A 114387-nucleotide genomic window follows, 5' to 3' on the forward strand; every position below is an offset into this window, starting at 1 on the left:
GGCCTTCGGGACGCCTGTCTGCCGCAGGATCGGCGAAATGCGCTTCTTGTTGTTCTGGATCGTTTCCTCGGTCGCAGCAGCGGCTCTCCACGCCTTGGTCAATTGGGGTGAGCCATCACTGATGGTCGGCGCATCGGGCGTGATATCGGCGCTGATGGGGGGCGCGTGCCGGTTCGCCTTCGGTGATCGCCAGCGGGTCCACGCGCGTCTTTCGGGGCGGGAGCCGCCGCTCCTGAGCGTAGGACAGGCGTTATCGGATCGCACCGTGCGCGTTTTCATCATCGTCTGGCTGCTTGGCAATGTCGCAATCGCCTTCGGTCTGCCGATGATGGGGGCCGGTTCGGCGGCAATTGCCTGGGATGCCCATATCGGTGGCTTCCTGCTTGGCTTCTTCTGCCTTGCCTTCTTCGATCCCTATAGCCGCAAGCCGGCATGAGAGCCGCTTATTGCATTCCTCTTGAATAAAGGGCACCCTTTTCATCGGCAGTCCGCGAAGATTGGACTGCCGCCCCAGTGTTCTATGCGAGGAGGAACGCATGAGTGCATCTGCAAGAAGCATACTCGAGCAAAAGGGCCGCAACGTCATCACCATCAATCCGACGGTGACCCTGGGCGAGGCAGCCCACGTGCTTGAAGAACACAAGATCGGTGCGGTTGTCGTCGTCGGCATGGAAAACCGGATCGTTGGTATTTTCACCGAACGTGACGTGGTGCGCGCGATCGGATCGGAAGGCAAGGATGCCTTGGACCAGCCGGTATCGGCCTTCATGACCGCCAATGTCTATCGTTGCAGCGAGGAGACCGGTGTCAACGAACTCATGGAAATGATGTCGGCCCGTCGCTTCCGCCACGTGCCCGTCGAGGACAATGGCAAGCTCTGCGGCATCATCTCGATCGGTGACGTAGTGAAGTCGCGCATCCGCGAAATCGAGCAGGAGGCCGAGGACATCAAGGCCTATATCGCAGGCTAAGGGCCTGGAAATCAGCCAGGGCGAGGACCGCGCCGGGGCGCGGTCAGCGGAGCACGGCTTCCTGCATCCGCCGAATTTCGGTAACGCGGGACTTGGTTTCTTCGTAGCCTCGCTCGATCGCTTCCCCTGCGCGGTGAAACTCCGACAATCCGATGTCGTTAAGCCGCGGATGAAGCGCGAGGTCCGGCGGGTCGCCTGCGAGCCTCGCCCGTGAAATCCGGTCCTGGATGATGTTGAAGGCCTGGACCATGACGCCGGTCAGGCCGACCTTGTTTGGTGCCCGCGCCGTTTCGACATTTGCCTGGTCCGGGCTCGTGGCCTTGTGCTTGACCACCGCAGATCGACCAAACACGTCGTAGTGAAGATTGACCGCCATGACGAGCGGCTGCTCATAGGAGCGGCACACCGAGACTGGTACCGGATTGACCAGCGCGCCATCGATCAGGGTTCGATTGTTGCACCGAACCGGTTCGAAAATGCCGGGAAGGGCATAGGACGCCCGCAGGGCGGTGATCAGGCTGCCGCCGTCGATCCAGACTTCATGGCCGCTATTGAGTTCCGAAGCCACCGCCACGAAGGGTTTCGGCAACTGTTCGATCGTCAATCCCTCAAGATGCTCCTGCATGCGCTTGGTGAGCCGCATGCCGCCCAGCAGTCCGCCGCCACCAATCGTCAGGTCGAGCAGCGAGGCGATGCGACGCATGGTCAGGGACCGGGCGAAGGCTTCCAACTCATCGAGCTTTCCAGCGAGATAGCAACCGCCAACCAGGGCGCCGATCGAAGTGCCGGCAATCATGCCGACTTCGATGCCCTCCTCGTCGAGGGCGCGCAAGACGCCGATATGGGCCCAACCACGCGCGGCGCCGCCACCGAGCGCCAGGGCGACCTTGGCGCGCGTCTTCGTCTCAGGCCCGCTTGGATTGCCCGGCATGGACATGCCATCCTTCGCCGTTTGGGCAACGCTCGTTGCCGAATGTGACATCATACTCCAGTTCAGCATCTCCGAACCCCATTCGCTGAACACTCCGGACCACATTAGGACATTGTCTGCTTACGAATTCGTTATGCGTAAACCGTTTCCTCAACCGCCATAGATGTCGGACGGGTCGAAATGGCGGTGATCGTCGGCGATCGTGAGCGCCGGGCGTCCACCATCGAGTGCGGCAGAGCGAAAGAAGCAGGAGCGGCGCCCGGTGTGACAGGTGGCATCGTGGCCGGCGACCTCGACCTTCAGCCAGATTGCATCCTGATCGCAATCCACCCGGATTTCCTTGACCGATTGCAGGTTCCCCGAACTTTCGCCCTTCTTCCAGATCTTGGCTCGCGATCGGCTGTAATAGTGACCGATCCCGGTTTCCAGCGTCAGCGCAATGGCTTCGGCATTCATATGCGCCACCATCAGCAGCTCGCCATCGCGTGCATCCGTCACCACGGCCGTGACGAGGCCGTGCTCATCGAATTTCGGCGTGAAGGCGAGCCCCTCTTCCAGCTGTGCTTTGTCGGGGGAGGGCGGGTCGAAGGAAATGGATGACATCTGTATGAACTCAGCGGTTGCGGACCATGGACATGAAGCGCGCCTGTTCGGCCGCATTGTCCTTGAAGGCGCCGGTGAAGGTTGTGGTGAGGGTCGTAGAACCCGTCTTCTGGATGCCGCGCATGGCCATGCACATATGCTCGGCCTCGATGAACACCGCGACACCGCGCGGCTGCAGGCCGCCGTCGATCGCCTGAGCGATTTGTGCGGTCATGTTCTCCTGGGTCTGCAGACGTCGGGCGAAGACATCGACGACCCGGGCAATCTTGGAGAGCCCGAGGACGCGACCCTTCGGCAGATAGGCGACATGCGCCTTGCCCATCACGGGCAACATGTGGTGTTCGCAATGCGAGAAGAAGGAAATATCGCGCACCAGAACCATGTCGTCATAGCCGCCGACCTCCTCGAAGGTCCGTCCGAGAACCTCGTCAATATCGGTTTCATAGCCGGCAAAGAGTTCGGAATATGCTTTGGCGACGCGGGCCGGTGTGTCGAGCAGCCCCTCCCGCTCCGGATCGTCTCCGGCCCATAGCAGAAGCGTGCGAACAGCCTGCTCGGCTTCTTCGCGCGTCGGGCGCGGCGAATCCGCAGTCAGTTTCGTGACGATTGCGTCCATGGCCTTGGTCTCCCGGTCCCGTTCGATGCGGGTCGCTGGTTTGGCTTTGCCGGATTGTAAATGCGTAATGCGGCTCATAATGCAAGTCCGTTGTCGTGGTTTGCGGTGAGAAGATCAAAGCCTGACGGGCGGCTTGCGTTTGTCCTGAGCCCGTCCCTCCGATATAAGGAGCATTGAAATCGATATAAAGGCGGTGGCTGCGACATGATGCCGGCGGCATTGCTGTAGCCAGTCCCTATATACGGGAAAGACGCCGGAGCGGATTGACCATGGACGACATCTACAACACCAAGATTCTCGAATTTGCCGGAAACATCAGCCGCATTGGAACGCTCAGCGATGCGCAGGCGGTCTCAGAGAAGCATTCGAAGCTCTGTGGCTCTCGGGTGAAGGTCTATCTGAGGGTCGACGGCGGCATTGTCACCGATTTCGCCCACGAAGTGAAGGCGTGCGCGCTGGGTCAGGCATCGTCCGGCATCATGGCGCGCCACGTTGTCGGCGCGACTGCAGAGGAACTCCGCAAGGCAAGGCTCGACATGCTCGCCATGCTGAAAGAAGACGGCGAGGGGCCGGTCGGCCGTTTCGAAGACATGCGCTTCCTGAAGCCGGTTCGGGACTACAAGGCCCGTCACGCCTCCACCATGCTGACCTTCGATGCCGTGGTCGACTGTCTCGATCAGATCGAGCAACCGGCCATGCCCGCCGAGGCGAGCTGACCATGTGCGAAGGCCCCGATTGCGGCCATGATTCGGCCGGTCGGTCGCTTGAAAGCCGGAACTGGCAAGGGCCGTTCCGCAAGACCCCGGGCCGACTGTTTGGCATGGGGCTGATCCGTTTCTATCAGCTGACACTGTCCAGCATAGTCGGCAGTTCGTGTCGCCACATGCCGACCTGTTCGGAATACGGTTACGAGGCGATTGCCCGTCATGGCCTATGGTCGGGTGGGTGGCTGACACTGTTTCGCGTCGGCCGCTGCGGACCGGGCGGCACATGGGGCCCGGATCCGGTCCCCCCGGTGCTCGATAGCCGCTTCACCTGGTATGCGCCGTGGCGTCTCTGGAAGTTCGGCCGCAAACCAGGGGCCTGAGCCCTCTTGGCAAGGAGCAAGATCCTTTACTCAGCAGCGCTTTCGTCCTAAGGAGCGCCGGTAAATCGCGGGTTCGAACCCGCCCCTTTCACCACCCGCATTCGTTGGCGGGACTGGATCAGGAGACTTAGCATGTCCGCTTCCGTATCTCTCACTTTCCCCGATGGCTCCATTCGCGAATACGCTGCCGGCACGACCGGTGCGCAGGTTGCCGAATCAATTTCCAAGTCGCTCGCCAAGAAGGCTGTCGCGATTGCGCTCGACGGCACCGTGCGCGACCTGTCTGACCCTGTCATCGAGGGCAAGATCGAGATCGTCACCCGCACCGATCCGCGCGCATTGGAGCTCATCCGTCATGATGCGGCGCATGTCATGGCCGAGGCCGTGCAGGAGCTCTGGCCCGGTACCCAGGTGACCATCGGTCCGGTGATCGAGAACGGTTTTTACTACGACTTCGCCAAGGACGAGCCCTTCACGCCCGACGATCTGCCGAAGATCGAAAAGCGGATGAAGGAGATCATCCAGCGCAACAAGCCCTTCACCAAGGAAGTCTGGTCGCGCGACAAGGCGAGGGAGGTTTTTGCCTCCAAGGGCGAAAAGTACAAGGTCGAGCTGGTCGACGCGATCCCGGAAGACCAGGACCTCAAGATCTACTATCAGGGCGATTGGTTCGACCTCTGCCGTGGGCCGCATATGGCGTCCACCGGGCAGATCGGCATGGCCTTCAAGCTGATGAAGGTCGCCGGTGCCTATTGGCGCGGTGACAGCAACAATCCGATGCTGACCCGCATCTACGGCACGGCTTTTGCGGACCAGGAAGACCTGGATCGTTACCTGCACATTCTGGCCGAAGCCGAAAAGCGCGACCACCGCAAGCTTGGTCGCGAGATGGATCTCTTCCATTTCCAGGAAGAAGGCCCCGGCGTCGTCTTCTGGCACGGCAAGGGCTGGCGCATGTTCCAGACGCTGACCTCCTACATGCGCCGTCGGCTCGAGGGCGTCTATGAGGAAGTCAACGCACCGCAGGTGCTCGACAAGTCGCTCTGGGAAACGTCCGGTCACTGGGGCTGGTATCAGGAGAACATGTTTGCCGTGAAATCGGCGCATGCCTTCACCCATCCCGACGACCAGGAAGCCGATCAGAAGGTCTTCGCGCTGAAGCCGATGAACTGCCCGGGTCACGTGCAGATCTTCAAGCATGGCCTGAAGTCCTATCGCGAGCTGCCCGTCCGTCTCGCCGAATTCGGCAATGTCCACCGCTACGAGGCGTCCGGTGCGCTGCACGGCCTGATGCGCGTGCGCGGCTTCACCCAGGACGATGCGCATGTCTTCTGCACGGATGAGCAGATGGCGGCCGAATGCTTGCGAATCAACGACCTGATCCTCTCGGTCTACGAGGACTTCGGCTTCGGCGAGATCGTCGTGAAGCTCTCGACCCGTCCGGATAAGCGAGTCGGCACCGACGACCTCTGGGATCGCGCCGAAAGCGTCATGATGGACGTGTTGAAGCAGATCGAGGAACAGTCCGGCGGCCGCATCAAGACCGGCATTCTGCCGGGCGAGGGTGCCTTCTACGGGCCGAAGTTCGAATACACTTTGCGCGACGCGATCGGCCGAGAATGGCAGTGCGGCACGACACAGGTGGACTTCAACCTGCCGGAACGCTTTGGTGCCTTCTACATCGACGACAAGTCGGAAAAGAAGCAGCCCGTCATGATTCACCGCGCCATTTGCGGCTCGATGGAGCGCTTCCTTGGCATCCTGATCGAGAACTTCGCCGGCCATATGCCGCTCTGGTTTGCACCGCTTCAGGTCGTGGTTGCAACGATCACCTCGGATGCCGACGACTATGGTCGGGAAGTCGCAGAGCAGCTCCGTGATGCGGGCCTGCTGGTCGAGACCGACTTCCGCAACGAGAAGATCAACTACAAGGTTCGCGAGCACTCCGTGACCAAGGTGCCGGTCATCATTGTCTGCGGCAAGCGCGAGGCGGAGGAAAACACCGTCAACATCCGTCGTCTCGGTTCCCAGGAGCAGGTCTCGATGCCGCTCGTCGAAGCCGTCGCGGTACTGGCTGGTGAAGCAACGCCGCCAGACGTCAAGCGCAAGCTGGCAAAGCGCAAGGTCTGAATGGGTAGCTGTCTGGCAGTGTGTCGCAGCACTGTCAGACAGCTGTCATCGAAACGGCATATGACGGAATGATGATTCTCCGCGCGACTGGAGCCTTCTCGTGAAGTTCAAAGAACTGTCCTATGCCAATGAGCGCGACCCCAAGCTCAAGCGCTGGTTCATCCGGTCGATCGAAGGCCTCTCCGGCCGTGACCGATTTACTCGGCTTTATGAGATCTGGCGGAACGACATTGTCGGCAAGACAGACCGCGTCTTCGGCAAGATGCTGGATCTGATCGATGTTGAATTGAAGGTGACGGGCAGCTGGCCACCCGAGAACATTCCCCACGGGCCGATCGTGATCGTTGCCAATCACCCCTTTGGCATCGGCGACGGCATCGCGGTTCTCGCACTCGCCGAGCAGCTCGGACGACCCTTCCGGGTGCTGATCAACAATGAACTCCTGAAAGTGCCGGAAATGGCGCCTTATTCGCTTCCGGTGTCCTTCGAGGAGACCAAGGAAGCGCTTGCGCTCAACATGCAGACCCGCCATGAGGCACTTCGCCTTCTGAAGGAAGGTGTGACCGTGGTCATATTCCCCGCCGGGGGCGTGGCCACCGCGAAGAAGGGGTTCGGTCGCGCCGAGGACCTGCCCTGGAAGATGTTTCCGGCCAAGCTCATCCAGGCCGCCAATGCCAATGTCGTGCCTGTCTATTTCGAGGGCCAGAATGGTCGCCTCTTCCATCTCGCCAGCAGAGTCTCGCTGACGCTGCGCGTCTCGCTGCTGATCCGAGAATTCCGGCGCCTGTCCGGCTCGACGATCCAGGCGCGTGTTGGTGAAATGATTCCCTGGGAAGAGCTGAGCAGCCATGCCAACCGGAAAGACTTGCTTGCGCGGCTCTTCGGTGCGGTCTTCGACATGGCCCCTGCAGAGCGCCGGATCTTCCGCCGCGCAGCGTAAGGTCTCAGGATTTGTTGAGCATAAGCTCGACATCCATATTGGTGCCGGCCTTCACCTCGAAGTCCTTCTGGAAAATCTTGTCCTTGTTGCGGGCGACCGCAGTATACAGACCTTCCGCCAGCACCATGACAGGGAAGGCGCTGACGCTTTCCGCAACGATGTCACCGCCGGAGGTCAGGATGGACCAGGCGGTGTCGGCAATGGCTTCACCACCCTCTTCTGAGACGAGCTTGAGGCCCACCTGCGAAGCGCGGTGCTGCATCGTTGCTTCCGTCAGTTCCCCGGCATCCACGGTGATGTCCGCGCGCACCACGGCATTGATAGCTCCGTATTCTGACACGACGTGATAGGTCCCGGCATTCAGCCGGACAATCGTGTTCGGCTTGACGTCGGCCAGCACGAGGCCGCGCTCGCCGTCTTCGCGGACGTCGGTGGAATAGATGTCGAAGCTCAGCTGCTTGTCGGGAATATGCGTATCGGCACCCGAAATTGCATTGAGGGACATGCCGCCGGCGTCGAGCACGAGTACCTGGTCGGCTATGTCGCCTTCGGATGGAATGTTGAGCTTCTTGGTTGCCCCTGCGCGTCCGAACGACACATTTACGAAATAATCGCCCGGAGCCAGCTGAAAGGCAGCACTTCCGCCTTCCGCGCTTGCCAGAAGCGGGAGCTTGCCATCGACGTCAGGAATAGGACTGAAGACGCGCCAGGACAGGCCATGTTGCATCGGCTGGCCTTCATTGGTCAGCTTGGCATCCAGCTTCACGTTGCGCCCTTGGGCGGGTGTCGCGATGGTGTCCAGGCCCGGCGCCGAGAAGGCCTTCAACTTCGGCATCTTGGTCGAGCCGTTGAGTTGCTTGAACGTTTCGAAGGCTTCCTGTGCATGAAGTGTCGATGCGGCAGCCAGGGTCATGAAGAGCCCGAGCAGCAGCCGGATGAGGCCGGATTGAGGAAACATGCGATGCACTGTGTGTTGACTTCCTTCCCAATGCCGGCAACTTCAAACCGAACCGCATGGCAATTTCAAGACCTGCCGACCCTGCCAAGGCCTATGAAGGTATCAAGAAAATGAAAAAAGACTTCAAGCTGCTCGATTATCTCGCAGTCCGCCGTTCCGTGCCCGCTTTTCAGATGTGCGAGCCGGGTCCGGACAAGGCAGAAATCGAGTCGATCCTGTCGCTGGCGGTTCGTGTTCCCGATCACGGAAAACTCGCTCCCTGGCGTTTTGTCGTTTACCGCGGCGAGGAACGCGCACGCATCAGCGAGGAGCTGCTGAAACTGGCATTGGAGAAGAATCCGCAGCTTTCCGAGGAGATGATCCAGGTCGAGCGCACGCGATTTACCCGTGCGCCGGTTGTCATTGGTGTTGTCTCAACCGCCGCCCCGCATGCGAAGATCCCCGAATGGGAGCAGGTTATGTCTGCCGGGGCCGTGTGCCTCAATCTTCTGATGGCCGCCAATGCCCATGGCTATGTCTCGAACTGGCTGAGCGAGTGGTTTGCCTTCGATGAACGCGCCCATCCGCTGCTGGGCGTGCAGCATGGCGAGAAGGTCGCTGGTTTCATTCATATAGGCTCGACCGAATTCCCGATCGTCGAGCGACCGCGTCCAGCGCTTGCGGATGTCGTGTCATGGCGGGGTGGTGAGGATTGATGTTCTACGATACCGAATCGAATGCCCATGGTATGGCGCATGACCCCTTCAAGGCGATCGTCGCGCCTCGACCCATTGGCTGGATCGGCAGCAAGGGGAGCGACGGGAGCCGCAACCTGTCGCCCTACTCCTTCTTCAATGCCGTGGGCGACCGGCCGAAAATGGTGATGTTTTCGTCGAGCGGTCGCAAGGATAGTCTGCGCAATGTCGAGGAAACCGGCGTGTTTACGGCAAGCTTCGTCAGCCGCTCGCTTCTTGGCCAGATGAGCGCCTCCTCTGCCGCCGTTCCCTACGAGACGGATGAATTCGTCCTGGCGGGCCTGACCGCAACACAGGGCCAGCTGGTCGATGCGCCCTATGTCGGAGAAGCGGTCGCAGCCCTTGAATGCCGGGTGACCAAGATCTTGACCCTGCCGGACATGGAGGGCAACGAGACCGACAGTCATGCCGTCTTCGGGCAGGTGGTCGGGATCCACATTGCCGACGCCATGATCCGCGATGGACGTTTCGATCTGGCATTCGCCGAGCCGGTCATGCGGCTTGGTTACATGGACTATGCCGGGATGGGCCCCGTCTTCGAACTGAGGCGTCCGGGCCAGCCTGCCTAGGGTTAACGGCAGGGATCGGTCGTGCCGGGATCGACTTCGTGCCACCTCTCCGGACTGGTTAATGAACGTGGTGAACGTTTCTTAAACACTTTGAACCTAGTGTTTCATGGAGTGAATGCTTCGGGTGTACACAGGTGGCGAGTGGGTTCGACTTTGATCGTTGCAGCTTTTTTCAGATGGGTCGAGACAGCGAAGACGCAGGACCGGGCCCGTGCGGCAAACGCTCTGGCGCGGGCCTATCTCAAGTCTGAGATGGTGCCGGAAGAGCGGCAGTCCGCGCAGATGGCGATGACCTATCTGCTCGATGATCCATCGCCGCAGGTCCGCCTTGCACTGGCAGAGGTTCTAGCTCGCGAGGCGCGGGCGCCCCGCGCCCTGATGGTTTCGCTGGCCGAAGATCAGCCCGAGATCGCTTCGACGGTGATTCTTCACTCACCGGTTCTCTCCGATGCCGATCTCGTCGACATTGCCGGCCGTGGAACGGTCGAGACGCGCGCGCTGATTGCGGCACGCGCCGAGGTGAGCGTTGGCGTGGCGGCGGCGCTTGCTGAAATCGGCGAAGCAGCAGAGCTGGAGGTTCTCCTTGAAAATCCCGATGCGCGCTTCACGGCTTTCACGCTCCGGCGCATTGCCGAGCGTCATGGCCATTGTGAGCGCATCCGGTCGCTCCTCCTCGATCGGGACGACCTTAGCAGTGGCGTGCGTCAGCTGCTCGTGCAGTTCGTGACGGACGCCCTGGCGGGCTCGGGCCTCGTCATCGGCGCCATCGGCAGCCGGCGTATCGAGCGCATCGTACGTGAAGCTGGTCACTGCGCGACGATTGCGCTGCTGGCCGACGTCCATGGTGAGGAATTGTCGCGCCTGACCGATCAGTTGCGGATCGCGGGTCGCCTGAGCCCGGCCTTCCTGATGCATGCTCTGTGTGCAGGCCGGACGGATTTCTTTTCCGCGGCCATCGTCGCCATATCCGGCCTGGAGGAACGTCGCGTGCGTTCTATCCTCGCCACGGGCCGCTTCCACGCGGTCCGCGCACTTCTGGAATCGGCCGGTCTCGGGCGTGATGTCAGCCCGGTTTTCGTGGAAGCAGTGATGCTCTGGCGCAGCCTGATCCAATCGGCCGATTCGTTCGACCTGGAACATATCGCCCAACGGCTGGTCTTGCGGTATCGCGGCAATCACGAACTGAATGACGCTGCGCGTGCCCTGATCGACATGGTCGAACGGCTTGCCATTGCAGAAGAGCGGCGCCTGGCGCGCGACTATGCCAGTGGATTTGCGCTGGCGGCTGCCTGATCAGTTCAGGGGACGATCTTTTTGGCCACCCAGGAATAGCTGTCGGAAACCACGTGGATGGGTTTGTCGAAGATCATCTTGATCTCGGCTGTGCCCGGCAGCACCTGCCGGACCGCATCGATTGCCCTGTCTTTCAACGTTCTGTGCTGTTCTTCCGTCGGAATTTTGGTCTGCGCCTCAACGCCTGCATCCGGAAGCGTCTGATTGGATTCGGCGATCGCTTCGGCAATTTCGGGAGGTGGCGTCTGGCAGACGGCAACGGCCGTCGGATAACTGATATTCGTATAGCGCCCCAGAATTTCCTCAGATGCCGCGTCACACAGCTCAATCGAAACGAAGCGCTCTGTCGGCGTTTCGACGAATTCGCATTGGCTGACGCTGTCGTCGCATCCGAGGATCGTCATCATGATCAGGGCTGTTTTCATTCGCGGGGCTCCGGTGACAGCTGTCGGCAGTTGAGACGAAACAAAAGGATTCGAGCCAAAGCAAGGCATGCAGGCGCATAGCGTGTCTTTGCAGTAAGCCTCGCCGAAGGCGAGCGCCGGGTCGTCGACGCGCCCGGCAGCCGCGGGACTGCTACCCTGTCGACGACACCCGGCGAACGTCATCGGCGGGGTCGGTTGCAAGGTCCAGCTCACCCTGTGCCTCGATCGGATGCAGATCGTCGGACAATTCGACCTCGCGGATCCATTCGCGCCAGATCGACACCAGCAGCGCCATCAGGACGGGGCCGATGAACAGGCCGAGAAAGCCCAGGGTCTTCACGCCGCCGATAAGACCGAAGAAGGTCGGCAGGAAGGGCAGCTTGATCGGGCCGCCGACAAGCCGTGGGCGGACCGTCTTGTCGACGATGAACAGCTCGACCGCACCCCAGATGAAAAGGGCCACCCCAGGGATCGTGGCGCCACTCGCAACGAGGTAGATCGAGACGAGCGTGAAGGAGAGTGGCGCACCGCCTGGGATGAGTGCCATGACGCCGGTGATGACACCGAGCGTCACCGGGGAGGGCACACCCGCCAGCCAGTAGGCAATGCCGAGCACGATGCCTTCCCCGATCGCGATCAGTGTCATGCCGGTGACCGTGGAGCTGATCGTGGCGGGTACGACGCGCGAGATCCGCTCCCACCGGTTTGGCAGGATGCGTTCGCCGAGCAGGTCGAGTTGCCGGGAAAAACTGGCTCCGTCGCGATAGACGAAGAACAGGGCGATCAGCATGAAGAGCAGGGTCAGCAACAGATGGAAGAGCCCGTCGCCGGCGGCGATCACGGCGCGGTAGATATTGCCGATATTGGCGCCGCTGACGATCTGGATGAGCTGTCCGATCGCGCCAGGCTGGCCGATATGTTCGTTCCATTTCCCCGCCAGCCATTCACCGATGCGGGGCAGGGCCGAGATCCAGGCCGGGGGCGGCGCGCCTGTCGTATTCGCCTCGACGGCCCAGGTGATCCATTGACGGATTTCCTCGACCGCATAGGAGATCGCAATGCCGATGGGCACGATCAGGAAGGTCAGGATGAAGAGAAGCGCCAGTGTGGCGCCGAGCGTCGTGTTGCCGCCGATCCGGTCCAGCAGTCGACGGTAGAGAGGCCAGCTGGCAAAGGCGATGACCAGCGAAGCCAATACCGGCACCAGGAAACCATGAAAGAAGTAGATTGCTGCAAGGCCGATCAGCACCAGCAACCAGCGCGCCACCGAGATCGGAGTAATGAGCGCGATGCGATTGGCCGTTGCCTGACCGAGCCAGCGCGGCCCTTTCGACGGGGTCTGAGTATCAGCCTGATTCACAATCTGAAGTGTCCCGTTAGAACTGCCCTGCATATGGAGCATTCGCGGTCCGGAAACAAGCGGTGCGGCGCCGGATCATCGGCGCCCACCGTCAGATGTCGAGGTTCTCGGCGAAGGCCGCACGGTCCTGGATGAAGCGGAAACGGGCCTCCGGCTTGGTGCCCATCAGCGCGTCCACCGCATCGCGCGTACCCTCGAAGTCGACATCGTCGATGCCGACCCGAAGCAAGGTGCGCTTGGCGGGATCCATCGTCGTTTCCTTGAGCTGCGCCGGCATCATTTCGCCGAGGCCTTTGAAGCGCCCGATCTCGACCTTCTTGCCCTTGAACACCGTCTCCATGAGTTCCGCGCGGTGAAGATCGTCACGGGCATAGACGGTCTTTGCACCCTGACGGATGACATAAAGCGGCGGCACGGCGAGGTAGAGATGGTTGCCGCGGATGAGCTCCGGCATTTCCTGGTAGAAGAAGGTGATCAGCAGCGAGGCGATGTGCGCGCCATCGACATCGGCATCTGTCATCACGATAATCCGCTCGTAGCGCAGATCTTCATCGCGATACTTCGTCCGTGTGCCGCAGCCGAGTGCCTGGATGAGATCGGCAATCTGCTGGTTGGCCATCAGTTTTTCCCGGCTGGCCGAGCCGACATTGAGGATCTTGCCGCGCAGCGGAAGGATTGCCTGGTTCGCGCGGTTGCGGGCCTGCTTGGCCGAGCCACCGGCCGAGTCACCCTCGACGATGAACAGTTCGGCGCCTTCGGCCGTGTTCTGCGAGCAGTCGGCAAGCTTGCCCGGCAGGCGCAGCTTGCGCACGGCGGTCTTGCGGTTGACTTCCTTCTCCTTGCGGCGACGCAGCCGTTCCTCGCAGCGCTCGATGACCCAGTCGAGCAGCTTGGCGGCTTCGTTCGGATTGTCGGCGAGATAATGGTCGAAGGGGTCGCGCAGAGCGTTCTCGACGATGCGTTGCGCCTCGACGGTTGCCAGCTTGTCCTTGGTCTGACCGACAAATTCCGGCTCTCGGATGAAAACCGACAGCATGCCGACCGCAGAGATCATCACGTCGTCGGTCGTGATCTCGCGGGCCCGCTTGTTCTGCGTCAGTTCGGCGTAGTTCTTGAGACCCTTGGTCAGCGCGATGCGCAGGCCCGCCTCATGCGTACCGCCTTCGGGCGTCGGGATCGTGTTGCAATAGGAATGCAGCGCCGGATCGCCACCATACCAGGTCACGGCCCATTCCATCGCGCCATGTCCGCCGGTCTTTTCCGTCTTGCCGGCGAAGATTTCTCGGGTGACGGTGAATTCCTTGCCGAGCGTGGCCGCCAGATAGTCCTTCAAGCCGCCGGGGAAGTGGAAGACAGCCTTTTCCGGAATGTCGCCGCCCTCGGGAACCATGCCCGGATCGCAGGACCAGCGGATCTCGACACCGCCGAAGAGGTAAGCCTTCGAACGTGCCATCCGGAAGATCCGGCCCGGATCGAACTTCGCATGGTCGCCGAAGATCTGCGGATCGGGATGGAAGCGGACACGCGTCCCCCGGCGATTATGGACTTCACCCAGCTCTTCGAGGCCGCCCTGCGGCACGCCGCGCGAAAAAGTCTGGCGATAGAGCTTGCGATTGCGCGCCACCTCGACTTCGAGCAAGTCCGAGAGTGCATTGACGACGGAGACGCCGACGCCGTGCAGACCGCCCGATGTCTCATAGGCCTTGCCGTCGAACTTGCCGCCGGCATGCAGCTTGGTCATGATCACTTCGAGGGTCGACTTGCCCGGCACCTGCGGATGCAGTTCAACCGGGATGCCGCGCCCGTTGTCCGAGACCGTCAGGAAGCCTTGCATGTCGAGATGCACGTCGATGAAGTTGGCATGGCCCGCCACCGCTTCGTCCATCGAGTTGTCGATGACTTCGGCGAACAGGTGATGCAGTGCCTTCTCGTCCGTGCCGCCGATATACATGCCCGGCCGCATCCGCACCGGCTCAAGGCCTTCGAGAACGCGGATCGACGAGGCGCCGTATTCGTCGCCGGAAGAGGTCGTCGGGGAGGCAGGCGGCGGCGGCGCAGCTGCTGCGGGTCGAGCGGTCGGGGCCCGGGTTGTGGTGGACACGGGTTCTGCCTCGACCTTCTGGGCGAGCGGCATTCCGGAAAAGAGATCGTTGTCGTCCATGGCGTCGTTCGATACTCTGTTGCTGTTCGATGCCGGACCTGAGGCACCTTCCAAAAGCTTCTGCACCTGGCCAGTCGCATCTGCGAATCAGTCGGATTGTGCCAGAAAGGCAGGGCAGGCGCGAAGGGCCAGACAGCCGGCGCATGTTGAATTCGGGCCAGCTTTGCGTGGCGCATTTCGCGAAGGCAAGCGTGAGCCGAGAGGAAACCCATCTTCCATGCAGATGTCCACAGCTCATTTCCGCACCGCGGCGATTTCCTGCGTTCTCTTTCCGTTTCTGTTTCTGGCAAGTGCCCGTGCCGAGGCCGTCGGTCCATTCAAGGATGAGCTCTTCTCGGCCCAGACCGTGATCGAAGCCGGCGATGGCGGTGACTTTACCATCATCGATTATGATGAGATGCGCGACATCAATGGCCGCGACAGCATTCCCGAACGCCGGGTGAAGGATCGCTACGTCTCGCTCAAGGTTCGTCGCTTTCAGGAGAACCAGACCCTCGATCTGGCAACCGGACCCATGCAAGTCGGGAGAATCGGCCTCGATCAGGGCCAGGCTTTCACCGTGATCTTCATCCATGGCCGGGGCGGGGACCGGCGCCTGGGGCTCAATGACATCAGCTTCGGCGGCAACTTCAATCGGCTGAAGAACCTCGCCGCCGAAAACGGCGGGACCTATTACGCTCCTTCGGTCAAGAGCTTCGACGAGAAGGGTGTCGCGGACGTGGCCGCCCTTGTGGCCTATGCTTCGGCCCGATCCGGCGGCAAGCCCGTGGTCCTCGCCTGCGCCTCGATGGGCAGCTTCATCTGCTGGGGTCTTTCGCGCGATCCGGCAACTGTGGCGAAACTCTCCGGAATGGCGATCCTCGGGGGGGCACCGGATCCGGCCTTGCCCCAGAGTGCCGCGGCAAAGGCCCAGTTGCCGATCTGGTTCACCCATGGCAGCCGCGACAGCGTCTATGCCGCAGACGACCAGTTGGCGATCTATCGCAAGCTGCGCGGCGCAGGTCAGCCGGTTCGTTTCACGCTCTTTGAAAGCGGCTCGCACGGCACGCCGGTGCGCATGACGGACTGGCGCGCCTTGCTCAACTGGCTGGTCCGCTAACCTCGATCGTCAGGGCCAGGGCTTGATCACCCGCTGGCCGTTGTCGGTGATTTTGCCGCTTGTCTAGGCAATCTCGGTCCGGATTTTACCATGCTGCCTGATTAAGCAGCCAATCTCTCACCGCAATCTTTCCTTTAGCGCTCAGATTTGCTACTTCGCAGGAGCGAAATAGGGGTTTTGACGATATGACACCGGATGTTCGTCCGCTGGTTGCGGGCAATTGGAAGATGAACGGCACGCGGGCTTCGCTCGACCAGATCAAGGCGATCGCGGAAGGCGTCCAGGGCCCCCTGTCTGAGAAGGTCGATTGCCTGATCTGCCCACCGGCGACCTTGCTCTATGTTGCGACGGCACTGTGCACCGACAGCCCGCTGCAGATCGGCGCGCAGGACTGCCACCAGAACGTATCCGGCGCGCATACCGGTGACATCGCAGCTGAAATGATCGCGGATTGTTTCGGTACCCATGTGATTGTCGGCCATTCCGAACGCCGCACCGACCATGCCGAAACCGACCATCTGGTGCGCGCCAAGGCGGAGGCTGCCTATGCCGCTGACCTGACAGCCATCATCTGCATCGGCGAGACGGCGGAGGAGCGAAAGTCCGGCCAGACCCTGGATATCCTCAAGCGCCAGCTCGCCGGCTCGGTTCCCGATGGCGCAAAGGCCGAGCGCACCGTGATCGCCTACGAACCGGTCTGGGCGATCGGGACGGGGCTGACCCCGACGACGGCCGATGTCGCCGAAGCCCATGCATTTCTGCGGACCGAACTGGCCGAGCGTTTCGGCGCCGAGGGCAAATTGATGCCAATCCTCTATGGCGGATCGGTGAAGCCATCGAATGCGAGAGAACTCATGGCCGTCGAGAACGTCGATGGTGCGCTGATCGGCGGTGCAAGCTTGAAGGCCGAAGATTTCCTCGCCATATACCGGGTCTACGAGGACCTCACCGCCTGAAGGGCAAAGCCTGGAAATGCGGAGTAGGGGGTTTCATTGCCCGTTCCTCTCATGTAAAGAGCCGCCAACCTCATTGATTTTGCCCCTGTCGGGCAGGATGGACATTCCATGCAGACCGTATTGCTCGTAATTTATCTCATGGTCGTCGTCGCTCTGATCGGCGTCGTCCTCATCCAGCGGTCGGAAGGCGGCGGTCTCGGTGTCGGTGGCGGATCGGGCTTCATGTCTGCGCGTGGCACGGCGAATGCCCTGACCCGCACGACGGCTATCCTCGCGACCCTGTTCTTCATCATCTCGCTGGCGCTTGGCATTCTCGCCCGCTACGAAACCCGTCCGACCGATATCCTCGACCGGATACCGGCCGGCAGCGGCACCACTCAGGGCGGCGGCAGCGTTCTCGACCAGCTCCCGGGCGCAGCCCCGGCACAGCCCTCGACGACGGCTCCGGCAGAATCCGCACCGGCGACGCCGGCTCCGGCTGCCGACCCCAACGCCGTTCCGAACAACTGATCGGAACGGGATCCATCACTCCGGCGGGCTCCAGGGTCCGCCGGTTTTCTTTTGTCTGAATTCCGCCACTCCACACGAAAAATGTGGGACAAACCCGATTGGGGCTGGCGGAATCGAATCTGAAACGGTATCCGGTGAAGCCCATGGCGCGATATGTATTCATCACTGGCGGCGTGGTTTCCTCTCTCGGTAAAGGAATTGCGGCCGCAGCTCTCGGGGCATTGTTGCAGGCACGGGGTTACCGCGTGCGTCTGCGCAAGCTGGACCCCTATCTCAACGTTGACCCGGGCACCATGAGCCCGACTCAGCACGGCGAAGTTTTCGTCACCGACGATGGTGCCGAGACCGACCTCGACCTTGGCCACTACGAGCGGTTTACCGGGCGCTCGGCGACCAAGACCGACAACATCACCACCGGCCGCATCTACAAGAACATCATCGACAAGGAACGACGCGGCGACTATCTCGGCGCGACCGTCCAGGTCATTCCGCATGTGACCAACGAGATCAAGGATTTCGTCATCGAGGGCAATGACGACTACGACTTCGTCATCTGCGAGATCGGCGGCACCGTCGGCGACATCGAAGCCATGCCCTTCATGGAAGCGATCCGCCAACTCGGAAACGACCTGCCGCGCGGCACTGCCGTCTATGTCCATCTGACCTTGATGCCCTTTATACCGGCAGCCGGCGAGCTGAAGACCAAGCCGACGCAGCATTCGGTCAAGGAACTGCAGGCGCTGGGTATCCACCCTGACATCCTGCTGGTTCGTGCCGATCGCGAGATCCCCCAGGCCGAGCGCCGCAAGCTTTCGCTGTTCTGCAACGTTCGCGAAAGCGCCGTGATCCAGGCTCTCGACGTCGCCAACATCTACGACGTGCCAATGGCCTATCACAAGGAAGGCCTCGACAACGAGGTTCTGGCCGCCTTCGGGATCGAACCGGCACCGAAGCCGCGTCTGGACGCATGGGAAGAGGTCTGTAACCGCATCCGGACGCCGGAAGGTGAAGTCACGATTGCGATCGTCGGCAAATACACCGGCCTCAAGGATGCGTACAAGTCGCTGATCGAGGCACTTTATCACGGTGGCATCGCCAACCGGGTCAAGGTCAACCTCGAATGGATCGAATCCGAGATCTTCGAAAAAGAGGATCCGTCGCCATGGCTCGAGAAGGTCAACGGCATTCTTGTGCCAGGCGGATTCGGCGAACGCGGCTCCGAGGGCAAGATCCTGGCCGCGCAGTTTGCCCGCGAGCGGAAGGTCCCCTATTTCGGCATATGCTTTGGTATGCAGATGGCGGTCGTTGAAGCCGCCCGTAATCTCGCTGGCATTGAAAATGCGTCCTCCACCGAATTCGGCAAAACGGCAGAGCCTGTTGTGGGTCTGATGACCGAGTGGATGAAGGGCAACGAGCTCGAAAAGCGCTCGGCTGTCGGAGACCTCGGCGGCACCATGCGTCTCGGCGCCTACAAGGCATCGCTCAAGAAGGGCACGAAGATCTCCGAAATCTATGGATCGGCCGATATTTCTGAGCGCCACCGCCATCGCTACGAGGTCAATGTCGACTACAAGGACCGGCTGGAATCCTGCGGTCTGGTCTTCTCGGGCATGTCGCCGGACGGCCTCTTGCCGGAAACGGTCGAATATCCGGACCATCCATGGTTCATCGGCGTCCAGTACCATCCGGAGCTGAAGTCCCGTCCTCTGGACCCGCACCCGCTCTTTGCAAGCTTCGTCGGCGCAGCCCTTGAGCAGAGCCGCCTCGTCTGAGACCGATAGCACCATAGCGACCACAGACCCGGCCATGTGCCGGGTCTTTCGATTCTCGGACAAGGGTGGAAGGCGCAGACCGCCTGGCCGTTCAGGGACGCAGCAACAGGACCGGGACAGTGTCTCCGGCAACGATGGCTGGTGCATAGGGTGGACGCACGATAAGGCAATCGGATTGCGCGAAGATCCGCATCATCGATGAATCCTGTTTGCCGAAGCTCTCGACGGCGGGCATGTCCCCCCAGCCATCCATCAGCCGCGCCCGGACATAGTCCTGCCGCTTGTCGTTGGCAGACAGCGCGGTGTGTGACCGGGCAATTGCCATGCGCTGTCGTGGCTGTCGATGCCCTAGATGGCAGAGCAGGGGCTCCAGGAAGAGAAGCCCGCAAACGAGGCTGGAAATCGGATTGCCAGGAAGCCCAAGGACGTGCATCTCGTCCAGCCGTCCGACCATCAGCGGCTTGCCCGGCCGCATGGCGATCCGCCAGAAATCGAGCTGCATGCCGGCTGAAACCAGCGTGGGCTGAACCAGGTCGTGATCGCCGACCGAGGCGCCACCGAGCGTGACGAGCACGTCGGCACGGCAATCACGCGCCCGATTGACCGCATTCAGCAGCAGATCCCGATCGTCAGGCACGATGCCGAGGTCGAGGATCTCAGCACCATTGTCTCGCGCGAGTGCTGTTATACCAAATGTGTTGGATCCGATGATCTGGCTCGGACCGGGGGTGCTGCCGGGCGAGACAAGCTCGTCGCCGGTAGCAAGGATCGCGATCTTCGGACGTCGGAAGACGGGAAGCCGCGCATGGTTCATGGCCGCTGCCAGCGTCAGGTGACTGAAATCGAGCTGAATACCCGCAGCGAGAGCTACGTCGCCCTCGGCAAAATCCTGACCTCTCGGACGGATGTGGCGGCTCTTTGTAACGGCAAAGGCTGTGCGGATCCGCCCGTCATCGAGCTTTTCGGCATCTTCCTGAAGAAGAATGGTGTCGGCTCCATCCGGGACGGGTGCACCGGTGAAGATCCGCACGGTCTCGCCGGGACCGACCTTGCCCGAAAATCCATGACCAGCTGCTGACTCGCCGATGACGGTGAGCACGGATCCCACCGCGGCTGCGTCTCCCGCGCGAAGCGCGTAACCATCCATGGCGGATGCATCAAAGGGTGGTTGGGTGAGCCGGGCGCTGAGGTCGGCCGCGAGCACGCGACCATTGGCGTCAGAAAGGGCAATCTCTTCAGTCGCGACAATCGGACGGGCTGCGGCCAGAAGCCGCGCCAGCGCGTCCTCGACCGGTAGCAGCGACATCAGTTGCGCTCCGGATGGCGGAAATCGCCCGACTTGCCGCCACTTTTCTCCAATACGCGGATGCCGCCGATTTCCATCGTCTTGTCGACGGCTTTCGCCATGTCGTAGATCGTCAGGCAGGTGACCGAGACAGCCGTCAGCGCTTCCATCTCGACGCCGGTCTTGCCGGTCAGCTTGACGGTTGCCTCGACCCTCAGTCCGGGAAGGGCCGGATCTTCGGCGATGTCGACGGTGACTTTCGACAGCATCAGCGGATGGCAGAGCGGGATGAGATTGCTGGTCTGCTTGGCCGCCATGATGCCGGCGATCCGAGCGGAGCCAATCACGTCGCCCTTCTTGGCATTCCCGGCCATGATCGTTGCAAGAGTGCCGGGATTCATCCGCACAAATCCTTCGGCGACCGCGACACGAACCGTGTCATTCTTGGCAGAAACATCCACCATATGCGCCTCACCGGAGGCGCCGATATGCGTCAGTCCGCCGGGCGCGGCCGTCATTCGGCCGCCAGGGTGCCGGTCCTGCCGGTCAGCAGCAGGCGCGTTGCAGAAGCGACGTCGTCCTTGCGCATCAGGCTTTCGCCGACGAGGAAGGTCGAAATACCGGATTTCTCCAGCCGCTGGCAATCCTCATAGGTGAAGATACCGCTTTCGCCGACCAGCAGCCGATCGTCTGGGACCATGGGCGCCAGCTCTTCGCTGACAGTGAGGCTGACCTCGAAGGTGCGCAGATTGCGGTTGTTGATGCCGACCAGCGGCGACTTGAGCTTTAGTGCCCGTTCCATCTCTTCGGCATCATGCACTTCGACCAGCACGTCCATGCCGAGTTCGAAGGCGAGGCCCTCGAGCTCAGCCGCTTCGCCGTCCGACAGCGAGGCCATGATGAGCAAGATGCAGTCGCCGCCCCAGGCGCGCGCTTCATAGACCTGATAGGCGTCGAACATGAAGTCCTTGCGCAGGGCCGGCAGGCTGCAGGCCTTGCGCGCCGCCGTCAGAAACTCCGGGGCGCCCTGAAAGCTCGGCGTATCCGTGAGCACCGAGAGGCAGGTTGCGCCGCCGGCCTCATAGGCCGCAGCGAGCAATGGCGGATCAAAATCCGGTCGGATCAAGCCCTTGGATGGACTTGCCTTCTTTATCTCGGCGATCAGGCCGAAGCGGCCTTCGTTCCGGGCGTGCAGAAGCGCATCATGAAAACCGCGCGGCGCGTCCTGGGCCGCGACCCGGTCCTTGAGTTCGGCGAGCGAAACGGCAGCCTTTGCCGCCGCGATTTCTTCCCGCTTGTATGTCTCTATGCGCTTCAGGATGTCGGTCATGGTCTGGAGCTTAGCCCTGAGTGGCGGAATTGGAAATGGTGACCAGCGTTTCGAGTGCGCGTGCAGCACTGCCGGTATCGAGTGACTGGCTGGCGAGATGCATGCCCTCGGTCACGTCCTGTGCCTTGCCGGCGACGATGAGTGACGCGGCCGCGTTGCACAGTGCCACGTCGCGATAGGCTGTCTTGGCCCCGCCGAGCACGTCCCGGAGGGCCGCCGCATTCACCGCGCCATCGCCACCGCGGATGGCATCGAGTGACACGGTTTCGACACCGAAATCGTCGGGGGAGAGCTCGAAGCTTCGGATGTCGCCATCCTTGAGTTCCGCCACATGGCTCGGACCGGTCGTGGTGATTTCGTCGAGGCCGCTGCCATGAACGACCCAGGCACTGGTCAGCCCGAGGTCCCGCAAGGCTTCAGCCCCGGGGATGAGCCATTCCGGCGAATAGACGCCGAAAAGCTGTTTCTTGACCCGTGCCGGGCTCGAAAGCGGGCCGACAATATTGAAGATGGTGCGGGCGCCCAGTTCGACACGGGCGGGTCCGACATGGCGCATGGCCGGATGATGCAGCTGTGCGAACATAAAGCCGATCCCGGCCTCCCGAATGCAGCGCGAGATCAGGTCAGGCTCGATGTCGAGTTTCACTCCGAGCTGCGAGAGCGCATCGGCGGTGCCGGATTTCGAGCTGAGCGCTCGGTTGCCGTGCTTGGCGACCGGAACCCCCGCACCGGCGACGATCAGCGCTGCCAGCGTGGAGATATTGTAGGTGTTGGTGCCGTCGCCGCCGGTTCCGACGATGTCGATTGCGTCTTCAGGCGCATCCACCGGAACCATCTTCTGCCGCATGATGGACACAGCGCCGGCGATTTCGTCGACGGTCTCGCCGCGCACACGCAAGCCCATCAGGAAGCCGCCGACTTGCGCCATGCTGGCTTCGCCCGACATCAGGATTTCGAATGCGTCGCTTGCTTCCTGTCGCGTCAGTGGCTGGCGCGCAGCGATCTTGGCGATGAAGGGTTTCAACCCGGACATGACACAGCTCCCCCTTGATGGTCTGCGTTTATCGAACGATGGCCTGCTGGGCCAACGCCTGATTGAAGACCACGCCGTATTCCGCTTGCAGCTGGCTCACCATCTGGTCGAGAATGTCGTCTCCGGCCGCATTGGCCAGCTGGCCGATCTGCTGGTCCTCGCTCAGCGGGACGCCGCCGGTCGGCTGATCGCGGACAGCCGTGACCGAAAGCAGGATCTGCGTCGAGGGATCGGCGCCCGACGCGGTCGCGACCGTGCCCTGCGGGCCCGAGAAGGCGGCTGTGACGGCTGCCGGCCCAAGAACGGCATCTTCACTGCGGCGGGTAATGCCGGCCTTGCTTTCGACGGCGATGCCGAGTTCGGACGCGATATCCTCCAGCTTGCCGCCGTCGGCGATCCGCTTGCGCAGGCTCTCGGCGAGGGCGCCGAGCGCAATGCGCTGCTGTTCGGCCGTCCAGTCAGCCACGGCCTTTTCGCGCACTTCGGCAAGTTCCCGGTCACGTTCCGGCTTGATATCGGTGACATCGAACCAGATGAAGCCATTGTTGCCGAGATTGACCGGAAGAGCTTCGATACCGATGTCGGTGCGGAAGACTTCCGTCAGCAGCTTGTCACGCTCCGGAATGCCCGCAATTTCCGTTTCGCGATTGTCGAGGCCGCGGCGGTCGATGTCGGTGATGGTCGCAGTCTTGAGCCTGAGCTGGTCTGCGGCTTCCTTCAGCGTCGAACCGCCGGCGCGCAGGTCTTCGAACTGGTCGTGCACGGTGGTGATATCGGCGATCGCAGCGGCTTCGGCAAGCGCAGTGCGGATCTCTTCCTTCACCTCGTCAAGGCTCTGGGTGCGTCCATCCTTGATGTTGCTGATGCGGAGGATCACCGGTCCGAGCGCCCCGTCGACTACGGGGGTGGTGCCACCTTCCGTCGTGACGGCGAAGGCCGCTTCCGCAAGGGCCGGATCGGGCAGGCGGTCGCGGGTGAATTCGCCCAGCAGCACGTCGCCCGCAGTCTTGCCCTGATCGCTAACCAGCTGGTCGAAGCTAGTGCCGTTCTGAAGTTCCGAAAGGGCGGCATCCGCAACTTCACGATTTTCGAAGGACAGCTGCTCGATGGTGCGCGTGCCCGCGATTTCGTAGGTCGCCTTCCGGCGTTCGTAATCTTCGCGGATCTGTTCGTCGGTGATCGCAGACGTGTCCGCGATGTCGGCAGGCTCGAGCTTCACATAGTTGAAGCTGCGATATTCCGGAGCCCGATAGCCCGACTTTGTCGTGTCGAACCAGGCAGCGAGCGTCGCGTCGTCGGGTGCCTTGACCGGCTCTATATTGGCATTGGTCAGCAGCAGATAATTGATGTCACGGTTCTCGTAACGATAGGACTTGATCGCATCGATGAGCACCTTGGGAGCGACGAAGCCGTCCGCAGTGGCATCGACGATCTGGCTGCGGATCGCGACCTTGGAGCGTTCCTGGATGTAGTCGTCTTCACGCAGGCCCGCACTGCGCAGGCGAGAGGAGAACAGGCCACGGTCGAAGCTGCCGGCTGCATTCTTGAAGGCCGGATCATCGGCGATCAGCTGCGCCAGTCGATCCTGCGAAAGCCCGAGGTTCATGTCTGTGGCGAGCTGATCGAGGGCTGCGCCGGCTGCGAGCTGCGAAAACACCTGTGCCTCGATGCCGAAGGCTCGCGCCTGCTCGGTGGTGAGCTGCATGCCGAACCGGCTGCTCATGTCCGACACCTGCCGCTGATAGGCGAAGGCAAAGTCGCTCGACGAAACCGTCTGGTCTCCGACGGCGACAACGGTATCGGACGTGTTGCTGAACAGCGATGCCGATACGCCCCAGACGCCGAAGGAGGCGACGAGCAGGACAAGCAGGATCTTGGCGAACAGGGTTTGGGAAGCTTTTCTCAAGACGACGAGCATCGGGACGCATGAACCTCATTGTAATTCTTCGTGTGGGACGAAGCAGGTTGACTTCCTTAGAACAAAGCTCTCGGGAAATGAAGGCATCAGGGTGCGAAATGCGCAGCCATCACGCGGAGTTTGACCGCTTTGGGCCCGCCGGACAGACAATCAGCCAACCGAAACGAAAAAAGGCCGGACAGAGCCGGCCTTCTTGATCGCGATGATAACGGGCGCCTCAGCGTTCCGAAAGTGCCTTGTAGTCCCGCTGCGGCTCACCGGTATAGAGCTGGCGCGGGCGACCGATGCGCTGCTGCGGATCTTCGATCATCTCGTTCCACTGCGCGATCCAGCCGACGGTGCGGGCGAGCGCAAACAGAACGGTGAACATGGTCGTCGGGAATCCGAGCGCACGCAGCGTGATGCCCGAGTAGAAGTCGACGTTCGGGTAGAGCTTCTTCTCGATGAAATAGGGATCGTTGAGCGCGATCTTCTCGAGTTCGAGCGCGACCTTCATCAGCGGATCGTCGGCATGGCCGGTGGCTTCGAGGACCTCGTACATGGTCTTCTGCATGATCTTGGCGCGCGGATCGTAGTTCTTGTAGACCCGGTGGCCGAAGCCCATGAGCCGGAACGGATCATTCTTGTCTTTGGCCTTGGCGATGTATTCGGGAATGCGGTCGACCGAGCCGATTTCCATCAGCATGTTGAGGGCCGCCTCGTTGGCGCCGCCATGGGCTGGGCCCCAGAGGCAGGCGATGCCGGCCGCGATGCAGGCGAACGGATTGGCGCCCGAGGAACCGGCCAGACGCACGGTCGAGGTCGAGGCATTCTGCTCATGATCGGCATGCAGGATGAAGATGCGGTCCATGGCACGGGCCAGAACCGGATTCGCCTGGTATTCTTCGCAGGGTACGGCAAAGCACATGCGCAGGAAGTTCGACGCATAATCGAGGTCGTTCTTCGGATACACGAAAGGCTGGCCGATGTGATATTTGTAGGCCATGGCCGCAATTGTCGGCATCTTGGCGATCATGCGCAGCGAGGCGACCATCCGCTGGTGCGGATCGGTGATGTCGGTCGAGTCGTGATAGAAGGCGGAGAGCGCACCGACCGTGCCGACCATGACGGCCATCGGATGGGCGTCGCGGCGATAGCCGGAGAAGAACTTGCTCATCTGCTCGTGCACCATCGTGTGATGCGTGACGCGATAATCGAAGTCCTTCTTCTGCGCTGCCGTCGGCAGTTCGCCGTAGAGAAGAAGGTAGCAGACTTCCAGGAAGTCGCCCTTTTCGGCAAGCTGCTCGATGGGATAACCGCGATGCAGAAGCGTGCCTTCGTCGCCGTCGATATAGGTGATCTTGGATTCGCAGGATGCCGTGGACGTGAAGCCCGGATCGTAGGTGAACGTGCCCGTGTGCTTGTAAAGGGCGGCGATGTCGATGACGTCAGGGCCGATCGTGCCGGCCTTGACGCTCAGGTCGACCGTCTTGTCCCCAAGTTGCAAAGAAGCGCTTTTGTCCGTCATGCTGATCCTCCGGTATTGGCGGGAAGGCGTCTCGAAAAAGCCGCCATCGGTTAAGCGTGTTGATGTTAGCTATATGATACCGAAGTTAATGCCAAGCTATCCAAAGGGCAAATTGTGCATCGCGAAATCGGCAACAATCGAACCGATCGGTTCTTGTCGTTTGCGGCTCGGATAGGCGGCAGAATCACCAGGCTCTGCAAGCTTTGATTGTTTTTCGTTTTGCCTTATCTTGGCCTTGGATGGTGTGGATCCGGCCGAGCGAGCGCAATGGTCGAAGTGGCGGAAAAACAGGGGGAACCAGACATTCGATCCGGTCTGCTGCCGGCTCGTCGCCCTGTGCTTCATCCGCCTTCCTGGTCCACCGCAACTCGTCGGACAGCCTCCGGTTTCCACCTTTCGATTTCAACCGTTTTGCGTCGCGTCCGCGACTATGTTCGCGAGCGCCTCATGGAGGAGATCAGTTACGGGCATTTCTTCCACTTTGTCCCGGTGTGCCTCGGTGCCGGCGCTGCAATCTGGTTTTCTTTGTCGAGTCCACCCTTGGCGCCGGTCCTTGCTCCGCTTGTGCTTGCTCTCCTGTTTGCGCTGTCGCGATCGGCGCGGGACACGGCGTCAAATCTGATTCTCTGGAGCGCCTGCCTTGCTGTCGTCGGCATGCTGCTTGCGGAGTGGGAGGCGAGGCGCGTTTCGACCGTCATCATCGACCAGCCGCTCGTCACCACCGTGACTGGTATCGTCGAGCGCAGGGAGCAAGGCGCGGCCGGCGAGTGGCGCTATACGCTGAGGCTGACGGGGACGGTGGAGCCTACCGTGCGGCGGCCGCCTGAAAGGGTCACTCTGCTGGCACGCAGCAAACATGCACCGGCTGCGATCGGCGACTGGCTCAGCGGGCGGGCGCGGCTCTCGCCACCGTCGGGTCCCGCCTTGCCCGGTCTGAACGACTTTGCCTTTCAAAGCTATTTCTCCGGCATCGGCGCTGTCGGTTTCTTTCTCGGTCCGCCTCAGGCGAAACTGGCCGGAGAGGATAATGGAGCCGGGTTGGTCGCGCGCTTCGATGCGGCATTGTTCTCCCTGCGGGACCGGATCTCGAATCGCATCCGCTCCGTCATTCCAGGCGATCCTGGCGCCTTTGCCGCCTCGATCATCACGGGAGAGCGTCGCTCCATGTCGACCGCGGCGACCGAGGCGCTTCGGGCTTCGGGCCTTGCCCATATCACCGCAATCTCGGGTCTCAACATGGCCCTCGCCGCCGGCATATTTTTCGTCGGCCTGCGCGGTCTGCTCAGCCTCGTGCCGGCGCTGGCCGAGCGATATCCGATCAAGAAGATCGCGGCTGCGGGCGCGTTGATTGCCACGACCGGCTATGTGCTCATTTCCGGCTATCAGGTCTCTGCGCTGCGTGCCTATCTGATGACCGCCATCATGCTGGCTGCAGTTCTCTTCGACCGTCCGGCCGTCAGCCTGCGCAACCTGGCCCTGGCTGCAACAGCCATTCTTGTCGTACAGCCTTCAGCTGTGATGGGGCCGAGTTTCCAGATGTCCTTTGCGGCCACTGCAGGCCTGATCGCCGGCTATGCCGGCTGGCGCTCCAGGCCACGGGCCATGCTGCCGCCGATGCGGTCACTCGGCCTGCGCGTTGCTGCGGGCGGCGGAAAACTCATCGGCGGTACTCTGGCGACATCCCTGATCGGCGGACTGGCCACCGCAATCTTTGCCATCACCCATTTTCACCGCCTGTCGACCCATGGACTTGAAGCCAACCTCGCCGCCATGCCGCTGATTTCGCTGGTGGTCATGCCGGCAGGCTTCATTGCCATGCTGCTCATGCCCTTCGGCCTTGATGCACCCTTCTTCTGGATCATGGGGCAGGGGCTCGAACTGGTTCTGCATGTCGCCTACATGGTTGCCGGCTGGGGTGGAGGTTACGTCTTTCCGCGCCTACCCGGCTGGTTCATGCTCGGAACGATCACCGGCATGCTCCTGCTGACGCTGTTTCGCAGCAGTCTCAGACATGCAGGAACCGTCCTGATCGCGGTGACGCTCGTTGCGACATGGCTTGGGCCGAGACAGGAACCCGGTGAACTGATGATCAGCGAGGATGCGAGACTAGTGGCGCTCTGGAGCGGTGACGGCGCCGCACGGACCCTCGCTATCAACCGAACTCGGCCGCCGGCCTTCATCTTCGATCAATGGCGACCGGTGCTGGATGTCGAGACGACGATGCCGCCCCAAATGCTTACGATTGGCGAATTGCCAGCGCCACCTGACTGGCGAACCGGAGAGACCTGGAGCGCAGCGCAGCGATCGGCTGCTGCAACGCTTCTCGATCAATTGACCAAATCTGCCAGGATGGACCGGTTCACCTGCATCAAGCAGGCCTGTGTCGCCCGGATGGACACGGGGAAATTGCTGATGACCCTCGACCGTCCCGACCTGGTCGGGGTTGGCTGCGACCTTGCCGATGTCGTCGTTCTGGCGGCTCGCACGCGATTGACCGCCTGCCGCTCGGGTGCGGCGCTTCTGTCGCAAAGCAGCCTCAGGGCCACCGGCGCTGTCGAAATTTCCGGCCTTGCAGACGCGCCGCAGCACCTGGTGATCAGAACATCTTTCGAGGGGAAGCCGAGACCGTGGACGCAACACCGCCTCTACGACTGGCGCACGGCATCGGCGGCAGACGAACACACCATCCCCCAAGCATCAGAAAGCCGGACAACGGCGCAACAACTGTCGCCGACAGCTGACGCTCAGTGATACCGGCGGATGAGGCCGACCAGCTTGCCCTGGATCTTGACCCGATCCGGCGGGAAGATTCGCGTTTCATAGGCCGGATTGGCGGCCTCCAGCGCGATCGACGCGCCACGCCGGCGGAACCGCTTCAATGTTGCTTCCTCGTCGTCGACGAGCGCCACGATGATGTCCCCCGGATTGGCGTTGGACGCATTGCGGATGATGACGGTATCACCGTCGAGGATCCCGGCTTCGATCATCGAATCGCCCTTCACCTCGAGGGCGTAGTGATCACCGGAGCCGATCATCTCGGCCGGCACGGTAATGTCATGCGTATTGTTCTGGATTGCAGAGATCGGTACGCCAGCCGCGATACGGCCCATGACGGGAACCGAGATGGAAGAACTCCTGTCTTCAACCGGCTGCTTGGTGAGTGTTGGCGCTGGCGGTGCCTTGCCAAGACTGCCTTCGATCACGCTCGGGGCAAAACCGCGACGGGGCTGCATGCTCGGAGAATAGGCTTCCGGCAGTTTGATAACCTCAAGGGCGCGAGCTCGATTCGGCAACCGGCGGATGAAGCCGCGTTCCTCGAGCGCCGTGATCAGCCGATGGATGCCGGATTTCGATGCGAGATCCAGCGCGTCCTTCATCTCGTCGAAGGAAGGCGGGACGCCCGATTCTTTCATCCGCTCGTGGATGAAGAGAAGCAGTTCCTGTTGCTTGCGCGTCAGCATATGCGGTGCCCCTAAGGTGAAACAAATACAGAACAGACACTATCTGTTCCATTTGTGTTCCGCAAGGGGATAAATTTTCGTGAAGAGCCGGTGAGAAAATGCGATGGCCTGATGTGCAGGTCTTGAAACAGTCCGATTTTGTACCGCTGCAATGCAAAGAGCGGATACTTTCAAAGCCCAGCGGACCTTTCTCGGGGAATAAGACGAATGCTCAAGGACATTGAAAATCTCGTTTTGGGGAAGACGCAAGCCGATCTGTCTTCTGCGGAAAAGAAGGTGCTGAAGCGGGCTCGGGAGCGCCGCACGGTTTCGACCAACGCCGGCGAGGAATTCCTGGCCCATGCGACCGTCGGTCAACGATTGGCAGACGGCATTGCGAGGGTGGGTGGCTCCTGGGGCTTCATCATCGCCTTCATGGTGCTCTTCGTAGCCTGGGTGGTTCTCAACACCGTGGTTCTGGCGACCCGCTCCCTCGACCCTTATCCGTTCATCTTCCTCAACCTTCTCCTGTCCATGCTGGCCGCGATCCAGGCCCCGATCATCATGATGAGCCAGAACCGCCAGGCCGAGCGCGATCGGTTCATGGCGGCAAAGGATTATGAGATCAACCTCAAGGCAGAGATCGAGGTTTTGGCCCTTCATCACAAGATCGACGAACAGGTACTCAAGGAATTGCGCGAAGCGCGGCAGCAAATCGACGCATTGCGCCAGACGCTCGAAACCCTTTCAATCCAGCCGCGCAATTCCCAAATCTGACGCAGAACTCGAGAGAAATATGTCCAATCCCATCACGTCCCCCCGCGCCATCGATCATCTCGTCCTCCCGGTCGTGGATCTCGAAACCTCCCGCGATCGGATGAGCCGCCTCGGCTTCACGGTTGCGGCCGATGCCCGCCATCCATTTGGGACCGAGAACGCCTGCGTCTTTTTTGCAGATGATACCTATCTGGAGCCCCTGGCCGTCGGCAGCCGAGAAGGCTGCCTTGAGGCTGCACGCATCGGCAATGTGTTTGTCGCACGCGATCTCGCCTTCCGCTTTCGCCGTGGCGAAGGCCTCTCGGCCATCGTCGTGAAGACGGACGATGCAACTGCAGATGATAGACGGTATCGCGATGAGGGACAGAGCGGCGGGCCCGTTCTCGAATTTTCGCGGCAGTTCCGATTCCCTGATGGGCGATCGGCGGAGGGGGCTTTCCGGCTCGCCTTTGCAGCCGACCTGCGTTCGCCTGATTTCTTCGGCTTCGCCTGTGAACGCGTAAATCCGATACCGGCGGATCGCGGTGACTTGGTCGTGCACGCCAATGGTGCCGCCGGTCTTCGGCGAATCGTCCTGGTCGAGGAAAATCCGAGTGATTTCCAGTATCTGCTGGAAATGGTGCTCGATCAGCGCGACGTCACGGCGCATTCCTTCGGCATGGCGATCGAGGCATCCAATGCCTCGGTTGACGTCCTGACCTCCGAAGGGTGTTCGGCCCATTACGGTCTGGATTCCAGGCATCTGGAACGCGGTCTCCTGGGCGCGGCCGTGGTGGTCGCCGTCGCCGATCTCGGCGTGACAGAAGCCTGCCTCGCTGCTAATGGCGTCGGCTATCACAAAACGGGCGCGCGGCTGGTTGTCGCGCCGGAAAAGGGCCAGGGCGTCACCTTTGCCTTCGAGGAGTTGAAATGAGCATTTCTCCCAATTCGGAAGTCGTGGTTGGCGAAGGCGCCGGCAAGGCTGTCTTCTCACAAAAAATCCGCTTCGCCTTGATCGCCGGCCCCTGCCAGATGGAAAGCCGTGACCATGCCTTCATGATCGCGGGGCAACTCGTCGAGTTGTGCCGCGAACTCGGGCTCGGGCTCGTCTACAAATCCTCTTACGACAAGGCGAACCGCACCTCGTTGTCTGCCGAGCGCGGCATCGGCCTGGAAACGGCGATGGAAGTCTTTGCCGACATCAAGAAGGAATTCGGTGTGCCCGTCCTCACCGACATCCACACGGAAGAGCAGTGCGCGGCCGTCGCGCCGACTGTGGATGTCCTGCAGATCCCCGCCTTCCTCTGCCGGCAGACGGATCTGCTTGTTGCCGCCGCCAAGACCGGCCGCGCGATCAATGTGAAGAAGGGACAGTTCCTGGCCCCTTGGGACATGAAGAACGTGCTGAACAAGATCACCGGTTCCGGCAATCCGAACGTGCTGCTTTGCGAACGCGGCGCGTCCTTCGGCTACAATACGCTCGTCTCCGACATGCGCTCGCTGCCGATCATGGCGGCCATGGGCGCGCCTGTCGTTTTCGATGCCACCCATTCGGTGCAGCAGCCGGGCGGGCAGGGTGGTTCCTCCGGTGGCCAGCGTGAATTCGTCGAGACGTTGGCTCGCGCAGCCGTCGCTGTCGGCGTCGGTGGGCTCTTTATCGAGACTCACCAGGACCCGGACAACGCCCCGTCGGATGGTCCGAATATGGTGAAGATCACCGACATGCGCCGGCTTCTGGAAAAACTCATCGCCTTCGACGATCTGGCCAAGGCATCCTGACGGACTCTCGCGGCGCTTTCAGCAGTTGAACGGGAAGCGCCGCGGGTCCTTGCGGTTTAAATCGATTAGATTTCGTCCGTTCCGGCTCCTATCCGTCATTGTATTTTCCCGATCATCGGATAAGAGAGGATGACTCAAAGGCAGGTCCGGGGGCTCCGCGCCCGGTGATCGGCCGCCGAGCCTTGTCCAATTTCCGTCACCAGGGAGCGAACATGACCGCCATTACCGACATCATCGGCCGCGAAATCCTCGACAGCCGCGGCAATCCGACCGTCGAAGTCGACGTCTATCTCGAAGACGGCAGCATGGGCCGTGCGGCTGTCCCCTCGGGAGCCTCGACCGGCGCGCATGAAGCCGTCGAATTGCGTGACGGTGGCTCGCGTTACCTCGGCAAGGGCGTCGAGAAGGCGGTCGAAGCCGTCAATGGCGAGATCTATGATGCAATCGGCGGTCACGAGGCCGAAAACCAGATCCAGATCGACAATCTGATGATCGAACTCGATGGCACGCCGAACAAGGCACGCCTCGGCGCCAACGCCATTCTTGGCGTATCGCTGGCCGTCGCCAAGGCCGCGGCCCAATCCTCCGGTCTGCCCCTCTATCGTTATATCGGCGGCCCGAACGCCCATGTCCTGCCGGTTCCGATGATGAACATCATCAACGGCGGTGCCCATGCCGACAACCCGATCGACTTCCAGGAATTCATGATCGTGCCGGTTGGCGCCGACACCATCCGTGACGCCGTGCGCATGGGTTCGGAAGTCTTCCACACGCTGAAGAAGCAGCTCGCAGCCGATGGCCACAACACCAATGTCGGCGACGAAGGTGGCTTTGCGCCGGGCCTGGCATCCGCTCCCGCTGCCCTCGACTTCATCATGAAGTCGATCGAAAAGGCTGGTTACCGTCCGGGCGAGGACATGCATATCGCGCTCGATTGCGCCTCGACCGAGTTCTTCAAGGACGGCAAGTATGTGCTTGAAGGCGAAGGTCGCACGCTCGAACCGGAAGCCATGGCGGACTATCTTGCCGAACTCGCTGCCAAGTACCCGATCTTCTCGATCGAGGACGGCATGGCCGAAGACGACTGGGATGGCTGGAAGTCGCTGACCGACAAGATCGGCAAGAAGGTCCAGCTCGTCGGCGACGATCTTTTCGTCACCAACTCCGCGCGTCTGCGTGACGGCATCAAGATGGGTGTCGCCAATTCCATCCTGGTCAAGGTCAACCAGATCGGCTCGCTCTCGGAAACCCTCGACGCCGTCTCGACCGCACACCGCGCCGCCTACACAGCCGTGATGTCGCACCGTTCGGGCGAAACCGAGGATTCGACGATTGCCGATCTCGCAGTTGCCACCAACTGCGGTCAGATCAAGACCGGCTCGCTCGCACGTTCCGACCGCACCGCGAAGTACAACCAGCTGATCCGCATCGAGGAAGAGCTTGGCCCGCAGGCCGTCTACGCAGGCGCCTCGATCCTGCGCGGCTGATCCTGCCCGATCTCCCTTCGAAGCCCGTGCCGGTCATCCCGGCGCGGGCTTTTTCTTTTGCGCTGCGACAGGGTCAACCATCGGTTAAGACATGCCCGCTAATCTGAGTGCCAGTTTCGCGTTTCAGGGCAATTGTCGGCATGTGGACCAGGCATCACAAGAAAAAGAAATACGGCCGCCTTATTCTGCCCGCTGTCACAATCGCTTTCCTGTCCTATTTCGGTTACCATTCGATCCATGGCGACTATGGCTTGAGGGCAGGACAGCAGTTCGAGCGCATCCGGCTGGAGCGCGCCTCCGAGCTGGAAAGGCTCGTTGCGCAGCGCATGGTCTTGGAGAAGGAAGTGAGCCTCTTGAGTGACGGCTCGCTGGACGAGGACATCATTGACGAAAAGGCGCGCTATCAGCTCAATATGTCGCGCCCGGATGAAATCGTGATCTTCAACACCTATTTCTGATTAACTCAAATCGGGTTAATTCGAATTCTTTCATTTTTTACAGTTGCTTGCGGCGAATGAGAGCCATGCATTTATGGCATTGCCGCCGTCGGCTTTCTTCCCTATTCTGTCGTCAACTTTGCACCATAATAACCCATGGGAGGGATGCATGGCGCCTCGCAAGCCTGCGACTGCGACCGGTCGGAAGCCTTCGACCAAGCCTGCCAAGAAAGAGTTCACGCAAGGAGCGATCGTCGAGTTCGACAAGGCTCAGGAGATCCTGGCCTATCGCGAAATGCTGCTCATTCGTCGTTTTGAAGAAAAGGCCGGGCAGCTTTACGGCATGGGCTTCATCGGTGGTTTCTGTCACCTGTATATCGGCCAGGAAGCTGTCGTTGTCGGCATGCAGATGGCGCTGAAGGACGGCGATCAGGTCATCACCGGTTATCGTGACCACGGCCACATGCTGGCTTGCGGTATGAGCGCGCGTGGCGTCATGGCCGAGTTGACCGGCCGTCGCGGCGGCCTGTCGAAAGGCAAGGGCGGCTCGATGCACATGTTCTCCAAGGAGAAGAATTTTTATGGCGGCCACGGTATCGTCGGCGCCCAGGTCTCGCTTGGCACGGGTCTCGCCTTCGCCAACAAGTATCGTGGCAACGACAATGTCTCGCTCGCCTATTTCGGCGACGGCGCCGCCAACCAGGGCCAGGTCTACGAGAGCTTCAACATGGCTCGTCTGTGGAACCTGCCGGTAATCTACATCATCGAGAACAACCGATACGCCATGGGTACCTCTGTCTCGCGCGCTTCTGCCCAGACGGATTTCTCCCAGCGCGGTGTGTCCTTCAACATTCCAGGCATCCAGGTGGACGGCATGGATGTGCGTGCGGTCAAGGCTGCCGCGGATCTGGCGGTCGAGCATTGCCGTTCCGGCAAGGGCCCGATCATCCTCGAAATGCAGACATATCGCTATCGTGGCCACTCGATGTCTGACCCGGCGAAGTATCGGACCAAGGAAGAAGTGCAGAAGATGCGTTCCGAGCAGGATCCGATCGAGCAGGTCCGCGCACGTCTGCTCGAAAAGGGCTGGGCGAGCGAGGACGAATTGAAAGCGATCGACAAGGACGTCCGCGACATCGTGGCCGACTCGGCCGATTTCGCCCAGGCCAATCCGGAGCCGGATGCATCCGAGCTCTACACCGACATCCTGCTGTAATCGGGGAGGGAACCCATGCCGATCGAAATCCTCATGCCCGCCCTGTCTCCGACCATGGAGGAGGGCACACTCTCTAAGTGGGTCAAGCAGGAAGGTGATACCGTGAAGTCCGGCGACGTGATCGCTGAAATCGAAACCGACAAGGCGACGATGGAAGTCGAGGCCGTCGACGAAGGTGTGCTCGGCAAGATCCTGATCGCTGCCGGCACTGAAAACGTCAAGGTCAATACCGCGATTGCCGTTCTGCTGCAGGACGGCGAAAGCGCCGATGCTGCCGTCGCACCGAAGAAGGAAGCCGATGCACCGGCGGCCGCTTCTGATGCGGCAGGCGGAAAGGCGCGCGAAGCGGCTGCGGAGCCGGATTCCACTGCAGATAACAAGGTCCCCGCGGCCCCGAAGATCGATGTCGCCTCTGATCCGGATATCCCGGCCGGAACCGAAATGGTCACCATGACGGTCCGCGAAGCCCTGCGCGAAGCCATGGCGGAAGAAATGCGCGCCAACCCCGATGTCTTCGTCATGGGTGAGGAAGTCGCCGAATATCAGGGCGCCTACAAGATCACGCAGGGCCTGCTGGCCGAGTTTGGTGCGAAGCGCGTCGTCGACACGCCGATCACCGAGCACGGTTTCGCCGGCGTCGGCGTTGGTGCTGCCATGGCGGGCCTCAAGCCGATCATCGAATTCATGACCTTCAACTTCGCCATGCAGGCGATCGACCAGATCATCAACTCGGCCGCCAAGACGCTCTACATGTCCGGCGGCCAGATGGGTGCGCCGATCGTCTTCCGTGGCCCGAACGGGGCTGCCGCCCGCGTCGGCGCACAGCACAGCCAGGATTATGCCGCCTGGTATAGCCAGATTCCGGGCCTCAAGGTCGTCATGCCCTATTCGGCCGCCGACGCAAAGGGCCTGCTGAAGGCCGCGATCCGCGATCCGAACCCGGTTGTCTTCCTGGAAAACGAGATCCTCTACGGTCAGTCCTTCGAAGTGCCGAAGCTCGATGACTTTGTCCTGCCGATCGGCAAGGCGCGCATCCACAAGACCGGCAAGGACGTCACCATCGTCTCCTGGAGCATCGGCATGACCTACGCCATCAAGGCGATCGCCGAGCTGGAGAAGGAAGGCATCGACGTCGAACTGATTGACCTGCGCACGATCCGTCCGATGGACCTCCCGACGATCATCGAATCGGTCAAGAAGACCGGCCGTCTCGTCACCGTCGAGGAAGGTTATCCGCAGTCGTCGGTCGGCACCGAAATCGCCACCCGTGTCATGCAGCAGGCCTTCGATTATCTCGATGCGCCGATCCTGACGATCGCTGGCAAGGACGTTCCGATGCCTTACGCGGCGAACCTCGAAAAGCTCGCTCTGCCGAATGTCGGCGAAGTGGTCCAGGCGGTGAAGACCGTCTGCTACAAATAAGGGGAGGGTAGGTCCATGCCGATCAACATCACCATGCCGGCCCTGTCTCCGACGATGGAAGAGGGCAATCTGGCCAAATGGCTGGTCAAGGAAGGCGACAAGGTCAAGTCCGGCGACGTGATCGCCGAGATCGAGACTGACAAGGCCACCATGGAAGTGGAGGCCGTCGATGAGGGCGTCGTCGCGAAGATCGTGGTTCCCGCCGGCACCGAAGCCGTCAAGGTCAATGCACTGATCGCCATCCTCGCCGAAGAAGGCGAGGATGTTGCCGCCGCTGCGGCCGCTGGTGGCGGTTCGTCCGCGCCGAAGGCCGAAGCTGCTCCGGCGCCAAAGGCAGAAGCCGCACCGGTGTCTGCAGAAACCGCAACTCCGGCGCCTGCAGCCGCGTCGGCTGCTCCGGCGGTGTCGTCCGGTGAGCGCGTCTTCGCCTCGCCGCTCGCGCGTCGTCTCGCCAGGGAGGCCGGTCTCGATCTCAAGGCTGTCTCTGGTTCCGGTCCGAAGGGCCGTGTGGTCAAGAGCGACGTTGAAAAGGCCGTCAGCACCGGCGGTGCAAAGGCTGCCCCGGCTTCCGCCGCAGGTGCAGGTTCAGCTGCCGCACCGGTGCTTGCCAAGGGCGCGTCGGAAGAGGCCGTTCTCAAGAACTTCGCCGAAGGCTCCTACGAGCTCGTGCCGCATGACGGCATGCGCAAGACGATCGCCAAGCGCCTGCAGGAATCCAAGCAGACCATCCCGCATTTCTACGTCTCCGTGGATTGCGAACTGGATGGCCTGATGGCGCTTCGTGCCCAGCTCAATGCGGCTGCCCCCGAAAAGGACGGCAAGCCGGCCTACAAGCTCTCGGTCAACGACATGGTGATCAAGGCGCTGGCGCTCGCACTCCGCGATGTGCCGGATGCCAATGTCTCCTGGACCGACACCAACATGGTCAAGCACAAGCATGCCGATGTCGGCGTGGCTGTCTCCATTCCCGGCGGCCTGATCACTCCGATCATTCGCAAGGCCGAGGAAAAGAGCCTGTCCACCATCTCCAACGAGATGAAGGACCTCGGCAAGCGTGCCAAGGACCGCAAGCTGAAGCCCGAAGAGTATCAGGGCGGCACGACCGCCGTATCCAATATGGGCATGATGGGCGTGAAGAGCTTCTCGGCCGTGGTCAACCCTCCGCATGCGACGATCCTCGCGGTCGGCGCCGGTGAAGAGCGGGTTGTGGTCAAGAAGGGCGAGATGAAGGTCGCGACGGTCATGACCGTGACGCTCTCGACCGACCATCGTTGCGTCGATGGCGCGCTCGGTGCCGAACTGCTCGGTGCTTTCAAGCGCTACATCGAAAATCCGATGGGCATGCTGGTCTGATCCGGGGAGCGGTGCGATGAAGACCGTTCTCGCCTATGGCGACAGCCTGACATGGGGATACGACCCGGTGAGCCTGGGTCGGCATGCCTATGAGGACCGCTGGACGAGCGTCTTGCAAAAGGCGCTCGGTCACGGGGTAAGGGTGATCGCCGAAGGCCTGAACGGCCGTACCACGGCCTATGACGACCACCTGGGTGACTGCGAACGCAATGGCGTGAAGCTGTTGCCGACCATTCTGGCCACGCACAAGCCGATCGATCTGGTGATCATCATGCTGGGGACGAATGACCTCAAGCGTGGCATCCAGGGAACAGCGATCGGCGCAACCAGTGGCGCCAAGCGCCTGGTCAAGCAGGTGCAGAAGCATGACTGGGGTTTCGAGTTCGAAGAACCCGAGATCCTGATCGTCGCGCCGCCGCCGATCCGCGAGACGGCCAATTCGGTCTTCGGCGCCATGTTCAACCACTCGGTTGGCGAGGGCGCCATGCTGGCCGGCATGTATCGAGATGCGGCGGACGAAGCTGGATGTGCCTTTTTCGATGCGGGATCGGTCGCCGAAACCACGCCGCTCGACGGCATCCATCTGGACGCTGAAAACACCCGTGCGATCGGACGCGGTCTCGAGCCGATCGTTCGGATGATGCTTGGACTTTGAAGAAAACGCGCATCCTGCATCCTGAGGCAGGGCGCATTGATCAAAATCAAGGAGGTCTTGTGCGCTGCGTCTAACCTGAACTCATCAACCCGCTAGAGGAGATGAGATCATGTCGAACACACCGCACGAACTGGCAGTGGAATTCCCGGAACACGTCGCGCAGATGCGTCATCTGAAGGAAACGGATGGTCATTTCGCAAGATTGTTCGAGACCTATCATGAGGTGAACCGGGCCATCCACCGCGCCGAAACCGATGTCGAGCCTGCAGACGACTTCCACATCGTGGAAATGCGCAAGAAGCGGATGCAGCTCAAGGATGAAATCTACGGGATGCTGGTTCGTCACGAACCGGAGGCCGAGACACCGCCCGTCTGAGGCGCTCGCTTCCAGTCCCGAACCGGGCCTCCGCTTGAGCGGGGGCTCGCAGGAAACCGAGGAGTGGAAGCGCCCATGTCGAATGCTTACGACGTCATCATCATCGGCTCCGGCCCCGGCGGCTACATTGCCGCGATCCGCGCAGCCCAGCTTGGCATGAAAGTCGCTGTAGTCGAGCGCGAGCATCTCGCCGGCATCTGCTCCAACTGGGGCTGCATACCGACGAAGGCGCTGCTGCGCACCGCCGACGTGATGCACACGGCGACCCACGCCAAGGACTACGGTCTGACCCTGGAAGGGTCGATTAAGCCCGACATCAAGGCCATCGTTGCGCGCTCGCGCGGCATCGCCCATCGCATGAACAACGGCGTCGGCTTCCTTTTCAAGAAGAACAAGGTCGACATCATCTGGGGCGAGGCGAAGATCACCAAGCCCGGCGAGATTGTCGTCGGCAAGCCGACCAAGAAGGCAGTCGAGCCGATGGGCCCGGTACCGAAGAACACGCTGGGCGAGGGCACCTATACCGCCAAGCACATCATCGTCGCGACCGGCGCCCGTCCGCGCGCTCTTCCAGGCATCGAGCCGGACGGCAAGCTGATCTGGACCTATTTCGAGGCGATGAAGCCGGAAGAGATGCCGAAGTCCCTGCTCGTCATGGGCTCGGGCGCCATCGGTATCGAATTCGCCAGCTTCTACCGCACCATGGGCGTCGATGTGACGGTCGTCGAGATCATGAAGCAGGTTATGCCGGTCGAAGACGAGGAAATCTCGGCCTTCGCCAAGAAGATGTTCGACAAGCAGGGCATGAAAATCCTGCTGGAGGCGAAAGTCGCCAAGGTCGAAAAGGGTGCAAACTCCGTCACCGCCACCATCGAGAAGAAGGACGGCTCGGTCGAGAAGATCACCGCCGACCGGATGATTTCGGCTGTCGGCGTGCAGGCGAATATCGAAGGCATCGGTCTCGAAGCCGTCGGCGTGAAGACCGATCGCGGCTTCATCGTCATCGACGGCTACGGCAAGACCAATGTGCCGGGCATCTACGCGATCGGCGACGTCGCCGGCCCGCCGATGCTGGCTCACAAGGCCGAGCATGAGGCCGTGATCGTCGTCGAGAAGATCGCCGGGCTGCCGAATGTGCATCCGATGGACAAGAACAAGATCCCGGGCTGCACCTATTGCAACCCGCAGGTCGCCTCCGTCGGCGTGACCGAAGCGAAAGCCAAGGCCGAGGGCCGCGAGATCCGCGTCGGCCGTTTCACCTTCGCCGCGAACGGCAAGGCGGTGGCCCTTGGCGAGGATCAGGGCATGGTCAAGACGATCTTCGACAAGAAGACAGGCGAACTGATCGGCGCCCACATGGTCGGCGCTGAAGTGACCGAACTCATCCAGGGCTTCGTCGTCGCGATGAATCTCGAGACCACTGAAGAAGACCTGATGCACACGATCTTCCCGCATCCGACGATCTCGGAGACGATGAAGGAAAGCGTGCTGGATGCGTATGGGCGGGTGCTCAACGCCTGAAGCCAGGTTGTGAAAAGGAGCCGTGCCGCCTATATGGGCGGCAGGTTCAAACGGAATATTCGAAAAGGAATGCGCCGTGGCAGGGTTTGAAGTCGGTATTCTCGCGACGATCTTCTTCGGCGGTCTCGCCGGGTGGCTTGCCGGAAAGCTCATGAACATGCGCTTCGGCGTCATCATGAACATCATCATCGGCATCATCGGCGCGGTGATCGCCGCGGCGATCTTCCGCCGTCTGGGCATCTTCGTCGCAGGCGACTGGCTGGGCTATCTGATCACCAGCTTCGTCGGTGCAAGCATTCTTCTCTTCATCGCCAAGCTCGTCCGGCGGTAAACAAAAAAGGCCGCATGCGCTGCGGCACAGGGTTCTCATCATGGTCACCATTCTCGACAGCACCAATCTCTCCGGCGCCGCCGTTGTGACTTCCGCAGACGATAAACGCGTCCGCCATCCGGAGAAGGCTCACAAGCCCGACACGGAAGTCCTGCGCAAGCCGGAGTGGATCCGCGTCAAGGCCCCGACCTCCAAGGGGTATCACGAGACCCGTGACCTCGTTCGCTCCCACAAGCTGGTCACCGTGTGCGAGGAAGCCGGCTGCCCGAACATCGGCGAGTGCTGGGACAAGAAGCACGCCACCTTCATGATCATGGGCGAGATCTGTACCCGCGCCTGCGCCTTCTGCAATGTCGCGACCGGCAAGCCGAATGCGCTTGACCTGGATGAACCCGAAAACGTCGCCAAGGCGGTCCACCAGATGGGCCTACAGCATGTGGTGATCACCTCCGTCGACCGGGACGACTTGGCCGACGGTGGCGCGGAACACTTTGAAAAGGTGATCTGGGCGATCCGTGCCGCATCACCGCACACGACCATCGAAATACTGACGCCGGACTTCCTGAAGAAGCCGGGCGCGCTGGAGCGTGTCGTTGCAGCCAAGCCCGACGTGTTCAACCACAATATGGAAACGGTGCCTGGCAACTATCTGACCGTCCGGCCTGGTGCGCGCTACTTCCACTCCGTTCGCCTGCTGCAGCGGGTCAAGGAGCTCGACCCCACGATGTTCACGAAGTCCGGTATCATGGTCGGTCTGGGCGAAGAGCGAAACGAAGTGCTTCAGTTGATGGACGACCTGCGCACGGCGGATGTCGATTTCCTCACCATTGGCCAGTATCTCCAGCCGACCCGCAAGCACCACAAGGTCGAGCGGTTCGTGACGCCGGAAGAGTTCAAGTCCTATGAAGACATTGCCTACACCAAGGGCTTCCTCATGGTCTCCTCGAGCCCGCTCACGCGGTCCTCGCACCATGCCGGTGATGACTTCGCACGGCTGAAGGCGGCGCGGGAAAAGCTTGTCGCCAGGGTTTGAAGACGTCGCCAGTCTTTCAAACGACGTGAGATGGCGCTAGATCCCCACACGCGAGGAGTGTGTGGGCATGGTTTTGTGCATTGAATCGTTGAAAGATGCAGCCGCGCAATTGCGCCAGGCGCAGCGCATCATGGTCATTGGCTGCTCCGGCGGCGGCAAGTCAATCTTTTGTCGCGAGCTCGCCACTCTGCTCGATCTTCCCAACCATTCCATGGATCGCGAAGTTTTCTGGCTTCCGAATTGGGTCGAGCGCCCCAGGGCTGAGCAGCGCGCCATCATTTCCGACATCGTATCGGCAGACAGATGGCTCCTCGACGGCACCAATCCGTCGAGCTTCGACATTCGTCTTCCGCGCACCGATCTCGTTGTCTGGGTGCGGCTTCCGCGCTGGCATTGTCTGCTTGGCGTTTACCGCCGGGCGGCGAGATACGTCGGGAAGCACAGGCCCGACATGGCAGACGGCTGCGTCGAGCGATGGCCAGGTCGCGAATTCCTCGCCTACATCTGGCACTTTGAGCACCGCTTCACTCCTCGGATCATCCAGGAGATCGAGAAACATGGTCCAGACGTGCCCGTGATCACCCTGAAATTCCATGGCGAGATGGCGCACCTGCTTGATCTTGCGGGGCTTCCTCATTAAGTCGCGGATATGCCCCAGTTCGAAACCCGCCGCATCGTCAAGCACTCGCCCGACCGAATGTACGCCCTCGTCGCCGACGTCGAGCGCTATCCGGAATTCCTGCCGCTTTGCGAAGCGCTTGCAATCCGGTCGCGCCGCGAGCGCGACGGCAAGGAGTTGCTGTTGGCGGATATGACGGTGGGCTACAAGGCAATCCGCGAGACGTTCACGACACAGGTTCTGCTAACGCCCGCCGATCACGCCATCGATGTCAAATATATCGAGGGCCCGTTCCGCTATCTCGACAATCGCTGGCGCTTCGAAGAGGCGGCCGATGGAAGCTGCGCGGTGCATTTCTACATCGATTACGAGTTCAAGAACCGCATCCTCGGCGCCCTGATGGGCTCGATGTTCGACCGCGCTTTCCGGATGTTCTCGGAAGCCTTCGAGGCGCGCGCCGACAAGATCTATGCCGGTCTCTGAGCCACCTGCGCCAGCATCTCGAGTGCCGTCCTGACCGTTGCAAGCCGCACCTGATCACGGCCGATATCGCCGTATCGCATTTCCCTGTGGTCGACGTCCCCGCGACGACTCTTCAGCGCCAGATGCACCAGGCCGACTGGCTTCTCTACAGATCCTCCGCCCGGTCCGGCGACACCCGTGACCGCAACGGCGACCGACGCGCTCGAACGGATCAGCGCCCCCTGCGCCATCTGCAGCGCGGTCTCCCGCGAGACGGCTCCAAAGGTCTCCAGTCCTTTGGCAGAAACACCGATCAGTTCCGTCTTCGCCTGGTTCGTGTAGGTGATGAAGCCGCGATCGACGACCGCCGAAGATCCGGCAATCTCCGTCAGAGCCCCGGCGATCAGGCCACCGGTGCAGGATTCGGCCGTCGCGACCATCCAGCCCAGATCCCGATAGGCCGCGATGATTGCTGCGGCCTGCTGCTCGATCTCAGCCGGATAGAGCCCCATCAGTCTGTCCCCCGGAAAACGACGGTTGCCGTAGCGATAGCCGCGATCCCCTCGCGTCGGCCGACAAAGCCGATCGTCTCGTTCGTCGTCGCCTTTACCGAGCATCGGTCAAGCGCGATGCTGAGGATGTCCGAGAGTGTCTCGCGCATCGCCTGACGATGCGGCCCAACTTTAGGTGCTTCGGCAATAAGCGAAATATCTGCATTCATGATCGTGCCGCCCGCCTCGCGCACGATCTTTGCAGCATGCTCGAGGAAGATCCGCGACGGCGCACCTTTCCACTGCATGTCCGACGGGGGGAAATGATCGCCGATATCGCCGGCGCCGCAGGTAGCAAGCAGCGCGTCCGTCAGCGCATGCAGCGCGACATCCGCATCCGAATGGCCTTTCAGCCTCTGATCGTGGGGAATGAAGATCCCGCAGAGCGTCACACCATCGCCCGGTTCGAGCTGATGCACGTCATAGCCGTTTCCGGTCCGGACGTCGGGCAGCGCTGCGCCCTTCAGCTTTTCGTCGGCCATGGCGATATCCCTTTGCACGGTGAGTTTTATGTTGTCGATCGAGCCCTCGACCAGGTGGACCGGAAGGCCAGCCCATTCCGCGATCGATGCGTCGTCGGTAAAATCCACGGCCAGCTCCTCGGCAGCCCTTTCGTGGGCCTCGAGGATGGCTGCGTAGTGAAAGCTCTGTGGTGTCTGGGCGGCGAAAAGAGCCTTGCGCGGAACTGTCATTGCAACGACCCCGGAGGTGTCGGCACGCTTGATCGTGTCGGATACGGGCAGGGCCGGCAGCACGGCCGTCTTGCCAGCCGCAAGTTCGCGAGCGATCCGCTCCAGGAGTTCTGCGTCGACGAAGGGGCGCACCCCGTCCTGGATCATCACATGATCGATGTCATGATCCCGCAGCGCCCGCAGGCCATTCAGCACGGATGCCTGTCGCGTGGCGCCACCGGTGACGATGGTCAGTTCGTCCCGTTTTGGCAGGTCTGCAACGGCTGCTTCGATCAATGCCCGATCGTCGGGGTGGATCACCACGGCAATCGGGCCACTTCTGGGCCAGTCGAGGAAGGTGGTGAGGGTATGCCAGATGACCGGCTTGCCCCCGATCCGCCGATACTGTTTAGGTCCTTCGACGGATGCGCCAGCCCGTTCGCCGCGGCCCGCAGCCACCACGACGATCCCGATTGTTTCGCTGCGCCCTTGCTCCATCGCCCCGCCTGGTCCATGACACATTCTCTTCGCATCGTGCTCTATCGGCTCGGGATCGAATTTTCCAGCATTTGCACGATTTTTTATCGATGCGTGAGCTTTGCCTCTTGGCAAGCAGGAGTCGAATGTCTAAAAATAATGCAAATGCGCTCGCTGCCTGAAAGATAATCAGTTGGATATTGTTGCTTTGCAAACGCCGTTTTGCATCGGCTCAGTCCCTGTCCGGAACCGGATTGTGCTCGCGCCGATGTCCGGCGTGACGGACCTGCCATTTCGGCAACTGGCCTTTCGGTTCGGCGCCGGTCTCGTCGTTACCGAGATGGTCGCAAGCCGCGAGCTGGTTTTCAATGCCGCAGAAAGCTGGTCGCGCCTCAAGGGGGCAGGGCTTTCCCCCCACATGGTCCAGCTCGCCGGGCGCGAAGCCAGGTGGCTCGCGGAGGCCGCTGTCATCGCCGAGGCGAATGGCGCCGATATCATCGACATCAACATGGGCTGCCCCGCAAAGAAAGTGATCGGTGGTTATGCAGGGTCTGCGCTGATGCGCGACCCGGATCACGCCCTGTCGCTGATCGAGGCGACGGTGAACGCGGTCAAGATCCCGGTGACGGTCAAGATGCGGCTCGGCTGGGACGACGCGTCGATCAACGCGCCCGAGATTGCCGCTCGCGCCGAAGCGGCCGGTGTTCAGTTGATCACGGTGCACGGACGCACGCGCATGCAGTTCTATGAAGGCCGTGCGAACTGGGACGCAATCGCAGCCGTGCGCGACGCGATCCGCATTCCCCTGATTGCCAATGGTGATGTCGAAACGGTCGAGGATGCCAACGAAATCCTGCGCCGCTCAGGCGCTGACGCCGTGATGGTCGGACGCTCCTGCCAAGGCCGGCCGTGGCATGCCGGTGTGCTGGCCGGACATTCATCTCCGGAACGGCAAGCGATCCCCGGCCTCGTCGTCGAACACTACAGAATGATGTTGGAGCACTACGGCGCCGACGTCGGTGTCCGTCATGCGCGCAAGCATCTCGGCTGGTATCTCGATCGCCATTCACCGGATCTGGCGCCGCAGGCAAAGGCCGCGATCATGACCTCGAAGGACACGGACTTCGTCACCGATGCCATCGAGCATGCGCTGTCGAGCAGCCGTGACGATACCACCAGACAGGAGGCCGCATGACGGCGAACGACAAGGGCAGTGGCCTCGCCATGGCCGTGCTCAACGCCATCCAGAACCCTGTGGTGATGGTGGATGCAAATGGACACATTGCCTTCGCCAACTGGGAAGCCGAGGCCTTCTTCGGCGCGAGCGCAACCCATCTCTCCCGCTACCGCATTTCGACCTTCATTCCCTTTGGCAGCCCGCTGCTGTCATTGATCGAGCAGGTGCGCGAGCGCCGTGCGCCGGTGAATGAATATCGCGTCGACCTCAGCTCTCCGCGTCTCGGGCAGGAAAAGCTCGTCGATCTCTATGTCGCCCCGGTCCTCAGTCAGCCGGGCAATGTCGTCGTGGTCTTCCAGGAGCGCTCGATGGCCGACAAGATCGACCGCCAGCTGACCCACCGTGCCGCCGCCCGCTCCGTCACCGGTCTAGCCTCCATGTTGGCGCATGAAATCAAGAATCCGCTGTCTGGCATTCGCGGTGCCGCCCAGTTGCTCGAGACAGCGGTATCCGACGAAGACCGCGCCCTGACCCGCCTGATTTGCGACGAGACCGATCGCATCGTCTCGCTGGTCGATCGAATGGAGGTCTTCTCGGATGAGCGACCGGTGGACCGCCAGTCCATCAACATCCATTCGGTGCTCGATCAGGTGAAGGCCGTCGCCAAGGCGGGCTTTGCCCGCAATATCCGCATCACCGAGAATTACGACCCATCCCTGCCGCCAGTTTTCGCCAATAGAGACCAGCTCGTCCAGGTCTTTCTCAATCTCGTGAAGAATGCGGCGGAAGCCATTGGTGAGCGGTCGGATGGTGAGCTTCAGCTGACCACCGCCTATCGCCCCGGCATTCGTCTGTCGGTCGCCGGCTCGCGTGAAAAGATTTCTCTGCCCCTCGAATTCTGCGTCCACGACAACGGTCCGGGCGTGCCGTCCGATCTCCTGCCGCATCTCTTCGATCCCTTCATCACGACGAAAACGAACGGATCCGGCCTGGGACTGGCGCTCGTGGCGAAGATCATCGGCGCCCATGGCGGCATCGTCGAATGCGACAGCCAGGCGAACCGCACCACATTCCGGGTCCTGATGCCCATGTCGAAAGAGACGGCGCTCGACGAAGCCCCCCTTGCCAAATCCACGGGAACGAACTGATGACGGCCACGATCCTTGTTGCAGACGACGATGCTGCGATCCGCACGGTGCTGAACCAGGCGCTCAGCCGCGCGGGTTACGACGTCAGGATCACTTCGAACGCCGCCACGCTCTGGCGCTGGATTTCGGCGGGCGAGGGCGATCTGGTGGTGACCGACGTGATCATGCCGGACGAAAATGCCTTCGACCTCCTGCCACGCATCAAGAAGGCGCGGCCGGACCTGCCGGTCCTGGTCATGAGCGCCCAGAATACCTTCATGACCGCAATCAAGGCCTCGGAAAAGGGCGCCTATGATTATCTGCCCAAGCCCTTCGACCTCACCGAACTGATCGCCATCATCGGCCGCGCGCTGTCGGAGCCGAAGAAGCGTCCGGCACGCCTCGACGACGACACGCAGGACGGCATGCCGCTCGTCGGCCGCTCGGCCGCCATGCAGGAAATCTACCGCGTGCTGGCCCGCCTGATGCAGACGGACCTGACGCTGATGATCACGGGCGAGTCCGGTACGGGCAAGGAACTGGTAGCCAAGGCGCTGCATGACTACGGCAAGCGGCGCAACGGGCCCTTTGTTGCGATCAATATGGCCGCCATCCCGCGTGACCTGATCGAATCCGAACTTTTTGGCCACGAGAAGGGCGCCTTTACCGGCGCACAAACCCGCTCCACCGGTCGTTTCGAGCAGGCCGAGGGCGGCACGCTCTTCCTCGATGAAATCGGCGACATGCCGATGGACGCGCAGACACGCCTGCTTCGCGTGCTGCAACAGGGCGAATATACGACCGTCGGTGGCCGCACGCCGATCCGCACGGATGTTCGCATCGTGGCCGCGACCAACAAGGACCTGAAACAGTCGATCAACCAGGGTCTTTTCCGCGAAGACCTCTACTATCGCCTAAACGTGGTTCCGCTGCGTCTGCCGCCGCTGCGTGATCGTGCCGAGGATATTCCGGATCTTGTGCGCCACTTCATCCAGCAAGGCGAAAAGGAAGGGCTCGACGCCAAGCGCTTTGATCACGAAGCCCTGGAAGTGATGAAGTCCTATGCCTGGCCAGGCAATGTGCGCGAACTGGAAAACGTCGTGCGACGCCTGATGGCGCTCTATCCACAAGATGTCATTGCGCGGGAAGTCGTAGAGCAGGAACTGCGCTCCGATGTGGCGGACAGTCCGATTGCCAAGGTTGGAATGCCGGCGGGGGCAATGACCATTTCCCAGGCTGTCGAAGAAAACATGCGGACCTACTTCTCCTCCTTCGGCGACGCACTGCCGCCGTCGGGCCTCTATGAGCGCGTGCTGACGGAAATGGAGTATCCGCTCATCCTTGCCGCTCTGACCGCCACCCGTGGCAACCAGATCAAGGCGGCCGATCTGCTCGGCCTCAATCGCAACACCTTGCGCAAGAAGATCCGGGAGCTCGGCGTCTCCGTTTATCGAAGCTCCCGTTCCGCTTGACACAGGTGGAACCCCCGTTGCATTTTCGCCACATTGCGTTGCTCAAAAGACACGTCGCCTTGTGACCGGATTCGCTGGTTGCCCGGCTATGGGACCTGAGAGCCTTGCAGCAACAAGCCGACTTCAGCCCTGGTGGCGGTCGGGTGAACGAGATCCGATTGCGCGGATCCGGGGGAAATGATGGCACGCGTGAGGCGAATCTCCGCAGCAGAGGTCGATACGGCACTGACACATGATCGGCGCGCATCCTTTGCGCTACCGGGTCTGTTGCTGGCGGGCGGGGCTTTGCTCTGCGCATCCCTGACACTCCCGATCCTTCTGGGCCTGACGCGCATCGAGCCGACGTCCCGGGTGCTTGTCGCCTCGGCGGTCGTCAACTCGCTTTTCATCGTCGGACTGATGGTTCTCATCGCTCGGGAGGTGCTGCGCCTTTTCAAGGCCCGCCATCGCGGACGGGCCGCAGCCCGCCTTCATGTGCGGATCGTGACCCTCTTCTCGGTGATTGCGATCACGCCCGCGATCCTTGTCGCAATCTTCGCCTCGATCACGCTGAATGTCGGCCTGGACCGGTGGTTCTCGATCCGCACCCAGTCGATCGTCTCCTCGTCGATGAACGTCGCCCAGGCCTATATGCTGGAAAATGCCAGCTATCTGCAGGGCCAGACGATCTCCATGGCAAACGATCTGGAGCGCAACCGCGCGCTTTTCTACCTGGATCGCACCGGCTTCGTCGAACTCATGACTCGGCAGGCGCGCGGGCGTGGCATGCTCGGTGCCTTCCTCGTCCGTGAGGACGGTTCTGCCATCACACAGGCTGACATCGACACGGAAAAGCCCCTGCCGGCGATCCCGCGCGATGCGCTGGTCAGTGCCGCCGGCGGCCAGCCGACGCTGATCCCACCGGGGATCACCAATCTCGTCGGTGCCATCATCAAGCTCGACAGCCTGTCGGGTACCTTCCTCTACACGATCCGCGCCGTCGATCCCAAGGTCATGCAGGCCATGCGCCTGATGGAAGAGAACACCGCCGAATACCAGGCCATGGAAGATGGTCGCACGACGCTGCAGATTGCCTTTGCCATTCTCTATCTGGGCTTCGCACTGATCGTTCTGCTTGCGGCGATCTGGACCGCGATCGCGGTTGCCGACCGGATCGTCCGACCGATCCGTTTGCTGATCGGGGCTGCCGACAGCATTGCCTCGGGCAATCTCAATGTGCTGGTGCCGGTCCGCGCCGCCGATGGCGATGTCGGCAGCCTGTCGCGAACGTTCAACAAGATGGTTTCCCAGATCCGTTCGCAGCGTGACGAGATCCTGGAAGCCAAGGACGAGGTCGATGACCGCCGCCGCTTCATCGAAGCGGTTCTCTCGGGCGTCACGGCCGCCGTCATCGGCGTCGAGGATGATGGCATCATCACCATCGTCAATCCGTCGGCAGAATACTTCCTGGCGTTGCCGTCGGAGCAGTTGATGGGCCAGAAGCTCGCGCTTGTGGCGCCGGAGGTGGATCGCGTCCTTGCAGAGGCGGCCGTGCGGCACCGCGGCGAGTATCGAGAGCAGATTAACATGATCCGCAGTGGCAAGGAGCGTACGCTGAACGTTCAGGTCACGCGCGAGGAAACGCGCGGTTCGGTGGATTCCTACGTCATCACCCTGGACGACATCACCGATCTCGTTGTCGCCCAGCGCTCCACGGCCTGGGCGGACGTGGCGCGCCGCATCGCCCATGAGATCAAGAATCCGCTCACTCCGATCCAGCTCTCGGCGGAGCGACTGAAACGCCGTTACGGCAAGCAGATCGCGGAGGACGACAAGGCCATCTTCAATCAATGCACGGACACCATCGTCCGACAGGTTGAGGACATCGGTCGCATGGTCGACGAGTTCTCCGCCTTTGCCCGCATGCCGAAGCCGACGAAACAGCGCTCGGATCTGCGCGAGATCCTGACGGATGCCGTCTTCCTGCGTGAGATCGGCAGCGCCGAGGTGGAATTCCAGCGTGAGTTTGGCGAGGTGCCGCTCGAAGGCAGTTTCGATGCGCGCATGCTGGCCCAGGCTGTCGGAAATATCGTCAAGAACGCCGTCGAGTCGATCGAGGCGGTGCCGCAAGAGGAACTGGAGGGGAAGGGCAAGGTCCTGATACGCTCGTCCTTCGATCGCGAGCAGGACCGTTTCATCGTCGACGTGATCGACAATGGCCGCGGTCTTCCGAACGAGAACCGGCACCGGATTCTCGAACCTTACATGACCATGCGCGAGAAGGGCACCGGCCTCGGCCTCGCCATCGTCAAGAAGATCATTGAAGAGCATGGCGGACAGCTGGAGCTGCATGATGCGCCGGCCGATTTCGACCGGGGCAGGGGCGCGATGATCAGAATCATCCTGCCACGCGCGGACGGGCCCGCCATCGAGACTGAAAGCGATAAGGAAATGGTCAATGGCCTCTGATATTCTGGTAGTCGACGACGAAGAGGACATTCGCGAGATCGTCTCCGGCATTCTGAGCGACGAGGGGCACGAGACCCGCACCGCGCATGACGCCGACAGCGCCCTTGCAACCATCTCGGACCGGGTCCCGCGCCTGGTCTTTCTCGACATCTGGATGCAGGGCAGCCGCCTCGACGGCCTTGCGCTGCTCGATGAAATCAAGGCCCGCCATCCCGATCTGCCGGTCGTGATGATTTCCGGTCACGGAAATATCGAGACGGCCGTCTCGGCAATCAAGCGCGGTGCCTTCGACTTCATCGAGAAGCCCTTCAAGGCCGATCGCCTGATCCTGATCGCGGAACGTGCTCTGGAAAATTCGAAGCTGAAGCGCGAGGTCTCGGAACTGAAGCGGCGCACGGGTGACGCGATAGAACTGATCGGCACCTCGGTTGCCGTCTCTCAGTTGCGCCAGACCATTGAAAAGGTGGCTCCGACCAACAGTCGCATCATGATTTTCGGCCCCTCCGGATCCGGCAAGGAACTGGTTGCGCGCATGATCCACAAGCGGTCGTCTCGCTCGGGCGGGCCCTTCGTGTCCTTGAACGCGGCCGCAATCACGCCGGACCGGATGGAAATGGCTCTTTTCGGCACGGAGGGCACACCAGGCCAGCCACGGCGCATCGGGGCGCTGGAAGAAGCGCATCGCGGCATCCTCTATCTCGACGAGATCGGGGAAATGCCGCGCGAAACGCAGAACAAGATCCTGCGCGTGCTTGTCGAGCAACAGTTCGAGCGTGTCGGCGGCTCCAAACGGGTGAAGGTCGATGTCCGCATCATCTCATCCAGCGCCTACAATCTCGAGAGCCTCATCGCCGAGGGTCGTTTTCGCGAGGACCTGTTCCATCGCCTGGCCGTCGTACCGGTCAAGGTGCCGGCGCTTGCCGAACGCCGCGAGGACATTCCGTTCCTGGTTGACATGTTCATGCGCCAGATCTCCGAGCAGGCCGGCATTCGCCAGCGCAAGATCGGCGATGACGCCATGGCGGTTCTGCAGGCCAATGACTGGCCGGGCAATATCCGCCAGCTGCGCAACAACATGGAACGGCTGATGATCCTTGCCCAGGGCGACAGCCCCGATGCGCCGATCACCGCCGAAATGCTGCCGCAGGATCTCTCCGACATGCTGCCCAAGGTCTCGGCGCGAAACGATACACACATCATGACGCTGCCGCTGCGCGAAGCACGCGAGATGTTCGAAAGGGACTATCTGATTGCCCAGATCAATCGCTTCGGGGGTAACATTTCCCGGACCGCTGAATTCGTCGGCATGGAACGCTCCGCTCTCCATCGCAAACTGAAATCGCTTGGCGTATAAGCGGGCGAAGCGTAACCGGTAGACAATCGACCCTGGGGCGGGAATCATTCCATGAAAGTCATCATCTGCGGCGCAGGCCAGGTCGGTTACGGTATCGCCGAACGCCTTTCCCAGGAGGGCAACGACGTGTCCGTGATCGACACCTCGGCCTCGCTCGTCTCGCATATCACCGAGACGCTCGATGTCAGTGGTTATGTCGGCCACGGCGCTCATCCTGACGTATTGGCCCGCGCCGGCGCCGATCAGGCCGAAATGCTGATCGCCGTCACTCTCTATGACGAAATCAATATGACCGCCTGCCAGGTCGCCCATTCCCTCTTCAATGTGCCGACCAAGATCGCGCGCATTCGCTCGCAGAACTACCTGCTGCCGGAATATTCCGACCTGTTCAGCCGTGATAATCTGCCGATCGATGTCGCCATCTCGCCCGAGATTGAGGTTGGCAAGATGGTGCTGCGGCGCATTTCGTTTCCGGGTGCAACAGACATCGTCCGCTTCGCCGATGATCACATCGCCATGCTCGCCATTGAATGCATGGAGGATTGCCCGGTCGTCGATACGCCACTCAACCAGTTGAGCGAGCTATTTCCGGACCTGATGGCGACGGTCTGCGCGATCTGGCGCAATGGCCGCCTGAACGTGGCCCGCTCGCAGGATCATCTTCTCGTCGGCGACCTCGCCTATGTCATCTGCCAGCGCGACCATGCTCGCCGCACGCTCGGTCTCTTCGGTCACGAGGAGCAGGAAGCGGGCCGCATTGTCATCGCCGGCGGCGGCAATATTGGTTATTACGTCGCCCAGGCCATCGAGCAGATGCAGCCCAAGACGCGCCTCAAGATCATCGAGAACGATCGTGAGCGCGCACTCGCCGTCTCCGACCAGTTGAAGGACGGGATCGTGCTGCATGGATCGGCGCTCGACCAGAACATCCTGCAGCAGGCCGATATCCACGATGCCGACCTGATCGTGACGCTGACCAACAATGACCAGACGAACATTCTGAGCGCCGCCATGGCCAAGCGCCTGGGTTGCAAGTCGGGCATGGCGCTGATCAACAGCCCGTCCTTCCACGATCTCGCAACGTCGATCGGCATCGACGCGCATATCAATCCGCGGGCCGTCACCATCTCCCGCGTGCTGCAACATGTCCGCAAGGGGCGCATACGCGCCGTCTATGCGGTCCAGAAGGGCAAGGCGGAGGTGATCGAGGCAGAGGCGCTCGAAACGTCGCCGCTCGTTGGCAAGCCCTTCCGGGAGCTTGATCTGCCACCCGGTCTGCGCATCGGCGCCATCCTGCGCGACAAGACGGTTATCCGCCCCGATGGGGAAACCAGGATCAAGGCAAAGGATCGGGTGGTCCTCTTCGCTGCCGCCGAAGCCGTTCGCCATGTCGAGCAGCTCTTCCGTGTCTCGATCCAGTATTTTTGAAGGTTCGCCAACCCATGCCCCGCATTGCATACATCAACGGCCGCTATCTGCCCCATTCTGAAGCCGCCGTGCATATCGAGGACAGGGGCTATCAATTCGCCGACGGTGTCTACGAGGTCTGCGAGATCCGCCACGGCATGATCGTCGATTTGACCCGTCACCTCGATCGGCTCGACCGCTCTCTCTCGGAACTGGCGATCAGGCGGCCGATGAGCCGTCCGGCGCTCAGTCAGGTCATCCGCGAGGTCTGCCGTCGCAATCGGGTGAAGAACGGCCTTTTCTACCTCCAGGTCACCCGCGGTGTTGCACGCCGTGACCATGTCTACCCCTCAGCCGATACGCCGCCCAGCCTCGTGATCTCAGCCAAGATCACCGATCCGGCGGTCATCGCGAAGAAGAACGAGACGGGCATGAAGGCGATCACCATGCCGGACAACCGTTGGGATCGGGTCGACATCAAGACGGTCGGTCTGCTGCCGAACGCCATGGCCCGCCAGGCGGCGAAGGACAAAGGTGCCCAGGAAGCAATTTATGTCGATGCCAGCGGGATGGTCACGGAAGGAGCGGCGACCAATGTCTGGATCGTCGACAAGGATGGCGTGCTGGTCACGCGACCTGCCGAACGCGGTATCCTGCGCGGAATTACCCGCACCGGCCTGATGGATGTGACGTCTGAGCTCGGAGTAAAGGTGGAGGAACGGGAGTTTTCGCGCGACGAGATGCTGTCGGCCCGGGAAGTCTTTATTACAGCGGCGACCAGCATTTGTTTCCCGATCGTCGAGATTGACGGCCAACCAATCGGAAATGGGCATCCGGGCGCCATGGCAGAGCGCATCCGTACGTCCTTTTTCGACGTTGCGGAAAAGACGGTGATTTGATACCACGTTTTTCGGCGGAGGGGCGAGGGGCCAATTCCCCAAGCTTGCCAACTATCAAACAATAATCACACCGGTCGACAAAAGACCGGCAAGAAAGAAAGAAGCGGCGCCATGGCGGAACGTTCTCAGAACCTGCAGGATCTCTTCCTCAATACCGTTCGCAAGCAGAAGATTTCGCTGACGATCTTCCTGATCAACGGCGTGAAGCTGACCGGTGTTGTGACATCCTTCGACAATTTCTGTGTTCTCCTGCGTCGCGACGGCCATTCCCAGCTGGTCTACAAGCACGCCATCTCGACCATCATGCCGGGCCAGCCCATGACGATGTTCGAGAGTGACGACGCCGCTTCCGGACAGGATTGAGATCATCACCAGCCGCGATACAAAAAACGAATCGATCATCCCGGAGGACGAAAAGCACCGGGATGACATGCGGGCGCTCGTGCTCGTGCCGGTGCTGAAGCAGGCGCGGGTCCAGCCTCTGCCGGACGGTGCGCCGCCAGCCCCGAGCCGATCCAACGATGCGCGTCTCGAAGAGGCGATCGGCCTTGCGCGCGCCATAGATCTCACCATCGTCCAGGGCCTGATCGTTGCGGTCAACCAGCCGCGCCCGGCCACCCTGCTTGGAACCGGCAAGATTGCCGAAGTGGCGGCCCTGCTCGACGAGCACGACGCGGGCCTTGTCATCGTCGACCATCCGCTGACACCGGTACAGCAGCGCAATCTCGAAAAGGCCTGGAACGCGAAGGTCATCGACCGTACGGGTCTGATCCTCGAAATCTTCGGCCGCCGCGCCTCCACCAAGGAAGGTACGCTGCAGGTCGAGCTTGCCCACCTCAACTATCAGAAGGGCCGCCTCGTGCGTTCCTGGACCCACCTTGAACGCCAGCGCGGTGGTGCAGGCTTCATGGGTGGCCCGGGTGAAACCCAGATCGAGGCCGACCGCCGCCAGCTGCAGGACAAGATCATCAAGCTTGAGCGCGAGCTCGAACAAGTGGTCCGCACGCGCCAGCTGCACCGCGCCAAGCGGCGCAAGGTGCCACATCCGATCGTGGCACTCGTGGGGTATACGAACGCCGGCAAGTCGACGCTGTTCAACCGTATCACCGGTGCGGGCGTGCTGGCCGAAGACATGCTGTTTGCGACGCTCGATCCGACGCTTCGCCGCATGAAGTTGCCGCATGGCCGGACCGTCATCATGTCGGATACCGTCGGTTTCATCTCCGATCTGCCGACCCACCTGGTCGCCGCCTTCCGCGCGACACTGGAAGAGGTGCTGGAAGCCGATCTCGTCCTGCATGTCCGCGACATGTCCGACCCAGACAACGGGGCCCAGTCGGCTGACGTCCTGCGCATTCTCGACGATCTCGGCATTGACGAGAAGGAGCGCTCTGAGCGCATTATCGAGGTCTGGAACAAGATCGACCGGCTCGATCCTGAAAATCACGACGGACTTCTGCAAAAGGCCGCAGGCCGCGAGAATGTCTTGCCTGTCTCCGCCATCAGCGGTGAAGGTGTCGACACGTTGCTGGACGTCATCTCGCAACGCCTCTCGGGCGTGCTGACCGAGGCCACGATCACCATTGCCGCCGACAGGCATGCCGTGATTTCCTGGCTTTATGAAAATGCCGTGGTGAGCGGCCGCGAGGATCATGAGGATGGCAGCGTCAGCCTGGACGTGCGCCTCACCGACCGTCAGGCCGATGAACTGGAGCGCAAGCTCGGCGGCAAGAAGCCGACCGAGAAGGAAGACTGGGAGCGCTAAGTCCTGTGGAGGTCTGCAGGCGGCGGGGCTGTCATCTGCCCTTCGCTGCTTGCCAAAGCTCTTCCATGCGCGCCAGCGAAGCCGCTTCGAGCGTTTCACCTGCCCCTTGAAGAGACTGTTCTATATAGCTGAATCGATTCCGAAACTTGGTATTCGTGCCACGTAGCGCCTGCTCCGGTTCCGCTCCGACATGCCGGCCGATATTGACCAGCGCAAAGATCAGGTCACCGAGTTCGTCCTTGACCTTGTCCGGTTTGTTCTCGGCCAGCGCCTCGCGCAATTCGCCGATCTCCTCCTCGATCTTGTCGAGGATAGGGGCTGCCTCCGACCAGTCGAAGCCAACCTTGGCGGCGCGCTCCTGCAGCTTCAGTGCTTCGGTGAGTGCGGGGAAGGAGCGCTGCACCGAACCGAGATAGCCGGTATCGGGATCGTCAGCCGATCCGCGGGCGGCACGCCGGGCGAGACGCTCGGCCTTCTCCTGCTGCTTGATCTTGTCCCACTGCGCCTTGACCGCTTCGGGCGTATCGGCGTCCGAGCGGGCAAACACATGCGGATGGCGGCGGATCATCTTTCGGGTGATTGCCTCGACCACATCGCCGAATGAGAACAATCCCTCTTCCTCGGCAATCCGCGCATGGAAGACCACCTGCAGCAACAGGTCGCCCAGTTCCTCGCAGAGATCGTCCGGGTCCTTGCGCTCGATCGCGTCCGCGACTTCATAGGCCTCCTCGATCGTATAGGGCTTGATCGTCTCGAAGCTCTGCACAATGTCCCAGGGGCAGCCGGTCTCGGGTTGACGGAGCGCCGCCATGATCTCGAGCAGGCGATTGATGTCGTGGGAGGCTTCCATGATGGTCCTGTAAACGTCGCTCAGTTGAGCGGAATGTCGTTGGCGCCCTTGGACGACTGGTAGCTCTCCGAAAGACGGTCATATTCCGACTTGATCCGGCTCACCTGTTCAAAAAGGGCAGGGCGCTCGGCGTCGCTGGCCGAAGCGACCATCTCGATCATCGCATGGCTGAGCCAGAAGGCGTTTTGCCGTCGATAACCACCGGGCTCAAGCCCGAAGAGCTCTTTCAGGATCTTCAGGTCGTGCGGGATGGCGAAAGCGTCGCGGCTATCCTCGTGGCTGAAGAAATAATAGAAATTGTCGAAGCCCGCCCAGGTGATCGCCGACATGCACATCGTGCAGGGTTCGTGCGTCGACAGAAAGATCAGATCCTTCGTGTCAGGCCGCTCGCCCAGTTCGTAGAAGCGCTTCAAGGTATGCACCTCGCCATGCCAGAGCGGGTTTTCCAATTCGTTGTTGGTTTCGGCCAGCACCAGTGACAGGTCCGACTTCCTGAGGATCGCCGCACCGAACACTTTATTGCCTAGGGCAACGCCGCGCTGCGTCAGAGGAAGGATATCATGCTCGATGACGTCGAGCAGTCGACGGGTGAGTTCGGGGGTCGTCACGTGTTGCCACTCCGCGCTGTTGGGACTTCGATCCTAGCCCCTGGCAAACATGCGCCGAAAGCGAAATGATGGACTGTCTCCAACTTTTTGCGGCGGTTCGGGCTTTGAATGCTGATGGAAGCACGTAAGTAGAGGACCCGGTGACTTTTGCTCGCAACGGTGACGGGACTAGGACAGAAATACGCAAGGCCTCCGGCCAAGGGATTTCTGTTTCTTCAAATTATCAGCACGGGACGCGATATTGGGTTTCTCTGGCATCGGATGATTCATGACGCAGCAGCACAAACAGCTTTCGGTTTTCCCGGCCTTCTTCAAGGTTGAGAATCAGGTCGCCGCCGTTTTCGGAAACGGTGACGAGGCCTATGCCAAGGCGCGTCTGCTGAGAAACACCGAAGCCCGGATCATTGCCTATGCCGACGCCCCGGAAGCCGACTACGCCGCCTTCCTGGCCCAGAACGGCATCGAGCAGGTCGCAGAGCCATTCGAACCCCTTCAGGTCGAGGGCGCATGTCTTGTATTTGCTGCGACGGGTGAGGGCGCGCTCGACCGTGAGATCGTGGCGGCCGCACGTCAGGCCCGCATCCCGGCCAATGCCGTCGACCAGCCCGATTGGTGCGATTTCTACACGCCCGCGCTCGTCAACCGTGCCCCGGTTGCGGTTGCGATCGGCACAGAGGGCGTCGGCCCGGTTCTCGCCCAGATGATCCGCGCCGATATCGATCGTCTCCTGCCGCGCTCGCTCGGCAAGCTGGGGCGCCTCGCCAATTCCTATCGCCGTGCCGTTGATCGCCTCGTGCCGCGCGGAGCGCCGCGTCGGCTGTTCTGGCGCGATTTTTTCAAGGGCAAGGTCGCAGACCACGTCGAGTCGGACGACATCAGCCTGGCCCGCCGCGAGGCGACACGCCTCCTGAAGGGCGTGGCTGCCGATCGTGTTGAAGGCCGCGTCTTTCTCGTCGGTGCTGGTCCCGGTGCCGAGGATCTGCTGACCCTGCGCGCCCATCGCCTGATGATGGAATGCGATGTTATCGTCTATGACGCCCTGGTTCCCCGCGAAGTGGTCGATATGGGCCGTCGCGACGCCGAGCGCATTCCTGTCGGCAAGCGCAAGGGCTGTCATTCGAAATCCCAGACTGAAATCAACGCGCTTCTGGTGGAGCTGGGCCATGCCGGCAAGCGCGTCGTGCGCCTGAAATCAGGCGATCCACTGATCTTCGGCCGTGCAGGCGAGGAAATGGCCGCGCTGCGGGATGCGGGCATTGCTTACGAAATCGTCCCAGGCGTGACTTCTGCGCTTGCAGCAGCGGCCGATTTCGAATTGCCGCTGACGCTCCGCGGCGTCTCGTCGTCGCTGGTCTTCACGACCGGTCACGACCTTCAGGGCAATGTGCTGCCGGATTGGGCGCGTCTCGCGCTGTCGGGCGCCACGGTCGCCGTCTATATGGGCCGCACTGTCGCAGCTTCGGTTGCCGAGCGGCTGATGGCCGGTGGGCTGGCCGAGGACACGACGGTTGCCGTCGTGGAGAATGCCGGGCGTCGGGACAGCCGTCTTCTGCACGGCACGCTCAAGGAATTGCCGGGACTGGAGGCTCGCACCGAGCTGACCGGTCCGGTCATGGTCATCATCGGCGACGCGGTCGCCGGAGCCGATTTCAGCCGTTCCGAGCCGCTTGGCGCGCTCGTTTCGGCCGAACCGCAACTTGCAAGGATTTGAGGATGGTAGACAAGGTTTTGACAGCAAACCGCCTTACCGACGGCATCGCCGTCTGGCTCGACGCCAGCGGCCAGTGGACCGACCGTCTGCAGGAAGCTTTCGTGGCGCGCCACTCCGAGGCCGTCGAGGCGCTGGAAGCCGCAGGCAAGCAGGCCTTCGCGAGCAACCTCGTCGTCGACGTCAACGTCATCGAGATCGAGGAAAAGGATGGCAAGCTCCGCCCGCTGCGTCTGCGCGAGCGTATTCGGGCGGAAGGCCCGACCATTGCATATGCCGAGGGTCACGGTTATGCCGACCCGGCATTCATCGCCGCCTGAGCCTGAGGTAAGACATGTATCGCTATGACGAATTCGACCACGCCTTTGTATCAGCGCGCGTAGAGCAGTTCCGCGACCAGGTGGCCCGCCGCCTGTCGGGCGAACTCGCGGAAGACGCCTTCAAGCCGCTGCGCCTGATGAACGGCGTCTATCTCCAGCTTCATGCATACATGCTGCGCGTCGCGATTCCCTACGGCACGCTGAACGCGAAGCAAATGCGCATGCTGGCCGAAGTCGCCCGAAAATACGACCGCGGCTATGGCCATTTCACCACCCGCCAGAACATCCAGTACAACTGGCCGAAGCTCTCGGATACGCCTGCGATCCTCGAGGATCTTGCAAGCGTCGAAATGCACGCGATCCAGACCTCCGGCAATTGCATCCGCAACGTCACGGCCGATCATTTCGCAGGCGCTGCCGCCGATGAAGTTGCCGACCCGCGCCCCTATGCCGAGATCCTCCGCCAGTGGTCCTCGCTGCACCCGGAATTTTCCTTCCTTCCGCGCAAGTTCAAGATTGCCGTGACGGGTGCCGAAAAGGATCGCGCTGCGATCCAGGTCCATGACATCGGGCTGCACCTGAAGAAGAACGAGGCCGGCGAACTCGGCTTCGCCGTGTATGTCGGCGGTGGCCAGGGCCGCACGCCGCTGATCGCCAAGAAGATCTGCGACTTCCTGCCCGAGGCCGATCTCCTGACCTACATCACCGCCATCGTGCGCGTTTACAACCTGCATGGCCGCCGAGACAACAAATACAAGGCCCGCATCAAGATCCTCGTTCACGAGACGGGCGTCGAGGAGTTGACGCGTCAGGTCGAGGCTGAATTTGCAGAAATCCGCGACAGCGAGTTGAAGCTGCCGGAAGGCGATATCCGCGCCATCGAAACCTATTTTGCGCCGCCGGCTCTCACCGCTCGACCAGACGGCTGGGAAGCACTCGCCCGCGCCCAGAAGGCCGATCCCGCCTTCGCCTCCTGGGTCCAGCAGAACGTCCAGCCCCATCGTCATCCCGATTATGGCATGGTCACCATTTCGCTGAAGCCGATCGGTGGCACGCCGGGCGACGCCTCGGATGCCCAGATGGACCTCGTTGCCGATCTTGCCGAGCGCTATGCCTTCGACGAAATCCGCGTCAGTCACGAGCAGAACCTCATCCTGCCGCATGTCGCCAAGGGTGATCTCTATCCGCTGTATCAGGCGCTGGAAAAGGCAGGTCTCGGCACCGCCAATTCGAACCTGATTACCGACATGATCGCCTGTCCGGGCCTGGACTACTGCGCGCTCGCCAATGCGCGCTCCATTCCGGTTGCTCAGGAAATCTCGACCCGCTTCGGTTCGCAGAAGCGTCAGGAGGAAATCGGCGAGCTCAAGATCAAGATTTCAGGCTGCATCAATGCCTGCGGTCACCACCATGTCGGCCATATCGGCCTGCTCGGTGTCGAGAAGAAGGGCGCCGAACTCTACCAGATCACGCTTGGCGGTTCCGGCGACGAGAACTCCTCGGTCGGGGAAATTATCGGTCGCGGTTTCGAGCCGGAAAAGGTAACCGATGCGGTCGAGACGATCGTCGACACCTATCTCGGCCTGCGCCTCAACCCCAGGGAAACCTTCCTTGAGGCCTATCGTCGCGTCGGCCCTAAACCGTTCAAGGATGCGCTTTATGGCGCAGCCCCAGTCGAAGCCGCCTGAGACAGGACAAGACATGACCAAGATCTGGAAAGAAACCGGTTTCGTCGAGGGCGATATCTGGGTGACCGAGACGGAAGAGCGCAAGGCAGGCGAGGGCGAGAAGGCCCTTCTGCCCGTGGAGGATTTCCTCGAATCCGTTGCTGACACCAACGATGTCGGACTCGGTGTACTCCTGGCACCTGCCGATGACGTGCGGAAACTTGAGCCGTATCTCGACCGTATCGCCTTGATCGCCGTTGCCTTTCCGGCCTTCAGCGACGGCCGCGGTTTCAGCCATGCGACACTGCTGCGCGACCGGCTCGGCTATACGGGCGAGCTTCGCGCCGTCGGTGACGTCCTGATCGACCAGGTGCCGCTGATGCTGCGCACCGGCTTCGACAGCTTTGCCGTCACCAATCCGGTTGCCCAGCGCCGGCTTGCCGAAAACCGTCTCACGGGCGTTGCACAGCACTACCAGCCGACGGCTCGGGATGCTGAGGCAGTCAGCGGTTTCAGCTGGCGCCGTCTGGGCTCAACGGGCGCTTGAGAGATAAATAAAACGCTATGTGCGGGCGGTGAATTGACCTCGGTCAAGGTTGCCGCCTTCGCTTTGGCAGATACCTCGGCTGCGAAATCTGCATGCCGGCTGAATTGTGGAATGGGGCGGTCTGGATTATAGGCTCTACCCAATCGACCGAAGGATAGGACCGACAGCCTATGAATGCTCCCGTGAAGACCGACAATGCCGAACTGATCGTGCCCGAAGGCGTATTCGCTGAAACGGTACTGAGCGTGACGCATTATACCGACCATCTTTTCCGCTTCCGCATGACGCGACCGGCTGGCTTCCGCTTCCGCTCGGGTGAATTTGCCATGATCGGCCTGATGGTCGAGGGCAAGCCGATCTATCGCGCCTATTCCATCGCAAGCCCGTCCTGGGACGAAGAACTCGAATTCTTTTCGATCAAGGTCCCGAATGGTCCGCTGACCCAGCATCTGCAGCGCATCCAGCCAGGCGACAAGGTGTTGATGCGCAAGAAGCCGACCGGGACACTTGTCCTCGACGCACTCACCCCCGGAAAGCGCCTCTACATGTTCTCGACCGGCACCGGCATCGCGCCCTTCGCCAGCCTGATCCGCGATCCGGAGACCTATGAGAAGTTCGAGGAAGTCATCCTGACCCACACCTGCCGTGAGGTGGCTGAGCTGAAATACGGCTTCGACCTCGTGGACGAGATCAAGAACCATGAATTTCTGGCGGAGCTGGTCGGCGATAAACTGAAGCATTACGCTACGGTTACGCGCGAAGACTACCCCTTCAAGGGCCGCATCACCGATCTGGTTGAAAACGGCAAGATGTTCACGGACCTTGGCGTTCCCCCGCTCGACCCCGCGATCGACCGCGGCATGATCTGCGGATCGACAGCGATGTTGAAGGACACCAAGGCGCTCTTGGAAAAGGCTGGCCTTACGGAAGGCGCCAACAACAAGCCGGCCGAATTCGTGATTGAGCGCGCCTTCGTCGGTTGATCAAAGACGAGGGTCCAACCCCACGCCCGGCCGACCCGCCGGGCGTTTTCATTTCTGCAGTTCGACGGTCATTCTCTGACCGTTGGCCAGTTCAAGTTGAAGTGTGCTGTCACTGACTGCAGCCATTCGCTCTATGGGGGAGGGAACAGACCAATCATTGGTGATGACGGCCTGTTCCTGGTGAAAGGAGACGGCAACCAGCCGCGTCCGGTCCAGCGAGGGGAGAACGATCTCCACGCTGCCGTCACCATCCAGGTCTGCAACATGCGACAGGTCGAGATTCCGACTGCCATTGATGTGGTTTGTCACGCCGTCGATGCCACCGAGATCAACCAACCGTTTGCCCTCGATGCGGTAGAAGCGCAACGATCCGCTCAGATGGGGTGTGACGACTGCGGCAATGAAAAGCTCGCCTGTGCCGCTGAAATCGGCAATGCCAACGGGATTGAGCCAGCGATTTCTATGGCCGATGGGCGCGCTGTCCGCCATCAGCTCGATACGGTCCCCCTTGATGGTGTAGAGGGCAAGTGACGCGCCCTGCGTCAGATGCGCCCGAACGATCAAGGCTTCCGGACTGCCATCCGCATTGACATCAGCAAGCCTGACCCGCCGATCCTCGAAAACCTGATCTGCCGGAAGTCGAAAATAGAGCTTCACCCCATTTCGCTCAATGACAAAGCCTGCCGCCTCGATGGCGTCTCCAAGTGCAGCATGGCCATAGACGCCGGTCGGTCCAACCAGCCAGGCGGAATTGGTTCCAAGGCGACTGATCTCGCCGTCGGGCAATTTCCTCGTATCCTGGGCGGACGCGGAACCTGCCGCAACGGTGCATGCGATTGAAATCAGCAGGCCTGCTTTCCACACGGAAACATCTCCTTGATGCATCGCCGAGGCACGGCGGAACAATGTGACGGGTTCACTGTGTCGGTCTGCCTCCGAAGTTGCATTTCACGATTGGGTGACAGCGGAGATCTATGCCTTTCTCTGCAATCCTGGCGAATGGCTGGACCTTGCCGGCTGCGCCTGCGACAGAAGAGCAGAATGAGAAAGGGCGCCGCAAGGCGCCCTTCTTTATGATTCTTTCCGACGGGTCAGTTGCCGCGGCGTCGCGGGCGCCGGCTGCTTTCCTGCGCGCCACTCTCGTCTGCGGTCTTGTTGCGCAACGGGCCGATCCGGTCGACGATCACCTCCAATGTCGGGCGGGGCCCAGGCGTGTAGTCGTCGAGCGCCTTGCGCATGGCGGCCAGATGATCGCAGGACGTGCCGCAGCAGCCGCCGATGATCCTTGCGCCGGCGTCACGGGCGAGGCGGGCATACTCCGCCATCAGCGGTGGCGTTCCCGAATAGAAGATCTCGGTGCCGCGGAATTCCGGAATGCCGCAATTGCCCTTGACGATCACGACTGCATCGGGGTTCGCGCCGGTCATGTCGAGCAGGCTCTGGAGGATGTCCGAGGCGCCGACACCGCAATTGGCGCCAACGGCGAGTGGTCCGGAGCCGACATCAGGAGCTACACCGTGGATGTCCTTCGGATGAAGCCCCATCATGGTCTTGCCCGCCGTGTCGAAGGAACCGGTGAAGGTGTAGGGCATGCCGACCTTGACGGCGGCTTCGGCCGCCGCGCGGATCTCGTCCGGCGATGACATGGTCTCGATCCAGGCGACATCCGCGCCGCCGGCTTTCAAACCTTCCATCTGCTCGACAAAGGCGGAGACCGCATCTTCGTAGGACATCGCACCGAGCGGGATCAGCAATTCGCCGGTCGGACCGACGGATCCGGCCACGATCACCTTGCGCGGCGCCTTGTCGGCGACAGAGCGGGCGATCTCGGCAGCCTTCTTGTTGAGTTCATGCACCCGGTCCTGGGCATGGTGCAGCTTCAGGCGATGACGGGTGCCGCCGAAGGAATTGGTCAGGATGATATCGGCGCCGGCATCGACAAAATCCTGATGCAGCTTGACGATTTTTTCAGGCTGCGCCTCGTTCCACAGTTCAGGCGCCTCGCCCGCCTCGAGACCCTGCGCGAAGAGATTGGTCCCGGTCGCGCCGTCGGCGAGCAGCGCGCCCTTCTCGGCCAGCAGTTCGGAAAGCGGATTGGACGGGGTTGCCATGGCGGTTCCTCTCTTTGTCATGCCAGTCATATAAAGAAGTCTTTATATCGTATCAATCTCCAAAACGACAACGGCCCCGCAATTGGCGGGGCCGTCGAGCCGCATGTCCCTGATCGGGAGAGTGATTGCCGCTATTCCGCAGCCAGTTGGTTGTCGTCGTGGCTCTTCGGCGTGACCATGGCGGAGATGATCTGTTGCAGATCCGCTCTTCCGATCGGCTTACCTGCCTCGTCGGTGACGATTATGCTCGACTGCGAGGCATCTGTCATGATCCGCGCGGCAGCCTCAAGCACGGTACTTCCGGTCAAGGCGAGCCCGTCGCCCGCACCCGATACAGGACCCATGATGGTGTCGAGGCGAATGACACGGCCACGGTTCACTTCCTTGACGAATGCGGAAATATAGTCGTCGGCCGGCTGCAGCACGATCTGTTGGCCCGTACCTTGCTGAACCACCTCGCCATCCCGCAGGATCGCGATCTGGTCCCCGAGGCGCAGTGCCTCGTCGAGATCGTGGGTGATGAAAACGACGGTTTTCTTCAGCTCCTGCTGCAGTTCCAGAAGCACGCTCTGCATATCGACGCGGATCAGCGGATCGAGTGCTGAATATGCTTCGTCCATCAGCAGGATGTCCGCATCGTTCGACAGCGCGCGCGCAAGCCCAACACGTTGCTGCATGCCGCCAGACAACTGGTTCGGATAATGGCTTTCGAAGCCGGAAAGGCCCACCCGATCAATCCAGCCGCGCCCTGTTTCTTCGCTCTTCGAGCGCGGAATGCCCTGGATATCAAGACCGTAGATGGTGTTCTCCAGCACGGTGCGATGCGGCAGGAGCGCAAACTTCTGGAACACCATTGCCGTCTTGTGCCGGCGGAACTCCCTGAGCTCCAGCGGGCTCATCTGACAGACATCGACGCCATCATAGAGCACTTCTCCGGCAGTCGGCTCGATCAGCCGGTTGATATGGCGGATCAGCGTCGACTTGCCGGAGCCGGACAGGCCCATCACCACGGTGATTCCGCCGCCCGGCATATGGATGTTGATGTCCTTCAGGCCGAGGACATGGCCATGCTTCTCGTTGAGATCCGCCTTGGAGAGGCCGGATTTAACCTGGTCGATATAGGCGGCGCCGTCTGGTCCGAAGATCTTGTAGAGACTGCGGATTTCAATGTCGTGACTAGCCATGGACGACCTCCGTGTGGCGCTGAAGACGCTTGCCATATGCCTGGCTGGCGCGGTCGAAGATGATGGCAATGGTAACGAGCGCGAAGCCATTGAGGAAGCCGATGGTCAGGAACTGGTTGGCGATCGCCTGCAACACATTCTTGCCGAGGCCACCAACGCCGATCATCGAGGCAACCACGACCATGGCGAGAGACATCATGATGGTCTGGTTGATGCCGGCCATCACGGTCGGCAACGCCAGCGGGATCTGAACATTCATCAGTTTCTGGCGTGACGAAGAGCCGAAGGCGTCTGCCGCCTCCAGAACCTCGACATCGACGAGCCGGATGCCGAGATTGGTCAGGCGGATCATCGGCGGCACCGCATAGATGACGACGGCGATGACACCCGGTACCTTGCCGATGCCAAAGATCATGACGACAGGGATCAGGTAGACGAAACTCGGCATGGTCTGCATCACGTCGAGGATCGGATTGACCACCGCCTGGGCACGATCCGAGCGCGCCATCATGATGCCGATCGGGATACCGATGATAATCGCGAGCAACGTCGAGACAGTGACAATCGCCAGCGTGATCATCGTGTCTTCCCAGAGCCCGACAAAACCGATGAAGAGCATGCCAATGATCGTCAGGGCGACGATCCGCATGTTGCGGCTGGTCAGATACACAATCACGACCATCACCGCGAGGATGATGAACCATGGCGTATCGACGAGCAGGGCTTCAAGCCAGTTCAGAAAGATTTGCAGAGGGTCTGTTACAGCGTCGATCACGTTGCCGTAAGCGCGTACGAAACCCTTGAAACTGTCGTCTATGCCTTTGCGCGCGATGCGCATGGCGGTGTCGTCGATCTCCGGAAACGTGCAGAGCAGTTCCGGCAGGTAGTTGCATAAAGTTGAAGCCATCTCGTTCCCCTTGTCGACCCCCGCTTACTGTGGCGTTTAAAACGCTGCGGTCGGCCTTGGCGGCGCTGCCCCATATTCCCGCGGCGAGAGGCTAACCGAGTTCCGAAAGGGAATTCATGCCGTCTGCGACGTCGGAAGTCGTTTCAATCGTGTGACGCGGCAGGCCGCCTCGCAGAAAGCGCGGCGGGCCGAAGCCCGCCGCGTGTAATCATTTGAGGCTGCGCTCAGAGAGCTGCCTTGACCTTCTCGGAAACCTCAGGGGCGACCCAGGTGGTCCACATGTCCGGGTAGGTTTCGAGGAAGTGCTTGGCGCCGTCTTCATTGGTGCCCTGGTTTTCTTCCATCCAGGCAAGGACCTTGCCGACCGTGGCATTGTCCCATTTGCGGGTCTTGACGTAGTCCATGGCAACGCCGGCCTTGTCTGCAAAGCCCTTGGTCACGACAGTGTAGACGTCGGAGATCGGATAGGAATTGACCTTCGGATCAGCGCAATCCGGAACGGCCGTGCAGGCGTCCCAGGACTCCTTGTCATGCTCGACGCCGAAGGAGAGCTTGACCATCTCGTATTTGCCGAGAATTGCGGTCGGGGCCCAGTAGTAGCCGAGCCAACCCTTCTTGTTTTCAAAGGCATTGGCGATCGAGCCGTCGAGGCCGGCAGCCGAACCGGTGTCGATCAGTTCGAAGCCTTTTTCCTTCGCGCCGAGGGCACGATAGAGGTTCGAGGTCGAGACCTGGCAATTCCAGCCCGAGGGGCAGTTCGTTACTGCAGCCTTGGATGGATCTTCCGGCGCCGGGAACAGTTCCGGATGATTCAAGGCATCCTGGACCGACTTGATATCCGGATTGGCGTCGGCAATGAACTTCGGAATCCACCAGCCTTCCACGCCGCCGTCGGAGAGGAGCGGAGCGGCCTGGATGAGGCGGCCTTCGGCGATTGCCTCGTCGAGGGCGGTGCGCACGGCATTGACCCAGAATTCCGGAGCCATGTCCGGCTGGCCCTTTTCGTTCATCGAGGCGAAGGTCGGCATGGTGTCGCCGGTGACAACAGTCACCTTACAACCATAGCCGCTTTCGAGGATGATTTTGTCCACGTAGGCGGCGACGCCAGCCGAGGCCCAGTTCATTTCTGCGATGGATACATCGCCGCATTCGGCAGCTTGGGCGGACCCTGCAACTGCGTAGAGACCCGCGGCGAGAAGTGTGGAAGCGAGGAGCTTCTTCATGGAGTTAAGACCTCCCAGTCTTATCTGGCAGCGTTCATCGGGACGGGCAGAGACGGCTACTGCAGACCGCTCGGCCAATTATGTCTTCATTTTGGATGGCGACCGGGACGCGTCGAGCCGGTGCGACATCCATTGGACCCGGTCTTGTCATGGAGAGCATTTTGCCCTGTCGACCGTCTGTCACGCTGGACAACCTACGTCTTTGGGACCGAAAATCAACCTCCCGAACGACGCGGGGTGGTCCGGGGGCGCAACCACCAAGTCATTGGTGCGACTGATTTTGACGCAATTCGGCCGCTGCTGGAAGGCAAGTCGCTCAAGAGACGGGCTGTTGAATTCGGCGGATCGCAGTGGAGGCCAATTTGCCGTCCCGGTTGAGACTTCGGATATCCCAGATGCGCCAATATAGAGGGTATGCGTCCGGTTTCACAGACACAAAAAAAATTCTAAAAATGTTTCAGAAAGAGTAGGCGCTAACGATACGGTAACGCATGAAACGATAGATGGGTCAGCCGGCAGTTCGCTGTCGGTTGCGCCCCGGATCGAGTATTGCGTCCCGGGGCGTTTGTTTTTTGTGGATAGGGTCACGGTGCAGACCCTGCCTGGGTGGCATGCGCCCGATTGGCCTCGCGGATGCGATCAGCCCTTTACCGAGATGACAGGCATGCGCGGACGGCGCACTTCCCAGCGGGCAATCGTCTGGCTGTGCGGGGCACGGCTGTTCCAGGCAATGGCAAGTCTATTGCGGTTCTGCAGGATGTAGAGCATGGGTGTTTCCTAGATTGCCGCGCCTCTTCGAGCGCTGGTTTCGAGGCGCAGATAACCACTGATCTGCCCGCGCGCCAGAGCGTAAACCGTCACCATATGTCGCAAACGACAAACTGACGAAGAAAAGCCCGCGGCAGCCTGTCGCAGTGTCGCAATCGCGGAAACCTTCATGGCGGGATCGTGGCAAAACGAAGGAAAACAGGCGGCAAACCCCATGGCGGAAACAGGACAGGATGCGATGACGCGAACGATCATGTTGCAGGGAACAGGGTCGGATGTCGGAAAAACGATACTCGTCGCAGGCCTTTGCCGGCTGGCATCGAATCGCGGCCAGAACGTCGCCCCCTTCAAGCCGCAGAACATGTCGAACAATGCCGCCGTCTCCGACGACGGGGGAGAGATCGGCCGGGCGCAGTGGCTGCAGGCGCTTGCCGCGCGCACCCCCTCGTCGGTGCATATGAATCCGGTCCTGCTGAAGCCCCAGAGCGAGACGGGCAGTCAGATCATCGTTCAGGGCAAGGTTTTCGGACAGGCGAGGGGGCGTGACTATCAGCGCCTCAAGCCTCAGCTCCTCGGAGCGGTCATGGACAGTTTCGCAAGGGTCAGTGCGGGCAGGGACCTCGTAATTGTTGAAGGCGCCGGCTCACCGGCCGAGATCAACCTGCGGGCGGGCGATATCGCCAATATGGGGTTTGCCACGCGCGCCGGAGTGCCTGTCGTTCTGGTCGGCGACATCGATCGGGGAGGAGTGATCGCTTCGCTCGTGGGAACCCACACGATCCTGCCCGACGAGGACCGCCATCAGATCTGCGGCTACATCATCAACAAGTTCCGTGGCGACGTCACCCTGTTCGACGAGGGCATTGCCGCGATCGGCGCTTTCACGGGGTGGCCATGCCTCGGTGTCATCCCCTGGCTCAAGGCCGCCGGTCGGTTGCCGGCAGAGGATTCGGTGGTTCTGGAGCGACTGGTCAAGGGCAGCGGCGGTGCATTGAAGGTCGCCGTTCCCGTGTTGTCACGCATCGCCAATTTCGACGATCTCGATCCACTGGCCGCCGAACCCGAAGTCGACCTGGTCTTCGTCCGCGCCGGTGATCGCTTGCCCGCGGATGCAGGCCTCGTCGTCCTGCCGGGCTCGAAATCGACGATCGCCGATCTCGAGGAGTTTCGGTCGCATGGATGGGACCGCGACATTGCAATGCATGTCCGTCGGGGAGGCCGCGTGATCGGCATCTGTGGTGGATACCAGATGCTTGGCCGCAGCGTTGCCGATCCACTGGGATTGGAAGGCCGGCCACGCACGGTCGAGGGACTGGGCCTGCTCGACGTCGAGACCGTGATGGCGGCAGAAAAGACGGTGCGCAACAGCAGGGCTCATTCACTCGAGCATGACGTGCCGCTGTCAGGCTATGAGATCCATCTCGGACTGACCGAAGGCCCCGACACGATCCGCGCCCCGATCGCAATCGACGGCCGGACCGACGGAGCGGCCTCTGCCGATGGTCGGGTCACAGGTACCTATCTGCACGGCCTGTTTTCCAGTGACCCTTATCGCCACCGTCTGCTTTCGAGTTTCGGGATAGAGGGGGGAGGACGGAGCTATCGCGACATGGTCGACGAAGCGCTCGACGATCTGGCATTGGAACTTGAGCAACGCCTGTCGCGCGAATGGTTGCGCGAGCTGCTTGGCGGCGGATGAAATTCAGGCGCCTTCCCTGTGGTGTGGAAATGTCACGATTCTTTCGTCACATCCATGGGCGACGCCATGAGCTCGCCACCGCCCATTGAATTGTTGGCATATTTGAAAGCGAGAATGCTGAGCACCGAGGCGACCAGCAGGACGAATATATATCGCATTGTTTTTGGCTCCTGCCTGACCATCGACAACGAGATTGCGGCAAAAGCAGTTCCAGCCGCACACCCTTTGAGGGTTCGCCGCTGCGGATGAATCTTAACTGTTGCTGATCAGCAACAGATTCGCTAACGGATCCCTCAGCTGCTCGCCACCTCGGCCGGTGACGCTGTCAGGCGTCTGGACCCGAGCGAATTGTCCGAATGCTTGATCGCCAGAATGCTGAACACCGCCGCGATCATCAAGAATACCATTACGCGCATGGGCTACCCCCTAGCCAGAGCCTGGCTCAGAATAGGACAGCCCGATTGGGGATCAGCTAAGCCGATCGTTACAATCCGAATGATCTCATGGAATTTTGAAAGTGGTGAGAGCGCAGGGGTTCGAACCCTGGACCTACTGATTAAAAGTCAGTTGCTCTACCGGCTGAGCTACGCTCTCCCGTGCGGCTCTGGCGCCGCCTCAAGAAGTGCGCGGAACATAGGCAGGTGACCCCGACCGGTCAACCGCAAAAATGCAGTTATGCGAGCAAAATGTAGCCCCGTTGTCGCAGCCTACGCAATGGTGATTGGCAAGCTGGGGTCGGCGGGATTAGGAAGGGCCCGGTTTGGGTTCCGGAGTTGATCGTGTCGATTGCCGATATTTCCTTTTTCAGCGCGCTTCTGGCCGGAGCCCTGTCCTTTCTGTCGCCTTGCGTGCTGCCGCTCGTGCCGCCCTATCTCTGCTACATGGCAGGGATTTCGGTCGACCAGTTCCGTGATGGTGAGCAGGCGGAAAACGCGGCCGCTCGGCGGACCGTGCTGCTGACGTCGCTTGTATTCACCCTGGGATTCGCCACGGTCTTCGTCTCGCTGGGGGCGGGGGCGTCGACCATCGGCGGGCTGCTGCGCCAGCACATGGACCTCCTCTCCAAGATCGGCGGCGCCATCATCATCGTCATGGGCCTCAATTTTCTCGGTGTCTTCCGCCTCGGATTGCTGTCGTCGGAATACCGATTCGCCGGCGGCGGCAAGCCGGCCACCCTGTCGGGCGCCTATGTCATGGGACTCGCCTTCGCCTTCGGCTGGACGCCCTGCATCGGTCCCGTGCTCGGTGCGATCCTCGGCGTGGCCGCGTCGAAGGAAACCGTCGGCGACGGCGCGCTTTTGCTTGCCGTCTATTCGCTGGGTCTTGCCGTTCCCTTCTGGATCGCTGCCGGCTTTTCCGGCGCCTTCATGCGCTTCCTGACGCGCTTCCGTCGACATCTCGGCGTGGTGGAGAAGGCGATGGGCACCCTTCTGGTGCTCACCGGCCTCGCTTTCATCTTCGGCTATGTTTCCGACATGGCGATCTGGTTTCAGCAGACCTTTCCAATCCTCTCGCAAATCGGCTAAGTGCGGATCAGGCGCAGATGCGCGTTCTGAGGGAGAGAGCCCATGGCGGATATCGTCGCACTGGTATTGCCGTTTTTCGGCCTGATCCTGATCGGCTACGTGTCCGGCAAGCTCGGTGACCATTCCTCCCAGGCGCTGGGCTGGCTGAATTTCTTCGTCATCTACGTCTCGCTGCCGGCGCTGTTCTTCAAGCTGGTGTCGCGCACGCCGATTGAAGAGCTGACACGCATCGACTTCATCGCCGCCTGCCTTGCCGCAACCTATTCCATCTTTGTGCTGGTGTTCGTGATCGGCCGCTATGTTCGCGGTAACAATATCGCCGAATCGACCGTCCAGGCGCTGGCCGGAGCATATGGCAATATCGGCTACATGGGGCCTGGCCTTTCGCTCCTGGCATTCGGGGAGAAGGCGGCTGTTCCGGTTGCGTTGGTCTTCTGTTTCGAAAACGCGGTCCATTTCATGGTCGCTCCCGCCATGATGGCCTTTGCCGGAGGTGACAAGCGGCCGCCCGCCCAACTGGCGCTCGATGTCGTCCGCAAGATCCTGACGCATCCCTTCATCATTGCCACTCTTGTCGGCTTCCTGGCAGCAGCCCTTGCTTTCGAGCCACCGCTCGCGCTTCAGCGCCTGATCGATTATCTCGCCCAGGCGGCCGCCCCTTGTGCGCTTTTTGCAATGGGCGTGACTTTGGCACTGCGCCCGTTGAAACGCATCCCGGTCGAGATCGGCTATATCGTGCCGATCAAGCTCGTCCTTCACCCGATCCTGGTCTATGTCGTCCTGAGTTTCGTCGGAAATTTCGACCCGCTCTGGGTCTATACGGCCGTCTTGCTCGCCTCGCTGCCGACGGCCACCAATGTCTTCGTCATCGGCCAGCAATATGGCGTCTGGCAGGAACGGGCCTCCGCCACCATCCTCGTCACGACAGTCATCTCGGTCGTTTCGGTTTCGGCGCTGCTGTTCGCAATCACCAGTGGCGTGTTACCGCCCGACCTTTTTCCGTAACAGCGACGGCAGGCTCCTCAGGCTCCGCCCGGGGGCCACGCCTTCCTGCATGATGAGATTGCGCAAGGGCGCCACGCTTGCGAGCACTTGCAGCCCGGCAGCCCTCAGCATTTGAACCGGAAGCAGGTCTGACAACAGCGAACGGTTGAGCAGGTCGACGCTTGCCGTTCGGCTGGCGATGTCGAGCCGGCGCTTGCGGTCGAACCGGTCACCGCAGTCAGGCGCGATGGGTCCCGAATTATGGTCGGCGAGGATGTCCTCGAGCGCCGCAATATCGCGCAGACTGAGGTTGAGCCCCTGCGCCCCGATCGGCGGGAAGGCGTGGCCGGCTTCGCCGACGAAGGCTACGCGCCCCTTGCCGAAGCGCGTGGCGGTCATGCCCGAGAGCGGCCATGCCTGCACGCCGTCTTCCACCGTCACCTGACCGAGCATGGACTGCATGCGCGCTTCGACTTCGCCCGAGAGCTGCTCGACAGGGAGCGCCGTGAGACGCTCGGCCTCCTGCGGCGTCACCACCCAGACGAGGCTCGATCTCAGGCCGGGCAGGGGCACTTGGGTAAACGGACCCGATTCCGTGTGGAATTCGGTCGATATGTTCTGGTGCGGCAGCGTGTGGGTGAGGTTCATCACGACCGCGGTCTGCGGATAGGACCATGTCTTCACGCCGACGCCGGCGCTTTCACGCGTATTGGAGCGTCGTCCATCCGCACCGATCGCAAAGGCGGCCGTGATCGCATCCTCGCCGCTCAGCTCGATCTTCACGCCATCCGTGCCGATTTGAATGGTGTCCGCCGCGCATGTCTTGCGGGTGATCAACGGCTCTGTTGAAACAGCCCTCGACAGTGTCTCGAGCAAAGCCGAATTGGGAATGTTGTAGCCGAAGGCCTCGAGCCCGATCTCCGCGCTGCGGAAGGCAACGGTCGGCGCGCGCAAAAGCCGTTGTGTGCCGTCGATGATCTGCATCACCGCAAGCGGGGCGGCCCTGGCCTTCAGGTCCTGCCAGAGGCCGAGGCGCCCCATCATCGACAGGGACTGTTCCATCAGGGCCGTGGTCCGCCGATCGGAGGCATCCGGCTCAGGCCCCACCAGCACGACGCGACGCCCGCCCCGCGCCATGGCAATGGCGGCGATCTGGCCGGCCGGACCGGCACCGATCACGGCAATGTCGTATTCGTGGCTCATGGTCAGAATTCCTGATTGGCGATGTCACCAGGATATCTAGAACTGCGCCGCCATAAAATCCATGGGCCCATTTGGCGCAGATGGCCGGACATGCGTTGGCGATTTGCGGGCATATTCTGCCTCTCGTGTTGCAAACACCGCCATTTCATCCGATACCGGTTCCTCCGTAGTGCCGCCGACTGGAGCAGGGATGAAGATCTTCAATTACAAGCGGGTACCCTATGCCGAGATCCGTGCCTTCTCGGTCCATATCCTGACCGCTTCCGGATCCTTCCTGGCCTTTCTCGGCGTCGTTGCGGCAGCCGAACATCGTTTTGTCGACATGTTCTGGTGGCTCGGCCTCGCGCTTGCCGTCGATGGCATCGATGGCCCGATCGCCCGCAAGGTGCGCGTCAAGGAAGTCCTGCCCAACTGGTCCGGCGACACGCTCGACAACATCATCGATTATGTCACATACGTGCTTCTGCCGGCCTTCGCGCTCTATCAGAGCGGCATGATCGGCGAGCCCTGGTCCTTTGTCGCCGCCGGTCTGATCGTGGTGTCCAGCGCCATCTATTATGCCGACATGGGCATGAAAACGGACGAATACTTTTTCTCCGGCTTCCCGGTCGTCTGGAACATGCTGATCTTCACGCTCTTCGTGATCGACGCCAGCGCCACAACGGCCTTGTTCGCCGTCCTCGTTTCCGTCGTCCTGACATTCCTGCCGATCAGTTTTCTGCACCCGGTCCGCGTCAAGCGGCTGCGCACGCTCAACCTTGCCGTATTCTTCCTCTGGTGCGGGTTCGGTGGCTATGCGCTCCTCCTGCATTTCAATTCACCGCCATGGGTCGTGACCGGCATGGTCTTGAGCGGAATCTACCTCTACGTGATCGGCGGCGTGCTGCAGTTTTTTCCCGGACTTGGGCGCCGCAACTGACATCGGACCGAATGCGTCTGGGCAAAAACCAAAAAAACTGTTGCCTATATATTGTGCGCTGCCGCAAACCGGTTATGAATTGAGCGATGGACTGGGCGCAAGACCTGGCCGGGACGCATGAGAGTGCAAGGGGGACCTGTGCCGCAACAATCGCCAGAGGGTGACAAGCCGCTATTGACCGTGCGGGGCCTCACGAAGCTGTTCGGCAGTTTCAAGGCCTGCGACGGCATCGATCTCGATGTCGGCCATGGCGAGATCCATGCGCTTCTCGGCGAGAACGGCGCGGGCAAGTCGACCCTCGTCAAGATGCTCTTCGGCATCCTCGCGCCGTCCGCCGGCACGATTGGCTGGGAAGGGCTTGATCGGGAGATCGCCAATCCGGCCGCGGCGCGGCACCTCGGTATCGGCATGGTATTCCAGCATTTTTCGCTGTTCGAGGCGTTGACCGTCGCCGAGAACATTGCGCTCTCGCTCGACGAGAAGATCTCGATTTCCGATCTCGCGGAAAAGGCGGCGGAGTTGTCGGTCGCTTACGGTTTGCCGCTCGACCCCTACGCTCATGTGGCCGATCTCTCCGTCGGCGAGCGCCAGCGCATCGAGATCGTTCGGGCGCTGTTGCAAAACCCGAAACTGATCATCCTCGACGAGCCGACTTCGGTCCTGACGCCGCAAGAGGCAGACAAGCTCTTCGAGACACTGTTCAAGCTGAAGGCGGAAGGACGCTCGGTTCTTTATATCAGCCACCGCCTGGAAGAAGTGCAGCGCATCTGTGATCGCGCCACGGTGCTTCGCCACGGCAAGGTGACGGGCACCTGTGATCCGCGCCAGGAAACGCCGGCTTCGCTTGCCCGCATGATGGTCGGCGCCGATGTGGCTGGCGTCGAAAAGGCGGAACCACCCTCGGACGGCGCCGTCCAGCTTCAGGTGATGGATCTCTCCGTCAGCCCGCGCACGCCATTTGCGATGCCATTGAAGAACGTCTCTATCACGGTGAAGGCAGGCGAGATCCTCGCCATTGCAGGTGTCGCCGGCAACGGGCAAAGCGAGTTGTTCGATGCCTTGTCCGGCGAATACGCGGTGGAGAACCCTGACGCGATCCGCCTGCGCGGCAAGTCGGTTGGACGTCTCGGCATCAATGAGCGCCGCCTGCTCGGCGCGGGCTTCGTCCCCGAGGAGCGCCATGGCCATGCGGCGATCCCGGCGATGAGCCTTTCGGAAAACCTCTTTCTTTCACGCAATGCCTCCGATCGCTCGGCCTATCTCTCGGGCGGCAGGATCGGCCTGATCCGCCACGGCCTCGTTCAGCAGGCGGCGCGGCGGATCTCGGAGATGATGGATGTGCGCAAGAGCGGCGACGATCCGGCAGCGGGCTCGCTCTCGGGCGGCAACCTGCAGAAATTCATCGTCGGCCGTGAACTCGATCGCCAGCCCTCCGTTCTCGTGGTCAATCAGCCGACCTGGGGCGTCGATGCCGGGGCTGCAAGCCGTATCCGCCAGGCACTTGTCGATCTTGCCAAGGCGGGTTCGGCGGTCGTCGTGATCAGCCAGGATCTCGATGAAATCTTCGAGGTCGCGACCGCAATCGCGGCCATCTCCGAAGGCAAGCTCTCGGATGCCTATCCGGCCTCGACCATGACCCGAGAGCGCATCGGCATCCTGATGGGAGGCGTTCATGGTCTCCAGACTGCCCCGGAGGCCGCCCATGCGCATTGAGCTCGAACGCCGGTCCCGTCAATCGAACCTTTTCGCCATTGTGTCGCCGCTTCTTGCGCTGGCGCTCACGGTCTTCTTCGGCGGCATCATGTTCATGCTGCTCGGCAAGGACCCGGTCTCGGCCCTGTACAGTTTCTTCATCGAGCCATTGCTGGAGGTCTGGTCGCTGCACGAGCTCGCGGTCAAGGCTGCACCCTTGATCCTGATCGGTGTAGGTCTCTCCGTCTGCTATCGCTCGAACAACTGGAACATTGGCGCTGAAGGTCAGTTCATCGCGGGCGCTATCGTTGGTTCCATCCTGCCGATCACCTTCTATGAATGGAGCTCACCGCTGCTCCTGCCGCTGATGCTGGTCATGGGCGCGATCGGTGGTGCCGCCTATGCCGCGATCCCGGCGCTGTTGAAGACGCGCTTCAACACCAACGAGATTCTGACCAGCCTCATGCTGGTCTATATCGCCCAGCTCCTCCTCGACTGGTTGACGCGCGGCATCTGGAAGGATCCGGCGGGCTATAACTTCCCGCAGTCGCGGTCCTTCGTGTCCGAAGCCGTCCTGCCGGAAATCCTGTCGTCCGGACGCGCCCATCTCGGCATCGTTTTCGCCCTGGTGGCCGCCGTCGCCGTCTGGTTCATGTTGCGCTACACGCTCAAGGGCTTTCAGGTCGTGGTGCTTGGACAGTCTGAACGGGCGGGGCGTTTTGCCGGCTTTTCGTCGCGCAAGATGGTCTGGTTTTCGATGATGTTCTCCGGCGCCCTTGCTGGTCTCGCCGGCATAGCGGAAGTCTCGGGCTCGATCGGCCACTTGCAGCCGACCATCTCGCCGGGCTACGGCTTCACCGCCATCATCGTCGCCTTTCTCGGCCGCCTCAACCCGCTCGGCATCATCGCATCCGGCTTCGTGCTGGCCTTGACTTATCTCGGTGGCGAGGGAGCGCAGCTGTCGATCGGTGTCTCCGACAAGGTGACGCGCGTCTTTCAGGGCCTGCTGCTCTTCTTCGTGCTCTCTTGTGACACCCTGATCCTCTACAAGGTGCGCCTTGTCTTCGATCGGGCCCGCAACGCGTCGGCAAAGGGGGCATGACCATGTTCGAAGCCATCCTGCTGACCATCATTACCGCCTCGACCCCCCTCGTGATCGCCGCCATGGGCGAACTGGTGACCGAACGCTCGGGCGTGCTCAATCTCGGCGTCGAGGGCATGATGATCATCGGCGCCGTCTGCGCCTTCATCGCGACCAACATGACGGGATCCCCGTATGTCGGCCTTCTCGCGGGCGTTGCGAGTGGCGCCGCCTTTTCCCTGCTCTTTGGCTTCCTTACCCTGACGCTGGTCGCCAACCAGGTCGCGACCGGACTGGCGCTGACCATTCTGGGCCTCGGGGTATCCGGCATGGTCGGGGAAGGTGTCGTCGGCGTACCGGGTGTGAAGATGCAGCCGATCGTGATTCCGCTTCTGTCGGACATCCCGGTTGTCGGCCCGATCCTCTTTGCTCAGGACCTGTTCTTCTACCTCTCCATCCTCCTGGTGGCTGGCGTGAACTGGTATCTGTTCAAGAGCCGCTCCGGCCTGAAGCTGCGCGCCATCGGCGACAGCCATGGTTCGGCGCACACGCTGGGGCTTTCGGTCATCCGCACGCGCTATCTCGCCGTGATGTTCGGTGGCGCCTGCGCCGGTCTGGCTGGCGCGCAGCTGTCGCTGGTCTACACGCCGCAATGGGTCGAGAACATGTCGGCGGGTCGCGGCTGGATCGCGCTCGCGCTTGTCGTGTTTGCGGCTTGGCGCCCGTGGCGTCTCCTGGCAGGCGGCTATCTCTTCGGTGCCGTCACAATTGGTCAGCTCCACGCCCAGGCACTCGGTATCGGCCTGCCGTCACAGTTTCTGTCCGCGCTGCCTTATGCGGCGACCATTGTCGTGCTGATCATCATCTCGCATAATCGCCGCACGACGCTGATCAACACGCCGGCCTGCCTCGGCAAGCCTTTCGTGCCGGATCGATAAAGAAAACAAAAGTTCAACCAAACCAACAGGGGTAAATCATGAAAAACATCCTCCTCGCGCTTGCTGCTTCGGCAGCCGCCATCGTCGGCGTCGCGGCGCCGGCAGCAGCCCAGGACAAGACGAAGGTCTGCTTCGTCCACGTGGGCTCCAAGACCGACGGTGGCTGGACCCAGGCCCACGACATCGGCCGCCAGCAGCTGCAGGAGCATTTCGGCGACAAGATCGAAACGCCTTACCTCGAAAACGTTCCGGAAGGCCCGGATGCCGAGCGTGCGATCGAACGCATGGCCCGTTCCGGCTGCGCCATGGTCTTCACAACCTCCTTCGGCTTCATGGACGCGACGCTCAAGGTCGCCGAAAAGTTTCCGGACGTGAAGTTCGAACATGCGACCGGCTACAAGACCGCCGACAATGTCGCCACCTACAACTCGCGCTTCTATGAAGGCCGCTTCATCAACGGCCAGATTGCCGGAAAGATCTCGAAGACCGGCGTTGCCGGCTACATCGCCTCCTTCCCGATCCCGGAAGTCGTTGCGGGCATCAATGCCTTCCTGCACGGCGCGCGTACGGTAAACCCCGAGTTCAAGCTGAAGGTGATCTGGGTCAACACCTGGTTCGATCCGGGCAAGGAAGCTGATGCCGCCAAGGCTCTCTTCGACCAGGGCGTCGATGTGTTGACACAGCACACCGATACGACAGCCCCGATGCAGGTCGCCGAAGAGCGTGGTCTCAAGGCTTTCGGTCAGGCTTCCGACATGATCGCCGCCGGCCCGACCGCGCAGCTCAGCGCCATCGTCGACACCTGGGCGCCTTACTACATCAAGCGGACCCAGGCCGTTCTCGACGGCACCTGGACCTCCGTCCAGACCTTCGATGGCCTGAAGGACGGTATCCTGTCGATGGCGGCCTATACGAACATGCCTGACGACGTGAAGGAAATGGCTATGGATAGCGAAGCCAAGATCAAGTCGGGTGAACTGAAGCCCTTCACCGGCCCGATCAACAAGCAGGACGGTTCGGCCTGGCTGAAGGAAGGTGAGTCTGCGGATGACGGCACGATCCTCGGCATGAACTTCTATATCGAAGGTGTAGACGACAAGCTTCCGCAGTAAGCTCTGCGGTTGAGACCTGTGGAGAGGGCGCCTTTGGCGCCCTTTCTTTTAAGTGTTTCCGTGAATTGGAAAATTCTCAGATACTCACTTCACGATCTTTGCTGTTTCCTATAACAAGCCGTCCCATGATAAAGCAGGGACTGGTGGCGGATGCGCAAGGATGAAGTTCGGGATCTGAGGGTCGTAACAAACCTTCGCACCAGCCATGCGCGGGTGGTGGATCAGCTCGGCCTGGCAATCGTCGGCGGGCAGTTCGCCATCGGCGAACCGCTGCCCGGCGACAGCGAGCTGGAATCCCAGTTCGACGTGTCGCGTTCCGTCTTGCGCGAGGCCATGAAGACGCTGACCGCCAAGGGCCTGGTCGTCGCGAAGTCACGTGTCGGAACGAGGGTGACGGATCGCTGCCATTGGAACCTGATCGACGAAGACGTGCTTCGCTGGCATTTCAAGGCCGGCGTGACCCGCGAGTTCATCGATTATCTCTATGACGTCCGCCTGGTCTTCGAGCCGGCCTCGGCGGCCTATGCCGCGCTGCGGGCAACGCCCGAGGACTGCGCCGAATTGCGACGCTACGCAAACCTGCTCGGCGCCAAAGACCTCGACTGGCAGAGCCAGGTGGAGGCTGACCTGCGCTTCCATGTGCTGCTGGTCCTGGCCGGTGCCAACCCCTTTCTCGAAAGCATGATCGGCTTCCTGAAGGCGGCTCTTGACGGCGCATTCACGCTGGCCTTCGACCCGAAACTCGCAGGGCGGGGCGAGACAATCATCGATACCCATCTGGCAATCGTTGATGCAATCGAGCAGAAGGATGCAGACGCCGCACGGGCTGCGACGGAGAAGGTCGTTCAGCTCGGCCGCATCACGGCCCTGAGGGCCGTCGACGCGTCCACCAATCGGACCTGACGTTAAACGCCGGTCTTGCAGCCCCGCGTCGCGGGCGTTAGTGAGAATCGCGTTTCTCATGCCCGGAGCCAACCATGACCCGCACATGCCTTGCCATCGTCCTTGCTGCCGGCGACAGCACCCGGATGAAGTCCTCGATGTCCAAGGTGCTGCACCCTGTCGGGGGACGGCCGATGATTGCCCATGTCATGGGCTCGATCGCAGCCAGCGGGGTCTCGGATGTGGCTCTAGTGCTCGGGCGAGATGCCGACAAAGTCGAGGCGGCGGCAAAGATCGGCGAACTTACTCTCGAGAGCGTCCTGCAGACGGAGCGCCTCGGCACCGGCCATGCCGTTCTCATGGCCCGCGACGCAATTGCTCGAGGTTACGATGAAGTTCTCGTCGCCTATGGCGATGTACCTCTGATTACCGCCGGCCCGCTCAGGGCGGCCCGTGAAGCGCTGGCCGGTGGCGCGGATGTCGCGGTCATCGGCTTCCACACGAAGAATCCGACAGGTTACGGCCGTTTGCTGGTGGACAATGGCGAGCTGATCGCAATCCGCGAGGAAAAGGACGCGACCGATGCCGAGCGCGCCATCACCTGGTGCAACAGCGGCCTCATGGCAATCAACGGCCATAAGGCGCTCGATCTCCTGAGCCGGATCGGCAACAGCAATGCCAAGGGTGAATTCTACCTGACTGACCTCGTCGAGATCGCGCGTTCCCTGGGCGGCAGGGCGGTCGCCGTCGATGCGCCCGAGAGCGAACTGACCGGCTGTAACAACCGTGCCGAGCTTGCGGCAATCGAGCGGCTCTGGCAGGAGCGCCGCCGCCACGAATTGATGGTCTCGGGCGTGACGATGATCGCGCCGGAGACCGTCTTCCTCAGCCACGACACGGTGATTGGCCAGGATGCGCTCATCGAGCCGAACGTCGTGTTCGGACCCGGTGTTACCGTCGAAGGCGGCGCTGTCATCCATGCCTTCTCGCATCTCGAAGGCGCCCATGTGTCAGCCGGCGCGAGCGTTGGACCCTTCGCCCGCCTGCGTCCCGGTGCGAACCTTGCCGAAGGCTCCAAAGTCGGCAATTTCTGCGAGGTAAAAAAGGCCGAGATTGGCCGCGGCGCCAAGGTCAACCACCTGACCTACATAGGCGATGCCATTGTGGGGGCCGAGGCCAACATCGGTGCCGGCACGATTACCTGCAACTATGATGGCGTGAACAAGCACGAGACGAGGATTGGAGCAGGGGCCTTCATCGGCTCCAATTCATCCCTCGTCGCTCCCGTCTCGATTGGCGACGGAGCACTGATCGCCTCCGGCAGCGTCATCACCAAGGATGTGCCAGCCGATGCGCTCGCCTTCGGTCGCGCGCACCAGGAAATGAAGGCTGGTCGTGCCGCGGTCATTCGCGAGCGGAACCTGGCGATCAAGGCGGCCAAAAAGGCTGGCAAGTAACCGCGTCAGACCAGACTTCACCGCTTGTTATGCTGCGTTGCATTACGAGACGAAACGCAATTTGACCTGTCGTGCGATTGCCTATTGCGGCGGAACCGCTAGGAACAGTCCGCGAGAACGATATGAAACGGAGAATTGCATGTGCGGCATCGTCGGCATCGTCGGTAACCAGCCCGTGGCGGAGCGTCTGGTCGACGCGTTGAAGCGGCTCGAGTATCGCGGCTATGATTCCGCCGGTGTCGCCACGATCAACGATGGCAAGCTCGATCGTCGCCGCGCCGAAGGCAAGCTCTTCAATCTCGAAACCAAGCTCGCGGGTGATCCGCTTGCAGGCAATATCGGGATTGCCCATACCCGCTGGGCCACCCATGGCGTGCCGAACGAAACGAACGCCCACCCCCATTTCGTCGACGGCGTCGCCGTCGTCCACAACGGCATCATCGAGAACTTCTCCGAGATCAGGGATGAATTGGCCGCCGAAGGCGCCGCCTTCACCACCCAGACCGACACGGAAGTGGTCGCCCAGTTGCTTGCCAAGTATCGCCGCCAGGGTCTCGGCCGCCGCGAAGCCATGCACGAGATGCTGCGCCACGTGACGGGCGCCTATGCGCTTGCCGTTATCTTTGAGGATGATCCCTCGACGATCATGGCAGCCCGCTCCGGCCCGCCGCTTGCCATCGGCTTCGGCGATGGCGAGATGTTCCTGGGCTCCGACGCCATCGCGCTCTCGCCCTTTACCAACCGCATCTCTTATCTGCACGACGGCGACTGGGCCGTCATCGGCAAGCAGGGCGCGCACATCTTCGACATGGACGGGAACCCGGTCGATCGTCCTGTCCAGATTTCTTCGGCCAGTGCCTACATGATCGACAAGGGCAACCATCGTCACTTCATGGAGAAGGAAATTTACGAGCAGCCGGAGGTCATCTCCCACGCGCTCTCCTACTACGTGGATCTCGCCGAGCACAGGGTGCGTGATACGGCGGCTGAAATCGATTTCGCCAACCTGCGCGGTCTTGCCATCTCCGCCTGCGGCACGGCCTATCTGGCGGGCCTCGTCGGAAAATACTGGTTCGAGCGCTATGCCCGCCTGCCGGTCGAGATCGATGTCGCCTCCGAATTCCGCTATCGCGAGATGCCGCTCTCGAAGGATCAGGCCGCTCTCTTCATCTCCCAGTCTGGCGAGACCGCAGACACGCTCGCTTCCTTGCGCTACTGCCGCGACAACGGCTTGAAGATCGGCGCCGTCGTAAACGTCAAGGAATCGACGATCGCGCGCGAAGCGGATGCCGTCTTCCCAATTCTGGCAGGGCCCGAAATCGGCGTTGCATCGACCAAGGCATTTACGTGCCAGCTCGCCGTTCTCGCTTCGCTGGCGATTGCCGCCGGCCGCGCGCGTGGCACCTTGACCGAGGACGAGGAAAAACAGCTCGTGAAGAGCCTGGCCGAAATGCCGCGCATCATGAGCCAGGTGCTGAACTTGGTGCAGCCGCAGATCGAGGCGCTGTCGCGCGATCTCTCCAAGTTCAAGGACGTGCTCTATCTCGGCCGCGGCACCAGCTATCCGTTGGCGCTCGAAGGGGCACTCAAGCTCAAGGAAATCTCCTATATCCACGCAGAGGGTTATGCTGCCGGCGAACTGAAGCACGGCCCGATCGCCCTGATCGACGAGAACATGCCGGTCATCGTGATTGCACCCTTCGACCGCTTCTTCGAAAAGACCGTGTCGAACATGCAGGAAGTGGCAGCCCGTGGTGGCCGTATCATCTTCATCACCGACGACAAGGGGGCTGCCGCCTCGAAGCTGGAGACTATGGCGACAATCGTGCTGCCATCGGTGGCGGAAATCATCTCCCCCATGGTCTATTCGATCCCGATCCAGCTGCTCGCCTACCACACGGCCGTCTTCATGGGCACGGATGTCGACCAGCCGCGCAACTTGGCCAAGTCGGTCACGGTCGAGTGATCATCTGACGGAGAGGCGACCGCCCGAATTCTTGCTCTTGCGCCACCCTTGACGCTCCGTCATTGTCCAAGCGTTACGGCGCTGCACAATGACGGTGGGCATGAGCGAAGGTTCTGACAAGATTTCGATGGCGACGCGGCTCAGGAACAACTTCCTGACCGGCCTGATCATCTGCGCGCCCATGGCGATCACCGTCTATCTGACCTGGACCTTCATCCGCTGGGCCGACAGCTGGGTGAAGCCCTACCTTCCGGACCGCTACAATCCGGAGGCCTATCTGAAGTTTGCCGTTCCCGGCACAGGTCTGCTGATCGCCATCCTCTTCATCACGCTCGTCGGTTTTCTGGGCCGAAACCTGATCGGCCGTTCGATCGTCGCCTATAGCGAGAACATCCTCAACCGGATGCCTTTGGTGCGTACCGTCTACAAGAGCACCAAGCAGATCTTCGAGACCGTGCTGAAGGAACAGGGCAATTCCTTCAAGAAGGTCGGCCTGATCGAATTTCCGCGCGCCGGGACCTGGGCGCTGGTTTTCGTCTCGACAGACGCCAAGGGCGAGATTGCCGCCAGGCTCAACCAGGACGGCGAGGAAATGGTCGCCGTCTTCCTCGCGCCGACGCCAGTCCCGACCGCCGGCTTCCTGATGTTCGTGCCGCGCAGCAAGCTGATGTTGCTCGACATGAGCCCGGAGGAGGGGGTGAAGCTGTTGATCTCGGCTGGACTGGTGACGCCGGACTACAAGCCCACGGCATCCGATGTCATGGCTGCGTTCCAGGATCTTGACGCGGAAAATCCGGTCGAGCCGCCCAAGCGCGCCGGCCGCTCCTGAACACGTCTTGCGTCACCCTGCATGCAGGAAGCGGATCGCCTCGTCGCGACGGTGCAGATAGAGCAGCGTCCTGACGGCTTCTCCGCGCTCCGAGGTCAGCTCCGGATCACGATCCAGAAGGTAGGCTGCATCCTTGCGGGCGATCTCCAGCAGGTCGCCATGGTGCTCGAGGCTGGCGATCTTGAAACCCGGCGTTCCTGACTGGCGGGTTCCCAGCAACTCACCCTCGCCACGCAGCTTCAGATCCTCCTCGGCGATCAGAAAGCCGTCTTCCGAATCGCGCAGGATCGACAGCCGCGCCTTGCCGGTTTCGCCAAGCGGGCCCTTGTAGAGAAGAATGCAGCTCGACGCTTCGTCGCCACGTCCGACACGGCCGCGCAACTGGTGCAACTGGGCGAGCCCGAAACGCTCCGCATGTTCGATCACCATGATCGTCGCATCGGGCACATCGACGCCAACCTCGACCACCGTGGTGGCGACCAGCAACCGAGTCTCGCCATTCTTGAAGGCGAGCATGGCGGCATCTTTTTCCGGCCCGCTCATCCGCCCGTGCACGAGGCCGATCGGGGACTTGATGAACTGCGCCAGCACCGCGTGTCGCTCCTCCGCCGACATCAGTTCGCTGTCTTCCGTTTCCTCGACCAGCGGGCAGATCCAGTAGGCCTTCTTGCCCTCGGCAATGGCGGAACGCAGTCGTTCGATGACATCGGGCACCCGTTCTGTCGGCACGGTCACCGTCTGGATCGGCTTGCGACCCGCTGGCTTCTCCGTGAGCTTGGAGACGTCCATGTCGCCGAAGGCGGCCAGAACCAGCGTGCGGGGGATCGGTGTGGCCGTCATGACCAGCATATGCGGGGAAATCCCCTTGGAGGTCAGCCTCAGCCGCTGATGCACGCCGAAACGATGTTGCTCGTCGACCACGGCGAGCGTCAGGTTTTTGTAGATGACGGCATCCTGGAACAATGCATGTGTCCCGATGACGATCTGCGCCTCGCCTGAGGCAATGCGCTCGAGGATCGCCTCGCGTTCCTTGCCCTTGGTTCGCCCCGTGAGTACATCGATTTTCAGGCCAGCCGGTGCGCCGAGCCTGGCGAGCGTTGCATGATGCTGCCGCGCCAGAATTTCCGTCGGCGCCATCAGCACGGCTTGCCCGCCGGCTTCCACCGCGGCGGCCATGGCAAACAGCGCAACGAGCGTCTTGCCGGCCCCGACATCGCCCTGAACCAGCCGCAGCATGCGCTGGTCCGTTGCCATGTCCTTCAGGACGTCCTCGATCGCGGCAACCTGGCTATTGGTCGGTGTAAAGGGCAGGGCGGCGCGGATCTTGCCGCTCAATTCACCCGTTGGCCTGATCGGCACGCCCGGCACACGCCGGAGTTTCTGTCGGACCAGGGCAAGCGACACCTGGCCAGCGAGGAATTCGTCATAGGCGAGACGGCGGCGGGCAGGGGCCTGCGGGTCGATGTCCTTCTCGTCGCGCGGATTGTGGAGAGCCACGAGGCTGTCGCGTACGCTGGCAAATCCCTGTTTGGCCGCGAGCGTCGCATCGACCCATTCGGCAAGATCCGGCATCTTCTCGACTGCGGATTCGACAGCCTTGCGCAACACCTTCGGTCCAAGCCCCGCCGTCAGCGGATAGACCGGTTCGACCAGCGGCAGGTTCTCCGCCTCGCTCGCCTTTACCATCAGGTCTGGGTGTACCATGGATGGCCGGCCGTTGAACCAGTCGACCTTGCCGGAAACCATCACGATTTCGTCGACCGGCAGCGCCTTTTCCAGCCAGTTCCCCTTGACCCGGAAGAAGGTGAGGGCCAGTTCCCCAGTCTCGTCATGCAGGAAGATCCGGTAGGGCATGTTGTTCTTGCCCGGTGGCGGCGGTTGGTGGCGGTCAACCCGGCCGGTGATGGTCACCAGCGAGCCCTGGCTCGCATGGGCGATGCCGGGTTGGTGACGCCGGTCGATCAGCCGGTGTGGCGCGAGAAAAAGCAGGTCAACGACCCGCGCATCATCCGCGTCCTCGCGCCCGAGCAGGGTTGCGAGAAGCTGGGCGAGCTTGGGACCAACTCCGCTGAGCGAAGCCACGGAGGCAAAGAGGGGATCGAGAAGGTGGGAACGCATGATGGGGGCAAAATGCCTCGCAATATGCCGGTTTGGCAAGCTGACAATTGCCGGCTCCTGCTCTATAGAGGCGCAGGAATTGGAAGGATGCCAAGATGACTGGACTGGTGAAAAGCAGTGCCGACCTCGATCCGCGCCGTCGGCGCATCCTGTTCCGCTGCTGGCATCGCGGCATCCGGGAAATGGACCTGATGCTTGGCCAGTTCTGCGAGGCCCATATCGCGGAGCTTTCCGATGCGGATCTCGACGAGCTTGAGCGCATCATGGCAGAGGAGGACAACGACCTTGTCCGCTACATCACCGGCGCTGATCCAGTTCCCGCCCATCTCCAGACGCCCCTGTTCGAACGCATTGCCGCCCTCCGGCCGGATTTCTCACCGGTCACGGGCGAAGAAACCGCTGCAAAGTAACCGATTATGTCTCTGATCGATGTGAAGCGGATTGTCGCTGCGCAATCCGCCCTGACGCTCTCCCATGTGCCCGACGGCATGGATGCCTTCATCCTGGCTGAACTCGCGCGCGAGGGAAAGCCCGTGGCCTATGTCGTCTCCGACGGCCAGCGGCTGCAAAACCTCGAACAGACGCTGAGCTTCGCAGCCCCCGACATCCCGGTTCTGAGCCTGCCGGCCTGGGACTGCCTGCCATACGACCGTGTCTCACCCTCGGCAGACGTCTCGGCGCGCCGCCTCTCGGCCCTGTCGGGCCTGATTGCGCTCAGCCACAAGTCCCATCCGGCGATCATTCTGGTGACCGTCAATGCGATGCTGCAGAAGCTGGCACCGGCTGAGACCATCGAAAGCCTGGGCTTTTCGGCCCGTCCCGGCAACCAGCTGCGCATGGACGACATCGCCGCCCGCCTGGAGCGCAACGGCTTCGACCGCGTCGCGACCGTGCGCGAAGTCGGCGAATTCGCCGTGCGTGGTGGTATCCTCGACGTCTTCGTGCCTGGCTCGGAAGAGCCAGTACGCCTCGACTTCTTCGGCGATACGCTCGAAAGCATCCGTTCCTTCGATCCGGCGAACCAGCGTACCATCGGTCAGGTCCGCTCCCTCGACCTGAACCCGATGAGCGAAGTCACGCTGACGCCCGAGACGATCAGCCGGTTCCGCAAGAACTATCTGTCGCTGTTCGGCGCGGCGACCCGCGACGACGCGCTTTATGCCGCCGTCTCCGAAGGCCGTCGCTATGCCGGCATGGAGCATTGGTTGCCGCTCTTCCACGACAGGCTGGAAAGCGTCTTCGACTATATCAAAGGCTTCCGTCTGGTCACCGACCATACGGTACGTGAGGCAGCCGAAGAACGCGCCAAGCTGATCCGTGACTATTACGAAGCGCGTCTGAATTCGGCGACCCCCGGCAAGGGCCATCTCGCTCAGGGCACGCCCTACAAGCCGGTGCCGCCGGAGCGCCTCTATCTCGGATCGGCTGAATTCGGCGCCAGTCTCGACGCCTTCGACCCGATTCGCATCACCCCCTTTGCCGAACACGGCGGCGAGAGCCGTATCGTCATGGAGGTGAAGGCCCGTCCGACCCCGCGTTGGGCAAAGTCCGCCAATGAGGCGAGCGAAGAAGGCAACCGAGCCAACGTCTTCGGCCAGGCCGTTACCTATATCGCCGACAAGCGCGCGGCCGGCGCCAGGGTCATCGTGTCAGGTTGGTCTGAAGGATCGCTCGATCGCCTGCTGCAGGTGCTGAACGAACATGGCCTGGAAAGGCTCGTGCCCGTCGCGGCCCTCAAGGATGTCGCCAAGCTTAAGAAGGGCGAGGCGGGGACCGCAGTCCTGAGCCTCGAAGGTGGTTTCGAGACGACCGATCTCGTCATCATCGGCGAGCAGGACATTCTCGGCGATCGCATGGTCCGCCGCTCCAAGCGCCGCAAGCGCGCTGCCGATTTCATCTCGGAAGTGGCCGGCATCGACGAGGGCTCTGTTGTCGTGCATGCCGAACACGGCATCGGCCGCTTCGTCGGCCTGCGCACGATCGAAGCAGCCGGCGCCCCGCATGCCTGCCTTGAACTACGCTACGCCGACGACGCCAAGCTCTTCCTGCCCGTCGAAAACATCGACCTCCTCTCGCGTTACGGCGGCGAGGCGACGGAAGTGCAGCTCGACAAGCTCGGTGGTGGCGCCTGGCAGATGCGCAAGGCAAAGCTCAAGAAGCGCCTGCTCGACATGGCCGGTGCGCTGATCCGTATCGCTGCCGAGCGCATGACCCGAACTGCGCCAGTGCTGACCACCCAGGAAGGCCTCTACGACGAATTTGCCGCCCGTTTCCCCTATGACGAGACGGAAGACCAGGAAACCGCGATTGAATCCGTCCGCTCCGACCTCGGCGCCGGGCGCCCGATGGACCGCCTGGTCTGCGGCGACGTCGGCTTCGGCAAGACGGAAGTGGCGCTTCGCGCTGCCTTCATCGCCGCCATGAACGGCATCCAGGTGGCCGTGGTCGTGCCGACAACGCTGCTGGCCCGCCAGCACTTCAAGACCTTCTCCGAACGTTTCCGTGGCCTGCCGATCCGCATCCAGCAGGCCTCGCGCCTCGTCGGCACAAAGGAACTGAATCTCGTCAAGAAGGAAGTAGCCGACGGCAAGACCGACATCGTCGTCGGCACGCATGCGCTGCTCGGCACCGGCGTCAACTTCGCCAATCTCGGCCTCCTCATCATCGACGAGGAGCAGCATTTCGGCGTCAAGCACAAGGAACGGCTGAAGGAGCTGAAGTCGGACGTGCACGTCCTGACCCTGTCCGCTACCCCGATCCCGCGCACCCTGCAGCTTGCCATGACCGGCGTGCGCGAACTGTCGCTCATTACCACGCCGCCGGTCGACCGCATGGCGGTCCGCACCTTCATCTCGCCATTCGATCCGCTCGTGATCCGCGAAACCCTGATGCGCGAGCATTATCGCGGCGGCCAGAGCTTCTATGTCTGTCCGCGCCTCTCCGATCTCGCGGACGTCAAGAGCTTTCTCGATGAGAATGTGCCGGAGCTGAAGGTCGCCATCGCCCATGGCCAGATGGCAGCAGGCGAACTCGAAGACATCATGAACGCCTTCTACGATGGCCGCTACGACGTGCTGCTGTCGACGACCATCGTCGAATCCGGCCTCGATGTGCCCACGGCCAATACGCTGATCGTGCACCGCGCCGACATGTTCGGTCTCGCCCAGCTTTACCAGATCCGTGGCCGCGTCGGCCGCTCCAAGGTGCGCGCCTTCGCGCTGCTCACGCTCCCGGTCAACAAGGTTCTCACCACGGGCGCCGAACGTCGCCTGAAGGTCCTGCAGTCGCTCGACACGCTCGGCGCCGGCTTCCAGCTTGCAAGCCACGACCTCGATATCCGCGGCGCGGGCAATCTCTTGGGCGAGGAACAGTCCGGCCATATCAAGGAAGTCGGTTTCGAGCTCTACCAGCAGATGCTGGAAGAGGCCGTCGCCGAGGTGAAGGGCGTCGACGAGATCCACGACACCGGCTGGTCTCCGCAGATCCAGGTCGGCACGTCAGTCATGATCCCGGACGACTATGTGCCGGATCTGCACCTGCGGCTCGGCCTCTATCGTCGCCTCGGCGAGATCACCGAACTGAACGAAATCGACGCCTTCGGCGCCGAAATGATCGACCGTTTCGGCCCGATGCCGGTCGAGGTCCAGCACCTGTTGAAGGTCGTCTATATCAAGGCGCTTTGCCGCAAGGCCAATGTCGAGAAGCTGGAAGCAGGCCCCAAGGGCGTGGTCGTCCAGTTCCGTGGCAAGCAATTCCCCAATCCGGCAGCGCTGGTCGGCTACATCGCCAAGCAGGGCACGATGGCGAAGATCAGGCCCGACCACTCGGTATTCCTCACCCGTGACCTGCCGACGCCGGAAAAGCGGCTGTCCGGCGCAGCGGTAGTGATGACGCAGCTGGCGGAACTGGCGAAGGCGGGTTGAGGCGCGCCGCTTCGCCTGAACCGCTTGGCTGTCAGGTCTCCCCCTGATCCGGCTTGATCGCCAGCGCTGCATCCGACTTGCCGGCCACCGGCGGCGGGAGCGGCGTGTCGCGCTTGCGCTCGCGGATGAGCGTCAGGAGACCTGAGCCGACGATCAGCACGATGCCGAGGCCCATCGGCCAGTCGACCTTGTCTCCGAAGACGAGATAGCCGAGCAGAATCGCCCAGAGCATCTGGCTGTACTGGATAGGCCCGACAATCGGGGCGGGGGCATAAAACGAGGCCAGCATCATGAAGATATTGCCAATGGCTGCCAGAAGGCCGAAGGCGGCCAGCAATATCAGGTCATGGCCGCCGGGCGCCTGGAAGTCCGGTAGCGAGAAGACGGCGCAGATGATCACGCTGCCGAGGAGGCCGGCGCCATAGAGCGAGATGTTCTTCTCCTGCGGTCCCATGGCCCGGAAGATGATGATCGTGACGGCGCCGGCAAAGCCCGAGACCAGCGCTGCCAGATGTCCCACCTGCAACTCACGGAAGCCCGGTCTCAAGACCACGAGCACGCCAAGGAAGCCGATCAGGACGGCTGCCCAGCGTTTCATGCCCACCTCTTCCTTGAGGAAGATCACCGACATGATCGTCGCAAAGCTCGGCAGCAGGAAGATCAGGCAGAAGGCCTCGGCCATCGAAAGCTGGGTAAAGGCAATGATGCTGCCGACCGTTCCGACCGCAGAGCAGACGAAGCGCAGGCCCCAGAGCGGCCAGTTCGTGCTGCGCACCAGATCCGTATAGCGGTCGCCTCGCTTCATCAGGAAGGGGATGGCGACGAAGCCGAACAGGCTGCCGATGAAACCGGCCTCGAAGGCCGGCACGCGCCCCTCAACCAGTTTCACGGCACCATCGCTGAAGGAATAGGCGGCAAAGCAGATAAAGGCGAAAAGGACGCCCTTGAAGGTGGTGTCGGCGGACAAGGTGATAATCCCGGGGAGGAGGTAACCTCACCGGGATACGAGTGTTCGCGCTGACCGTCAATTCAGATTGCGCAGCGCCTCGGCCTTCGCCTTGGCGATTTCGCGCAAGGCATTGGCGAGTTCCGCCGGCGGCTGGGCACCGCTCACGGCATATTGTTGGTCGAAGATGAAGAACGGCACGCCGTTGACGCCCATCTGCTTGGCCGCTTCTACCTCGGACAGAACGTGGCTCACGTCGGCATCCCCTGACAGCAGCGATTCGATCACGGGGCGTGACAACCCTGCTTCCGCTGCAATGTCGAGCAGCACATTGGGATCGCCGATATTGCGGCCTTGTTCGAAATTCGCCTTGAACAGCAGATCCACGACGCGCGTTTGCGTCTCGCGGCTTTCCTGGCCGGCCCAGTGGATCAGCCGGTGCGCATCGAGCGTGTTCGGCCCGACCTTGATTGCGTCGAAATCGAAATCGATGCCGACCTCGGCGCCGAGCGACGTCAGATGCGCATGCGCCTGGTCCATCTTGTCCTTGCCGCCGAGCTTCTTGGCGAGCGCGACCTGCTGGTCGACACCTTCGGGCGGAAAATCGGGATTGAGCTGATATGGGCGCCAGTTGATGTCGACACTGACCTCGTCCTGCACTTCGGCAATCGCGAGCTCCAGCCGGGCCTTGCCGAGATAGCACCAGGGGCAGACCACGTCGGATACGAGGTCGATGGTGATGCGGTCCATGAGGGTGTCCTTTCCTGGCAGAGATATGCCTGTCACTTAAAGCAATGCAGGCCGGAGACAAGCTCCGGCCCGAAAACACAGCGTCAAACGCGTGAGGGTTACTGGGCGCGCGCGTCGAACCAGGTCGGGCGCTGATAGCCGTAGAGAGGAGCCGCCTCCGGTCGCCCGATATGCTTCCAGCGGGCCACCCACTGCTCACCGATATGATAGAGCGGCACGACGTAATGTCCGGCAACGAGCAGCCGGTCATAGGCGCGCACGGCAGCCTGGAAGTCGGCGGGGTCGCGGGCCTGCAGCAGAGCTTCCATCATCCGGTCGATATCGGGATCCGCAACGCCGGCATAGTTGAAGCTGCCCTGCGCATCCCTGGACACCGAACCCCAGCGGTTGACCTGCTCTGCGCCCGGCGACAGCGAAGAGGTATAGGCCTTGATGATCATGTCGTAGTCGAAGCTGTTGGAGCGCGCCTGATACTGGGCGTCGTCGACGGTGCGGATCGCCATGTCGACGCCGATCAGCTTCAGCGTGCGCTGGAAGGCCAGCGCCATCTTCTCCTGGCCCTCGTTCTGCGTCATCACTTCAAAGGCAAGCTGGTTGCCGCTGGCATCCAGCATCTTGCCACCCTGGATCTTGTAGCCCGCCTCGCCAAACAGCTTTACCGCCTTGCCAAGTGCCTTGCGGTCGCCGCCCGAACCGTCGGTCGCCGACTGGGTATAGGTCCCCGCAAGGATTTCAGGCGGCAGGGCGTCCTTGGTCGCGCCCAGCAGAGCCAGTTCCCTGTCGTCGGCGGCATTGCCATAGGCGCCGAGCGTCGAGTTTTGCCAGTAGCTCTGGGTGCGGGTGAAGACGCCGCCATAAAGCGTCTTGTTCAGCCATTCGAAGTCGAACGCCGTATTGATCGCCTCGCGCACCTTCACATCGGCGAAAGCCGGCCGGCGTGTGTTGAAGACGAAGCCCAGCATGCCTGCCGGCAGGCCCGGCTTGAACGCTTCCTTGACCACATCGCCATTTTGCGCTGCCGGGAAGTCATAGGCCCGCTGCCAGTGATTGGCGTCACCATCGGGGTAGATGTCGATATCACCCTTCTTGAAGGCCTCGAACAGAGTGGCTTCCTGGAGGAAATAGGTGACCGTGATCTCGTCGTAATTGTCGAAGCCGACCTTCGATGGCAGGTCCTTGCCCCAGTAATCGGGGTCGCGCGCCCAGGTGACCTTCTCGCCGGGCTTCAGTTCCTTAATTTTGTAAGGACCCGAACCGACGGGGATGGCAAGCCCGCCCTGATCGAAAGTGGCAGGATCGATCGCATGCTTGGGGAGGATAGGCGTGGCAGAAGCGAAGATGAGAGGGGTCTCGCGGTTCGCCTTTTCGTTGAAGGTGAATTTCACCCCGTGCTCGCCGACTTTCTCCATCTTGTCGACCGCAGTCAGTCGCCCATTGAAAGGCGGGCGCCCCTTGTCGCGCAAGAGTTCGAAGGTGAAGATCACATCATCCGGGGTGACCGGCTTGCCGTCATGCCACCTGGACTGCGGATTGATGTTGAACTGCACGTAGCTGCGGTCCGCATCCCACTCCACGCTCTCGGCAAGCAAGCCGTAGAGGGTGAAGGGCTCGTCGGCCGAACGCGTCATCAGCGGTTCGTAGAGCAGATTGCCGAATTCGGGATCCCAGACGCCGCGTGCCGTGGTCCGCATCCCCTTGAGGACGAAGGGGTTCAGGGCGTCGAAAGTGCCGACAACGCCGTAGTTCACCTTGCCGCCCTTTTTCACATCCGGCTTTACATAGGGAAAGTGTGTGTAGTCGGAGGAGAGGGCTGGTTCGCCATGCATCGCGATCCCATGCACGGGCTCCGCTTGGGCGGCGGTCGCAAGTGGCAGCAGGCAAAGGCTGAATAAGAGACGGCGCAAGGTCATGGTCCTCCCCGGTGTGGAATCTGCAAATCGCGCGGACGCTATCACAATCACCATAAAACCAACACAAGCCGGTGGGATTTAGGCGACGTGAGTCGATCCGGCGTCAAAGAAACGCTGGATATTCCGGCCGCCACAATGTAACAGGTGAGCCGGAGCGCCGGGTCATGTATTTGCCTCATTTGAACGACAGGTGAGGGCACACGACCGGTGAATGACGCGGCAGAAAAGTCCGCGCGACAGGGGTTTTCAGGAGACGGAATACGTATGATGTTCAAACTTAGCAACGCAACGCGGACGGCTGTGTCTGCACTCGCATTGTCCTTCGCTGCCACCGCCATGCCGGTTGTCGCGCAGGCTCAGGAAGCCGCAGCTCCCTCCGAGGCGAAGTGGTTCAAGACCTGCGCCAAGCAGGAAGAATCTGACGTCTGCGTCGTCCAGAACCAGCTTGTTGCCGCCAATGGCCAGCTGATCACGGCCGTTGGCCTGATCACGGTCGAAGGCAAGGTCAACCGCAAGCTGCTCCAGGTGACGGTTCCCTCGGCGCGTCTGATCCCGCCCGGCGTCCTGATGCAGATCGATGGCGCCAAGGGCACCAAGCTCGACTACGCCGTCTGCCTGCCGGATCGTTGCACCGCCGAAATTCCGCTGACGGATGCGATCGTCGACAGTCTGAAGAAGGGTGGCGAGGTCGTATTCACCTCGATCAACTTCCGCCGCGCGCCGAACCCGATCAAGATTCCGCTCTCCGGCTTTACCGGTGCCTACGATGGCGAGGCCATGTCCCAGTCGCAGGCCGAAGAGCGCCAGCGCCTCCTGCAGGAAGCCATGCAGAAGAAGCAGGAAGAGCGCAACAAGGCAATTACAGATGCCCAGAACGCTGCCAAGCAGGGCAACTGAACCGCTTCGGTTCTGAAGTGACAAAAAGCCCGCGTCGTTCTCGACGCGGGCTTTTCTGTTTGGGGCTGGATGTGAACCGTCAGTGCGCGAAGTTCATCTTGGGCTTGTACTGGCCGCTCTGCTGCGGTTCGAAGATCTGCTGGATCTGCGGATTGCGCAGCGGCTCCTGGCTCTGATCGCGTTCGAGGTTCTGCTCGGACACATAAGCCACATATTCCGTCTCGGCGTTTTCCGCGAGCAGATGATAGAAGGGCTGATCCTTATGCGGCCGCACCTCGGCCGGGATCGCATTCCACCATTCCTCGGAATTCGCAAACTCCGGATCAACATCGAAGATCACGCCGCGGAACGGAAAAACCCGGTGCCGTACGACATCCCCGATACCAAATTTAGCGCTTCGTTGTTTCATGGCTTGACTTCCTTTCCCTTCCATATTTGGGAAGAAAGCCCGGCGAAATCAAGGGATGGTGTGTAACGTCATCTCCACCTGCGATACCTAGCCTGTTTTGCGTCCTGGTGCGGTCGCCAGAATGAGGCCGCCGGTCACCAGCACGATCCCCACCGCATGATAAGCCTCGAACCGTTCTGCGAGGAAGACGACCGCCATCAGGATCGACACCGGTGGCATAAGATAGAGCGTCATGCCGGCAATGCCCGGCCCGAAGACCTGCACCGCGTGCTGGAAACAGTAAAAGGCGGCGATCGAGGCGAACAGGATGATCCCGGCGAGCTTGGCGAACTCCATGGCCGTGTCGGGCAGGGGGCCGCCCATCGCAATCTCGACCAGCCCCGGCGGGATGAGGACGATCGAGCCCGAGAGCGCGAGCAAGGCAAACAGCGGCAATGGCGGCATGGCGCGTACCGAAGGACGTCGCAGAAGCAGCGAATAGGCGGCAAAGGCAATCGCCGCAACGAGGATCGCGAGGTCGCCAATATTGAAACTCAGTTGCAGCAGTGCTTCGGGATGCCCCTTCAGCACGATGGCGACGACACCGGCAAAGGCGATCACCATGCCCGAAACTTCCAGCCGCGTGATCGCACGGCTCTGGAACAGCCACTGGAATACGATGATGAAGAGCGACGAGGTCGTGTAGATCAGCGTCGCGTTGGAGGCCGTCGTCAGCGTCAGCGCCCAATAGACGACACCACCGCATATGCCCATGCCGAGAATGCCGAGCGTCAGCCAGAGAGCCGTATGGTGGCGGACGAAATTGAGGCAGGCCTGCCGCTCCTGCCAGAGGAAGGGCGACATCAGGATCGCCGCACCCATCCAGCGCAGAAGCGCTGTCGCGAACGGGCCAACTTCGCCGGAGATGCCCCGGCCGAAGATCAGGTTCGACGAGAAGAAGACCGGCGCCAGCAGGAAGAGCAGCCAGTCGTGGAGGCGCGGACCGGAAGAATGGGGAAGAGGTGGCATGGGAGATCGCTTGTCGCGGAGGAATATCTCTACGAGAGCTAGCGCGGCAGACCTCCTGGCGAAAGCGCTTTTTCAGCGAAACGGTTCCGTCCGCAACGAAAAACGCCGGCGGAAATCTCCGCCGGCGTCTTGTTCGGGCTCCGCGGTCGATCAGACCGAGTAGTACATGTCGTATTCGACCGGATGCGGGGTCATTTCATAGCGCATGACTTCCTGCATCTTGAGCTCGATGAAGCTGTCGATCTGGTCGTCGTCAAAGACGCCGCCAGCGGTCAGGAACTTGCGATCCTTGTCGAGGCTTTCCAGCGCTTCGCGCAGGGAACCGCAGACGGTCGGGATCTTCTTCAGTTCCTTCGGCGGCAAGTCATACAGATCCTTGTCCATGGCCTTGCCCGGATGGATCTTGTTCTTGATACCGTCGAGGCCGGCCATCAGCATCGCGGCGAAGGCGAGGTAGGGGTTTGCAGTCGGATCCGGGAAGCGGACTTCGACGCGCTTGGCCTTCGGGTTGGAGCCGAAGGGAATGCGGCACGATGCCGAACGGTTGCGCGCCGAATAGGCGAGCAGGACCGGCGCCTCATAACCCGGAACCAGACGCTTGTAGGAATTGGTCGACGGGTTGGTGAAGGCGTTGATCGCCTTGGCGTGCTTGATGATGCCGCCGATGAAGAAGAGGCAGCTTTCCGAAAGGCCGGCATATTCGTCGCCAGCGAAGGTCGGCTTGCCATCCTTCCAGATCGACATGTGCACATGCATGCCCGAGCCGTTGTCGCCGAAGATCGGCTTCGGCATGAAGGTTGCGGTCTTGCCATAGGCATTGGCAACCTGATGCACGACATATTTGTAGATCTGCATCTTGTCGGCATTGCGCACCAGCGCGTCGAACTTGATGCCGAGCTCGTGCTGGGCAGCAGCCACTTCATGGTGGTGCTTTTCAACGACGACACCCATTTCGCCGAGGACCGTCAGCATTTCGGAACGCATGTCCTGCAGGCTGTCGATCGGCGGAACCGGGAAATAGCCGCCCTTGACGCGCGGACGGTGGCCGAGGTTGCCGGTCTCGTAGTCCGTGTCGTCGTTCGACGGCAGTTCAGTCGAGTCGAGCTTGAAGCCGGTATTGTACGGATCGGCCTTGTACTTGACGTCGTCGAAGACGAAGAATTCGGCTTCGGGGCCCACGAAGACGGTGTCACCGATGCCGGATGCCTTCAGATAGGCCTCGGCTTTCTTGGCGGTGCCGCGCGGATCGCGGTTGTAGGCTTCGCCGGAGACCGGATCAAGGATGTCGCAAAGAATGACCATCGTCGACTGGGCGAAGAAGGGGTCCATGTGTACGGTGGCCGGATCCGGCATGAGCACCATGTCGGATTCGTTGATGGCCTTCCAGCCGGCGATCGAGGAGCCGTCGAACATGACGCCGTCGGCGAACATGTCTTCGTCGACGCAGGCAATGTCCATCGTGACGTGCTGCAGCTTGCCCTTCGGATCGGTGAAGCGCAGGTCGACGAACTTGACGTCGTTGTCCTTGATCTGTTTCAGAATATCGTTTGCGGTCGTCATATTTTTTTCTTCCTCGCAAGAGCTCACGATTTGAACCCGACCTCCCTAGGTGTCGGGTCCGATTAGATGGCGTCGATACCGGTTTCGCCGGTCCGGATGCGGACGACTTCTTCGACATTCGAAACGAAGATTTTTCCGTCGCCGATGCGGCCCGTCTGGGCTGCATTGCGGATGGCGTCGATGACGGCCTCCACGTTTTCATCGGCCAGTACCACTTCGACCTTCACCTTCGGCAGAAAGTCCACGACATATTCGGCGCCGCGATAAAGCTCTGTATGGCCCTTCTGGCGACCGAAGCCCTTGGCTTCCGTCACGGTGATACCCTGCAAGCCGACTTCCTGAAGGGCTTCCTTCACTTCATCGAGCTTGAAGGGCTTAATGATCGCTTCGATCTTTTTCATGAGAAAATTTCTCTCCGCTTCCTCAGTAAAGCAGGATGAGCCCCGCCCGCCGGGCTGGATGCATGGAATGTGCCAGTTATTTGCAGATTTGTTGCAAAATTACCGTCTTCCTCCGTCCGACAGGGCAAATCTCCTGCAAAACGGGCGGAAAAGCCAGCCCGAATTGTAGGAAATAACGCTTCCAGCCAATCTTTTTTCCAAAGCCTCTCTATTCTTAACCGCCTGTGCCAACTGCACAAAACACCACCTCGATGCACAACATGTGTGCAGATGCACTGAATTTCACCAATGCGAGGCTGCCTAAAATCGTGCAGCTTTGCTCGCGCGGTGATTTCTGCTCTAACGAGTTGCATGATGCTCCCGAGACCAGAGATCTTGTTGACCCCGACCGAGATGTCGCGCGTCGATGCCGCCGCGATAGCCTCCGAAATCAGCGGCCAGGCGCTGATGTTGCGCGCCGGCGAGGCGGTGGCGGCATGTGTCTTGCGCCACTATCCGGCTGCTCTTCGCTTCGCGGTCTTGTGTGGCCCTGGCAACAATGGCGGCGATGGCTATGTGGCCGCCGAGGCGCTAGTTCGCTGCGGCGCCAATGTCCGGGTTTTCGCCTTGGGAGACCCGGAACGACTGCGTGGTGACGCCAGGATCGCCAGGGCGGGATGGTCGGGACGGGTAGAGGCGCTCGAAGCTTACATGCCCCAGGCGGGCGATGTGGTGATCGATGCTGTGTTCGGCGCGGGTCTCGCACGGGACGTCCCGGACCTGGTGCAACAGGCAATCGCAGACGTGACAGCTGCGGCTATTCCCGTAATTGCGGTCGATCTGCCCTCGGGCATCGATGGCGCGAGCGGCAAGCTTCGCGGCGCGGCCTTCCGGGCTGAGCGCAGCGTCACCTTTGTCACCCGAAAGCCGGGTCACGTTCTTCTTCCGGGGCGCGATCATTGTGGCACCGTCGAGGTTTTCGACATCGGCATCCCGCACAGGATCGTCGCGGCCGAGGCGGCAGGGCTGTGGGTCAACGGCCCCGCGCTTTTTCAGTCTTTCCGCCGCCCGCGATCGGCGGAGGATCACAAATATCGCCGCGGCCATCTGACGGTCTTCTCGGGCCCGGCCATTTCGACCGGAGCGGCACGCCTGTCGGCCGGCGCGGCACTGAAGGCCGGCGCGGGACTGGTAACGCTGGCGTCTCCGAGCGATAGCCTGGCGGTCAACGCAGCCCATCTGACCGCGGTGATGCAGACGGCAATGGACACGGTGGCCGACGTCGAAAGCTGGCTCATCGACCAGCGGCGCAACACCTTTGCGCTTGGACCGGGATTCGGCGACAGAGACAAGGCGCGGAGCTATGCGGTGGCTATCGCGCGCAGTGGGCGCAATCTGGTGCTGGATGCCGACGGAATTTCCGCCTTCTCCGGCGATGCGAGTGCACTTCGTGAAGCCTTCGAAGGCTCGGCGGGCCAACTCGTCACCACGCCACACGAGGGAGAATTCACCCGTCTTTTCCCGGATATCGCCCGCGGCGACGGCGGCAAGGTCGAGAAGGCCCTCGCGGCGGCAAGGGCGATCAGCGGCATCGTCGTTTGCAAGGGCGCCGATACCGTGATCGCATGTCCCGACGGTCGCGCGGCGATCGAGGAACACGCCCCGGCCACGCTTGCCACTGCCGGCTCCGGCGACGTGCTGGCGGGCATTATCGCTGCCAATCTCGCCAATGGCATGCCGGCTTTCGAAGCGGCCTGTGCCGGCGTCCATCAGCATGGCCAGGCGGCGACGCGGGCGGGCGAGGGGCTTACGGCCGAGGATCTGGTCTCCCATGTCCTGCCGGCCTGACATCACCCGCGTGAGAGCAGTCTAGAGCTCTGCTGGTTGCACCAGCCGGCTGCGCCTGAGCAGGCCTTCGCCCTCCAGCAAGGGATAGGCGATCGAAACGAAAAGCGAATTGATTTCCTTCAGATCCCGCATCGTGTCGATGTGCAAAGAGCTTGATTCGAAGCTGGCCGCATTACCCTGCCGCAATCGCTGCAGATGGCTTTCCTCGCTGGTCTTGACCAGGTTGCGGATCGCTTCCTTGCGGGCGACGAGCTGGCGCGCATGGCCGATGTCGCGCGTCACCAGCAGGTTGAAGGCGAGATGGGCGTTCTGCACCACCTCGTCATGCATGGCACAAAGCTCGGCCCAACCCTCGGCGGAGAAGGCGACATTGCGCTCGTTCTTCTTGCGCGCCCGCGTCAGCATGTTCTGCGAAATAATGTCCGCTGCCTGCTCGATCTTGATTGTCGCACCCAGCAGGTTCTGGCATTGGGCCGCAGAACCCGGGTCGAGCGCCGTCTGCGAAATGCGGGCGAGGTAGAACTTGATGTCGCGGTGGATCGTGTCGATCTGGTCATCCAGCGCCTCGATCCTTTGAGTCTTCTTCGCGTCCCAGCGCTCGTAGAGCTCGAATATGCCGTTGAGCATGATTTCGGTCTTGTCGCAGACCGTCAGAACCTCGCGTGTCGCATTGGATATCGCCTGCTGTGGATTGGTCAGATCCATCACATTCAGCGCCGAGAAGCGGTCGTCATTGGCGGCTCTCTCTTCAGAACCCGCCAGCATCCGTTCCAGCACGGCAGCGACAAGGCCCGCAAAGGGAAGTCCGAGCACGAGAACGGCGCCGTTCATTGCCAGATGCACCATCACGACGGAATCCCCGGGATGAGCGGAGAAGACCGATGGGCTGACCGCAAAGACGAATTGCGCGGCCAGCGCGATCAGCGTCATCATCCCACGGATGACCACATTGCCGAGCGGCACGATCCGGGCATTCGCCTCGGCATTTTTCGTAAGCAGTGCCGCAATGATCGCGGCGCCGAAATTGATGCCGAGCACCAGCGGAATGATCAGGGCGTCTGGCAACAGATTCTGGTCGGCGAGCGATGCAACGAGCAGTACCGCCGCCACGCTGGAATGGAATGCCCAGGCGAGCAGGGCGGCCAGCACGAAGGCGCTGATCCAGTCGGCCGCGAGATAGTTGAACAGGACGGGCAGGATCCTGCTCTCGCGCAGCGGTTCCGATGCCTCGCCGATCAGACGCAGCGACAGGAGAAGGAGACCGAGCCCGAACAGAATGCGCCCGATCTGCCGCCAGCCCCGCGCCTCGGAGGCGCGAAAGGCGATGGTCCCGGCAAGCAGCAGCACGGGGACGAGCAGCGAGAGATCGTAGCGCAAGATCCGCACGACAAAGGCGGAGCCGAAATCCGCGCCGAGCAGCGTCGCAACCCCGATGGCGGGCAGGACGTAGCCCGCGGCCGAGAAGGAGGCCACGATCAGGGCGACGGCCGTTGCACTTTGCAACGCCACCGCAAACAGGAATCCGGCAAAGGCTGCGGAGAACCGATTGCCGACGGCATGCCGCAGCTTGTCCTTCAGGACCCCGCCATAGGCGCGCTCGATCCCCGTGCGAACCATGCGCGTTGCCCAGAGAAGCAGCGCCACCGCGCCAGCGAGATGAATGAAGACGGCGATGCCAGACATGAAGTGCCCCGAACTCTGAAACGCTGGACGTGCACGCCCAAAGAGGAAAGCATGCCGACCCAGGGCGCGGACACGGCCGCGACTCTGCGACCGAGCCTAGTCCAGTTTCGCCAATGTCACAAATTGACCGATGCGAAGACGCTCGAAGTGGTCACCCGACCCGCTTCTGCAACTCGATCGCGCCTTTCGGCGCGTTCACCTTGCCGCCCGAGATGAAGAAGGCAAACACATCGCGTGGGATCTGCTCCGCAGGTTTGTCTCCGGCAATAAGCGTGAGGTCCTCGGGTGTGCCCCCTGCGGCATAAGTCTCGAACCGGCCAGACCAGGCGTCGAGATCGCTCGCGGGATAGCAGGTTGGCGTTTCGTCCGCCCCCTTCTGCAGTCGGGCATAGACGAAGTCCGCCGTGGGGTCGGCGAACATCGGATAATCGTGATGGTCGGCACATACGGCCGCCACACCATGTCGGCGCAGCATGTCGATAAACTCCGGGACCTGGAAGCTTTCGTGCCGGGGTTCGACGACATGACGCAGTGGCAACCCATTCAGCTCTTTCGGCAGCAGGCCGAGAAAAGCCTCGAAATCCTCGCCGTCGAACTTTTTCGTGCCCATGAACTGCCACAGGATTGGCCCCAGATGCGGTCCGAGCTCCTCGATGCCCTGGTGCAGGAATTTCTCAACCGAGGGCCCGGCCTCGGCCAGGATTTTCCTGTTGGTACAGAACCGGCTGGCTTTCAGCGAAAATACGAAATTGTCAGGCACTTCTGACGCCCATTTGGCAAAGGTTGCCGGCTTCTGGCTGGAATAATAGGTGCCGTTGACCTCGATCGCGGTCATCTGCCGGCTGGCATATTCGAGCTGTCGTTTCTTGGGCAGATCGGAGGGATAAAAACTGTCGTCCCAGGGGTCGAAGGTCCATCCCCCGATGCCGGTGCGGATAATGCCGGATTTGGTCATGAAATGCCTCCCGCTATGTCAATTAGGTAATTGGCTAAATCAGAAGCGGACTCTGCAAAAAGGCAGGGTCCCCTCAGTCACGGGGGTGGCGGATCACTCCGCCGCCTGTGCCTTCTTCGCCGGCCGTCGCTGCAGCAACTCCTTGAGGAACTGCCCCGTATACGATGTCTCGACCTTGACCACCTCTTCCGGTGTCCCCTGTGCCACGATCTGGCCGCCGCCATCGCCACCTTCCGGACCGAAGTCGAGGATGTAGTCGGCTGTCTTGATGACCTCGAGATTGTGTTCGATGACGACGACAGAATTGCCCTGGTTCACCAGTTCCTGCAGCATTTCCAGAAGTTTGGCGACGTCGTGGAAGTGCAGGCCGGTGGTCGGCTCGTCGAGAATATAGAGCGTGCGGCCCGTCGAGCGCTTCGACAGCTCCTTGGCAAGCTTGACGCGCTGCGCCTCGCCACCCGACAGCGTGTTGGCCTGCTGGCCGACCTTGATATAGCCGAGACCGACATCGAACAGCGCCTGCAGCTTGTCGCGGACAGCGGGGACGGCCTGGAAGAACTCGACCCCCTCCTCGACCGTCATGTCGAGCACGTCAGCGATCGACTTGCCCTTGAAGGTCACGTCCAGCGTTTCTCTGTTGTAGCGCTTGCCGTGGCAGACGTCGCAGGTGACATAGACATCGGGAAGGAAATGCATCTCGATCTTGATCACGCCGTCGCCCTGGCAGGCCTCGCAGCGGCCACCCTTGACGTTGAACGAGAAGCGTCCGGCCTGATAGCCGCGCGCCTTGGCTTCCGGCAGGCCGGTGAACCAGTCGCGGATCGGCGTGAAGGCGCCGGTATAGGTCGCCGGATTGGAGCGCGGCGTACGCCCGATCGGTGATTGATCGATGTCGATCACCTTGTCGATGAATTCGAAGCCGTCGATCCGCTCGTGTTCGGCAGGATTTTCGCGGGCGCCCATGACGCGGCGTGCCGCTGCCTTGTAGAGCGTCTCGATCAGGAAGGTCGACTTGCCGCCACCCGATACGCCGGTCACAGCCGTGAACACGCCGAGCGGGATCGAGGCCGTAACGTTCTTCAGATTGTTGCCCTTGGCGCCGACGACCTTGATCTGTTGGCCCTTTTTTGGCTTGCGCCGCTGCGCCGGAACGCTGACGCCCATTTCGCCCGTCAGGTATTTGCCCGTCAGCGATTTCGGATGCGCCATGATGTCCTGCGGCGAGCCTTGTGCGATCACCTGACCGCCGTGGATGCCGGCCGCCGGGCCGATGTCGACCACATAGTCGGCGCTCAGGATCGCATCCTCGTCATGCTCGACGACGATCACCGTATTGCCGATGTCGCGCAGATGTTTCAGCGTATCGAGCAGCCGCGCATTGTCGCGCTGGTGCAGGCCGATCGACGGCTCGTCGAGCACGTAAAGCACGCCGGTCAGGCCTGAGCCGATCTGTGACGCCAGACGGATACGCTGGCTCTCGCCACCCGACAGCGTGCCGGAATTGCGCGACATGGAGAGATAGTCGAGGCCGACATCATTGAGGAAGCGCAACCGCTCACGGATCTCTTTCAGCACGCGCACGGCGATTTCGTTCTGCTTGTCGGTCAGCTTGGCCGGCAGGTCTTCGAACCAGGAGCCCGCATTGCGGATCGCCATATTCGTCACCTGGCCGATATGCAGGCCATTGATCTTGACTGCCAGCGCCTCGGGCTTCAGGCGGAAGCCGTTGCAGGCGGGGCAGGGGGCCGCCGACATGAAGCGCTCGATTTCCTCGCGCGCCCAGGCGCTGTCGGTCTCCTTCCAGCGCCGCTCGAGGTTTGGCACGATGCCTTCGAAGGTCTTGGTCGTGGTGTAGGATCGCGCCCCGTCGGCATAGTGGAAGTCGATCTTCTCTTCTGTGCCGTGCAGGATCGCCTGGTGCGCCGCGTCTGAAAGATCCGACCACTTCGACGTCAGCTTGAAGCCGAACGCCTTGCCGAGCGCCTCGAGGGTCTGATTGTAGTAGGGCGAACTGGACTTGGCCCAGGGCGCAATCGCCCCGTCATTGAGCTTGCGATGCACTTCCGGAACGATCAGCGCCTCGTCGATCTTCTGTTGTGAACCAAGCCCATCGCAGGTCGGGCAGGCGCCGAAAGGGTTATTGAAGGAAAACAGACGCGGCTCGATTTCCGGAATGGTGAACCCGGAGACGGGGCAGGCGAACTTTTCCGAAAACAGCACCCGTTCATGCGTTTCATTCAACGACTTGTTGGCCGAACCGCCGGCCGATGTTTCCTCGGGCGGCAGGGGCTTGTCTGCGAATTCTGCCACCGCCAGTCCGTCGGCAAGCCGAAGGCAGGTTTCCAGACTGTCCGCCAGGCGGCTCGCAATATCCGGCCGCACCACGACGCGGTCGACGACCACATCGATGTCGTGCTTGTATTTCTTGTCGAGCGTCGGCGCGTCCGCGATCTCGTAGAACTGCCCGTCGACCTTGACGCGCTGAAACCCCTTCTTCATCAGCTCGGCGAGTTCCTTCTTGTACTCGCCCTTTCGGCCACGGATCATCGGCGCAAGGATGTAAAGGCGGGTGCCCTCCTCATAGGCCAGGATGCGGTCCACCATCTGGCTCACCGTCTGGCTTTCGATCGGCAGCCCCGTCGCGGGCGAATAGGGAACCCCGACGCGGGCGAAGAGCAGTCGCATGTAGTCGTAGATTTCGGTGACCGTGCCGACCGTCGAACGCGGATTGCGCGACGTCGTCTTCTGCTCGATCGAGATTGCCGGTGAAAGTCCCTCGATCTGGTCGACATCGGGTTTCTGCATCATCTCGAGAAACTGTCGGGCATAGGCCGACAGGCTCTCGACATAGCGTCGCTGGCCCTCCGCATAGATCGTATCGAAGGCAAGCGACGACTTGCCGGAGCCGGATAGCCCCGTCATCACGATCAGGCTGTTGCGCGGCAAATCCAGGTCGATGCCCTTCAGATTGTGCTCGCGCGCGCCACGGATGGAGATAGTCTTGAGTTCGCTCATGTCAGGCTCTGATCGGCAAAGGGAAGGGCAGGGTTCCGGGGGGGAACTGTCCTTATGTAGTCAACGAAGCCCTTGAGTCGAGGCACAAGGTGCGACCGATGTGGAATTTCGATTCTGTTGACAGGATCATAGGGAAATAATAGAACAAATAAAGAACATTTTCGCTGTGGATTTAAACCGGTCACCGCCCACTCGCTGCATCGGATGGGATAAGGTGACATTTGATTGGATTTTCAACGCCGCGGCGGCGCGGCAGTAAGGTGAGTGTCATGGCTGGTAGCGTCAACAAGGTCATTCTGATCGGCAATCTCGGAGCCGATCCCGAAATTCGCCGGACCCAGGACGGCCGGCCGATCGCCAACCTGCGCATCGCGACGTCGGAAAGCTGGCGCGACAAGAACAGCGGCGAGCGCAAGGAAAAGACCGAATGGCATTCGGTCGTCATCTTCAATGAAGGTCTGTGCAAGGTCGCCGAGCAGTATCTGAAGAAGGGCTCGACCGTTTACATCGAAGGCCAGCTGCAGACCCGCAAGTGGCAGGATCAGACCGGTAACGACCGCTACTCGACGGAAGTGGTCCTGCAGGGCTTCAACGGCAACCTGACCATGCTCGGTGGCCGCGGCGATGGCGCTGGCGCTTCGCGTGGAGGCGACATGGGCGGCGGTGACTTCGGTGGCGGTTATGGCGGTGACTACGGCGCGCCGGCGCCCTCGCGCGGCGGCTCCACGAGCGGCGCCAGCCGTGGTGGCAGCGCCCCCTCGGGCGGTTTCTCCCGCGATCTCGACGACGACATTCCGTTCTGAGCCGGCAAGGCTCGGCACGCTTAAGATGAAGTGAGTGAACGCCCTGCGCAGTCAGGGCGTTTGTGTGTCAGCATGCGAGGCAAGGCTGCCCTCACTCTCCGAGGTCGCCGCGCAGACGCTGGAGATCGGCCTCGATCGGCAGGGCCTTTTCGGCGCGCGAAAGCGCCAGGATGGCTTGGCGCCGGGCCGCGGCGCGGAAATCTCCGTTTCCCAGCCTGCTCAGTGCCGCAAGGCATTTCTGCAGCCGAAGCTGGACCTCCACCTGCGCCGCACCATCGCGGGCAATCGTCATGAAGGCATCTTCGAAGAGGTCGTCGGCCGTGAGCGGGGGAACGGAGACGCGGGAAAATTGCAGTTCCTGATCTTCAACCGGCTCAGACCATTTGCTGAGCAGTCGGGTGGCCCGGCCGATCACGTCGATCGCCGTGCCCGGATCGTTTACCGCCGGAGACAGGGCGCGCTGTGCTGTCTCGCTCAGCACGACCAGTCCGAACCGCGGATCCTGATCGAAGCTGCGCACATTGCCGATGGTCACGGCATACCGCAGAGAATCATTCAGTTCGTCGTCTTCATCCTCATCCTCATGCGGCTCGGACTTGCCGGCGTCTAGATAAGCGATGACGGTGTCTCGATAGACGAAGGCGCCGGGATTGAGCAGAAGATGGATCTCGCCGTCCATCCTTTCGGCCAGCCTGGAAAGCGCCTGCATGTCGATATGCTGGACATATCCGATGGCGTCGGCCTCGACTGGTATCATGCTGTCGAACCTCTTTCGGACGCCGGTCGGCAAAGGCTTTCCACCGAGATAGGGATTGTGCCGTCTGGCGTCGATGGCGCGCGCCGCCGCATCTTCGATCCGGTCCGTCGCATCACCAACCCGGCCGAGCTTGGTCAGATGGTCGATCCAGCGCAGGAGCTGGAAGACGATGAGCGCAATAACCCCGATCGTCACGACGAACAGAATGACGCGGCCCTTTTCGCCATAGGCACCGGTCTGCAGCACGACGATGCCGACAATGCCATACAGGAACGAGCCGACGAAGGTCGAAAGCACGTTCTGTGTCATGCGGTCCTCGACCAGCAGCGTTGTCGCGCGCGGCGTGACATTGCTGGTCGCAGACGCATAGGCCGAGGTCATCGCACTGACTGAGAAGGTCGTGACGGCCAGCATGCTGGAGGCGATGATGTTGAGGATCGTGTCGACGGAGTCTGCATTGATCGACCCCGGGATGTCGAAAGGCACGAAACGCTCGGCGACTGTCGCAAGGACTGCGGCCAGCACCCCGACCGCACCGATTGCCGACGCGCGGACCCACAGGCGTCGGCTGAATTGCTTCAGGATGAATCGCCAGCGGCTGGAGACGGCTTCTTGTGTCATGACGGGCTTTCTTCAACCGATAAAGGCGGACTTCACCCCGTCAACGACGAACTGTACGGAAAGTGCCGCCAGCAATACGCCGAGAAGACGGGTCAGCAAGGCTCGTCCCGTGACGCCGAGGAAGCGATTGAGACGTTCGGCAAGATAGAGCGAGACGAAAACAAGTCCGAGTACAACGCCGATCACCGCGATCAGTTGCAGCTTGCCGATGAAGCCATCGACGGTGCCAGAAATCAGAACCGTGGCCGAAATGGCGCCAGGGCCGGCGATCAGCGGAATGGCGAGCGGGAAGACGGCAAGGTTGTGAATGTGGTCCTTGGTGATTGCGTCACCGGTCGTCTTCTCCTTGCGCTCGTTGCGTTTTTCGAAAATCATCTCGAAGGCGATGGCGAACAGCATCAAGCCGCCGGCGATACGGAAGGCACCCATGGAAATGCCGAGTGCACCGAGAATGCTGGCGCCGAACAAAGCAAACACGGTCAGAATGGCAAAGCCCATGACCGAGCCCCGAATGGCGACCACCTGGCGCTGCGCCCGCGTCATGCCCTGGGTGAGGCCGAGAAAGAGCGGCGCCAGCCCCGGCGGATCGACCGTGACGAGAAGGGTTGTAAACGCGCTGATCATCGTTTCGGTCACGGCCATGGCGTATCGTTCTCCTGTGCGAGCCTCCATAAAGCCGAAGCCTTGGTGGCCTTGCAAGGCTGGCCCCCAAGATATTGAGGGAAATGCCTTTCCCGCGCCGTAAAAGCCTGTTTATAACCAGCCTCGAAATTGGCGCTTTCGCGCATGTTCCGTTATAGATTTCCCAGTGATTCCGAACAGAGATCGTGACCTGATTTGACTGAGCAAAGCACTCCCGGCGGCGGCAAGTTCCCGCAAGGCATCGAGCCTATTTCCATCATGGAGGAAATGCAGCGGTCCTATCTCGATTACGCGATGAGCGTGATCGTGAGCCGCGCGCTTCCCGACGTGCGTGACGGGCTCAAGCCCGTGCATCGCCGCATCCTCTACGGCATGAATGAGCTCGGGCTCGACTGGAATAAGAAATACGTCAAGAGCGCCCGCGTCACGGGTGACGTCATGGGTAAATATCACCCGCATGGCGACTCCGCGATTTACGACGCGCTGGCCCGCATGGCGCAGCCATGGTCGCTGCGCATGCCGCTCATCGACGGCCAGGGCAATTTCGGCTCCGTCGATGGCGACCCGCCGGCCGCCCAGCGTTACACGGAATGCCGCCTCCAGAAGGTCTCGCACGCGCTGCTCGACGACCTCGACAAGGAGACCGTCGATTTCCGCGACAACTATGACGGCACCATGTCGGAGCCCGTCGTGGTTCCCGCCAAGTTCCCGAACCTCCTGGTCAACGGAGCCGGCGGCATCGCGGTCGGCATGGCCACAAACATCCCGCCGCACAACCTCGTCGAAGTCCTCGACGGCTGCACGGCGCTGATCGACAACCCGGCGATCGAATTGCCGGAACTGATGCAGATCATTCCGGGTCCCGACTTTCCGACAGGCGCCATGATCCTCGGCCGGTCGGGCATCCGCTCGGCCTATGAAACAGGCCGCGGCTCCGTCGTCCAGCGTGGCGTCGCCCGTGTCGAGCCGATGCGAGGCGACCGCGAGCAGATCATCATCACCGAGATCCCCTATCAGGTGAACAAGGCGACGATGATCGAGAAGATGGCCGAACTCGTGCGCGAAAAGCGCATCGAGGGCATCTCCGACCTGCGTGACGAATCCGACCGCGACGGCTACCGTGTCGTCATCGAGCTGAAGCGTGACGCCGTGGCCGATGTCGTCCTGAACCAGCTTTACCGCTACACCCCGCTGCAGACCTCGTTTGGCTGCAACATGGTGGCCCTGAACGGTGGCAAGCCGGAACAGCTGACGCTGCTCGACATGCTGCGTGCCTTTGTTTCCTTCCGCGAGGAAGTCGTCAGCCGCCGCACCAAGTATTTGCTGCGCAAGTCGCGCGACCGCGCCCATGTCTTGGTCGGTCTCGCAATCGCCGTTGCCAATATCGACGAAATCATCGCCCTGATCCGCAGCGCGCCGGATCCGGCCACCGCCCGCGAACAGTTGATGACGCGCCGCTGGCCGGCCAAGGACGTGGAATCGCTGATCCGCCTGATCGACGATCCGCGTCACAGGATCAACGACGACCTGACCTACAACCTCTCGGAAGAGCAGGCCCGGGCCATCCTCGAACTGCGTCTTGCCCGCCTGACGGCACTCGGTCGCGACGAAATCGACGAGGAGCTGAACAAGATCGGCGCCGAGATTTCCGATTACCTCGACATTCTCTCCTCGCGCGTCCGCATCCAGCAGATCGTCAAGGACGAATTCACCGCCATCCGCGACGAATTCGGCACGCCGCGCCGCACCCAGATCGTCGACGGCGGTCCGGATATGGACGACGAGGATCTGATCGCCCGTGAAGACATGGTCGTCACAGTGTCCCATGCCGGCTACATCAAGCGCGTGCCGCTGACGACCTATCGGGCCCAGCGCCGTGGCGGCAAGGGCCGCTCCGGCATGGCGATGAAGGATGAGGATTTCGCGACCCGCCTGTTCGTCGCCAATACCCACACGCCTGTGCTCTTCTTCTCGTCGCGCGGCATCGTCTACAAGGAAAAGGTCTGGCGTCTGCCGATCGGCACCCCGACATCGCGCGGCAAGGCCATGATCAACATGTTCCCGCTGGAGCCCGGCGAGCGCATCACCTCGATCATGCCGCTGCCCGAGGATGAAACGAGCTGGGCAAACCTCGACGTCATGTTCTCGACGACGCGTGGCACGGTTCGCCGCAACAAGCTGTCCGACTTCATCCAGGTCAATCGCAACGGCAAGATCGCGATGAAGCTCGAGGAAGAGGGCGACCAAATCCTCGGCGTCGAGACCTGCACCGAGCATGACGACGTGCTTCTGACCACCGCGCTCGGTCAGGCGATCCGTTTCCCGGTCGACGAAGTGCGCGTCTTTGCCGGCCGCAATTCGATCGGGGTCCGTGGCATGACCATGGCTGAAGGCGATCGCCTGATCTCCATGACCATTCTCGCCCATGTCGATGCCGAACCCTGGCAGCGTGCAGCCTATCTGAAGCGATCTGCGGCTGAACGCCGGGCCATGGGCGTCGACGAAGACGACATCGCGCTGGTCGGCGAGGAAGTCGGCGCCGAAGGCGAACTGGCGGAAGGTCACTACCAGGAGCTCAAGGCCCGCGAGCAGTTCGTGCTCACGGTCTCGGAAAAGGGCTACGGCAAGCGTTCGTCCTCCTATGACTTCCGCACCTCCGGCCGCGGTGGCAAGGGTATTCGCGCCACCGACACCTCGAAGACGACGGAAATCGGCGAACTGGTCGCGGCTTTCCCAGTCGAGGAAAACGATCAACTCATGCTGGTTTCCGATGGTGGTCAGCTGATCCGCGTACCCGTGAACGGCATCCGCATTGCGAGCCGCGCCACCAAGGGTGTGACGATCTTCTCGACGGCCAAGGATGAAAAGGTCGTATCGGTCGAACGCATCACGGAGCCGGAAGCCGATGATGAAGTCATCGAGGCCGCGGAGGTCACGGAGGGCGAGGGCACAGCCGTTCCGACCCCCGAGGTGACCTCGACCGACAGCGGCGAAGCCCCAACGGAATGATCGAAGGCCGGCCCGCAACGGCCGGCTTTCGTCCAGAACAAATAAGACAAACGAAAAGCCCGCCGGACAATGTCCGAGCGGGCTTTTTGCTGGAGGTCTGCATCAAGTTTGTCGCGGTCTTGCTTGGGCCGGCGTGTGGATCCGCCTGCTGTGACCGCTTGGGATCGGTCTCAGAATGCCTTGCGGCGTTCCATCATGGCCCGGAAATCATCGTCTTCCCGCTTGAGAGCCGCAATCGCCGAGACGACCGAGGCCACGAACATGCCGCTGATCAGGGCAGCCAGAACCGATAGAGTGATGAACATGGCGTTTCCTTTCTTTCTCAGCGTGTTGTTGCGTCTCTAGCGGCGAAGGTCCGATGAAAGATTAGTGGCCGAAGCTGTGGTATCGAGCCGTCATCGGTGGTCCGTAGAAAGCAGCGTCACCGCTGTCCTTGATGTAAAAGGTTGCGGAGGTGGCAACCATGGCAGTCATCATCATCATCCACACGAGGTTGATCAGGGTAACTTTGTCATGCATTGCTTTAGTCCTTTGAATGCCGGCATTCACAGCCGTAAAATGCTTGAGTGAGGAAATGGTTCCCGCACAGTGTAGGAAGGTGTTTACCAACGCCCCCCTGAAGTCCTCTTGAACACGCTGTTCATCTGCCGTTCATCTTCGTAGCGAATTTGCTGCGCTTCCCATTGATCGCGAACGACCATCAGCCCGAGTTCGACGAGAAGCGAGGCGACGATAGCGAAGGCGATGAGAAGAACCAGCATGGGAGCAACCTTGAAATGGTGTGTTCGATTGACGATACCGTTTTAGGCAAACGCGTCTGAAGTGGCCTTGAATGGGACGTTCATCTGCCGTTCAGCGGCAGAAACCGGCTTGCCGGGAGCGGGATCGTGCGGCCGGGATCATCGGACAGCGCTTGCGATATCGGCCCTTCCATGACAAAAGGCGGTCGAACAACCGACGGGTTCCCATGGCGACCGCATTCTATCCAGGCTCCTTCGATCCGATGACCAACGGGCATCTCGATGTGCTCGTTCAGGCGTTGAACATCGTCGATCGTATCGTCGTCGCGATCGGCACGCATCCGGGCAAGACGCCGCTCTTTACCTATGAGCAGCGTGCGGATCTGATCCGCGCCTCGCTGGCTGAAATCCTGCTGGGTCGGGCAGGGGACCTTGAGGTCGTCTCCTTCTCCGATCTCGCCGTGGATGCCGCCCGCCGGCATGGTGCCAGCATCATGGTGCGCGGCCTGCGTGACGGCACGGATTTCGACTACGAGATGCAGCTTGCCGGGATGAATGCCAGGATGGCGCCGGAACTGCAGACCGTCTTTCTGCCGGCAGCGACCGCCTCCCGGCCCATAACCGCCACATTGGTTCGGCAGATCGCCGCCATGGGTGGGGATGTCGCTCCCTTCGTGCCGGCCCCGGTGCTGGCCGCCCTCAATTCCAGACACCGCGGCTGAGCCGCATCTATTGATAAAGGGAGTGATCATGAAGCTCGTTCAACTCGCAACCGCGTTCCTGCTGGCCATCGCCGGCTTCGGTTCCGCTCAGGCTCAGTCCAACG

107 protein-coding genes and 1 tRNA gene (2 of these 108 running past the window's edge) are annotated in these 114387 nt (G+C 61.4%); 63 read left to right on the top strand and 45 right to left on the bottom strand.

Annotation, left to right across the window (positions count from 1 at the left end; genetic code table 11):
- Together QTL56_RS04300 and QTL56_RS04305 are read left to right on the top strand one after the other, a co-directional pair.
- A protein-coding gene (locus QTL56_RS04300; RefSeq protein WP_245136915.1) for a rhomboid family intramembrane serine protease crosses the window boundary here: on the top strand, positions 1–436 show its 3' portion. It extends 335 nt beyond the left edge of the window; only the last 436 of its 771 coding nucleotides appear in the window; its start codon lies off the left edge, out of view; the stop codon is at positions 434–436.
- A 100-nt stretch (positions 437–536) separates the two neighbouring features.
- On the top strand, positions 537–971 hold the full coding sequence (locus QTL56_RS04305; protein WP_229575392.1) for a CBS domain-containing protein: 435 nt from the start codon (positions 537–539) through the stop codon (positions 969–971).
- A gap of 43 nt (positions 972–1014) precedes the next feature.
- On the opposite strand, the gene QTL56_RS04310 is transcribed toward QTL56_RS04305, so the two are convergent.
- The 3 genes from QTL56_RS04310 to folE form a co-directional block, all read right to left on the bottom strand.
- Positions 1015–1971 (bottom strand): patatin-like phospholipase family protein, encoded by a 957-nt coding sequence (locus tag QTL56_RS04310; RefSeq protein WP_245136914.1) that lies wholly within the window; start codon positions 1969–1971, stop codon positions 1015–1017.
- A gap of 81 nt (positions 1972–2052) precedes the next feature.
- Positions 2053–2505, bottom strand: a complete 453-nt coding sequence (hisI, locus tag QTL56_RS04315) for a phosphoribosyl-AMP cyclohydrolase (protein WP_229575394.1) — start codon at positions 2503–2505, stop codon at positions 2053–2055.
- 10 nt (positions 2506–2515) lie between these two features.
- Positions 2516–3121: a GTP cyclohydrolase I FolE gene (gene folE, locus QTL56_RS04320; protein ID WP_245137192.1), complete on the bottom strand. Its 606-nt coding sequence runs from the start codon at positions 3119–3121 to the stop codon at positions 2516–2518.
- Between the two features lie 269 nt (positions 3122–3390).
- Between folE and QTL56_RS04325 the strand changes: the two genes are divergently transcribed.
- The 4 genes from QTL56_RS04325 to QTL56_RS04340 all read left to right on the top strand — a co-directional run bounded on the left by QTL56_RS04325 (position 3391) and on the right by QTL56_RS04340 (position 7278).
- Positions 3391–3837, top strand: a complete 447-nt coding sequence (locus QTL56_RS04325) for an iron-sulfur cluster assembly scaffold protein (RefSeq protein WP_245136913.1) — start codon at positions 3391–3393, stop codon at positions 3835–3837.
- Between the two features lie 2 nt (positions 3838–3839).
- On the top strand, positions 3840–4208 hold the full coding sequence (gene yidD, locus QTL56_RS04330) for a membrane protein insertion efficiency factor YidD (protein WP_245136912.1): 369 nt from the start codon (positions 3840–3842) through the stop codon (positions 4206–4208).
- A 132-nt stretch (positions 4209–4340) separates the two neighbouring features.
- Positions 4341–6338, top strand: coding sequence for a threonine--tRNA ligase (thrS, locus tag QTL56_RS04335; protein ID WP_245136911.1), 1998 nt, complete (start codon positions 4341–4343; stop codon positions 6336–6338).
- A 100-nt stretch (positions 6339–6438) separates the two neighbouring features.
- Positions 6439–7278 carry a lysophospholipid acyltransferase family protein gene (locus QTL56_RS04340; RefSeq protein WP_245136909.1) on the top strand — a complete coding sequence of 280 codons (840 nt, stop codon included), beginning with the start codon at positions 6439–6441 and terminating at the stop codon, positions 7276–7278.
- Between the two features lie 4 nt (positions 7279–7282).
- Here QTL56_RS04340 and QTL56_RS04345 read toward each other — a convergent pair whose 3' ends face one another.
- Complete coding sequence (locus QTL56_RS04345) at positions 7283–8236, bottom strand: RgsD C-terminal domain-containing protein (protein ID WP_370660323.1); 954 nt, start codon at positions 8234–8236, stop codon at positions 7283–7285.
- Between the two features lie 110 nt (positions 8237–8346).
- Between QTL56_RS04345 and QTL56_RS04350 the strand changes: the two genes are divergently transcribed.
- The 3 genes from QTL56_RS04350 to QTL56_RS04360 all read left to right on the top strand — a co-directional run bounded on the left by QTL56_RS04350 (position 8347) and on the right by QTL56_RS04360 (position 10832).
- The gene (locus QTL56_RS04350) at positions 8347–8931 is read left to right on the top strand and encodes a nitroreductase family protein (protein ID WP_229575399.1); all 585 of its coding nucleotides are present in this window, start codon (positions 8347–8349) and stop codon (positions 8929–8931) included.
- The gene (locus QTL56_RS04355; RefSeq protein ID WP_245136908.1) at positions 8931–9539 is read left to right on the top strand and encodes a flavin reductase family protein; all 609 of its coding nucleotides are present in this window, start codon (positions 8931–8933) and stop codon (positions 9537–9539) included. The genes QTL56_RS04350 and QTL56_RS04355 overlap by 1 nt, the downstream gene beginning before the upstream one ends.
- Positions 9540–9692: 153 nt before the next feature.
- On the top strand, positions 9693–10832 hold the full coding sequence (locus tag QTL56_RS04360; protein WP_245137190.1) for a DUF2336 domain-containing protein: 1140 nt from the start codon (positions 9693–9695) through the stop codon (positions 10830–10832).
- Between the two features lie 5 nt (positions 10833–10837).
- Here QTL56_RS04360 and QTL56_RS04365 read toward each other — a convergent pair whose 3' ends face one another.
- The 3 genes from QTL56_RS04365 to parE all read right to left on the bottom strand — a co-directional run bounded on the left by QTL56_RS04365 (position 10838) and on the right by parE (position 14778).
- Complete coding sequence (locus tag QTL56_RS04365; RefSeq protein WP_245136907.1) at positions 10838–11440, bottom strand: hypothetical protein; 603 nt, start codon at positions 11438–11440, stop codon at positions 10838–10840.
- Complete coding sequence (locus QTL56_RS04370; RefSeq protein ID WP_245136906.1) at positions 11409–12617, bottom strand: AI-2E family transporter; 1209 nt, start codon at positions 12615–12617, stop codon at positions 11409–11411. Before QTL56_RS04370 ends, QTL56_RS04365 begins: the two co-directional genes overlap by 32 nt.
- Positions 12618–12708: 91 nt before the next feature.
- Complete coding sequence (gene parE / locus QTL56_RS04375) at positions 12709–14778, bottom strand: DNA topoisomerase IV subunit B (protein WP_229575402.1); 2070 nt, start codon at positions 14776–14778, stop codon at positions 12709–12711.
- Positions 14779–14995: 217 nt separating this feature from the next.
- Between parE and QTL56_RS04380 the strand changes: the two genes are divergently transcribed.
- From QTL56_RS04380 to pyrG, 4 genes are all read left to right on the top strand, one after another.
- The gene (locus QTL56_RS04380; protein ID WP_370660324.1) at positions 14996–15877 is read left to right on the top strand and encodes a dienelactone hydrolase family protein; all 882 of its coding nucleotides are present in this window, start codon (positions 14996–14998) and stop codon (positions 15875–15877) included.
- 185 nt (positions 15878–16062) lie between these two features.
- Complete coding sequence (tpiA, locus tag QTL56_RS04385; RefSeq protein WP_245136905.1) at positions 16063–16833, top strand: triose-phosphate isomerase; 771 nt, start codon at positions 16063–16065, stop codon at positions 16831–16833.
- A gap of 108 nt (positions 16834–16941) precedes the next feature.
- Positions 16942–17343, top strand: coding sequence for a preprotein translocase subunit SecG (gene secG, locus QTL56_RS04390; RefSeq protein WP_229575404.1), 402 nt, complete (start codon positions 16942–16944; stop codon positions 17341–17343).
- A 134-nt stretch (positions 17344–17477) separates the two neighbouring features.
- Positions 17478–19115 carry a CTP synthase gene (gene pyrG / locus QTL56_RS04395; RefSeq protein ID WP_280640733.1) on the top strand — a complete coding sequence of 546 codons (1638 nt, stop codon included), beginning with the start codon at positions 17478–17480 and terminating at the stop codon, positions 19113–19115.
- A 91-nt stretch (positions 19116–19206) separates the two neighbouring features.
- Here the strand turns inward: pyrG and QTL56_RS04400 are convergent, their stop codons facing one another.
- From QTL56_RS04400 to QTL56_RS04430, 7 genes are all read right to left on the bottom strand, one after another.
- Complete coding sequence (locus tag QTL56_RS04400) at positions 19207–20421, bottom strand: molybdopterin molybdotransferase MoeA (protein WP_245136904.1); 1215 nt, start codon at positions 20419–20421, stop codon at positions 19207–19209.
- A complete protein-coding gene (gene moaC / locus QTL56_RS04405; RefSeq protein WP_245136903.1) occupies positions 20421–20918 on the bottom strand; it encodes a cyclic pyranopterin monophosphate synthase MoaC in 498 nt (165 codons plus the stop codon). The genes QTL56_RS04400 and moaC overlap by 1 nt, the downstream gene beginning before the upstream one ends.
- Positions 20915–21730, bottom strand: a complete 816-nt coding sequence (gene trpC / locus QTL56_RS04410; RefSeq protein ID WP_245136901.1) for an indole-3-glycerol phosphate synthase TrpC — start codon at positions 21728–21730, stop codon at positions 20915–20917. Before trpC ends, moaC begins: the two co-directional genes overlap by 4 nt.
- A 10-nt stretch (positions 21731–21740) precedes the next feature.
- A complete protein-coding gene (trpD, locus tag QTL56_RS04415; RefSeq protein ID WP_245136900.1) occupies positions 21741–22763 on the bottom strand; it encodes an anthranilate phosphoribosyltransferase in 1023 nt (340 codons plus the stop codon).
- Between the two features lie 28 nt (positions 22764–22791).
- The gene (locus QTL56_RS04420) at positions 22792–24681 is read right to left on the bottom strand and encodes a peptidylprolyl isomerase (protein WP_245136897.1); all 1890 of its coding nucleotides are present in this window, start codon (positions 24679–24681) and stop codon (positions 22792–22794) included.
- A gap of 217 nt (positions 24682–24898) precedes the next feature.
- Positions 24899–26188: a citrate synthase gene (gltA, locus tag QTL56_RS04425; RefSeq protein ID WP_229575411.1), complete on the bottom strand. Its 1290-nt coding sequence runs from the start codon at positions 26186–26188 to the stop codon at positions 24899–24901.
- Between the two features lie 96 nt (positions 26189–26284).
- Positions 26285–26533 carry a hypothetical protein gene (locus QTL56_RS04430; RefSeq protein WP_245136896.1) on the bottom strand — a complete coding sequence of 83 codons (249 nt, stop codon included), beginning with the start codon at positions 26531–26533 and terminating at the stop codon, positions 26285–26287.
- 195 nt (positions 26534–26728) lie between these two features.
- On the opposite strand from QTL56_RS04430, the gene QTL56_RS04435 reads away from it, so the two are divergent.
- Positions 26729–28939: a ComEC/Rec2 family competence protein gene (locus QTL56_RS04435; RefSeq protein WP_245136895.1), complete on the top strand. Its 2211-nt coding sequence runs from the start codon at positions 26729–26731 to the stop codon at positions 28937–28939.
- On the opposite strand, the gene lexA is transcribed toward QTL56_RS04435, so the two are convergent.
- The gene (gene lexA, locus QTL56_RS04440) at positions 28933–29649 is read right to left on the bottom strand and encodes a transcriptional repressor LexA (protein WP_245136894.1); all 717 of its coding nucleotides are present in this window, start codon (positions 29647–29649) and stop codon (positions 28933–28935) included. The two genes, QTL56_RS04435 and lexA, sit on opposite strands and share 7 nt — an antisense overlap.
- A 207-nt stretch (positions 29650–29856) precedes the next feature.
- Here lexA and QTL56_RS04445 point away from each other — a divergent pair, with 207 nt between their 5' ends.
- The 15 genes from QTL56_RS04445 (at position 29857) to QTL56_RS04515 (ending at position 43096) form a co-directional block, all read left to right on the top strand.
- Positions 29857–30405 carry a DUF1003 domain-containing protein gene (locus QTL56_RS04445; protein WP_245136893.1) on the top strand — a complete coding sequence of 183 codons (549 nt, stop codon included), beginning with the start codon at positions 29857–29859 and terminating at the stop codon, positions 30403–30405.
- A gap of 19 nt (positions 30406–30424) precedes the next feature.
- Complete coding sequence (locus QTL56_RS04450; RefSeq protein WP_245136892.1) at positions 30425–31318, top strand: VOC family protein; 894 nt, start codon at positions 30425–30427, stop codon at positions 31316–31318.
- The gene (gene kdsA / locus QTL56_RS04455) at positions 31315–32163 is read left to right on the top strand and encodes a 3-deoxy-8-phosphooctulonate synthase (protein WP_245136891.1); all 849 of its coding nucleotides are present in this window, start codon (positions 31315–31317) and stop codon (positions 32161–32163) included. The genes QTL56_RS04450 and kdsA overlap by 4 nt, the downstream gene beginning before the upstream one ends.
- Positions 32164–32375: 212 nt before the next feature.
- On the top strand, positions 32376–33650 hold the full coding sequence (eno, locus tag QTL56_RS04460; protein ID WP_229575417.1) for a phosphopyruvate hydratase: 1275 nt from the start codon (positions 32376–32378) through the stop codon (positions 33648–33650).
- 140 nt (positions 33651–33790) lie between these two features.
- Positions 33791–34108, top strand: coding sequence for an FtsB family cell division protein (locus QTL56_RS04465; protein WP_229575418.1), 318 nt, complete (start codon positions 33791–33793; stop codon positions 34106–34108).
- 148 nt (positions 34109–34256) lie between these two features.
- Entirely contained in the window at positions 34257–35303 is a 1047-nt protein-coding gene (pdhA, locus tag QTL56_RS04470) for a pyruvate dehydrogenase (acetyl-transferring) E1 component subunit alpha (RefSeq protein ID WP_229575419.1), read from the top strand.
- A gap of 15 nt (positions 35304–35318) precedes the next feature.
- The gene (locus tag QTL56_RS04475; RefSeq protein WP_245136890.1) at positions 35319–36725 is read left to right on the top strand and encodes a pyruvate dehydrogenase complex E1 component subunit beta; all 1407 of its coding nucleotides are present in this window, start codon (positions 35319–35321) and stop codon (positions 36723–36725) included.
- 15 nt (positions 36726–36740) lie between these two features.
- A complete protein-coding gene (locus QTL56_RS04480) occupies positions 36741–38078 on the top strand; it encodes a pyruvate dehydrogenase complex dihydrolipoamide acetyltransferase (RefSeq protein WP_245136889.1) in 1338 nt (445 codons plus the stop codon).
- 16 nt (positions 38079–38094) lie between these two features.
- The gene (locus QTL56_RS04485) at positions 38095–38733 is read left to right on the top strand and encodes an SGNH/GDSL hydrolase family protein (RefSeq protein ID WP_229575422.1); all 639 of its coding nucleotides are present in this window, start codon (positions 38095–38097) and stop codon (positions 38731–38733) included.
- A gap of 109 nt (positions 38734–38842) precedes the next feature.
- Positions 38843–39109 carry an HP1242/YdcH family protein gene (locus QTL56_RS04490; protein ID WP_229575423.1) on the top strand — a complete coding sequence of 89 codons (267 nt, stop codon included), beginning with the start codon at positions 38843–38845 and terminating at the stop codon, positions 39107–39109.
- A 75-nt stretch (positions 39110–39184) separates the two neighbouring features.
- Complete coding sequence (gene lpdA / locus QTL56_RS04495; RefSeq protein ID WP_245136888.1) at positions 39185–40630, top strand: dihydrolipoyl dehydrogenase; 1446 nt, start codon at positions 39185–39187, stop codon at positions 40628–40630.
- Positions 40631–40706: 76 nt separating this feature from the next.
- Positions 40707–40961: a GlsB/YeaQ/YmgE family stress response membrane protein gene (locus QTL56_RS04500; protein ID WP_229575425.1), complete on the top strand. Its 255-nt coding sequence runs from the start codon at positions 40707–40709 to the stop codon at positions 40959–40961.
- A gap of 40 nt (positions 40962–41001) precedes the next feature.
- Entirely contained in the window at positions 41002–41994 is a 993-nt protein-coding gene (gene lipA / locus QTL56_RS04505; protein ID WP_245136887.1) for a lipoyl synthase, read from the top strand.
- A 67-nt stretch (positions 41995–42061) separates the two neighbouring features.
- A complete protein-coding gene (locus tag QTL56_RS04510) occupies positions 42062–42634 on the top strand; it encodes a P-loop NTPase family protein (RefSeq protein ID WP_245136886.1) in 573 nt (190 codons plus the stop codon).
- Positions 42635–42643: 9 nt separating this feature from the next.
- Positions 42644–43096 (top strand): type II toxin-antitoxin system RatA family toxin, encoded by a 453-nt coding sequence (locus QTL56_RS04515; RefSeq protein ID WP_245136884.1) that lies wholly within the window; start codon positions 42644–42646, stop codon positions 43094–43096.
- On the opposite strand, the gene QTL56_RS04520 is transcribed toward QTL56_RS04515, so the two are convergent.
- Positions 43081–43587: a CinA family protein gene (locus QTL56_RS04520; protein WP_245136883.1), complete on the bottom strand. Its 507-nt coding sequence runs from the start codon at positions 43585–43587 to the stop codon at positions 43081–43083. The two genes, QTL56_RS04515 and QTL56_RS04520, sit on opposite strands and share 16 nt — an antisense overlap.
- Positions 43587–44795, bottom strand: a complete 1209-nt coding sequence (locus QTL56_RS04525) for a bifunctional 2-C-methyl-D-erythritol 4-phosphate cytidylyltransferase/2-C-methyl-D-erythritol 2,4-cyclodiphosphate synthase (RefSeq protein WP_245136882.1) — start codon at positions 44793–44795, stop codon at positions 43587–43589. Before QTL56_RS04525 ends, QTL56_RS04520 begins: the two co-directional genes overlap by 1 nt.
- Before the next feature lie 157 nt (positions 44796–44952).
- Between QTL56_RS04525 and dusB the strand changes: the two genes are divergently transcribed.
- The 9 genes from dusB (at position 44953) to hflX (ending at position 56423) form a co-directional block, all read left to right on the top strand.
- Entirely contained in the window at positions 44953–45969 is a 1017-nt protein-coding gene (gene dusB, locus QTL56_RS04530) for a tRNA dihydrouridine synthase DusB (RefSeq protein WP_267499039.1), read from the top strand.
- Positions 45966–47099 carry a two-component system sensor histidine kinase NtrB gene (locus QTL56_RS04535; RefSeq protein ID WP_229575431.1) on the top strand — a complete coding sequence of 378 codons (1134 nt, stop codon included), beginning with the start codon at positions 45966–45968 and terminating at the stop codon, positions 47097–47099. The genes dusB and QTL56_RS04535 overlap by 4 nt, the downstream gene beginning before the upstream one ends.
- Positions 47099–48550: a nitrogen regulation protein NR(I) gene (gene ntrC, locus QTL56_RS04540; protein ID WP_229575432.1), complete on the top strand. Its 1452-nt coding sequence runs from the start codon at positions 47099–47101 to the stop codon at positions 48548–48550. The genes QTL56_RS04535 and ntrC overlap by 1 nt, the downstream gene beginning before the upstream one ends.
- Positions 48551–48730: 180 nt before the next feature.
- Entirely contained in the window at positions 48731–50998 is a 2268-nt protein-coding gene (locus QTL56_RS04545) for a sensor histidine kinase NtrY-like (protein ID WP_245136881.1), read from the top strand.
- Positions 50988–52352 (top strand): nitrogen assimilation response regulator NtrX, encoded by a 1365-nt coding sequence (gene ntrX / locus QTL56_RS04550; RefSeq protein ID WP_245136880.1) that lies wholly within the window; start codon positions 50988–50990, stop codon positions 52350–52352. Before QTL56_RS04545 ends, ntrX begins: the two co-directional genes overlap by 11 nt.
- 51 nt (positions 52353–52403) lie before the next feature.
- Positions 52404–53780, top strand: coding sequence for a Trk system potassium transporter TrkA (gene trkA / locus QTL56_RS04555; RefSeq protein WP_245136879.1), 1377 nt, complete (start codon positions 52404–52406; stop codon positions 53778–53780).
- A 14-nt stretch (positions 53781–53794) separates the two neighbouring features.
- Entirely contained in the window at positions 53795–54658 is an 864-nt protein-coding gene (locus QTL56_RS04560) for a D-amino-acid transaminase (RefSeq protein ID WP_245136878.1), read from the top strand.
- Between the two features lie 111 nt (positions 54659–54769).
- Positions 54770–55021: an RNA chaperone Hfq gene (gene hfq, locus QTL56_RS04565; RefSeq protein WP_229575436.1), complete on the top strand. Its 252-nt coding sequence runs from the start codon at positions 54770–54772 to the stop codon at positions 55019–55021.
- Positions 55017–56423 carry a GTPase HflX gene (gene hflX, locus QTL56_RS04570; protein ID WP_245137188.1) on the top strand — a complete coding sequence of 469 codons (1407 nt, stop codon included), beginning with the start codon at positions 55017–55019 and terminating at the stop codon, positions 56421–56423. The genes hfq and hflX overlap by 5 nt, the downstream gene beginning before the upstream one ends.
- Positions 56424–56454: 31 nt before the next feature.
- On the opposite strand, the gene mazG is transcribed toward hflX, so the two are convergent.
- Positions 56455–57273, bottom strand: a complete 819-nt coding sequence (mazG, locus tag QTL56_RS04575) for a nucleoside triphosphate pyrophosphohydrolase (RefSeq protein WP_245136877.1) — start codon at positions 57271–57273, stop codon at positions 56455–56457.
- A gap of 20 nt (positions 57274–57293) precedes the next feature.
- Complete coding sequence (locus tag QTL56_RS04580) at positions 57294–57881, bottom strand: deaminase (protein WP_245136875.1); 588 nt, start codon at positions 57879–57881, stop codon at positions 57294–57296.
- A gap of 268 nt (positions 57882–58149) precedes the next feature.
- Between QTL56_RS04580 and cysG the strand changes: the two genes are divergently transcribed.
- The 5 genes from cysG (at position 58150) to QTL56_RS04605 (ending at position 63106) form a co-directional block, all read left to right on the top strand.
- The gene (cysG, locus tag QTL56_RS04585) at positions 58150–59592 is read left to right on the top strand and encodes a siroheme synthase CysG (RefSeq protein ID WP_245136874.1); all 1443 of its coding nucleotides are present in this window, start codon (positions 58150–58152) and stop codon (positions 59590–59592) included.
- Positions 59593–59594: 2 nt separating this feature from the next.
- The gene (locus QTL56_RS04590) at positions 59595–59909 is read left to right on the top strand and encodes a DUF2849 domain-containing protein (RefSeq protein WP_245136873.1); all 315 of its coding nucleotides are present in this window, start codon (positions 59595–59597) and stop codon (positions 59907–59909) included.
- A gap of 14 nt (positions 59910–59923) precedes the next feature.
- Positions 59924–61597: a nitrite/sulfite reductase gene (locus tag QTL56_RS04595; RefSeq protein WP_245136872.1), complete on the top strand. Its 1674-nt coding sequence runs from the start codon at positions 59924–59926 to the stop codon at positions 61595–61597.
- Positions 61598–61610: 13 nt separating this feature from the next.
- Positions 61611–62123 (top strand): DUF934 domain-containing protein, encoded by a 513-nt coding sequence (locus tag QTL56_RS04600; RefSeq protein ID WP_245136871.1) that lies wholly within the window; start codon positions 61611–61613, stop codon positions 62121–62123.
- 170 nt (positions 62124–62293) lie between these two features.
- Positions 62294–63106 carry a ferredoxin--NADP reductase gene (locus QTL56_RS04605; protein WP_229575443.1) on the top strand — a complete coding sequence of 271 codons (813 nt, stop codon included), beginning with the start codon at positions 62294–62296 and terminating at the stop codon, positions 63104–63106.
- 48 nt (positions 63107–63154) lie between these two features.
- On the opposite strand, the gene QTL56_RS04610 is transcribed toward QTL56_RS04605, so the two are convergent.
- From QTL56_RS04610 to QTL56_RS04635, 6 genes are all read right to left on the bottom strand, one after another.
- Positions 63155–63970, bottom strand: coding sequence for a hypothetical protein (locus tag QTL56_RS04610; protein ID WP_245136870.1), 816 nt, complete (start codon positions 63968–63970; stop codon positions 63155–63157).
- A gap of 227 nt (positions 63971–64197) precedes the next feature.
- Positions 64198–65217 carry a betaine--homocysteine S-methyltransferase gene (bmt, locus tag QTL56_RS04615; RefSeq protein WP_245136869.1) on the bottom strand — a complete coding sequence of 340 codons (1020 nt, stop codon included), beginning with the start codon at positions 65215–65217 and terminating at the stop codon, positions 64198–64200.
- Positions 65218–65348: 131 nt separating this feature from the next.
- Positions 65349–66401, bottom strand: coding sequence for a quaternary amine ABC transporter ATP-binding protein (locus QTL56_RS04620; protein WP_229575446.1), 1053 nt, complete (start codon positions 66399–66401; stop codon positions 65349–65351).
- Positions 66394–67308 (bottom strand): ABC transporter permease, encoded by a 915-nt coding sequence (locus QTL56_RS04625; protein ID WP_229575447.1) that lies wholly within the window; start codon positions 67306–67308, stop codon positions 66394–66396. The genes QTL56_RS04620 and QTL56_RS04625 overlap by 8 nt, the downstream gene beginning before the upstream one ends.
- A 224-nt stretch (positions 67309–67532) precedes the next feature.
- Positions 67533–68531 carry an ABC transporter substrate-binding protein gene (locus QTL56_RS04630; protein ID WP_229575448.1) on the bottom strand — a complete coding sequence of 333 codons (999 nt, stop codon included), beginning with the start codon at positions 68529–68531 and terminating at the stop codon, positions 67533–67535.
- 639 nt (positions 68532–69170) lie between these two features.
- Positions 69171–69299, bottom strand: a complete 129-nt coding sequence (locus QTL56_RS04635) for a hypothetical protein (protein ID WP_267499028.1) — start codon at positions 69297–69299, stop codon at positions 69171–69173.
- Positions 69300–69537: 238 nt separating this feature from the next.
- Between QTL56_RS04635 and QTL56_RS04640 the strand changes: the two genes are divergently transcribed.
- Positions 69538–70998, top strand: a complete 1461-nt coding sequence (locus QTL56_RS04640; protein ID WP_245137187.1) for a cobyric acid synthase — start codon at positions 69538–69540, stop codon at positions 70996–70998.
- Between the two features lie 32 nt (positions 70999–71030).
- Here the strand turns inward: QTL56_RS04640 and QTL56_RS04645 are convergent, their stop codons facing one another.
- From QTL56_RS04645 to QTL56_RS04655, 3 genes are all read right to left on the bottom strand, one after another.
- The gene (locus QTL56_RS04645; RefSeq protein ID WP_267499029.1) at positions 71031–71156 is read right to left on the bottom strand and encodes a hypothetical protein; all 126 of its coding nucleotides are present in this window, start codon (positions 71154–71156) and stop codon (positions 71031–71033) included.
- Between the two features lie 135 nt (positions 71157–71291).
- Entirely contained in the window at positions 71292–71414 is a 123-nt protein-coding gene (locus QTL56_RS04650) for a hypothetical protein (RefSeq protein WP_280640730.1), read from the bottom strand.
- A 102-nt stretch (positions 71415–71516) separates the two neighbouring features.
- Positions 71517–71592: transfer RNA gene (locus QTL56_RS04655), tRNA-Lys, on the bottom strand.
- A gap of 185 nt (positions 71593–71777) precedes the next feature.
- Between QTL56_RS04655 and QTL56_RS04660 the strand changes: the two genes are divergently transcribed.
- Together QTL56_RS04660 and QTL56_RS04665 are read left to right on the top strand one after the other, a co-directional pair.
- On the top strand, positions 71778–72524 hold the full coding sequence (locus tag QTL56_RS04660; protein WP_245136868.1) for a cytochrome c biogenesis CcdA family protein: 747 nt from the start codon (positions 71778–71780) through the stop codon (positions 72522–72524).
- A 42-nt stretch (positions 72525–72566) separates the two neighbouring features.
- On the top strand, positions 72567–73529 hold the full coding sequence (locus tag QTL56_RS04665) for an AEC family transporter (RefSeq protein WP_229575450.1): 963 nt from the start codon (positions 72567–72569) through the stop codon (positions 73527–73529).
- Here QTL56_RS04665 and QTL56_RS04670 read toward each other — a convergent pair.
- Positions 73506–74711, bottom strand: a complete 1206-nt coding sequence (locus tag QTL56_RS04670; protein WP_245136867.1) for a UbiH/UbiF family hydroxylase — start codon at positions 74709–74711, stop codon at positions 73506–73508. The two genes, QTL56_RS04665 and QTL56_RS04670, sit on opposite strands and share 24 nt — an antisense overlap.
- Before the next feature lie 190 nt (positions 74712–74901).
- On the opposite strand from QTL56_RS04670, the gene pcsA reads away from it, so the two are divergent.
- The 9 genes from pcsA (at position 74902) to QTL56_RS04715 (ending at position 85587) form a co-directional block, all read left to right on the top strand.
- A complete protein-coding gene (gene pcsA / locus QTL56_RS04675; protein ID WP_229575452.1) occupies positions 74902–75630 on the top strand; it encodes a phosphatidylcholine synthase in 729 nt (242 codons plus the stop codon).
- A gap of 117 nt (positions 75631–75747) precedes the next feature.
- Entirely contained in the window at positions 75748–77343 is a 1596-nt protein-coding gene (locus QTL56_RS04680; RefSeq protein ID WP_289393479.1) for an ABC transporter ATP-binding protein, read from the top strand.
- Entirely contained in the window at positions 77333–78424 is a 1092-nt protein-coding gene (locus QTL56_RS04685) for an ABC transporter permease (RefSeq protein WP_229575454.1), read from the top strand. Before QTL56_RS04680 ends, QTL56_RS04685 begins: the two co-directional genes overlap by 11 nt.
- Positions 78421–79341 (top strand): ABC transporter permease, encoded by a 921-nt coding sequence (locus QTL56_RS04690; protein WP_245136865.1) that lies wholly within the window; start codon positions 78421–78423, stop codon positions 79339–79341. The genes QTL56_RS04685 and QTL56_RS04690 overlap by 4 nt, the downstream gene beginning before the upstream one ends.
- A 38-nt stretch (positions 79342–79379) precedes the next feature.
- Positions 79380–80453 (top strand): BMP family ABC transporter substrate-binding protein, encoded by a 1074-nt coding sequence (locus QTL56_RS04695; protein WP_245136864.1) that lies wholly within the window; start codon positions 79380–79382, stop codon positions 80451–80453.
- A gap of 150 nt (positions 80454–80603) precedes the next feature.
- Complete coding sequence (locus QTL56_RS04700; RefSeq protein WP_245136863.1) at positions 80604–81356, top strand: FadR/GntR family transcriptional regulator; 753 nt, start codon at positions 80604–80606, stop codon at positions 81354–81356.
- A 74-nt stretch (positions 81357–81430) separates the two neighbouring features.
- The gene (glmU, locus tag QTL56_RS04705; protein WP_245136862.1) at positions 81431–82792 is read left to right on the top strand and encodes a bifunctional UDP-N-acetylglucosamine diphosphorylase/glucosamine-1-phosphate N-acetyltransferase GlmU; all 1362 of its coding nucleotides are present in this window, start codon (positions 81431–81433) and stop codon (positions 82790–82792) included.
- A gap of 139 nt (positions 82793–82931) precedes the next feature.
- Entirely contained in the window at positions 82932–84758 is a 1827-nt protein-coding gene (gene glmS / locus QTL56_RS04710; protein WP_245136861.1) for a glutamine--fructose-6-phosphate transaminase (isomerizing), read from the top strand.
- 100 nt (positions 84759–84858) lie between these two features.
- Positions 84859–85587, top strand: coding sequence for a DUF502 domain-containing protein (locus QTL56_RS04715; protein WP_245136860.1), 729 nt, complete (start codon positions 84859–84861; stop codon positions 85585–85587).
- A 12-nt stretch (positions 85588–85599) separates the two neighbouring features.
- Here QTL56_RS04715 and recG read toward each other — a convergent pair whose 3' ends face one another.
- Positions 85600–87705: an ATP-dependent DNA helicase RecG gene (recG, locus tag QTL56_RS04720; protein WP_245136859.1), complete on the bottom strand. Its 2106-nt coding sequence runs from the start codon at positions 87703–87705 to the stop codon at positions 85600–85602.
- A 95-nt stretch (positions 87706–87800) separates the two neighbouring features.
- Here recG and QTL56_RS04725 point away from each other — a divergent pair, with 95 nt between their 5' ends.
- Together QTL56_RS04725 and mfd are read left to right on the top strand one after the other, a co-directional pair.
- Positions 87801–88115: an FAD assembly factor SdhE gene (locus QTL56_RS04725; protein ID WP_229575462.1), complete on the top strand. Its 315-nt coding sequence runs from the start codon at positions 87801–87803 to the stop codon at positions 88113–88115.
- A 6-nt stretch (positions 88116–88121) separates the two neighbouring features.
- Positions 88122–91628, top strand: coding sequence for a transcription-repair coupling factor (mfd, locus tag QTL56_RS04730; RefSeq protein WP_245136858.1), 3507 nt, complete (start codon positions 88122–88124; stop codon positions 91626–91628).
- Positions 91629–91659: 31 nt separating this feature from the next.
- On the opposite strand, the gene QTL56_RS04735 is transcribed toward mfd, so the two are convergent.
- The 3 genes from QTL56_RS04735 to QTL56_RS04745 form a co-directional block, all read right to left on the bottom strand.
- Complete coding sequence (locus QTL56_RS04735) at positions 91660–92595, bottom strand: DMT family transporter (RefSeq protein WP_245136857.1); 936 nt, start codon at positions 92593–92595, stop codon at positions 91660–91662.
- Positions 92596–92652: 57 nt separating this feature from the next.
- On the bottom strand, positions 92653–93324 hold the full coding sequence (locus QTL56_RS04740; RefSeq protein WP_245136856.1) for a DsbA family oxidoreductase: 672 nt from the start codon (positions 93322–93324) through the stop codon (positions 92653–92655).
- 98 nt (positions 93325–93422) lie between these two features.
- Positions 93423–95234, bottom strand: coding sequence for an extracellular solute-binding protein (locus tag QTL56_RS04745; protein WP_245136855.1), 1812 nt, complete (start codon positions 95232–95234; stop codon positions 93423–93425).
- Positions 95235–95498: 264 nt separating this feature from the next.
- Between QTL56_RS04745 and QTL56_RS04750 the strand changes: the two genes are divergently transcribed.
- On the top strand, positions 95499–96131 hold the full coding sequence (locus QTL56_RS04750) for an invasion associated locus B family protein (protein ID WP_229575467.1): 633 nt from the start codon (positions 95499–95501) through the stop codon (positions 96129–96131).
- 79 nt (positions 96132–96210) lie between these two features.
- On the opposite strand, the gene hspQ is transcribed toward QTL56_RS04750, so the two are convergent.
- The 4 genes from hspQ to QTL56_RS04770 form a co-directional block, all read right to left on the bottom strand.
- The gene (gene hspQ / locus QTL56_RS04755) at positions 96211–96540 is read right to left on the bottom strand and encodes a heat shock protein HspQ (protein ID WP_229575468.1); all 330 of its coding nucleotides are present in this window, start codon (positions 96538–96540) and stop codon (positions 96211–96213) included.
- Positions 96541–96627: 87 nt separating this feature from the next.
- Positions 96628–97548 (bottom strand): DMT family transporter, encoded by a 921-nt coding sequence (locus QTL56_RS04760; RefSeq protein WP_245136854.1) that lies wholly within the window; start codon positions 97546–97548, stop codon positions 96628–96630.
- 150 nt (positions 97549–97698) lie between these two features.
- On the bottom strand, positions 97699–99108 hold the full coding sequence (glnA, locus tag QTL56_RS04765) for a type I glutamate--ammonia ligase (RefSeq protein ID WP_229575470.1): 1410 nt from the start codon (positions 99106–99108) through the stop codon (positions 97699–97701).
- Between the two features lie 62 nt (positions 99109–99170).
- The gene (locus QTL56_RS04770; protein ID WP_006727717.1) at positions 99171–99509 is read right to left on the bottom strand and encodes a P-II family nitrogen regulator; all 339 of its coding nucleotides are present in this window, start codon (positions 99507–99509) and stop codon (positions 99171–99173) included.
- Positions 99510–99860: 351 nt separating this feature from the next.
- On the opposite strand from QTL56_RS04770, the gene QTL56_RS04775 reads away from it, so the two are divergent.
- Positions 99861–101336 carry an NAD(P)H-hydrate dehydratase gene (locus QTL56_RS04775; RefSeq protein ID WP_245136853.1) on the top strand — a complete coding sequence of 492 codons (1476 nt, stop codon included), beginning with the start codon at positions 99861–99863 and terminating at the stop codon, positions 101334–101336.
- Positions 101337–101357: 21 nt separating this feature from the next.
- Here QTL56_RS04775 and QTL56_RS04780 read toward each other — a convergent pair whose 3' ends face one another.
- The 3 genes from QTL56_RS04780 to uvrA all read right to left on the bottom strand — a co-directional run bounded on the left by QTL56_RS04780 (position 101358) and on the right by uvrA (position 106989).
- Positions 101358–103019 carry a Na/Pi cotransporter family protein gene (locus tag QTL56_RS04780; RefSeq protein WP_229575472.1) on the bottom strand — a complete coding sequence of 554 codons (1662 nt, stop codon included), beginning with the start codon at positions 103017–103019 and terminating at the stop codon, positions 101358–101360.
- A gap of 151 nt (positions 103020–103170) precedes the next feature.
- On the bottom strand, positions 103171–103974 hold the full coding sequence (locus QTL56_RS04785; protein ID WP_245136852.1) for a DUF72 domain-containing protein: 804 nt from the start codon (positions 103972–103974) through the stop codon (positions 103171–103173).
- Between the two features lie 93 nt (positions 103975–104067).
- A complete protein-coding gene (uvrA, locus tag QTL56_RS04790; protein WP_245136851.1) occupies positions 104068–106989 on the bottom strand; it encodes an excinuclease ABC subunit UvrA in 2922 nt (973 codons plus the stop codon).
- Between the two features lie 269 nt (positions 106990–107258).
- Between uvrA and QTL56_RS04795 the strand changes: the two genes are divergently transcribed.
- Complete coding sequence (locus QTL56_RS04795) at positions 107259–107792, top strand: single-stranded DNA-binding protein (protein WP_229575475.1); 534 nt, start codon at positions 107259–107261, stop codon at positions 107790–107792.
- A gap of 91 nt (positions 107793–107883) precedes the next feature.
- On the opposite strand, the gene QTL56_RS04800 is transcribed toward QTL56_RS04795, so the two are convergent.
- Positions 107884–109170 carry a DUF2254 domain-containing protein gene (locus QTL56_RS04800; RefSeq protein ID WP_229575476.1) on the bottom strand — a complete coding sequence of 429 codons (1287 nt, stop codon included), beginning with the start codon at positions 109168–109170 and terminating at the stop codon, positions 107884–107886.
- A 12-nt stretch (positions 109171–109182) separates the two neighbouring features.
- On the bottom strand, positions 109183–109812 hold the full coding sequence (locus QTL56_RS04805; protein WP_229575477.1) for a MarC family protein: 630 nt from the start codon (positions 109810–109812) through the stop codon (positions 109183–109185).
- 195 nt (positions 109813–110007) lie between these two features.
- Between QTL56_RS04805 and gyrA the strand changes: the two genes are divergently transcribed.
- Positions 110008–112821 (top strand): DNA gyrase subunit A, encoded by a 2814-nt coding sequence (gene gyrA, locus QTL56_RS04810; protein ID WP_245136850.1) that lies wholly within the window; start codon positions 110008–110010, stop codon positions 112819–112821.
- A 170-nt stretch (positions 112822–112991) separates the two neighbouring features.
- Here gyrA and QTL56_RS04815 read toward each other — a convergent pair whose 3' ends face one another.
- The 3 genes from QTL56_RS04815 to QTL56_RS04825 all read right to left on the bottom strand — a co-directional run bounded on the left by QTL56_RS04815 (position 112992) and on the right by QTL56_RS04825 (position 113582).
- The gene (locus tag QTL56_RS04815) at positions 112992–113126 is read right to left on the bottom strand and encodes a hypothetical protein (RefSeq protein ID WP_267499031.1); all 135 of its coding nucleotides are present in this window, start codon (positions 113124–113126) and stop codon (positions 112992–112994) included.
- Between the two features lie 61 nt (positions 113127–113187).
- Entirely contained in the window at positions 113188–113340 is a 153-nt protein-coding gene (locus tag QTL56_RS04820; protein WP_162760091.1) for a hypothetical protein, read from the bottom strand.
- Positions 113341–113423: 83 nt separating this feature from the next.
- A complete protein-coding gene (locus QTL56_RS04825; protein WP_229575479.1) occupies positions 113424–113582 on the bottom strand; it encodes a hypothetical protein in 159 nt (52 codons plus the stop codon).
- 206 nt (positions 113583–113788) lie between these two features.
- Here QTL56_RS04825 and coaD point away from each other — a divergent pair, with 206 nt between their 5' ends.
- Together coaD and QTL56_RS04835 are read left to right on the top strand one after the other, a co-directional pair.
- On the top strand, positions 113789–114283 hold the full coding sequence (gene coaD / locus QTL56_RS04830) for a pantetheine-phosphate adenylyltransferase (protein ID WP_245136849.1): 495 nt from the start codon (positions 113789–113791) through the stop codon (positions 114281–114283).
- A gap of 28 nt (positions 114284–114311) precedes the next feature.
- Positions 114312–114387 carry the 5' end (the start) of a peptidylprolyl isomerase gene (locus QTL56_RS04835; protein WP_245136848.1) on the top strand. It continues 494 nt past the right edge of the window, so only the first 76 of its 570 coding nucleotides appear in the window; its start codon is at positions 114312–114314; its stop codon lies off the right edge, out of view.

The organism is Peteryoungia algae, assembly GCF_030369675.1.
GTDB lineage: Bacteria > Pseudomonadota > Alphaproteobacteria > Rhizobiales > Rhizobiaceae > Allorhizobium > Allorhizobium algae.

Bases quoted from the DNA above. Each gene is read 5' to 3' on its own strand.
- QTL56_RS04305 (WP_229575392.1), top strand. From the start codon at position 537: ATGAGTGCATCTGCAAGAAGCATACTCGAGCAAAAGGGCCGCAACGTC.
- QTL56_RS04310 (WP_245136914.1), bottom strand. From the start codon at position 1,971: ATGCTGAACTGGAGTATGATGTCACATTCGGCAACGAGCGTTGCCCAA.
- hisI (WP_229575394.1), bottom strand. From the start codon at position 2,505: ATGTCATCCATTTCCTTCGACCCGCCCTCCCCCGACAAAGCACAGCTG.
- folE (WP_245137192.1), bottom strand. From the start codon at position 3,121: ATGGACGCAATCGTCACGAAACTGACTGCGGATTCGCCGCGCCCGACG.
- QTL56_RS04325 (WP_245136913.1), top strand. From the start codon at position 3,391: ATGGACGACATCTACAACACCAAGATTCTCGAATTTGCCGGAAACATC.
- yidD (WP_245136912.1), top strand. From the start codon at position 3,840: ATGTGCGAAGGCCCCGATTGCGGCCATGATTCGGCCGGTCGGTCGCTT.
- thrS (WP_245136911.1), top strand. From the start codon at position 4,341: ATGTCCGCTTCCGTATCTCTCACTTTCCCCGATGGCTCCATTCGCGAA.
- QTL56_RS04345 (WP_370660323.1), bottom strand. From the start codon at position 8,236: ATGTTTCCTCAATCCGGCCTCATCCGGCTGCTGCTCGGGCTCTTCATG.
- QTL56_RS04350 (WP_229575399.1), top strand. From the start codon at position 8,347: ATGAAAAAAGACTTCAAGCTGCTCGATTATCTCGCAGTCCGCCGTTCC.
- QTL56_RS04355 (WP_245136908.1), top strand. From the start codon at position 8,931: ATGTTCTACGATACCGAATCGAATGCCCATGGTATGGCGCATGACCCC.
- QTL56_RS04365 (WP_245136907.1), bottom strand. From the start codon at position 11,440: ATGACGTTCGCCGGGTGTCGTCGACAGGGTAGCAGTCCCGCGGCTGCC.
- parE (WP_229575402.1), bottom strand. From the start codon at position 14,778: ATGGACGACAACGATCTCTTTTCCGGAATGCCGCTCGCCCAGAAGGTC.
- QTL56_RS04380 (WP_370660324.1), top strand. From the start codon at position 14,996: ATGCAGATGTCCACAGCTCATTTCCGCACCGCGGCGATTTCCTGCGTT.
- tpiA (WP_245136905.1), top strand. From the start codon at position 16,063: ATGACACCGGATGTTCGTCCGCTGGTTGCGGGCAATTGGAAGATGAAC.
- secG (WP_229575404.1), top strand. From the start codon at position 16,942: ATGCAGACCGTATTGCTCGTAATTTATCTCATGGTCGTCGTCGCTCTG.
- QTL56_RS04400 (WP_245136904.1), bottom strand. From the start codon at position 20,421: ATGTCGCTGCTACCGGTCGAGGACGCGCTGGCGCGGCTTCTGGCCGCA.
- moaC (WP_245136903.1), bottom strand. From the start codon at position 20,918: ATGACGGCCGCGCCCGGCGGACTGACGCATATCGGCGCCTCCGGTGAG.
- trpC (WP_245136901.1), bottom strand. From the start codon at position 21,730: ATGACCGACATCCTGAAGCGCATAGAGACATACAAGCGGGAAGAAATC.
- trpD (WP_245136900.1), bottom strand. From the start codon at position 22,763: ATGTCCGGGTTGAAACCCTTCATCGCCAAGATCGCTGCGCGCCAGCCA.
- QTL56_RS04420 (WP_245136897.1), bottom strand. From the start codon at position 24,681: ATGCTCGTCGTCTTGAGAAAAGCTTCCCAAACCCTGTTCGCCAAGATC.
- gltA (WP_229575411.1), bottom strand. From the start codon at position 26,188: ATGACGGACAAAAGCGCTTCTTTGCAACTTGGGGACAAGACGGTCGAC.
- QTL56_RS04430 (WP_245136896.1), bottom strand. From the start codon at position 26,533: ATGAAGCACAGGGCGACGAGCCGGCAGCAGACCGGATCGAATGTCTGG.
- lexA (WP_245136894.1), bottom strand. From the start codon at position 29,649: ATGCTGACGCGCAAGCAACAGGAACTGCTTCTCTTCATCCACGAGCGG.
- QTL56_RS04445 (WP_245136893.1), top strand. From the start codon at position 29,857: ATGCTCAAGGACATTGAAAATCTCGTTTTGGGGAAGACGCAAGCCGAT.
- QTL56_RS04450 (WP_245136892.1), top strand. From the start codon at position 30,425: ATGTCCAATCCCATCACGTCCCCCCGCGCCATCGATCATCTCGTCCTC.
- kdsA (WP_245136891.1), top strand. From the start codon at position 31,315: ATGAGCATTTCTCCCAATTCGGAAGTCGTGGTTGGCGAAGGCGCCGGC.
- eno (WP_229575417.1), top strand. From the start codon at position 32,376: ATGACCGCCATTACCGACATCATCGGCCGCGAAATCCTCGACAGCCGC.
- QTL56_RS04465 (WP_229575418.1), top strand. From the start codon at position 33,791: ATGTGGACCAGGCATCACAAGAAAAAGAAATACGGCCGCCTTATTCTG.
- pdhA (WP_229575419.1), top strand. From the start codon at position 34,257: ATGGCGCCTCGCAAGCCTGCGACTGCGACCGGTCGGAAGCCTTCGACC.
- QTL56_RS04475 (WP_245136890.1), top strand. From the start codon at position 35,319: ATGCCGATCGAAATCCTCATGCCCGCCCTGTCTCCGACCATGGAGGAG.
- QTL56_RS04480 (WP_245136889.1), top strand. From the start codon at position 36,741: ATGCCGATCAACATCACCATGCCGGCCCTGTCTCCGACGATGGAAGAG.
- QTL56_RS04485 (WP_229575422.1), top strand. From the start codon at position 38,095: ATGAAGACCGTTCTCGCCTATGGCGACAGCCTGACATGGGGATACGAC.
- QTL56_RS04490 (WP_229575423.1), top strand. From the start codon at position 38,843: ATGTCGAACACACCGCACGAACTGGCAGTGGAATTCCCGGAACACGTC.
- lpdA (WP_245136888.1), top strand. From the start codon at position 39,185: ATGTCGAATGCTTACGACGTCATCATCATCGGCTCCGGCCCCGGCGGC.
- lipA (WP_245136887.1), top strand. From the start codon at position 41,002: ATGGTCACCATTCTCGACAGCACCAATCTCTCCGGCGCCGCCGTTGTG.
- QTL56_RS04510 (WP_245136886.1), top strand. From the start codon at position 42,062: ATGGTTTTGTGCATTGAATCGTTGAAAGATGCAGCCGCGCAATTGCGC.
- QTL56_RS04515 (WP_245136884.1), top strand. From the start codon at position 42,644: ATGCCCCAGTTCGAAACCCGCCGCATCGTCAAGCACTCGCCCGACCGA.
- QTL56_RS04520 (WP_245136883.1), bottom strand. From the start codon at position 43,587: ATGGGGCTCTATCCGGCTGAGATCGAGCAGCAGGCCGCAGCAATCATC.
- QTL56_RS04525 (WP_245136882.1), bottom strand. From the start codon at position 44,795: ATGGAGCAAGGGCGCAGCGAAACAATCGGGATCGTCGTGGTGGCTGCG.
- QTL56_RS04535 (WP_229575431.1), top strand. From the start codon at position 45,966: ATGACGGCGAACGACAAGGGCAGTGGCCTCGCCATGGCCGTGCTCAAC.
- ntrC (WP_229575432.1), top strand. From the start codon at position 47,099: ATGACGGCCACGATCCTTGTTGCAGACGACGATGCTGCGATCCGCACG.
- QTL56_RS04545 (WP_245136881.1), top strand. From the start codon at position 48,731: ATGGCACGCGTGAGGCGAATCTCCGCAGCAGAGGTCGATACGGCACTG.
- ntrX (WP_245136880.1), top strand. From the start codon at position 50,988: ATGGCCTCTGATATTCTGGTAGTCGACGACGAAGAGGACATTCGCGAG.
- trkA (WP_245136879.1), top strand. From the start codon at position 52,404: ATGAAAGTCATCATCTGCGGCGCAGGCCAGGTCGGTTACGGTATCGCC.
- QTL56_RS04560 (WP_245136878.1), top strand. From the start codon at position 53,795: ATGCCCCGCATTGCATACATCAACGGCCGCTATCTGCCCCATTCTGAA.
- hfq (WP_229575436.1), top strand. From the start codon at position 54,770: ATGGCGGAACGTTCTCAGAACCTGCAGGATCTCTTCCTCAATACCGTT.
- mazG (WP_245136877.1), bottom strand. From the start codon at position 57,273: ATGGAAGCCTCCCACGACATCAATCGCCTGCTCGAGATCATGGCGGCG.
- cysG (WP_245136874.1), top strand. From the start codon at position 58,150: ATGACGCAGCAGCACAAACAGCTTTCGGTTTTCCCGGCCTTCTTCAAG.
- QTL56_RS04590 (WP_245136873.1), top strand. From the start codon at position 59,595: ATGGTAGACAAGGTTTTGACAGCAAACCGCCTTACCGACGGCATCGCC.
- QTL56_RS04595 (WP_245136872.1), top strand. From the start codon at position 59,924: ATGTATCGCTATGACGAATTCGACCACGCCTTTGTATCAGCGCGCGTA.
- QTL56_RS04600 (WP_245136871.1), top strand. From the start codon at position 61,611: ATGACCAAGATCTGGAAAGAAACCGGTTTCGTCGAGGGCGATATCTGG.
- QTL56_RS04605 (WP_229575443.1), top strand. From the start codon at position 62,294: ATGAATGCTCCCGTGAAGACCGACAATGCCGAACTGATCGTGCCCGAA.
- bmt (WP_245136869.1), bottom strand. From the start codon at position 65,217: ATGGCAACCCCGTCCAATCCGCTTTCCGAACTGCTGGCCGAGAAGGGC.
- QTL56_RS04620 (WP_229575446.1), bottom strand. From the start codon at position 66,401: ATGGCTAGTCACGACATTGAAATCCGCAGTCTCTACAAGATCTTCGGA.
- QTL56_RS04625 (WP_229575447.1), bottom strand. From the start codon at position 67,308: ATGGCTTCAACTTTATGCAACTACCTGCCGGAACTGCTCTGCACGTTT.
- QTL56_RS04630 (WP_229575448.1), bottom strand. From the start codon at position 68,531: ATGAAGAAGCTCCTCGCTTCCACACTTCTCGCCGCGGGTCTCTACGCA.
- QTL56_RS04635 (WP_267499028.1), bottom strand. From the start codon at position 69,299: ATGCTCTACATCCTGCAGAACCGCAATAGACTTGCCATTGCCTGGAAC.
- QTL56_RS04640 (WP_245137187.1), top strand. From the start codon at position 69,538: ATGACGCGAACGATCATGTTGCAGGGAACAGGGTCGGATGTCGGAAAA.
- QTL56_RS04645 (WP_267499029.1), bottom strand. From the start codon at position 71,156: ATGCGATATATATTCGTCCTGCTGGTCGCCTCGGTGCTCAGCATTCTC.
- QTL56_RS04650 (WP_280640730.1), bottom strand. From the start codon at position 71,414: ATGCGCGTAATGGTATTCTTGATGATCGCGGCGGTGTTCAGCATTCTG.
- QTL56_RS04665 (WP_229575450.1), top strand. From the start codon at position 72,567: ATGGCGGATATCGTCGCACTGGTATTGCCGTTTTTCGGCCTGATCCTG.
- QTL56_RS04670 (WP_245136867.1), bottom strand. From the start codon at position 74,711: ATGAGCCACGAATACGACATTGCCGTGATCGGTGCCGGTCCGGCCGGC.
- pcsA (WP_229575452.1), top strand. From the start codon at position 74,902: ATGAAGATCTTCAATTACAAGCGGGTACCCTATGCCGAGATCCGTGCC.
- QTL56_RS04680 (WP_289393479.1), top strand. From the start codon at position 75,748: ATGAGAGTGCAAGGGGGACCTGTGCCGCAACAATCGCCAGAGGGTGAC.
- QTL56_RS04685 (WP_229575454.1), top strand. From the start codon at position 77,333: ATGCGCATTGAGCTCGAACGCCGGTCCCGTCAATCGAACCTTTTCGCC.
- QTL56_RS04690 (WP_245136865.1), top strand. From the start codon at position 78,421: ATGACCATGTTCGAAGCCATCCTGCTGACCATCATTACCGCCTCGACC.
- QTL56_RS04695 (WP_245136864.1), top strand. From the start codon at position 79,380: ATGAAAAACATCCTCCTCGCGCTTGCTGCTTCGGCAGCCGCCATCGTC.
- QTL56_RS04700 (WP_245136863.1), top strand. From the start codon at position 80,604: ATGCGCAAGGATGAAGTTCGGGATCTGAGGGTCGTAACAAACCTTCGC.
- glmU (WP_245136862.1), top strand. From the start codon at position 81,431: ATGACCCGCACATGCCTTGCCATCGTCCTTGCTGCCGGCGACAGCACC.
- glmS (WP_245136861.1), top strand. From the start codon at position 82,932: ATGTGCGGCATCGTCGGCATCGTCGGTAACCAGCCCGTGGCGGAGCGT.
- QTL56_RS04715 (WP_245136860.1), top strand. From the start codon at position 84,859: ATGAGCGAAGGTTCTGACAAGATTTCGATGGCGACGCGGCTCAGGAAC.
- recG (WP_245136859.1), bottom strand. From the start codon at position 87,705: ATGCGTTCCCACCTTCTCGATCCCCTCTTTGCCTCCGTGGCTTCGCTC.
- QTL56_RS04725 (WP_229575462.1), top strand. From the start codon at position 87,801: ATGACTGGACTGGTGAAAAGCAGTGCCGACCTCGATCCGCGCCGTCGG.
- mfd (WP_245136858.1), top strand. From the start codon at position 88,122: ATGTCTCTGATCGATGTGAAGCGGATTGTCGCTGCGCAATCCGCCCTG.
- QTL56_RS04740 (WP_245136856.1), bottom strand. From the start codon at position 93,324: ATGGACCGCATCACCATCGACCTCGTATCCGACGTGGTCTGCCCCTGG.
- QTL56_RS04745 (WP_245136855.1), bottom strand. From the start codon at position 95,234: ATGACCTTGCGCCGTCTCTTATTCAGCCTTTGCCTGCTGCCACTTGCG.
- QTL56_RS04750 (WP_229575467.1), top strand. From the start codon at position 95,499: ATGATGTTCAAACTTAGCAACGCAACGCGGACGGCTGTGTCTGCACTC.
- hspQ (WP_229575468.1), bottom strand. From the start codon at position 96,540: ATGAAACAACGAAGCGCTAAATTTGGTATCGGGGATGTCGTACGGCAC.
- QTL56_RS04760 (WP_245136854.1), bottom strand. From the start codon at position 97,548: ATGCCACCTCTTCCCCATTCTTCCGGTCCGCGCCTCCACGACTGGCTG.
- glnA (WP_229575470.1), bottom strand. From the start codon at position 99,108: ATGACGACCGCAAACGATATTCTGAAACAGATCAAGGACAACGACGTC.
- QTL56_RS04770 (WP_006727717.1), bottom strand. From the start codon at position 99,509: ATGAAAAAGATCGAAGCGATCATTAAGCCCTTCAAGCTCGATGAAGTG.
- QTL56_RS04775 (WP_245136853.1), top strand. From the start codon at position 99,861: ATGATGCTCCCGAGACCAGAGATCTTGTTGACCCCGACCGAGATGTCG.
- QTL56_RS04780 (WP_229575472.1), bottom strand. From the start codon at position 103,019: ATGTCTGGCATCGCCGTCTTCATTCATCTCGCTGGCGCGGTGGCGCTG.
- QTL56_RS04785 (WP_245136852.1), bottom strand. From the start codon at position 103,974: ATGACCAAATCCGGCATTATCCGCACCGGCATCGGGGGATGGACCTTC.
- uvrA (WP_245136851.1), bottom strand. From the start codon at position 106,989: ATGAGCGAACTCAAGACTATCTCCATCCGTGGCGCGCGCGAGCACAAT.
- QTL56_RS04795 (WP_229575475.1), top strand. From the start codon at position 107,259: ATGGCTGGTAGCGTCAACAAGGTCATTCTGATCGGCAATCTCGGAGCC.
- QTL56_RS04800 (WP_229575476.1), bottom strand. From the start codon at position 109,170: ATGACACAAGAAGCCGTCTCCAGCCGCTGGCGATTCATCCTGAAGCAA.
- QTL56_RS04805 (WP_229575477.1), bottom strand. From the start codon at position 109,812: ATGGCCGTGACCGAAACGATGATCAGCGCGTTTACAACCCTTCTCGTC.
- QTL56_RS04815 (WP_267499031.1), bottom strand. From the start codon at position 113,126: ATGTTCATCACTCTATCGGTTCTGGCTGCCCTGATCAGCGGCATGTTC.
- QTL56_RS04820 (WP_162760091.1), bottom strand. From the start codon at position 113,340: ATGCATGACAAAGTTACCCTGATCAACCTCGTGTGGATGATGATGATG.
- QTL56_RS04825 (WP_229575479.1), bottom strand. From the start codon at position 113,582: ATGCTGGTTCTTCTCATCGCCTTCGCTATCGTCGCCTCGCTTCTCGTC.
- coaD (WP_245136849.1), top strand. From the start codon at position 113,789: ATGGCGACCGCATTCTATCCAGGCTCCTTCGATCCGATGACCAACGGG.